Annotated in this window: 101 protein-coding genes and 1 tRNA gene (1 of these 102 only partly in view); 54 read left to right on the forward strand and 48 right to left on the reverse strand. The window is 63.0% G+C overall.

All coding sequences use genetic code 11. The features are described 5' to 3' along the window. The 3 genes from V8J83_RS09300 to truA form a co-directional block, all read right to left on the reverse strand. Positions 1-601, reverse strand: partial view of a xanthine dehydrogenase family protein molybdopterin-binding subunit gene (locus V8J83_RS09300; protein ID WP_339985713.1) — the start only. The gene continues 1,697 nt to the left of window position 1, outside the view; only the first 601 of its 2,298 coding nucleotides appear in the window; the start codon lies at positions 599-601; the stop codon falls past the left edge of the window. A gap of 72 nt (positions 602-673) precedes the next feature. After that, positions 674-2,776, reverse strand: coding sequence for a selenide, water dikinase SelD (gene selD / locus V8J83_RS09305; protein ID WP_339985715.1), 2,103 nt, complete (start codon positions 2,774-2,776; stop codon positions 674-676). Positions 2,777-2,804: 28 nt separating this feature from the next. Beyond that, positions 2,805-3,620, reverse strand: a complete 816-nt coding sequence (gene truA / locus V8J83_RS09310; RefSeq protein ID WP_339985716.1) for a tRNA pseudouridine(38-40) synthase TruA — start codon at positions 3,618-3,620, stop codon at positions 2,805-2,807. Between the two features lie 104 nt (positions 3,621-3,724). On the opposite strand from truA, the gene V8J83_RS09315 reads away from it, so the two are divergent. From V8J83_RS09315 to V8J83_RS09330, 4 genes are all read left to right on the forward strand, one after another. Beyond that, complete coding sequence (locus V8J83_RS09315; protein ID WP_339986060.1) at positions 3,725-5,137, forward strand: YcjX family GTP-binding protein; 1,413 nt, start codon at positions 3,725-3,727, stop codon at positions 5,135-5,137. 105 nt (positions 5,138-5,242) lie between these two features. Then, on the forward strand, positions 5,243-6,247 hold the full coding sequence (locus V8J83_RS09320; RefSeq protein WP_339985717.1) for a YcjF family protein: 1,005 nt from the start codon (positions 5,243-5,245) through the stop codon (positions 6,245-6,247). A 3-nt stretch (positions 6,248-6,250) separates the two neighbouring features. Further along, complete coding sequence (locus tag V8J83_RS09325; protein WP_339985719.1) at positions 6,251-7,873, forward strand: FAD-dependent oxidoreductase; 1,623 nt, start codon at positions 6,251-6,253, stop codon at positions 7,871-7,873. Positions 7,874-7,917: 44 nt separating this feature from the next. Beyond that, complete coding sequence (locus V8J83_RS09330; RefSeq protein WP_339985721.1) at positions 7,918-8,832, forward strand: DMT family transporter; 915 nt, start codon at positions 7,918-7,920, stop codon at positions 8,830-8,832. A 108-nt stretch (positions 8,833-8,940) separates the two neighbouring features. Here V8J83_RS09330 and V8J83_RS09335 read toward each other — a convergent pair whose 3' ends face one another. Continuing rightward, positions 8,941-10,122, reverse strand: a complete 1,182-nt coding sequence (locus tag V8J83_RS09335; RefSeq protein ID WP_339985723.1) for an FAD-dependent oxidoreductase — start codon at positions 10,120-10,122, stop codon at positions 8,941-8,943. 120 nt (positions 10,123-10,242) lie between these two features. Here V8J83_RS09335 and V8J83_RS09340 point away from each other — a divergent pair, with 120 nt between their 5' ends. From V8J83_RS09340 to V8J83_RS09360, 5 genes are all read left to right on the forward strand, one after another. Next, complete coding sequence (locus tag V8J83_RS09340) at positions 10,243-10,545, forward strand: hypothetical protein (protein ID WP_339985725.1); 303 nt, start codon at positions 10,243-10,245, stop codon at positions 10,543-10,545. 204 nt (positions 10,546-10,749) lie between these two features. Beyond that, the gene (ileS, locus tag V8J83_RS09345) at positions 10,750-13,752 is read left to right on the forward strand and encodes an isoleucine--tRNA ligase (protein ID WP_339985727.1); all 3,003 of its coding nucleotides are present in this window, start codon (positions 10,750-10,752) and stop codon (positions 13,750-13,752) included. Positions 13,753-13,807: 55 nt separating this feature from the next. Continuing rightward, entirely contained in the window at positions 13,808-14,623 is an 816-nt protein-coding gene (locus V8J83_RS09350) for a hypothetical protein (RefSeq protein ID WP_339985729.1), read from the forward strand. A 90-nt stretch (positions 14,624-14,713) separates the two neighbouring features. Beyond that, complete coding sequence (yghU, locus tag V8J83_RS09355; RefSeq protein WP_339985731.1) at positions 14,714-15,580, forward strand: glutathione-dependent disulfide-bond oxidoreductase; 867 nt, start codon at positions 14,714-14,716, stop codon at positions 15,578-15,580. A gap of 34 nt (positions 15,581-15,614) precedes the next feature. After that, the gene (locus V8J83_RS09360; RefSeq protein ID WP_339986062.1) at positions 15,615-16,061 is read left to right on the forward strand and encodes a methylated-DNA--[protein]-cysteine S-methyltransferase; all 447 of its coding nucleotides are present in this window, start codon (positions 15,615-15,617) and stop codon (positions 16,059-16,061) included. Positions 16,062-16,108: 47 nt separating this feature from the next. On the opposite strand, the gene ygfZ is transcribed toward V8J83_RS09360, so the two are convergent. Beyond that, the gene (ygfZ, locus tag V8J83_RS09365) at positions 16,109-16,888 is read right to left on the reverse strand and encodes a CAF17-like 4Fe-4S cluster assembly/insertion protein YgfZ (RefSeq protein ID WP_339985733.1); all 780 of its coding nucleotides are present in this window, start codon (positions 16,886-16,888) and stop codon (positions 16,109-16,111) included. 99 nt (positions 16,889-16,987) lie between these two features. Between ygfZ and V8J83_RS09370 the strand changes: the two genes are divergently transcribed. After that, positions 16,988-18,178: a pyridoxal-phosphate-dependent aminotransferase family protein gene (locus V8J83_RS09370; protein WP_339985735.1), complete on the forward strand. Its 1,191-nt coding sequence runs from the start codon at positions 16,988-16,990 to the stop codon at positions 18,176-18,178. 23 nt (positions 18,179-18,201) lie between these two features. Here the strand turns inward: V8J83_RS09370 and V8J83_RS09375 are convergent, their stop codons facing one another. Next, positions 18,202-19,314, reverse strand: coding sequence for a pyridoxal phosphate-dependent aminotransferase (locus tag V8J83_RS09375; RefSeq protein WP_339985737.1), 1,113 nt, complete (start codon positions 19,312-19,314; stop codon positions 18,202-18,204). Between the two features lie 61 nt (positions 19,315-19,375). Between V8J83_RS09375 and V8J83_RS09380 the strand changes: the two genes are divergently transcribed. Continuing rightward, positions 19,376-19,540, forward strand: a complete 165-nt coding sequence (locus tag V8J83_RS09380; protein ID WP_339985739.1) for a Tat pathway signal protein — start codon at positions 19,376-19,378, stop codon at positions 19,538-19,540. Between the two features lie 4 nt (positions 19,541-19,544). Here V8J83_RS09380 and V8J83_RS09385 read toward each other — a convergent pair whose 3' ends face one another. The 4 genes from V8J83_RS09385 to mnmH all read right to left on the reverse strand — a co-directional run bounded on the left by V8J83_RS09385 (position 19,545) and on the right by mnmH (position 24,716). After that, complete coding sequence (locus V8J83_RS09385; RefSeq protein ID WP_339985741.1) at positions 19,545-19,907, reverse strand: SH3 domain-containing protein; 363 nt, start codon at positions 19,905-19,907, stop codon at positions 19,545-19,547. Between the two features lie 97 nt (positions 19,908-20,004). Then, entirely contained in the window at positions 20,005-20,406 is a 402-nt protein-coding gene (locus V8J83_RS09390; protein ID WP_339985743.1) for an SH3 domain-containing protein, read from the reverse strand. A gap of 114 nt (positions 20,407-20,520) precedes the next feature. Next, a complete protein-coding gene (locus V8J83_RS09395) occupies positions 20,521-23,541 on the reverse strand; it encodes a valine--tRNA ligase (protein ID WP_339985745.1) in 3,021 nt (1,006 codons plus the stop codon). A 128-nt stretch (positions 23,542-23,669) separates the two neighbouring features. Continuing rightward, positions 23,670-24,716, reverse strand: a complete 1,047-nt coding sequence (mnmH, locus tag V8J83_RS09400) for a tRNA 2-selenouridine(34) synthase MnmH (protein ID WP_339985747.1) — start codon at positions 24,714-24,716, stop codon at positions 23,670-23,672. A 214-nt stretch (positions 24,717-24,930) separates the two neighbouring features. Here mnmH and bchE point away from each other — a divergent pair, with 214 nt between their 5' ends. Together bchE and bchJ are read left to right on the forward strand one after the other, a co-directional pair. Further along, positions 24,931-26,583: a magnesium-protoporphyrin IX monomethyl ester anaerobic oxidative cyclase gene (bchE, locus tag V8J83_RS09405; protein WP_339985749.1), complete on the forward strand. Its 1,653-nt coding sequence runs from the start codon at positions 24,931-24,933 to the stop codon at positions 26,581-26,583. 22 nt (positions 26,584-26,605) lie between these two features. Further along, positions 26,606-27,160, forward strand: a complete 555-nt coding sequence (gene bchJ / locus V8J83_RS09410) for a bacteriochlorophyll 4-vinyl reductase (RefSeq protein WP_439649779.1) — start codon at positions 26,606-26,608, stop codon at positions 27,158-27,160. Here the strand turns inward: bchJ and V8J83_RS09415 are convergent. From V8J83_RS09415 to putA, 3 genes are all read right to left on the reverse strand, one after another. Then, entirely contained in the window at positions 27,157-28,359 is a 1,203-nt protein-coding gene (locus tag V8J83_RS09415; RefSeq protein ID WP_339986066.1) for an endonuclease/exonuclease/phosphatase family protein, read from the reverse strand. The genes bchJ and V8J83_RS09415 overlap by 4 nt on opposite strands. A gap of 4 nt (positions 28,360-28,363) precedes the next feature. Continuing rightward, complete coding sequence (locus V8J83_RS09420) at positions 28,364-29,245, reverse strand: NAD(P)-dependent oxidoreductase (protein ID WP_339985751.1); 882 nt, start codon at positions 29,243-29,245, stop codon at positions 28,364-28,366. 81 nt (positions 29,246-29,326) lie between these two features. After that, the gene (gene putA, locus V8J83_RS09425; protein ID WP_339985754.1) at positions 29,327-32,728 is read right to left on the reverse strand and encodes a bifunctional proline dehydrogenase/L-glutamate gamma-semialdehyde dehydrogenase PutA; all 3,402 of its coding nucleotides are present in this window, start codon (positions 32,726-32,728) and stop codon (positions 29,327-29,329) included. A gap of 126 nt (positions 32,729-32,854) precedes the next feature. On the opposite strand from putA, the gene V8J83_RS09430 reads away from it, so the two are divergent. The 3 genes from V8J83_RS09430 to V8J83_RS09440 all read left to right on the forward strand — a co-directional run bounded on the left by V8J83_RS09430 (position 32,855) and on the right by V8J83_RS09440 (position 35,571). Continuing rightward, positions 32,855-33,325 (forward strand): Lrp/AsnC family transcriptional regulator, encoded by a 471-nt coding sequence (locus V8J83_RS09430; protein ID WP_339985756.1) that lies wholly within the window; start codon positions 32,855-32,857, stop codon positions 33,323-33,325. A 190-nt stretch (positions 33,326-33,515) separates the two neighbouring features. After that, the gene (locus tag V8J83_RS09435; protein ID WP_339985760.1) at positions 33,516-34,730 is read left to right on the forward strand and encodes an NAD(P)/FAD-dependent oxidoreductase; all 1,215 of its coding nucleotides are present in this window, start codon (positions 33,516-33,518) and stop codon (positions 34,728-34,730) included. 13 nt (positions 34,731-34,743) lie between these two features. Then, complete coding sequence (locus V8J83_RS09440; protein ID WP_339985762.1) at positions 34,744-35,571, forward strand: NAD-dependent epimerase/dehydratase family protein; 828 nt, start codon at positions 34,744-34,746, stop codon at positions 35,569-35,571. Positions 35,572-35,615: 44 nt separating this feature from the next. Here V8J83_RS09440 and V8J83_RS09445 read toward each other — a convergent pair whose 3' ends face one another. The 4 genes from V8J83_RS09445 to V8J83_RS09460 are packed head-to-tail and all read right to left on the reverse strand — an operon-like array spanning position 35,616 to position 39,584. Beyond that, positions 35,616-36,182, reverse strand: a complete 567-nt coding sequence (locus V8J83_RS09445) for a 2-hydroxyacid dehydrogenase (RefSeq protein WP_339985764.1) — start codon at positions 36,180-36,182, stop codon at positions 35,616-35,618. Between the two features lies 1 nt (position 36,183). Then, a complete protein-coding gene (gene sucD / locus V8J83_RS09450) occupies positions 36,184-37,077 on the reverse strand; it encodes a succinate--CoA ligase subunit alpha (protein ID WP_339985766.1) in 894 nt (297 codons plus the stop codon). Continuing rightward, on the reverse strand, positions 37,074-38,330 hold the full coding sequence (locus V8J83_RS09455; protein ID WP_339985768.1) for a malate--CoA ligase subunit beta: 1,257 nt from the start codon (positions 38,328-38,330) through the stop codon (positions 37,074-37,076). Before V8J83_RS09455 ends, sucD begins: the two co-directional genes overlap by 4 nt. Before the next feature lie 6 nt (positions 38,331-38,336). After that, complete coding sequence (locus V8J83_RS09460) at positions 38,337-39,584, reverse strand: pyridoxal-phosphate-dependent aminotransferase family protein (protein ID WP_339985770.1); 1,248 nt, start codon at positions 39,582-39,584, stop codon at positions 38,337-38,339. A gap of 217 nt (positions 39,585-39,801) precedes the next feature. Between V8J83_RS09460 and V8J83_RS09465 the strand changes: the two genes are divergently transcribed. The 11 genes from V8J83_RS09465 (at position 39,802) to V8J83_RS09515 (ending at position 51,742) form a co-directional block, all read left to right on the forward strand. Beyond that, positions 39,802-40,437, forward strand: a complete 636-nt coding sequence (locus tag V8J83_RS09465; RefSeq protein WP_339985772.1) for a response regulator transcription factor — start codon at positions 39,802-39,804, stop codon at positions 40,435-40,437. Between the two features lie 99 nt (positions 40,438-40,536). Then, positions 40,537-41,511, forward strand: a complete 975-nt coding sequence (locus V8J83_RS09470; protein WP_339985774.1) for an HpcH/HpaI aldolase/citrate lyase family protein — start codon at positions 40,537-40,539, stop codon at positions 41,509-41,511. Positions 41,512-41,605: 94 nt separating this feature from the next. Next, complete coding sequence (locus tag V8J83_RS09475) at positions 41,606-43,705, forward strand: hydantoinase/oxoprolinase family protein (protein ID WP_339985776.1); 2,100 nt, start codon at positions 41,606-41,608, stop codon at positions 43,703-43,705. Then, positions 43,702-45,405 carry a hydantoinase B/oxoprolinase family protein gene (locus V8J83_RS09480; protein WP_339985779.1) on the forward strand — a complete coding sequence of 568 codons (1,704 nt, stop codon included), beginning with the start codon at positions 43,702-43,704 and terminating at the stop codon, positions 45,403-45,405. The genes V8J83_RS09475 and V8J83_RS09480 overlap by 4 nt, the downstream gene beginning before the upstream one ends. A 288-nt stretch (positions 45,406-45,693) precedes the next feature. Then, complete coding sequence (hisD, locus tag V8J83_RS09485) at positions 45,694-47,001, forward strand: histidinol dehydrogenase (protein WP_339985781.1); 1,308 nt, start codon at positions 45,694-45,696, stop codon at positions 46,999-47,001. Beyond that, on the forward strand, positions 46,994-47,755 hold the full coding sequence (locus V8J83_RS09490) for an SDR family NAD(P)-dependent oxidoreductase (RefSeq protein WP_339985783.1): 762 nt from the start codon (positions 46,994-46,996) through the stop codon (positions 47,753-47,755). The genes hisD and V8J83_RS09490 overlap by 8 nt, the downstream gene beginning before the upstream one ends. Beyond that, entirely contained in the window at positions 47,752-48,732 is a 981-nt protein-coding gene (locus V8J83_RS09495; protein ID WP_339985785.1) for an alcohol dehydrogenase catalytic domain-containing protein, read from the forward strand. The genes V8J83_RS09490 and V8J83_RS09495 overlap by 4 nt, the downstream gene beginning before the upstream one ends. Positions 48,733-48,837: 105 nt before the next feature. Further along, a complete protein-coding gene (locus tag V8J83_RS09500) occupies positions 48,838-49,344 on the forward strand; it encodes a sulfopyruvate decarboxylase subunit alpha (protein ID WP_339985787.1) in 507 nt (168 codons plus the stop codon). Next, positions 49,341-49,895, forward strand: a complete 555-nt coding sequence (comE, locus tag V8J83_RS09505; protein ID WP_339985789.1) for a sulfopyruvate decarboxylase subunit beta — start codon at positions 49,341-49,343, stop codon at positions 49,893-49,895. Before V8J83_RS09500 ends, comE begins: the two co-directional genes overlap by 4 nt. Before the next feature lies 1 nt (position 49,896). Then, positions 49,897-50,985 (forward strand): alpha-hydroxy acid oxidase, encoded by a 1,089-nt coding sequence (locus tag V8J83_RS09510; RefSeq protein WP_339985791.1) that lies wholly within the window; start codon positions 49,897-49,899, stop codon positions 50,983-50,985. 61 nt (positions 50,986-51,046) lie between these two features. Then, positions 51,047-51,742: a DUF1045 domain-containing protein gene (locus V8J83_RS09515; RefSeq protein ID WP_439649765.1), complete on the forward strand. Its 696-nt coding sequence runs from the start codon at positions 51,047-51,049 to the stop codon at positions 51,740-51,742. Here V8J83_RS09515 and V8J83_RS09520 read toward each other — a convergent pair. The 3 genes from V8J83_RS09520 to V8J83_RS09530 are packed head-to-tail and all read right to left on the reverse strand — an operon-like array spanning position 51,739 to position 60,154. Continuing rightward, on the reverse strand, positions 51,739-52,845 hold the full coding sequence (locus tag V8J83_RS09520; RefSeq protein ID WP_339985794.1) for a catalase family protein: 1,107 nt from the start codon (positions 52,843-52,845) through the stop codon (positions 51,739-51,741). The genes V8J83_RS09515 and V8J83_RS09520 overlap by 4 nt on opposite strands. Then, a complete protein-coding gene (locus V8J83_RS09525; protein ID WP_339985795.1) occupies positions 52,842-55,061 on the reverse strand; it encodes a lipoxygenase family protein in 2,220 nt (739 codons plus the stop codon). Before V8J83_RS09525 ends, V8J83_RS09520 begins: the two co-directional genes overlap by 4 nt. Next, on the reverse strand, positions 55,061-60,154 hold the full coding sequence (locus V8J83_RS09530; protein WP_339985797.1) for an adenylate/guanylate cyclase domain-containing protein: 5,094 nt from the start codon (positions 60,152-60,154) through the stop codon (positions 55,061-55,063). Before V8J83_RS09530 ends, V8J83_RS09525 begins: the two co-directional genes overlap by 1 nt. Before the next feature lie 390 nt (positions 60,155-60,544). Here V8J83_RS09530 and V8J83_RS09535 point away from each other — a divergent pair, with 390 nt between their 5' ends. The 4 genes from V8J83_RS09535 to V8J83_RS09550 all read left to right on the forward strand — a co-directional run bounded on the left by V8J83_RS09535 (position 60,545) and on the right by V8J83_RS09550 (position 64,866). Next, positions 60,545-61,522: a tripartite tricarboxylate transporter substrate binding protein gene (locus V8J83_RS09535; protein ID WP_339985799.1), complete on the forward strand. Its 978-nt coding sequence runs from the start codon at positions 60,545-60,547 to the stop codon at positions 61,520-61,522. Positions 61,523-61,616: 94 nt separating this feature from the next. Beyond that, a complete protein-coding gene (locus V8J83_RS09540; protein WP_339985801.1) occupies positions 61,617-62,111 on the forward strand; it encodes a tripartite tricarboxylate transporter TctB family protein in 495 nt (164 codons plus the stop codon). A gap of 12 nt (positions 62,112-62,123) precedes the next feature. Further along, positions 62,124-63,650, forward strand: a complete 1,527-nt coding sequence (locus tag V8J83_RS09545) for a tripartite tricarboxylate transporter permease (protein WP_339985803.1) — start codon at positions 62,124-62,126, stop codon at positions 63,648-63,650. 31 nt (positions 63,651-63,681) lie between these two features. Then, the gene (locus tag V8J83_RS09550; RefSeq protein WP_339985806.1) at positions 63,682-64,866 is read left to right on the forward strand and encodes a CaiB/BaiF CoA transferase family protein; all 1,185 of its coding nucleotides are present in this window, start codon (positions 63,682-63,684) and stop codon (positions 64,864-64,866) included. Positions 64,867-64,981: 115 nt separating this feature from the next. Here V8J83_RS09550 and V8J83_RS09555 read toward each other — a convergent pair. The 3 genes from V8J83_RS09555 to rarD all read right to left on the reverse strand — a co-directional run bounded on the left by V8J83_RS09555 (position 64,982) and on the right by rarD (position 66,406). Next, positions 64,982-65,071 (reverse strand) — tRNA-Ser (locus V8J83_RS09555). 10 nt (positions 65,072-65,081) lie between these two features. Continuing rightward, complete coding sequence (locus V8J83_RS09560) at positions 65,082-65,432, reverse strand: hypothetical protein (RefSeq protein ID WP_339985808.1); 351 nt, start codon at positions 65,430-65,432, stop codon at positions 65,082-65,084. A gap of 89 nt (positions 65,433-65,521) precedes the next feature. Then, positions 65,522-66,406, reverse strand: coding sequence for an EamA family transporter RarD (rarD, locus tag V8J83_RS09565; RefSeq protein ID WP_339985810.1), 885 nt, complete (start codon positions 66,404-66,406; stop codon positions 65,522-65,524). Between the two features lie 232 nt (positions 66,407-66,638). On the opposite strand from rarD, the gene V8J83_RS09570 reads away from it, so the two are divergent. Beyond that, positions 66,639-67,388, forward strand: a complete 750-nt coding sequence (locus V8J83_RS09570; protein ID WP_339985812.1) for a nuclease-related domain-containing protein — start codon at positions 66,639-66,641, stop codon at positions 67,386-67,388. Positions 67,389-67,433: 45 nt separating this feature from the next. After that, positions 67,434-67,844 carry a hypothetical protein gene (locus V8J83_RS09575; RefSeq protein ID WP_339985814.1) on the forward strand — a complete coding sequence of 137 codons (411 nt, stop codon included), beginning with the start codon at positions 67,434-67,436 and terminating at the stop codon, positions 67,842-67,844. Positions 67,845-67,966: 122 nt separating this feature from the next. Here V8J83_RS09575 and ychF read toward each other — a convergent pair whose 3' ends face one another. Together ychF and V8J83_RS09585 are read right to left on the reverse strand one after the other, a co-directional pair. Continuing rightward, positions 67,967-69,064: a redox-regulated ATPase YchF gene (gene ychF, locus V8J83_RS09580; RefSeq protein ID WP_339985816.1), complete on the reverse strand. Its 1,098-nt coding sequence runs from the start codon at positions 69,062-69,064 to the stop codon at positions 67,967-67,969. Between the two features lie 30 nt (positions 69,065-69,094). After that, positions 69,095-69,958 carry a LysR family transcriptional regulator gene (locus V8J83_RS09585; protein ID WP_339985818.1) on the reverse strand — a complete coding sequence of 288 codons (864 nt, stop codon included), beginning with the start codon at positions 69,956-69,958 and terminating at the stop codon, positions 69,095-69,097. Between the two features lie 94 nt (positions 69,959-70,052). On the opposite strand from V8J83_RS09585, the gene acdA reads away from it, so the two are divergent. Both acdA and V8J83_RS09595 read left to right on the forward strand, forming a co-directional pair. Then, positions 70,053-71,246, forward strand: a complete 1,194-nt coding sequence (acdA, locus tag V8J83_RS09590) for a 3-sulfinopropanoyl-CoA desulfinase (protein ID WP_339985820.1) — start codon at positions 70,053-70,055, stop codon at positions 71,244-71,246. Between the two features lie 681 nt (positions 71,247-71,927). Next, positions 71,928-73,256 (forward strand): MATE family efflux transporter, encoded by a 1,329-nt coding sequence (locus V8J83_RS09595; RefSeq protein WP_339985822.1) that lies wholly within the window; start codon positions 71,928-71,930, stop codon positions 73,254-73,256. 26 nt (positions 73,257-73,282) lie between these two features. Here the strand turns inward: V8J83_RS09595 and V8J83_RS09600 are convergent, their stop codons facing one another. Next, positions 73,283-73,474 (reverse strand): hypothetical protein, encoded by a 192-nt coding sequence (locus tag V8J83_RS09600; protein WP_339985824.1) that lies wholly within the window; start codon positions 73,472-73,474, stop codon positions 73,283-73,285. 140 nt (positions 73,475-73,614) lie between these two features. On the opposite strand from V8J83_RS09600, the gene trpA reads away from it, so the two are divergent. The 4 genes from trpA to V8J83_RS09625 all read left to right on the forward strand — a co-directional run bounded on the left by trpA (position 73,615) and on the right by V8J83_RS09625 (position 77,169). Further along, positions 73,615-74,418, forward strand: a complete 804-nt coding sequence (gene trpA, locus V8J83_RS09605; RefSeq protein ID WP_339985826.1) for a tryptophan synthase subunit alpha — start codon at positions 73,615-73,617, stop codon at positions 74,416-74,418. A 95-nt stretch (positions 74,419-74,513) separates the two neighbouring features. Further along, complete coding sequence (locus V8J83_RS19055) at positions 74,514-75,176, forward strand: VPLPA-CTERM sorting domain-containing protein (protein WP_439649766.1); 663 nt, start codon at positions 74,514-74,516, stop codon at positions 75,174-75,176. Between the two features lie 179 nt (positions 75,177-75,355). Further along, positions 75,356-75,934: a hypothetical protein gene (locus tag V8J83_RS09620; protein WP_339985828.1), complete on the forward strand. Its 579-nt coding sequence runs from the start codon at positions 75,356-75,358 to the stop codon at positions 75,932-75,934. Between the two features lie 62 nt (positions 75,935-75,996). Then, positions 75,997-77,169: an alpha-hydroxy acid oxidase gene (locus V8J83_RS09625; RefSeq protein ID WP_339985830.1), complete on the forward strand. Its 1,173-nt coding sequence runs from the start codon at positions 75,997-75,999 to the stop codon at positions 77,167-77,169. Here the strand turns inward: V8J83_RS09625 and V8J83_RS09630 are convergent. Further along, the gene (locus V8J83_RS09630; protein ID WP_339985832.1) at positions 77,166-78,296 is read right to left on the reverse strand and encodes an MFS transporter; all 1,131 of its coding nucleotides are present in this window, start codon (positions 78,294-78,296) and stop codon (positions 77,166-77,168) included. The genes V8J83_RS09625 and V8J83_RS09630 overlap by 4 nt on opposite strands. A 132-nt stretch (positions 78,297-78,428) precedes the next feature. On the opposite strand from V8J83_RS09630, the gene V8J83_RS09635 reads away from it, so the two are divergent. Both V8J83_RS09635 and V8J83_RS09640 read left to right on the forward strand, forming a co-directional pair. Then, positions 78,429-79,082, forward strand: coding sequence for a 50S ribosomal protein L25/general stress protein Ctc (locus tag V8J83_RS09635; protein WP_339985834.1), 654 nt, complete (start codon positions 78,429-78,431; stop codon positions 79,080-79,082). A 132-nt stretch (positions 79,083-79,214) separates the two neighbouring features. Further along, entirely contained in the window at positions 79,215-79,682 is a 468-nt protein-coding gene (locus tag V8J83_RS09640; protein ID WP_339985836.1) for a DUF1203 domain-containing protein, read from the forward strand. Here V8J83_RS09640 and V8J83_RS09645 read toward each other — a convergent pair. Genes V8J83_RS09645 through V8J83_RS09655 form a run of 3 tightly spaced genes read right to left on the reverse strand, consistent with a single transcriptional unit; the run spans position 79,679 to position 81,423 of the window. Beyond that, positions 79,679-80,392 carry an FkbM family methyltransferase gene (locus V8J83_RS09645; protein ID WP_339985838.1) on the reverse strand — a complete coding sequence of 238 codons (714 nt, stop codon included), beginning with the start codon at positions 80,390-80,392 and terminating at the stop codon, positions 79,679-79,681. The two genes, V8J83_RS09640 and V8J83_RS09645, sit on opposite strands and share 4 nt — an antisense overlap. Positions 80,393-80,407: 15 nt before the next feature. Continuing rightward, the gene (locus V8J83_RS09650; RefSeq protein ID WP_339985840.1) at positions 80,408-80,581 is read right to left on the reverse strand and encodes a hypothetical protein; all 174 of its coding nucleotides are present in this window, start codon (positions 80,579-80,581) and stop codon (positions 80,408-80,410) included. Continuing rightward, complete coding sequence (locus tag V8J83_RS09655) at positions 80,569-81,423, reverse strand: alcohol dehydrogenase catalytic domain-containing protein (RefSeq protein WP_339985842.1); 855 nt, start codon at positions 81,421-81,423, stop codon at positions 80,569-80,571. The genes V8J83_RS09650 and V8J83_RS09655 overlap by 13 nt, the downstream gene beginning before the upstream one ends. Positions 81,424-81,533: 110 nt before the next feature. Between V8J83_RS09655 and pth the strand changes: the two genes are divergently transcribed. From pth to V8J83_RS09670, 3 genes are read left to right on the forward strand one after another with little or no spacing between them, the layout of a single operon-like run. After that, positions 81,534-82,223: an aminoacyl-tRNA hydrolase gene (gene pth, locus V8J83_RS09660; RefSeq protein WP_339985844.1), complete on the forward strand. Its 690-nt coding sequence runs from the start codon at positions 81,534-81,536 to the stop codon at positions 82,221-82,223. Further along, a complete protein-coding gene (locus tag V8J83_RS09665; RefSeq protein WP_339985846.1) occupies positions 82,220-83,299 on the forward strand; it encodes a DUF2332 domain-containing protein in 1,080 nt (359 codons plus the stop codon). Before pth ends, V8J83_RS09665 begins: the two co-directional genes overlap by 4 nt. Before the next feature lie 34 nt (positions 83,300-83,333). Further along, positions 83,334-83,720 (forward strand): DUF2237 family protein, encoded by a 387-nt coding sequence (locus V8J83_RS09670; RefSeq protein ID WP_339985849.1) that lies wholly within the window; start codon positions 83,334-83,336, stop codon positions 83,718-83,720. Here the strand turns inward: V8J83_RS09670 and V8J83_RS09675 are convergent, their stop codons facing one another. From V8J83_RS09675 to V8J83_RS09710, 8 genes are all read right to left on the reverse strand, one after another. Beyond that, the gene (locus V8J83_RS09675) at positions 83,721-84,224 is read right to left on the reverse strand and encodes a helix-turn-helix transcriptional regulator (protein WP_339985852.1); all 504 of its coding nucleotides are present in this window, start codon (positions 84,222-84,224) and stop codon (positions 83,721-83,723) included. Between the two features lie 24 nt (positions 84,225-84,248). Further along, positions 84,249-84,737 carry a hypothetical protein gene (locus V8J83_RS09680; protein ID WP_339985855.1) on the reverse strand — a complete coding sequence of 163 codons (489 nt, stop codon included), beginning with the start codon at positions 84,735-84,737 and terminating at the stop codon, positions 84,249-84,251. Between the two features lie 87 nt (positions 84,738-84,824). Further along, positions 84,825-85,283 carry a hypothetical protein gene (locus tag V8J83_RS09685; RefSeq protein ID WP_339985857.1) on the reverse strand — a complete coding sequence of 153 codons (459 nt, stop codon included), beginning with the start codon at positions 85,281-85,283 and terminating at the stop codon, positions 84,825-84,827. A 188-nt stretch (positions 85,284-85,471) separates the two neighbouring features. Then, the gene (trpB, locus tag V8J83_RS09690; protein WP_339985859.1) at positions 85,472-86,701 is read right to left on the reverse strand and encodes a tryptophan synthase subunit beta; all 1,230 of its coding nucleotides are present in this window, start codon (positions 86,699-86,701) and stop codon (positions 85,472-85,474) included. 115 nt (positions 86,702-86,816) lie between these two features. Further along, positions 86,817-87,461 (reverse strand): phosphoribosylanthranilate isomerase, encoded by a 645-nt coding sequence (locus tag V8J83_RS09695; RefSeq protein WP_339985861.1) that lies wholly within the window; start codon positions 87,459-87,461, stop codon positions 86,817-86,819. Between the two features lie 3 nt (positions 87,462-87,464). Then, positions 87,465-87,833, reverse strand: coding sequence for a LapA family protein (locus tag V8J83_RS09700; protein WP_339985863.1), 369 nt, complete (start codon positions 87,831-87,833; stop codon positions 87,465-87,467). Between the two features lie 54 nt (positions 87,834-87,887). After that, a complete protein-coding gene (gene ihfB, locus V8J83_RS09705; protein WP_339985866.1) occupies positions 87,888-88,175 on the reverse strand; it encodes an integration host factor subunit beta in 288 nt (95 codons plus the stop codon). Positions 88,176-88,716: 541 nt separating this feature from the next. Further along, positions 88,717-89,727 carry a TniB family NTP-binding protein gene (locus V8J83_RS09710; RefSeq protein ID WP_339985868.1) on the reverse strand — a complete coding sequence of 337 codons (1,011 nt, stop codon included), beginning with the start codon at positions 89,725-89,727 and terminating at the stop codon, positions 88,717-88,719. On the opposite strand from V8J83_RS09710, the gene V8J83_RS09715 reads away from it, so the two are divergent. After that, the gene (locus tag V8J83_RS09715) at positions 89,721-90,176 is read left to right on the forward strand and encodes a hypothetical protein (RefSeq protein WP_339985870.1); all 456 of its coding nucleotides are present in this window, start codon (positions 89,721-89,723) and stop codon (positions 90,174-90,176) included. The two genes, V8J83_RS09710 and V8J83_RS09715, sit on opposite strands and share 7 nt — an antisense overlap. Here V8J83_RS09715 and V8J83_RS09720 read toward each other — a convergent pair. The 7 genes from V8J83_RS09720 to V8J83_RS09750 form a co-directional block, all read right to left on the reverse strand. Further along, positions 90,163-92,154 (reverse strand): tetratricopeptide repeat protein, encoded by a 1,992-nt coding sequence (locus tag V8J83_RS09720; protein WP_339985872.1) that lies wholly within the window; start codon positions 92,152-92,154, stop codon positions 90,163-90,165. The two genes, V8J83_RS09715 and V8J83_RS09720, sit on opposite strands and share 14 nt — an antisense overlap. A 77-nt stretch (positions 92,155-92,231) precedes the next feature. Further along, on the reverse strand, positions 92,232-92,636 hold the full coding sequence (locus V8J83_RS09725) for a hypothetical protein (RefSeq protein ID WP_339985874.1): 405 nt from the start codon (positions 92,634-92,636) through the stop codon (positions 92,232-92,234). Positions 92,637-92,675: 39 nt separating this feature from the next. Continuing rightward, the gene (locus tag V8J83_RS09730; RefSeq protein WP_339985877.1) at positions 92,676-93,824 is read right to left on the reverse strand and encodes an SAVED domain-containing protein; all 1,149 of its coding nucleotides are present in this window, start codon (positions 93,822-93,824) and stop codon (positions 92,676-92,678) included. After that, positions 93,824-94,348, reverse strand: coding sequence for a Mov34/MPN/PAD-1 family protein (locus V8J83_RS09735; protein WP_339985879.1), 525 nt, complete (start codon positions 94,346-94,348; stop codon positions 93,824-93,826). The genes V8J83_RS09730 and V8J83_RS09735 overlap by 1 nt, the downstream gene beginning before the upstream one ends. Then, entirely contained in the window at positions 94,338-96,065 is a 1,728-nt protein-coding gene (locus V8J83_RS09740; protein ID WP_339985881.1) for a ThiF family adenylyltransferase, read from the reverse strand. Before V8J83_RS09740 ends, V8J83_RS09735 begins: the two co-directional genes overlap by 11 nt. Further along, complete coding sequence (locus tag V8J83_RS09745) at positions 96,065-97,303, reverse strand: nucleotidyltransferase domain-containing protein (protein WP_339985883.1); 1,239 nt, start codon at positions 97,301-97,303, stop codon at positions 96,065-96,067. The genes V8J83_RS09740 and V8J83_RS09745 overlap by 1 nt, the downstream gene beginning before the upstream one ends. 919 nt (positions 97,304-98,222) lie before the next feature. Further along, a complete protein-coding gene (locus tag V8J83_RS09750; RefSeq protein WP_339985885.1) occupies positions 98,223-99,074 on the reverse strand; it encodes a cation diffusion facilitator family transporter in 852 nt (283 codons plus the stop codon). A 62-nt stretch (positions 99,075-99,136) separates the two neighbouring features. Between V8J83_RS09750 and V8J83_RS09755 the strand changes: the two genes are divergently transcribed. Further along, entirely contained in the window at positions 99,137-99,487 is a 351-nt protein-coding gene (locus tag V8J83_RS09755) for an ArsR/SmtB family transcription factor (protein WP_339985887.1), read from the forward strand. Between the two features lie 11 nt (positions 99,488-99,498). On the opposite strand, the gene V8J83_RS09760 is transcribed toward V8J83_RS09755, so the two are convergent. Both V8J83_RS09760 and V8J83_RS09765 read right to left on the reverse strand, forming a co-directional pair. Then, entirely contained in the window at positions 99,499-100,068 is a 570-nt protein-coding gene (locus tag V8J83_RS09760) for a methyltransferase family protein (RefSeq protein ID WP_339985889.1), read from the reverse strand. Beyond that, complete coding sequence (locus V8J83_RS09765) at positions 100,065-101,000, reverse strand: cation diffusion facilitator family transporter (protein ID WP_339985891.1); 936 nt, start codon at positions 100,998-101,000, stop codon at positions 100,065-100,067. The genes V8J83_RS09760 and V8J83_RS09765 overlap by 4 nt, the downstream gene beginning before the upstream one ends. A 74-nt stretch (positions 101,001-101,074) precedes the next feature. Here V8J83_RS09765 and V8J83_RS09770 point away from each other — a divergent pair, with 74 nt between their 5' ends. Then, the gene (locus tag V8J83_RS09770) at positions 101,075-101,524 is read left to right on the forward strand and encodes a MerR family transcriptional regulator (RefSeq protein WP_339985893.1); all 450 of its coding nucleotides are present in this window, start codon (positions 101,075-101,077) and stop codon (positions 101,522-101,524) included. A 1-nt stretch (position 101,525) separates the two neighbouring features. Here the strand turns inward: V8J83_RS09770 and V8J83_RS09775 are convergent, their stop codons facing one another. Then, complete coding sequence (locus V8J83_RS09775; protein WP_339985895.1) at positions 101,526-102,053, reverse strand: Crp/Fnr family transcriptional regulator; 528 nt, start codon at positions 102,051-102,053, stop codon at positions 101,526-101,528. A 55-nt stretch (positions 102,054-102,108) separates the two neighbouring features. Between V8J83_RS09775 and V8J83_RS09780 the strand changes: the two genes are divergently transcribed. From V8J83_RS09780 to V8J83_RS09810, 7 genes are all read left to right on the forward strand, one after another. Continuing rightward, positions 102,109-102,696, forward strand: coding sequence for a hypothetical protein (locus V8J83_RS09780; RefSeq protein WP_339985897.1), 588 nt, complete (start codon positions 102,109-102,111; stop codon positions 102,694-102,696). A 68-nt stretch (positions 102,697-102,764) separates the two neighbouring features. Beyond that, complete coding sequence (locus V8J83_RS09785; protein ID WP_339985899.1) at positions 102,765-103,079, forward strand: hypothetical protein; 315 nt, start codon at positions 102,765-102,767, stop codon at positions 103,077-103,079. Positions 103,080-103,171: 92 nt separating this feature from the next. Continuing rightward, complete coding sequence (locus V8J83_RS09790; RefSeq protein ID WP_339985901.1) at positions 103,172-103,666, forward strand: DUF411 domain-containing protein; 495 nt, start codon at positions 103,172-103,174, stop codon at positions 103,664-103,666. Next, positions 103,663-104,127 carry a c-type cytochrome gene (locus V8J83_RS09795; protein WP_339985903.1) on the forward strand — a complete coding sequence of 155 codons (465 nt, stop codon included), beginning with the start codon at positions 103,663-103,665 and terminating at the stop codon, positions 104,125-104,127. Before V8J83_RS09790 ends, V8J83_RS09795 begins: the two co-directional genes overlap by 4 nt. Further along, positions 104,124-104,468, forward strand: a complete 345-nt coding sequence (locus V8J83_RS09800) for a copper resistance CopC family protein (RefSeq protein ID WP_339985905.1) — start codon at positions 104,124-104,126, stop codon at positions 104,466-104,468. The genes V8J83_RS09795 and V8J83_RS09800 overlap by 4 nt, the downstream gene beginning before the upstream one ends. Positions 104,469-104,471: 3 nt before the next feature. Beyond that, the gene (locus V8J83_RS09805; RefSeq protein ID WP_339985907.1) at positions 104,472-105,350 is read left to right on the forward strand and encodes a CopD family protein; all 879 of its coding nucleotides are present in this window, start codon (positions 104,472-104,474) and stop codon (positions 105,348-105,350) included. Positions 105,351-105,436: 86 nt separating this feature from the next. Then, positions 105,437-106,061, forward strand: a 625-nt coding sequence (locus V8J83_RS09810; RefSeq protein ID WP_339985909.1) for a multicopper oxidase family protein, incomplete at its 3' end; no start/stop codon positions are given.

The following is a 106,061-nucleotide window of genomic DNA, read 5'->3' on the forward strand; positions in this document are numbered from 1 at the left end:
AGCCGCGCGGTTCCATCGAATTGACGATGATACGGTTGTCGTGGGTCGAAAGCGTGACCTGACGCGCGGCGGCGGCGAGGGCCGCATCGGTGGCGGCCTCATCCCCAAGGTGGAAATCATAAGCGATGTTGTCGGGGCTGGTGTCGTGGATCGTCGGCCCGCCGGGGGCGAGGTCGAGCTTCACCGGCAGGTCGTCGAAATCCAGTTCGATCATTTCGGCGGCGTCTTTGGCCTGCGCCATCGTGTCGGCCACGATGAAGGCGATCGGGTCGCCCACGAACCGCACGCGCCCTTCGGCGAGGATCGTGCGCGGGGACGCATCGCCGCGTTCACCGTCGCGGTTCTTGAGAACATGTGCGCGCAGTTTGTTGGCCAGCCCGGCCTCGGCCAGATCGGCGGCGGTCAGGACAAGATGGACACCGGGGGCCGTTTTCGCCTCCGCCGGGTCGATGGTGAAGGTGGCATGGGCCACGGGAGAGCGCAGGACGAAGGCGCGCAAGGCGTTCGTGGGGGCTATATCGTCAGTGTAGCGGCCAGCGCCGGTCAGAAAGCGTTGATCTTCGATCCGGGTGACGGGTTGGCTGGAGCCGAATTTCGACATCTCGCGCGCCTTTCGATTTGAGCTATCTGGGGCGGACACTAAGCCGGTTTCAGGCGGTGTCCAGTTGCAGTGTCAGATGGTTGCAAGACCCGGTGTCCCGGTGATTGTCCCGATGCGGACACCCGGGAGATCGGGAGCGATGGAAGCGGGGACCGCCGCAAGCAGGCCGCCCGCGGTTTGAGGGTCATGGAGAAGGTCGGCGCGCGGACCTTGCGCGCCTGCAACGGGGGCCGCAGCCCGGTTCTGCGAGAAAAGCGAGGAATGGATGCCGCTGGCGCTAAGCGCCTCTGCGCCCGCAAGGAGCGGCACCGCGTTCAGGTCGATCTCGGCACCGACACCGGAGGCATTGCAGATGTTGTGCAGGTGTCCTGCCAGGCCAAAGCCCGTTACATCGGTCATCGCGTGGGCATGAGGGGCGAGGGTTTCGGCGGCTTGCGCCGAGGTTTGTAGCATCGACTGCCAGCACGCCAGAACATCGCCGCCCCGCGCTTTGGCCTGCATCTCGGCGGCAAGGATCACGCCGGTCCCCAGCGGTTTGGTCAGGAGAAGCGCGTCACCCGGGCGCGCACCAGCCAGCGTGATGGGCGCGCGGTCGAGCAGGCCCGTGACCGTGAACCCGACGGTCAACTCCGGGCCTTCGGTGGAATGCCCCCCAACGATCTCGGCCCCGGCGTCGGCAAAAACGGCGCGCGCGGCTTCCATGACCTCGTTGAGCGCGGCCCCCTGCAAGCGGGCGGCGGCGCGGGGCAGGATCACTTGCGCAAGCGCGGCCTGCGGGGTCGCGCCCATCGCCCAGATGTCGCCAAGCGCATGGATCGCTGCAACCTGCGCGACCAACACCGGATCAAGGGCAAAGGCACGCAGGTGATCGTGGCTGAGGACCTGTCGCGTGTTGCCCATCGTCAGGACCGCCGCATCGTCGCCGGGCACGCCACCAAGCACCCCGTCGAGCGCCCGCGCCCCCAGCTTCGCGCCGCATCCACCGCAGGGCGCAGGCCCTGACAGCTCCGCCGCGACGCCTTTGGCGCAATTCTTCGGCAGGGCGGGCGCGGACATCTGCGGCAGGTGGCGGAACTTGTCCATAAAGGTCTGATCAATCCGGTTCTTCCAGCGCCAGAGCGGGCGACCGGCGCGCGCAATGCCCGCCTTTTCGGCCACCGCAACCTGGCCGCCCATCGAGATGAGCTTGAGGAAATCCTTCTGTGGGTTGAACGCCTTGCGCTGTTGCCCCAGCAGATCGGCTCGGATGTTGTGGGTCAGGATCGGCGCCGCGCGCACGGCATAAACGCCCGCCTTGGGACGCGGATCATGCACGATATGGGCACAATCGCCTGCGGCATAGACGTTGGGATCCGCGACCGAGCGCAGATATTGATCAACCTCAATAAACCCGTCGCGACATGGCAGACCGATGTCGGCAACCCAAGGCTGCGGCGTGGCCCCGGCGGTGCCGATCGTCAGGTCGGAGGCGATGCGGCGGCCATCCTCCAACATCACGGCCTCCGCTTCGATTGCGGCGGGCTGCGCGTTTTCGATCACGTCAACACCATGCTCGATCAGCGCGCCCATCAGCCGGGTGCGGGCGGCAGGCGCGACGCTCGACAGCACGCGGCCCCGGTCGATGATGGTGACCGTCACCTCACGGTTGAGGCCGGTCATGCGGTGAACGGCGGCCATCGCAACCTCGCAGCCTGCGACCCCGCCGCCCAGAATGGCGATACGGATCGGCCCCTCCCCCTCGCAGGCGCGCGCCCAGATATCGGCAAAGCGGCCAAGGGGTTTGGCAGGGATGGCATGCTCGGCAAATCCGGGCAACGCCGGCATCTCCGCCGTGATGCCGATGTCGAGCGAGGCGATATCATATCGGATCACGCGCCCGGTTCCGAGGCGGATCTGCTTCGCCTTGGGGTCAAGCGCCACGGCGCGGTCCACGATCAGCCGCGCACCCGCAACGCGGGCAAGGCGCACAAGGTCAATATCCAGCTCCTCGCGGGTGTAATGACCCGCGATATGGCCGGGCAGCATCCCCGAATACGGCGCCGTTGCACCGGGGTTGATGCAGGTGACCCGCACCCCGGGCACCGAAGCCATCGCCCATTTGCGCAGCACCAGCGCATGGGTGTGGCCGCCGCCAACGAAAACGAGATCCTTCACAATGGGTACGGTCGGCTGCACGGGTGAGCGTCCTTTTCGTGTGTTGAGATTACGCGGGCGAGGGCATGGCTTGTGATGGGCTTGCCTCGACCCAGCCATTGCGGAACGGATCTTCGGCATAGCCCACGCCGGTCATGCACAGCCCGTCGGGGGGCGCGACGGGCCCGCAGGCGGCGCGATCGGCGGCGGCGAGCGCGGTTTTCACATCCTCCGGTGCCCAGGAGCCCGCTCCGACCCGTTCCAGCGAGCCGACGATGGACCGGACCTGATTATGCAGGAAAGAACGCGCTTGCAGGTGAAAGCGGACTTCGCGGCCCGCATGGAAGGGCACGTCTTTAACCTCGATCACATCGAGCGTCTTGACCGGGGATTGGGCCTGACAATGGACGGCACGGAAGGTGGTGAAATCATGCTTTCCAATCAAGTGGCGTGCGCCTGCGGCCATGGCGGCCACATCCAGTTTGCCACGCACCTGCCAGACAAAGCCGGCATCATGGACCACAGGCGCACGGCGGCAGATCAGCCGGTACGAATAACTGCGTGAAAGCGCCGAAAAACGGGCGCTGAACTCATCTGGAACATTGGCACAGGCGGTGATCGCGACAGGGTTGGGCCGCAAATGCCAGTTCAGCGCCTCCGCCAGGCGGAACGGGTCCCAGCTCTGCTCCAGATCGACGCTGGCCACTTGCCCCGTGGCATGCACGCCCGCGTCAGTGCGCCCGGCGGTGGTAACGCGCGGTTCGGTTTTCTGGAGTTTGGCCAGGGCTTCTTCCAGCGTTTGCTGAACCGAGGGCACATTGGCCTGACGCTGCCAACCCGCGAAGGGGCGGCCATCATATTCTATGCGGAAGGCGTAGCACGGCATGGCAGGGGGCTACTCCATGAAACGTTCCCCGTCCATCGCCCCTCGAAACCTTTGCGGCGAATGGCTATGTCTTGGCCCATCACGATGCAGAGAGGATGCCCCCGTTGGTGATTGGCGCGCTTGCAGACACCCTGGGCCGGGGGATCGAAACCGTGTCAGACGGCGTCTCGGAGATGCTGTTCGAGCCGGTGATCCGGTTGGGCGTCACGGGGTTGGCGCGGTCGGGCAAGACCGTCTTCATCACCTCCCTGGTCGCCAACCTGATGGATCGGGGCCGAATGGCCGGGCTTGAGGCCGCCGCCGGGGGCCGGATCGAGGCGGCCTTCCTGCAACCGCAACCCGACGATACCGTGCCACGCTTCGAATTCGAGAGCCATCTGGCGGCGATGACGGGACACGAGCCCTATTGGCCCGACTCGACACGCTCGGTCAGCGAATTGCGCCTGTCGCTGCGGGTGCGGCCCAACGGTTTGCTGTCGGCGCTCTCGGGGCCGCGCACGGTGCATCTCGATATCGTCGACTATCCGGGTGAGTGGTTGTTGGATCTGGCCCTGTTGGAGATGTCATTCGCGCAATGGTCTGAGGGCGCGTTGTCCAAGGCCCGTACGCGCGAAGAGGCCGCGGCGTTTCTGACGCAACTCGGCGCGGTGGACGCGGGCGCGAAACTGGACGAGGTCGGGGCGAAGGCGCTGGCCGAGGGGTGGGCCGCATATCTTGGGGCCGCACGCGCAGGGGGATATTCCGATTGCACGCCGGGTCGTTTTCTTTTGCCCGGCGATCTTGAGGGCTCACCCGCTTTGACCTTTGCGCCATTGCCCGATGGCCCATCCCCGCGCGGATCGCTGGCGCGCGAATTCGAGCGCCGGTTCGAGGCCTACAAATCCCAAGTCGTGAAGCCCTTCTTTCGTGCGCATTTCGCACGGATCGACCGGCAGGTTGTTTTGGTGGATGCCCTTGGAGCCATTCACAACGGGCCGCGCGCAGTGGAGGACCTGCGGCAGGCACTAAGTGGTATTCTGAGCAGTTTCCGGCCCGGACGGAACACGTTCTTGACCCAGATCCTCGGCAAGCGGGTTGATCGCATCCTGTTTGCCGCCACGAAAGCAGATCATTTGCACCACGATCAGCACCCGAAATTGCAGGCGATCATGGAAGCCTTGGTCGCAGATGCCCGGCGGCGGGCGGATTTCTCGGGCGCGGACACCGGCGCGATGGCGATTGCGGCATTGCGTGCGACGGTGGAAGAGGTCCGGCGGGTCGACGGGACGGACCTGGGCGTTGTGCGCGGCGCGCTCCTGAACGACGGGCGGCAGGCGGCGTTGCATCCGGGCGATTTGCCGGCGGATCCGCAGGCTTTGTTGGCGCCGGCGAAAAGTGGGGCGAAGGCTTGGCTGGACGGGGAATTCGGGGTGATGAAATTCGCCCCTGCGCCCTTGTCGTTGCGAGGCGGTGAGGGGCCGCCGCATATCCGGCTGGACCGTGCGGCGGAGTTCTTGATTGGGGACAAGCTGAGATGATTGGTTTGTTTTGGAACCGTGCCGGGGGTCCAAAACACCGGCCACTTGGGGGCCAGCCCCCAAACCCCCGAGGTTTTTCCAGCAAGATGAAAGCAGGAGCCACCGATGAGTGAGCGTAAAGGGCCGGTCTTGATCGAGTTGGACGAGGCCCCGGAAGCAGGGCCTGAAGCAGTCGCGCCAATCCCGGATGCGGGCACGCCGCCGGCCGAAGGGCGCGCGATGCAGGTGGTCGCGACCCTGGGCGCGCGGCGACCATCGTGGCTCGCGCGGTTCTTCTGGTCCGCGTTGGTCGGATTGATCGGGTTTGTGGCGTCCTTGGCGGCGTGGGAATTCGTGACCGGTTTGTTGGAAACGCGGCCCGTCTTGGGCTGGGTCGCGACGGGATTGATCGGGGCGGTGCTTTTGGCGCTGATTTTGATTTGCCTGCGCGAACTGGCGGCGTTCTCACGCCTGGGGCGGCTCGACAAGGTGCACCGCGCGGCCGAGGTCGCTTTGGCGTCGGGCGATGTGACCGCCGCGCGTGGGGTCGTACGACAGATTTCGGCGCTTTATGCCGGGCGCGCCGAATTGCGGCTTGGGCGCGCGGAGTTGGACCGGCAACGTGATGAGATGTTCGATCCCACGAGCCTTTTCGCACTGGCCGAGACGCAGGTGATGGCACCGCTGGACGCGATGGCGCAGCGCGAAGTCGAAGCGGCAGCGCGGCAGGTGGCCACCGTCACCGCACTTGTACCACTGGCGCTGGCGGATGTGATCGCGGCGCTGACCTCCAACCTGCGGATGATCCGCAAGATCGCGGAGATCTACGGTGGGCGCGCAGGGACCCTTGGGGCGTGGCGGCTGACGCGCGCGGTCCTGACCCACCTTGTTGCGACCGGGGCCGTGGCCATCGGCGATGACCTTTTGGGGTCGGCGGTCGGCGGGTCCGTGTTGTCGAAACTGTCGCGGCGGTTCGGTGAGGGGCTTGTCAACGGCGCATTGACCGCGCGCGTCGGAGTTGCGGCGATGGAGGTATGTCGCCCCCTGCCGTTCGGCGCAGTCCACAGGCCGAGCGTCACAGGGTTGGTAAGGCGCGCCCTGACGGGGCTGTTCAACGGACGGGACGGATAGAAGATGGAAACCCTGGCGGCTGATCTGAGGACGATGGTGCGCACGCCCCTTGAAGATGCGCATGTGACCGAAATACGGAAAATCGGGACCGAGCGTGTCGTGAAAGCGGGAGAGATCGTGCACCGGGCCGGTGACCCGACCACCGAGTTTTCCTACCTTCTGGACGGTGAGATGGAGGCCGTCGATCCGGCAACCGGTGGGCGCTATGGCGATGGGGCAAGCTTGGGGCCCACGCAATTCACCGGCGATATCGCTTTCCTGTCGGGCGGGGCGTACACGATGTCGCTGCGCGCGGTGCAGGACACGACCCTTTTGTGTGTCGAGCGGCCTGCGATGCTGGACCTGATGGCGCGCATTCCCGAGATGTCGGACATCATCATCACCGTCTTTGCGGCGCGCCGGCGTGGCATGCTGGAGCGCGGGGCGTCGAACCTGACGCTGATCGGCGCCGAGGTGGACCGCAACATCCGGCAGATCGCGGCCTTTGCCGGGCGCAACCGGATTCCAGTGCGCATGCTGACCTTGGATGAGGCAGAGGCCGAGGCGGTGGCGCATGCCTGCGCGATTGCGCCCAATGCCCCGGCGGTGATCTTCGGCAAGGGCGAGCCGATCCCCGATCCCACGCCGGGAAAAATCGCCTCGCGGCTGGGGCTGGACCTGAGCTTTGCCGAAGACGAGTTGCATGACGTGTTGATCGTCGGCGGTGGCCCGGCGGGCGTGGCGGCGGCGGTTTATGCCGGATCGGAAGGGCTGAAAGCGCTGGTGGTGGAGGATCTGGCCATTGGCGGGCAAGCCGGAACCTCCAGCCGGATCGAGAATTACATGGGCTTTCCGACTGGCATCTCGGGCGCGGATCTGTGTTGGCGCGGAGAGGTTCAGGCGATGAAGTTCGGCACGCGCTTTGCCGTGCCGCGCCGCGCGGCGGGCCTGCACCGCAAGGACGACGGCACGTTCCACGTGACGCTGGATGATGGCAGCGAAACCTGCGCCCGCGCATTGGTTGTGGCGACGGGCGTGCAGTATCGAAAGCTGCCCATCGCGCGACTCGAAGAGTTCGAAAGCGCTGGCATCTACTATGCTGCCACCGACGTCGAAGCGCGCTACTGCCGCGACACGGAGGTTGTGGTGATCGGTGGCGGAAACTCCGCCGGGCAGGCCGCGATGTTCCTGAGCCGGACGGCCAAGCATGTGCATCTGCTGGTGCGTGGCGAAAGCCTGGCCGCGTCGATGTCGCGCTACCTGAGCGACCGGCTGGAGGCGCATCCGCGGATCACAATCCATTACCGCACGCAGATGACGGGCTGCCATGGCGATGCGGAAGTGCAAGCGGTCACGCTGCACTCTGCCGCCGATGGGCAGGATTGGCAGATCGATACGCGCGCCGTGTTTGTGATGGTGGGCGCAGCACCCAATACCGAATGGTTGTCGGGTCTGGTCGATCTCAATGCGCAGGGATTTGTGAAAACCGGCGCGGATGTGGGACAATCGAGCGCCTATGCGACCGGCTGCCCGGGCATCTTTGCGGTGGGCGACGTGCGCGCGGGCAGCGTCAAGCGCGTGGCAAGTGCGGTGGGCGAAGGCTCCGTCGTGATCAGCCGGGTCTGGGATTATCTGAACGCGGAATAGCCGGCTGCTCTGGTGGGGGCGCGCGGGGCGTGGCATGCAAGGCCATGGCACGTGACACCTCAGCCGACCGGCCGCTTCTGGGCATCTTGTTGATGTTCGGCTTTTGCGCGGTGATCCCCTTTGCCGACGCTTTGGCCAAGCTGTTGGGGAAGGATTTTCCCCTGTTCCAACTGATCGTCGTGCGGTTCTTCACACAGGCGCTGTTGTTCGCGCCGATGGCGATGATGGCGGGGGCGACCTTGTTTCCATCGCGGCGGGTCGTGGCGCTGACCGCGCTCAGGGCGGCGTTGCAGATCGCGGGGCTGTTGATGATGTTCTCGGCGCTGCGGTTGTTGCCACTGGCCGATGCGGTGGCGATTGCGTTTGTGATGCCGTTTCTGCTGCTGCTGCTGGGGCGCTTTTTCCTCGATGAAGAAGTCGGGCCGCGCCGGTTGATCGCCTGCGCGGTGGGGTTCATCGGCACCTTGATGGTGGTCCAGCCGAGCTTTGCCGCCGTTGGGTGGGCGGCCTTGTTGCCGATGGGGGTGGCGGTGGTGTTTGCCTTCTTCATGCTGGTGACGCGAGCGATGGCGAAGGAGATTGACCCGCTGGCGTTGCAGGCCTCGTCCGGGTTGTTGGCGTTGCCGTTTGTGACCCCGCTGATCTTTTTCCCGGTGGCGGAGGTCGCACCGCTGGTTGGGTGGGTAGCGCCGAATGGCGCAGAGATCTGGTTGTTTGTGGCACTGGGGATTTGCGGATCTATCGGGCACTTGTTGATGACGTGGAGCTTGCGGTTCGCGCCGTCGGCGACGCTGGCGCCGATGCAGTACCTCGAGATCCCGATGGCGACGTTGGTGGGGTTGGTGATGTTTGGGGATTTGCCGAACGGATTGGCCGCGGCGGGGATTGCGGTGACGATTGGGGCGGGGCTTTACATCGTGTTCCGGGAGCGCGCGGTGAGCCGGGGGGCGCAGACGTGATTGAGGCGAGTTGCAAGGTTGAAACCATGGGTTAAGCCTCTATAATTACGTGATTTTGCCTTTATTGTTTACGATTTGTTAAGCTCCCCGCACAGCGCAACGGCCTGCTCAGGAATTGCGTGTTTCAAGCGACGCCATGGGCGGCACGAGGTCGCCACAGACCAGCCGGGTCAGGATCGCGGGGACCGGCCAGGTTCGCGACAGGGGCGCCAGCGCGCGGTCGCGGAGCACTGGCAGAACGGTGCTGTCGGATTGGTATTGCGGCGTGAAGCTGGCGGACATCGCCTGATAAATCCAGACATGCCAGCGCCGCGCCATGGCGTAGCGGCGCAACGCCTCTTCGCCCGTCGCCTGCCGCAGGGCCAGTTGCAGGGCGCGGGCATCCAGCAGCGCCATATTCGCCCCCTGCCCCAATTGCGGCGAGGCGCGGTGCGCGGCGTCGCCGATATGCACGAGCCCGTCGTCGTAGGGGCGCTTGAGGGTGCCGTGGGTGTATGTGGCGCGGGTGAAATCGCCGTGGTCGAGACCCTCGGGCAGATAGGTGGCGAATTCGGGCCAGAGCGCTTCGGCCTCGGCCCGCCAATCGGCGAAGGGGCGGGCGTAATGGGCGTCAATGCCATCGGCTTTCAACGAGTAGAATATTGCGGCCAGCCGGGTGTCGGGCGCATCGCGCATGGTTCCGACGGGCAGAACGCCAAGCATCCGGTCGGCGCGGCGATAGCGTTGGGTCAGGTGATCCTCGGCGAAGGGGGCCTCGGCTGGCCAAGGCACGGTGGCCCAGACCGCGCCATAGGGCAGCGGGCGGGAACGCAGCGGCGACAGCGCAGACCCCGCGCCGAGCGCGTCGATGGTCAGATCGAACGGGCCTTCGGGCCGGCCCGCGACATGCAGATGCTGGTGTGCGCGCCCGGTGACGGGGCTGCTTGGCACGATGGTGGCACCGGCCGCGTTGGCCGCGTCGTGGAGTCCCCCGAACAGGGCCGCGCGGTGGATGCCGAGACCCTGCCGATCAGGCGTTTTACCGTAGGAGACGGACAGGACCACGCGATTTTGCGCGACCTCATCGCCGAACATCGTCTGGATCGGCGTGCCGCGTGCAAGAGCTTCGTCCGCGGCTCCGGCGGCGCGCAGGACATCCATGCCCACGGGTTGGATCACAAGGCCCGAGCCCACCGGGCGCGGCGCTTCGAATTGATCGAACACGGTGACGTGGTGGCCGTCACGCGCCAGAAGGCTGGCGGCGGCAAGGCCCCCGATCCCGGCCCCGGCAATTGCGATGGTTTGCTTCATGGACCACACGATAGCGCCGCCGCCCCGCAGGCCCATGCGGCGCGTTGTGCCCCCCGGTGTTGAGTGCGCGCGCCGTTTCGGCGAGTGTGGGGGCGGACATCAACGGATCGGACCCCTGCCATGGGCATCAAGGACCTATCGCTTCTGTCGAAGATCGCCATCGGGCTGGCCATTGCGGGCTTTGTCCTGAGCGTTCAGAGCACGTCGACCGTGACAGAAAACGGCGTGACGACGTGCAGCTTCATTGATTACGCCAAACTGGTGTTGGGGGGGCTGGCGGTTCTGGTCGGCGGGATGGGGGAGTTTGGCGCGATCCGCGATGCGGCGACGCGCAATGTGAACTTGATCGCGTCGGGCGGAGCGTCGATGGCCGGATTGGTGTTGATCCTGTTGGGTCTGGGCGTGATCGGTGGCCCGTGCTGAGGCTTTGACCTTCGCGCCGTACGGGCTTATGTAGCGGGTCATGGGACGCATGTTCAGCACCGTTATTCGAATTAGCAGCCCGGCGCTCTGATCCAATCGAGCCGCCGGGATTTGCCGTGGAATGGGGCCAGGGATTTATCGCTTGAGCCTCGGCCCGGCCCTGCTACACCCCTTTCAGATTTACGATGACGAGGAGCGCCGGAGATGTGCGCCGATACCCCGACCACGACCGAAACCGTGGATTACAAGGACACGCTGAACCTTCCGAAAACCGATTTCCCGATGCGCGCGGGCCTGCCCAAGCGCGAGCCCGAATGGCTGGCCCGTTGGGAGAAGATCGGCGTTTATGAGCGACTGCGCGAGAAAGCGGCCGCTACGGATCGCGTGCCCTTCACGCTGCATGATGGCCCGCCCTATGCGAACGGGCATCTTCATATCGGGCATGCGCTCAACAAGACGATCAAGGATATCATCGTGCGGTCCCATCAGATGATGGGTTACGACAGCCGCTACATCCCCGGTTGGGATTGTCACGGCTTGCCGATCGAGTGGAAGATCGAAGAGCAATACCGCAAGAAGGGTCGCAACAAGGACGACGTGGATATCGTCGAGTTCCGGCAGGAATGCCGCGAATTTGCGGACCATTGGGTCGGCATCCAGCGCGAGGAATTCAAGCGCCTCGGCGTGACGGGGACGTGGGACAAGCCGTACCTGACGATGGATTTCCGCGCCGAGCGGATCATCGCGGAGGAGTTCCAGAAGTTCCTGATGAACGGGACGCTGTATCAGGGCTCCAAGCCCGTGATGTGGTCGCCGATGGAGCAGACGGCGCTGGCCGAGGCGGAGGTGGAGTACCACGACAAGGACAGTTTTACGATCTGGGTGAAGTTTAAGGTCAAAACCGGGGGAAAAGCCAATTTCATCGGTGCCGGGGACGAAGTGCCCACGTTCAAAGGGGGCAATGGTCAGCAACTAACCCAGGACTTCGAGGATTTCCGAAATGCCTATGTCGTGATCTGGACGACGACGCCCTGGACGATCCCGTCGAACAAGGCCGTGGCGTTCGGGCGTGACATTTCCTACGGCCTCTATGAGGTCACGGGCACGCCGGACGAATGTTGGGCGGCTGTTGGCGACCGGTTCGTATTGGCCGACACCCGCGCGGCGGACGTGATGGCGCGCGCGCGGCTGGAAGACGGCCAATGGACCCGCCTGCGCGATGTGACGACGGCGGAGCTTGAGGCGATCAGCTTGTCGCATCCGCTGGCCGGGGCGGCTGAGGCCAACGGCGAATGGGATGACCCGCGCGATTTCCGGCATGGCGATTTCGTCAGCGACGAGGAAGGCACCGGCTTCGTGCATTGCGCCCCGTCCCACGGAATGGAGGAATATGAACTCTACCGCGATCTGGGCATGTTGGAGCAGGTCATCACCTATAACGTGATGGATGATGGGTCGTTCCGCAAAGATTTGCCGTTCTTCGGCGGGCAGTACATCCTGTCGCGCAAGGGCGGAGAGGGCACGGCGAACAAGGCGGTGATCGACAAGCTGGTCGAGGTTGGCGGGCTGTTGGCGCGCGGCAAGATCCACCATTCCTACCCGCATTCGTGGCGCTCGAAAGCGCCGGTGATCTATCGCAATACGCCGCAATGGTTCGCGGCAATCGATAAAGAGATGAAGGTCGGGGATGATGAATTCACGATCCGCGGCCGCGCGTTGGAAGAGATCGACCGCGTGAAATGGACCCCGCAATCGGGGCGCAACCGGCTGCATTCGATGATGGAGGCGCGGCCGGATTGGGTGCTGAGCCGCCAGCGCGCCTGGGGTGTGCCATTGACGTGCTTCACCAAGAAAGGCGCGTTGCCGACGGACCCGGATTACCTGCTGCGCAATGAGGCGGTGAACGCCCGCGTGCTGGAGGCGTTCGAGGCCGAGGGCGCGGATGCGTGGTACAAGGACGGCGCAAAAGCGCGGTTCCTCGACGGCATTGTGGACGCGGACGCCTATGATCAGGTGTTTGATATCCTTGACGTTTGGTTTGACAGCGGCTCGACCCACGCCTTTGTTTTGCGCGACCGCGACGACGGAACCGAGGACGGGATCGCGGACGTCTACATGGAAGGCACCGACCAGCATCGTGGGTGGTTCCATTCCTCGCTGATGCAATCGGTGGGCACGCAGGGGCGCGCGCCGTACCGCAACGTGGTGACGCACGGGTTCACGCTTGATGAGAAGGGCATGAAGATGTCCAAGAGCATCGGCAACACCATCGTGCCCGAAGAGATCGTGAAGCAATACGGCGCGGATATCCTGCGGTTGTGGGTGGCGCAGACCGATTACACCGCCGATCAACGGATCGGGCCGGAGATCCTAAAGGGGACGGCGGATTCATACCGGCGGCTCAGGAACACGATGCGGTTCATGTTGGGCTCGTTGAACGATTTCACCGAAGCGGATCGAGTGGCCCCGGCGGATATGCCCGAGTTGGAGCGGTGGGTGCTGCACCGGGTGGCTGAGCTGGATCAGGTTGTGCGCGACGGCTACCGCGCGTTTGATTTCCAGGGCGTGTTTCAGGCGGTCTTCACCTTTGCCACGACGGACCTCAGCGCGTTCTATTTCGACATCCGCAAGGACGTTTTGTACTGCGATGGCGACACGGAACGCAGACGCGCGGCGCGCAGTGTTCTGGACCTTCTGTTCCACCGGCTGACGACGTGGTTGGCGCCGATTTTGGTATTCACTATGGAAGAGGTCTGGCTGGAGCGGTTCCCGGGGGAGCAATCCTCGGTGCATCTGGTGGATATTCCCGAAACGCCGGGCGATTGGCGCGACGACGCGCTGGCGGCGAAATGGGCCAAAGTGCGGGCCGCGCGGCGCGTCGTGACGGCGGCGCTTGAGGTGCAGCGGCGTGACAAGGTGATCGGGGCCTCGCTTGAAGCGGCGCCTGTGGTCCATGTCGAGGATGCGGATGTCCTGACCGCGCTCCAGAGCGTGGCGTTCGAGGACATGACGATCACCTCAGACATCGCGCTGTCGGCGGACCCGGCCCCGGCGGAGGCGTTCCGCCTGCCGGAGATTGCGGGGATCAGCGTGGTCTTCGAAAAGGCCCTCGGGCAGAAATGCCAGCGCTGCTGGAAAATCCTGCCCGATGTGGGTCAGCATTCCCATGAGGGTGTCTGTGGACGCTGCGACGCGGCGCTGGGGTAGCCGAACAATCGGGCGGCCTCGCAATGGGGCCGCCCTATGACCGGTCGGAGGATTTATGGACGCGTTGGTAAAGGCCCTAGGGGGCTCGCTCATCGGATTGGCGCGCAAGCATGTGCCCGATTACAGCTTCGCGGCCTATGTGCATGCAGGCGACCGCGTCGATGTCTATTTCTTCAAGGGTCGTGCTCTGGAACGAAAGACGGCGCTGGCCGATGGATCGAAAGCACTGGAGCAATTCCGAGAGCTTCAGGCGGCGACCGTGCAGAAGAGCGGGTTTTTCAAGAAAACCCCGTATCGGACCGCGCGTCTGGCTGCCCGCGCACGGGGCAACAACGTAACGCTTGAAGCGGATTACGAGGATGCAGGCGCGTTCACCCCAACCTCGGACAATGCACGTGCGGCTTACGGCTCGGTGATGCACGACGCCTATCCGGATGTCGCAAAAGACATGTTCACGGGTGAGGTGTCAGGCGACCTCGACCCGACCGAGCGGACCCGGCGTTTCATGGCCGATCACACGCAATGGAACACCTATGCGATGGAAGAGGCTGCGTTCGAGGACAGCGAGGCGCGGTGGAACCAAGGGCAAAGCTATGATGGTTTGATCCTGCGCCATTGCGGGCCGGCGAAGACCTATCAGGGCCTTGCCATGGCCAGCGAAAGCCCCCATGACCCCGCCGCCGAAACCGTGACCGACGAACGGATCGAGGGCGACCGAGCCTTTGTTGATACACATTTTCAGAACCCGCGCTTCGACCATCTCTCTCACGATTACCAATACGAATTCGCCCGCGACGGTGCCGGTGCCCCGTGGCAATTGGTCGAGCTTTGGTACCGCGACCTGGATGACAAATTGCTGCCATCGCTTTGAGAGCGCGTGGATTTCCGGAAGAGGGGTGCCTTGGGTTTCCGTCCGGGATGGCCTAGCGTTGGGAACCTGCCACCAAAAGGAGTGTCCGCCATGTCTCGCCCAGAAGAATACACCCCCCCCAAGGTTTGGACATGGGATGCGGAGAATGGCGGCGAGTGGGCATCGCTCAACCGGCCGATTGCGGGGGCCACGCATGACAAGGATTTGCCGGTTGGGGCGCATCCGTTTCAGCTTTATTCGCTTGGCACGCCCAACGGGGTGAAAGTCACGGTTTTGTTTGAAGAATTGCTGGAGGCGGGGTTCAACGACGCGGAATATGACGCCTGGTTGATCCGGATCGGTGATGGCGATCAGTTCGGGTCGGGTTTTGTCGAGATCAATCCCAATTCCAAGATCCCCGCCCTGATGGACCGCTCGGGGCCGGAGCCGGTGCGCGTGTTCGAGAGCGTCGCGATCATGATGCACTTAGCCGAGAAATTCGGCGCGTTCATGGGGCCAGACAAAGCGCGACCCGAGTTGCTGTCGTGGTTGATGTGGCAGATGGGCAGCGCGCCGTTTCTGGGCGGCGGCTTCGGGCATTTCTATGCCTATGCGCCCTATCCGATGGAATATCCGATCAACCGCTACGCCATGGAGACGAAGCGGCAATTGGACGTGTTGGACAAGCATCTGGCCGAGAATGAATGGATGGCGGGCGGAGAATACACCATCGCAGATATGGCGATCTGGCCGTGGTATGGACGCACCGTGATGGGCGAAAGCTACAACGCCGGGGAGTTCCTGTCGGTTCATGAATACGAGAACGTTATCGCCTGGGCCAAGCGGATCGAAGCGCGGCCCGGAGCGGCACGCGGCAAGATGGTGAACCGCACCTCGGGCGAGCCGCATGAGCAGCTTTGGGAACGGCATTCGGCGGAGGATTTCGCGACCAGGACGCAAGACAAGATCGGGGGGTGATGGCGCCTTGGTCGGTCGCGGGGACGACACCTGCATCAGTGTGGATACACCAGTTGGCTCGGTCCACGTCGAAGAGGCCGACGGCGCGATTGTGCGGGCCGGGTGGCGGCGGATTGAGAGGCCGGGCGACAGTGATCTGTTGCGCGCGGCGGCGGCGGAACTGGCCGCCTATTTCGACGGTCGCCTGAGCCGGTTCAGCGTTCCGATCCGGCATGGGCGCAGCGATGCGGCGGGGCGGGTGTTGGACGCGATGCTGGCAATCCCGATGGGCGAGACGCGCAGTTACGGCGATGTGGCGCAAGAGGTCGGTTTGCCCGCGCAAGCGGTCGGCCAGGCCTGCGGCGCGAACCACATTCCGATCTTGATCCCCTGTCATCGGATTCTCGGGACGGGCCGTCTGGGTGGATTTTCAGCGCCCGGGGGTGTGGAAACAAAAGTATGGCTTTTGAGACATGAAGGGGCGGCGGGACTTTTGATCTGAGGTCAAGATTGATTTTTTACGATCTACCCCCAACTTATCCACAGCGGCTATTTTGGTGCGTTTTGCCAGACAATGCGCGCATCAGCGGCGGTCAGATCCCCCTTGGCACGGTCAAAGCGCAGGTAGGCGATGGCGTGGCCGTCCGCTTGTGTATAAAGCGCCCCGGCCGGTTTGCCATCGGCGGTGATCTCGGTTCCGACGGGGGCCGTGCCGTCGATCTTGACCGTGACGAAGCCCTTCTTCAGCTCGGTCTTGTGCTTCATGCGGGCGGTGACCTCTTGGCCCACGTAGCAGCCCTTGCGGTGGTCCACGCCAGACAACCGGTCGAAGCCCGCCTCAAGTATATACGTTTCGTTCGGGATCAGTTCGACACCGGTTTCCGGCACGCAAGCCGCGACCCGCAAAGCGTTCCAATCGATGGCAGGATCGCCACCCTCAACGCCATAGGCGCGCCACCCTAGGGACGGATCGCGAGGGTCGGGATGGGCGCCTTCGGGCGGTGTGCCGAGCCCGCGGATAACGGTAAGCCCGGCCTCTTCGATCACCACATCGGCGCGCAGGCGATACATGCTCAGAAGCTGTGCGAGGCCGGGGGCGAGGTCGGTTTTCACGTCGAGAAGGATGTCGTCGCCGCGGTCGAGCAGGAAGAAATCGGCGAGGTATTTGCCCTGCGGTGTCAGAAGGGCTGCATAGGTCAGCCCATCGCCGGGATCGCGTGTTACCAACCCCTTTAGGAAGCCATGAGCCTCTGCCCCGCCAATGCGCAGGACCGTTCGATCCTCTGCCCGTTCTCCGACCATGTGTTCAGCCCCCGTGATCCGTCGCATCACAGCTAATCATGCGAGAGAGCACGCGCAACGTTGACCGGCCATGGGGGGCGGGATACCTCTGCGCGGACGCACGTTTTTCACCCCGGAGCCGCCGAAATGTCCCTGTCCAATGGTCGCCATTATCTTGCCATTCCCGGCCCTTCCGTCATGCCCGATCGGGTGTTGCAGGCGATGCACCGCGCCGCGCCCAACATTTATCGCGGCGCGTTGGTGGATATGGTCGCGGGCATCGTGCCCGATCTGAAAACGGTGGCACAGACCAAGCACCACGTGGCGATGTATATCTGCAACGGGCACGGGGCCTGGGAAGCGGCGTTGGTCAACACGCTGTCGCGGGGGGACAAGGTTCTGGTGCTGGCGACGGGACGGTTCGGGATCGGCTGGGGCGAGATGGCCCGCGATCTGGGCGCGGACTGCGAGGTGTTGGACTTCGGCATGCACGCGGATATCGACATGGCGCGCGTGACAGAGGCCTTGGCCGCCGATACCGAACACAGGATCAAGGCGGTTCTGGCAGTGCAGGTCGACACGGCGACTTCGGTGAAAAACAACATCATGGGGCTGCGCGGGGTGCTGGACACGGCGGGGCATCCGGCCTTGCTTTTCTCGGACAACATCGCCTGCCTGGGCTGTGATGAGTTCCACATGGACGCCTGGGGCGTCGATGTGATGGTCACCGGCAGCCAGAAGGGCCTGATGACGCCGCCGGGCATGGCGTTTGTCTATTTCAACGCCAAGGCGGATGCCGCGCGGGAGCGGGCGAACATGGTCACGCCCTATTGGGATTGGCGACCTCGGATCGACCCGGAGTATTTCTACCGCTACTTCTGCGGCACGGCGCCGACGCATCACCTTTACGGCCTGCGCACGTCGCTGGACATGATCGTGCACGAGGAGGGGCTGCCTCAGGTCTGGCGGAGGCATAGCGTTCTGGCCGAGGCGATTTGGTCGGCGCTTGAAGTCTGGGGCCAGGCGGGCCCGGTGCGGCCCAATGTGGCAGAGCGGGACAAGCGCAGCCATGCCGTGACGTTGGTCAATTTCGGCCCCGGCAACGGGCTGCGTCTGCGGGAGTGGATGGAGGCCAATTACGGCGTCACGCTGGGGGTGCCGCTGGACGGGTTGGAGGCGCCCGATGACTACCTGCGGATCGGTCACATGGGGCATGTGAACGCGCATATGGTTCTGGGCGTGTTGGCGGGCTTGCAGGCGGGGATGGCCGCACTGCAGATCCCGCACGGGCCGACCGGGCTGGAAGCGGCGATGAAGGTTGTGGCCGAGGCAGGTTGAGCAAGGTAGGCCCCGGCGTGGGATCAGTCGCCTGATGCGGCCCGTTGCAGCGCCACGGGCAGGGCCTCGGCGAATTTGTCCAAAGCCGGATCCGGCGCACAGGACACGCGAATGCAGCGATCTTGTGGCGCGACGAACGGCATGCGCACGAGGATGCCCTGCGCAACCAGAGCGGCGAGCGTGGCGCGGGCGAAATCGCCGTCCCGCCCGCAATCTATCGTGACGAAATTCGTGGCCGACGGCAGCGGGGTCAGGCCGTTGTCACGTGCGATGGCGCTGATGCGATCCCGCGCGGCGGCGATGCGGACGATGGTGTCCGTAAGGTAAGCTTGATCCTCCAACGCGGCCAGCGCGGCGGCTTGCGCGACGCGGCCCATGCCGAAATGATTGCGGATCTTGCCGAAGGACGTAATGAAATCCGCCTCGGCCAACCCATAGCCCACGCGCAGGCCCGCAAGGCCATAGGCCTTGGAGAAGGTTCGGAATCGGATCACGCGCGGATGGGTCAGGTCGAGCGGCGGGATCGCGTCCGCAGGCGCGGTGTCGGCATAGGCCTCATCCAGCGCCAGAACGCAGCCCTCGGGCAGGCGCGCGATCATGCGCTGCACGGTTTCGGCGCTGTGCCAATTGCCCATGGGGTTGTCGGGGTTGGCGAAGTAGATGAGCTTCGCGTCGACCTCCGCCGCCTTGGCGATCAGGGCGTCGGGATCTTCGAAATCGTCCGTGTAGGGCACCTTGTGCAACGCGCCACCGAAGCCCGCCACATGATAGTTGAAGGTCGGATAGGCCCCGTTGGAGGTTACAACCGCATCGCCCGGCCCCACCAGAAGCCGGACGAGATAGCCAAGCAGGCCGTCGATCCCTTCGCCGACGATGATGTTGCCGGGGGCGATGGCGTGGTGCGCGGCGAGGGCAGCGCGCAGGTCATGCACCTCCGGATCGCCATACATCCAGGCGTCATGCGCCGCCCCGGCCATCGCGGCGATGGCGCGCGGACTGGGTCCAAAGACGCTTTCGTTGGCGCCAAGCCGGGCGGCGAAGGCCGATCCCCGGCCGCGTTCCTGCGTTTCGGGACCGACGAAGGGTACGGTGGACGGCAGGGAATGGGCGAGGTCGGTATAGCGGGGTGCGGTCATGGGTCTTGGTTTGCCGATTTTTCCCCGCCCGGCAAGGGGGTCGGGGGCCCATATTGGGATCATGAAAACGAACAGACGCCAATTCCTGATCCTCGGCGGCGCGGCCGCGACCGCGCTGCGCCTTGGCCCGACGCTTGCCACGAAGGTGGGCGGGCGCCGGGTTCTGACCCTGGTTTATGACAAGAGCCTGGGCATGATGCGGGCGGTGGATCGATTGATCCCCTGACGCGTCAGTAGGCGTCTTCTTCGAGGAAGCGGCGGTTGACCCAGCCACGTTGCACCCCGTTCCAGAACACAAGGCACCAGGCCGGATAGGTCTCAAGCTGCTGCTGTTGTTGCACGCTCAGCGCGAAGAATTGCGTCTGGGTCACGGTCGGCACGCAATACTCGATCTGCACACCACGCGCATTGTGGGGCAATGCGTCGATAACGAAGTAATTGGTCCCCGGCCCGACCCGCGTGTTGAGCACATCGTTGGAGGCCACGTTGAACACGCGCCACGCATCGGGGCCGTCGGCGGTCGCGTTGGCCATCGGGGCGAGCGCGGCCAGAAGGGTGGCGACAAGGGTGAGACGTGCACACAGAGCTTTCATCGGGATCGTCCTTGGAGGGGTATGGGGTGGCTAAGACTACGGGTCGGAGACGCGGATGATCAATGGCCGGGTCTGCGGGGGTCTTGGACCGCGCAAGTCAATGGGATTGCGCCAGAAAGCGGGCGTTCACCCAACCCCGGATGTAGCCCTGATGGCTGATGAGACACCAACGCGAGGGGCCGCGCGTGGTCGAGATCACGGCACAGTCATGCAGCTGCACGCCGTATCCGTTGAAGGGCAATGTATAGACGATGTGGTTACGGACGCCGGGACCGTGCCGGACATTCAGGTGATCGTATGAGGCGACGCCGTGGACATGGTACCAGGCGTAATTGTTGTAATGCCCCCAATCGTTGTAGCCATGGCCCTGGCCGTGATAATTCGCCGGCTGGACGTTCACCGGGGGCGCCTCCCACCCGTAATTGGTGGCGGACGCGGTGGTGGCCGTGAGGGACAGGGCCGCGACAAGTGCAGTGGAAATGGCTTTGAAAAAACGCATGGGAAAAGTCCTCGGTGTTGAATGCCTTGGACTGATCTTCCGTCGAAACAGAGTGTTTCCTCAATGGAGGTTTTCCCGCCCGGATTGGGCGGGATGCGATGTTCAGGCGCTTGGTTAACCGACCTCGGCCAGACGTGCCAAAGCCTCCTTCAGGCGGGCCTCCTCCTCTTCGCGCTGGCTGAGGTTTTCCCTGGTTTCCTCAACCACTTCGGGCGGCGCGCTTTCGGCGAACTTGGGGTTGTTGACACGTCCACGCAGGCCGCCGAGTTCTTTGGCGAGCTTGCCCAAAGTCTTTTCCAGTCGGGCCTTTTCCTCGGCCACGTCGATCAAATCGGCAATGGGCAGGGCAAAGGTGCCACCCTCGACCGCGATGGTGACCGCGCCCTTGGGCAGGGTGTCGGTCGGGGTGACTTCGCTGAGGCGCGCAAGGCGGGTGATCATGGCGGAGTTTCGGGCGAAGGCGCCCTGCCCTGCGGTGTCGAGATCAGCTTGCAACAGCTGCACCTTGAGGCCGGCGGGGACGTGCATCTGCGCGCGGACGGAGCGGATTTCCTCGATCAGGGAGATCACCCAGCGCATTTCGCGCTCGGCCTCTTCATCGATGAGTTCAGCGCCAAAGGTAGGCCAATCGGCGTGGACGAGGGGTTTGTCGCGCGTGGCGATCTCGGCCCAGAGCTCTTCGGTGATGAAGGGCATCGTGGGGTGCAGAAGGATCAGGCATTGGTCGATCACCCAGGCCATCGTGGCGCGTGTTTCCGCGATGACCGCTTCGTCGCCAGACGCAAACAATGGCTTGGCGAATTCGAGATACCAGTCACAGACCTTGCCCCAGACGAATTGGTAAAGACCGTTGGCCGCGTCGTTGAAGCGATACCCATCAAGCGCTTCGTCATGGGCCAGGCGCGCGCGCGCGGTCTCGCCGACGATCCAGCGGTTGACGGTTTGGGTCACGCTGGCGGGGTCGAAATCAGCGGAGGGTTTGCATTCGTTCATCTCGGCAAACCGCGCGGCGTTCCAGAGCTTGGTGCCGAAGTTGCGGTAGCCCGCGATGCGATCCTTCGACAGCTTGAGGTCGCGGCCCATGGCGGCCATGGAGGTTAGCGTGAAGCGCACGGCATCGGCGCCGTATTCGTTGATGAGTTCCAGCGGGTCGAGGACGTTGCCGGTGGATTTCGACATCTTCTTGCCCTTCTCGTCGCGGACGAGCGCGTGGACGTAGACGTCTTTGAAGGGGATGTCGTCGACGACGGCAAGTTGCATCATCATCATCCGGGCGACCCAGAAGAAGATGATGTCGAAGCCGGAAATGAGCGTTGAGGTGGGGAAATAGCGTTTGAGTTCGGGCGTATCCTCGGGCCAGCCGAGGGTGCCGATGGGCCAAAGGCCCGAAGAAAACCACGTGTCGAGCACGTCGGGGTCGCGGTAGATCGCGACGAAGGGTTTGCCCGGTATCTTCGATCCTTCAAACGCCGCTTTGGCCTCCGCCTCGTTTGCAACGACGACATAGCCGCCGCGATCAAACTCCGTTGAGTTCGCGAACGAAAACAAGCCCAAAGCCTCATCGAATGTCGGCGCACAAACCATCTCTGGCTGGTTACTCTGCCCCTGCGTAATCCCATACCAAACCGGGATCTGGTGGCCCCACCAAAGCTGACGCGAGATGGTCCAGGGCTCGATATTCTCCAGCCAATGAAAATACACCTTCCGGTGCTGTTCGGGCATGATGCGGACGCGTCCATCACGGACGGCGTCCAGCGCGGGGCCGACGATTTTGGCGGTGTCGACGAACCATTGGTCGGTCAGCATGGGCTCGATCACGACCTTGGAGCGGTCGCCGAAGGGCTGCGTGATGGGCTTGGCCTCGACCAGCGGGACGGGCGTGATGTCTTCGTCTTCGCCCTTCTTTTTCTTGCCCCCAAGGCGCGGGTCGTCGGAACTGGTCATGACGGCCAGCCCCTCGCCCGTGATCTCGGCCACGACCTTTTCGCGGGCCTCAAACCGGTCCAGCCCGCGCAGGTGATCAGGGACGAGGTTGAGGGCATCGACCTCCATCTCGCCCAATGTCCGCGCGCCATTGGCCACGGCCTGCGCAATCGCCGCAGCCTCGGCATAGGGCGCGCCGTCGTCACGAAGATGACCCTTGGTGTCCATCAGGCGGTAGCAGGGGATACCTCCGCGCTTGGCAACTTCGTAGTCGTTGAAGTCATGGGCGCCAGTGATCTTCACGGCACCCGAGCCGAAAGTCATGTCCGGGTATTCGTCGGTGATGATCGGGATCAGGCGGCGATGTTCCTTTGGCCCGACCGGAATTTCGCAGAGCTTGCCAACGATAGGCGCATAGCGTTCGTCATCGGGGTGGACCGCAACCGCACCGTCGCCGAGCATCGTTTCGGGCCGGGTCGTGGCGATCGAGATGTAGTCCCGCGTCTCCCGCAGGGTGACATTCCCGTCTTCATCCTTCTCGACATATTCATAAGTCTGGCCGCCCGCGAGCGGGTATTTGAAGTGCCACATATGACCCGCGACGTCGGTGTTTTCGACTTCTAGGTCAGAGATCGCCGTTTCAAAATGCGGGTCCCAGTTCACGAGGCGCTTGCCGCGGTAGATGAGCCCCTTGTTGTACATCTCCACGAAGACGCGGATGACGGCGTCGTGGAAATTGCCCTCTTCGCCCTCGGGCGCACCGGGCGCGCCGGACATGGTGAAGGCTTCGCGCGACCAATCGCAGGACGCGCCAAGGCGCTTGAGTTGTTCGATGATGGTGCCGCCGGATTTCTTTTTCCAGGCCCAGACGTGGTCGAGAAAATCTTCGCGGCTGAGGTCTTTGCGCTGAATTTGCGATTTTGCGAGCTCGCGTTCGACGACCATCTGCGTGGCGATGCCGGCGTGGTCGGTGCCGGGCTGCCAGAGCGTGTCGAAGCCGCGCATGCGGTGCCAGCGGATCAGCACATCCTGCAGCGTGTTGTTGAAGGCGTGGCCCACATGCAGGACGCCCGTGACATTGGGGGGCGGGATCATGATGGAATAGGCGTCGGATACGCCGTCCCAATTCGCGCCTGCGGCAAAGCAATTGCGGGCCTGCCACATCTGGCTAATTCGGGCTTCAGCCTCGGCGGCGTTGAAGGATTTTTCCATGGGTCCGGCCCCTTTGATCACGTGGTGGAGCGGAGGTAGCGGATGGCGGCGCGAAGGCCAAGGGGCTGCGGGGTCGGTTTTGGCGATGTGGGGCCGTTGGGAACGCTATGGCCAGAGTCCGGGGCGGATCAGGTGAGATGATCGAGCAATGCACGCGCGGTGGCCGCAATTGCGGTGGGGCGCAGGTCGCCCGCATCGAACGTGGCGGTGACAGGCGTGTCATCGGCGCGGCGCAGGCGGCGATAGGCGGGGTCGTAATGGTCAGTGATCAAGGCGTGGGCGAGGGCCTCGGCGCGGCCCTGGTTCAGCAGGTCGAGCCAGCGATTGACCCGGTCGTGGCCCGCGATGGGGCGCAGGCCGTTGAGGCGGGTGGTGAGCGCGTCGGGGGTGGCGACCAGGGCTGCGTATTGCGCAGCGAGGTAGCGGGCGCGGTGCTGTGGCGTGGCGTCGAGTACGATGCGGGGGCTGGATTTCATCGGGAGCCAAAGCGCGGGCGGGAGGCGGAGCGCGCCGATGCGGGCGGATTCAGCCTCGATCAGGAGCGGTTTGGCAGGATCGAAGGTGGCGAGGGTCGCGAGGATGCGGCTTTCGAACATCTTCTGGGCCGGTTGATCGCCGTCGATATCCCCGAGGATGGAGCCGCGATGGCGGGCCAGCCCTTCGAGGTCGAGCACCTGCGCGCCGAGCGTTGCGGCGGCGTTGAGTGTGTCGGTCTTGGCGGTGCCGGTGAGGCCGTCGAGACGGATCACGCGGAATGGCAGCGTGGCGTCGTAGAGTTGCGCCACGACATGGCGGCGGTAGGATTGGTAGCCGCCGTGCAGGGTTTCGGCGCGCCAGCCGATCTGTTGCAGGATCGACGTGAACGAGCCGGAGCGTTGCCCGCCGCGCCAACAATAAACGAGCGGACGCCAGCCGCCGTCGTGGTCCATCATATGCGCCTCGATCGCAGAGGCGGCGTTGCGGGCGACGAGGGCTGCGCCGATCTTGCGGGCTTTGAAGGGGCTGTCCTGCACGTAGATCGTGCCGACCGTCGCGCGTTCTTCGTTGGACAGGACGGGCATGTTGACCGCGCCGGGGACGTGATCTTCGGCGTATTCGGCAGGGCTTCGGACGTCGATGATCGTATCGAATCCCTGAGCCGTCAGGTCGGGCAGATTGGTCAGGGTGAACGCCATGAACAGGGCTTAGGGGAGAACGGAGCGGAGGTCAAAGGGCGTGCGGTTGCAAGGTTGCAACCGGGGGTCATCCTATTGAAAGCACGAGAAATTCGCATTTTCGTTAACCCAATATTAACCCGGCAAACGCGGCTTGAGACGTGGCGCCGCCTTGATCCAAGTCAAAGACGTTTACACCCATTGTGTCAGAATTATCTGACACACGGAGGTTTTCATGCGCATTTTGTTCGTCCACCCGAATTACCGCTCCGGCGGGGCCGAAATCGCGGGCACGTGGCCGCCCGCTTGGGTCGCGTACCTGACCGGGCACCTGCGGCAGAGCGGGTTCGACGATATCGAATTCATCGACGCGATGACCGATAACCTGAGCGATTCGGAGCTTGCGCAGCGAATGGAAACGCTTCGGCCCGATGTCGTGGGTGTCACGGCCATCACGCCGTCGATCTACCGCGCCGAAGACGTGCTCAAGATCGCGCGCGACGTGGTGCCGGATGCGGTGCGTGTCATGGGCGGGGTGCACGCGACGTTCATGTACAAACAAGTGCTGTCGGAAGCGCCGTGGATCGACGTGATCGTGCGCGGCGAGGGCGAAGAGATTTGTTCCGAGCTGATGCTTACCATCGAGGACGGGCGCTGGCCCGCCGACCGGCACAAGATCAAGGGGCTGGCCTTCACCGATGGCGATCAGATCGTGGCGACGCAGGCGGCCTCCACGGTGAAGGACCTCAGCAAGATCAAACCGGATTGGACAGTGCTGGAATGGGAGAAATACATCTACATCCCGCTTGGCACGCGCGTGGCGATCCCGAACCTTGCGCGCGGGTGCCCGTTTACGTGTTCGTTCTGTAGCCAATGGAAATTCTGGCGCGATTACCGCGTGCGCGACCCCAAGGATGTCGTCGATGAGATCGAGGATCTGGTGGACAATCATGGGGTGGGTTTCTTCATTCTGGCCGACGAGGAGCCCTCCATCAACAAGAAGAAATTCGTGGCCTTTTGTCAGGAATTGATCGACCGGGGCCTGCCGGACCGGGTGAAATGGGGGATCAACACGCGGGTGACGGACATCTACCGCGACCGCGATTTGTTGAAGTTCTACCGCAAGGCGGGGTTGGTGCATGTCAGCCTTGGGACGGAAGCGGCGGCGCAAATGAAGCTCGATGTTTTCAACAAGGAAACCAAGGTCGAGGAAAACAAGGAGGCCATTCGCCTGCTGCGCGAGGCCGATATTCTGGTGGAGGCGCAATTCATCGTGGGCCTCGACAACGAGACGCCCGAGACGCTGGAAGAGACGTACAAGATGGCGTGGGATTGGCAGCCGGATCTGGCGAATTGGTCGATGTACACGCCCTGGCCCTTCACGCCGCTGTTTCAGGAGTTGAAGGATCAGGTCGAGGTGTTCGATTTCAGCCGCTACAATTTCGTGACGCCGATCATGAAACCGGCGGCGATGGAACGGGGCGAATTACTGGACGGGGTGATGAACAATTACCGCCGGTTCTACATGAAGAAGGCACTGTTCCATTATCCGTGGCGCGGCACGGGGTTCCGGCGGCGCTACCTGCTTGGGTGCCTTTATGCGTTCTTGAAGGCGGGTGTTGGCCGGACGTTCTACGACCTTGGCAAGGTGGGCTACACGGGGCCGCAATCGAAGAACCGGCTGGATTTCCACTTTGACGAGACGCGGCAATTGGCCGAGGCGCAGTTGGAGGATTGGGAAGCGAGTGCAGATAAGGCCGCGCGCGCAAAAGAGCGGCGCGAGGCGGTGAAGGCGCAAACGGTGGAGCGGAAACGGGATTTCGTAATGCCGAACGGCGCGCAAGTGAAGGCTTGCGGCGGGGGCGATCAGCAGATGGAGGACGCCTGAGGATGCGCAGGCCCGCGGCCTGATCGGGCCGAACGCGATCCTCCAACTGCTGCCGTTGCTGGACCGTCTTGGCGGGCCGGAGCGGCGGGAGCAGATGTTGGCCGCTGCGGGGATTTTCGAGCTGCCGGACGGGCAGTCGATGATCCCCGAAGGCGACGCCGCGCGGCTGCATCGGCAGCTTCGGCTGGACGAGCCGGAGCTGGCCCCGCGCCTGTCGGCGGCCGCCGGGGTGGCGACGGCGAATTACATCATGGCCCATCGTATCCCGAAGCCCGCGCAGGCGGTGTTGAAGGGGTTGCTCCCGGCGCTGGCGGCGCGCGCCTTGTCAAAGGCGATTGCGCGCCACGCCTGGACCTTTGCCGGATCGGGGGCGTTTGCCGTGGTGGACCCGTGGCATTTCGAGATTGTGGACAATCCGTTGATCCGGGGCGAGCGGTCGGAGGTGTGTTTGTGCGATTGGCATGCGGCCGTGTTCGAGCGGCTTTACCGCGTGCTGGTCAGCCGAACCGCGCGCTGCCGGGAGATACAATGCGGCGCGCTTGGCGATGGGGTATGCCGGTTTGAGGTCACACGCTAAGCGTTGAGCCGCATATGGGCGATGATCTGCCCGTGGTCGGAGGCGAGTTTGTTGTAGGGCGCTTCGGGGTGGGAGCCGTCGGTGAGATGATCGTTGAGGACGGAGAAGTATTCCATCTCGGCCAGCCGGTTGGCATTGTCGGGATGGAAGTGACGGGACATGAAGATCTGATCAATGCTCTCGTAGACGCCGCCGAAAGCGGAGGTGAAGACCATGTCGCGGCGCGATTTGCGCGCGAAGAGGCTTTCGGCGGAATGCAGGCGATGGGCGGTGATGGCTTCGGTGATCTGGATGTGTTCGGCCTCGGAATAGCGGTCGCGGGGGCTTCGCGCGTCGTGGCGCAGCATCCATTGGTAATTCTTGAACGGCGTCTCGCCGGTGATGATCTCGGACGAGACGGCATGTTCGCTGTCGTTGAAATCACCGAGCACCATGACGGGGTGGCCTTGGGCCAGTTCATCGACAATGGCGCGGCGCAGGACCCAGGCCTCGGCCATGCGACGCAGGCCCGCGCGCAGCGACCCGAGGGCGCGGCCAACGGGGTCGTAATCGGTCAGGTCCTGCTCGGGCGCGAAATCGGCGCCGGGGGGCGTGATGTGTTCGCCAAGCTTGGATTTCAGGTGGCAGTTGAAGATTGTGACGACGGTGTCGCCTACGGGCACGCGCGCCTTGAGGATGGGGCGCGACAGGCGGCGGATGCGGAAGAAGCCGGCGTCGTCATGCTCGAACCCGCGCAGGGGGGCGAAGGGGATGTCGAGCGGGCCGGGCAGATCCTGGATGATCTCGGGCGGCTCGGCGAAGCCCAGGCGCGACAGGATCGCAACGCCGGGGCGCCGTTGGCCCGGTTCGCCGGTGTCGGCAGCGTTGGGGGCAAAGGCAAGTGCTGCGTCATCGTAGGGATCGACCGCGAGTTTGCGGAAAATCGCCTTGCGGTGATAGCGTTTGGACGGGTCGGGGATGGTGGCCGCGTTGAGGTCACGCGCGCGGCGCGAGGTCTCGGCGATGACGTCTTGCAATGCGTCTTCTTCGAAGATTTCCTGAAACCCGATGATGTCGGCATCCATGGTCAGGAGTTGATCGGCGAGCCAATCCTTTTTCCACGCGTATTCCTCGGGCGTGTAGGTTTGGAAGCGGTAATATTCGCGGTCCGCTCCGATCAGGTTCTTGACGTTGAAACTGGCGATGGTGAATTCGGTCACGGCCTCAGATCTCGTCATTCATCTTGCGGAACCGCTGGATCAGGGAGGACGTGTCCCACCGCCCGCCGCCCAATTGCTGCACCTCAGCGTAGAATTGATCGACCATCGCGGTGACCGGCAGCGAAAGGCCCATTTCCTTGCCCTGCGCCAGCGCGATGCCAAGGTCCTTGCGCATCCAGTCGACGGCAAAGCCGTGGTTGAATTCGTTGTCCACCATGGTGCCCGCGCGGTTGGCAAGCTGCCAGGAGCCGCCCGCGCCCTGCGAGATCAGGTCCGCGACCTGCTTGGCGTCGAGGCCCGCCTTCATCGCCATGTAGAGCCCTTCGGAGACGGATTGGATCGCGCCTGCGATGCAGACCTGATTGATCATCTTGACCAATTGCCCCGATCCCACGGGGCCGAAATGCACACTGGCCTTGGAATAGGCGGCGATGACGGGTTGGGCGGCGGCGAAATGCGCCTCGTCCCCGCCGCACATGATGGCAAGCTGGCCGTTTTCGGCCCCCGCCTGCCCGCCGGACACGGGGGCATCGACCCAGCCCACGCTTTTTGTGGCGGCCTCGGCGGCGAGCTCCTTGGTGACGATCGCGGAAACCGTGGTGTGATCGACGAAAATCGCGCCGTCCTTCATGCCCGCCAACGCGCCGTCCTCGCCCAGGACAACCGAGCGCAGATCATCGTCATTGCCGACACAGGCCATGACGAAATCCGCACCTGCCACGGCTTCGCGTGGGGTGGCGGCGTGGCTTCCACCGATTTCAGCGGCCCATTTCGCGGCCTTTTCGGTGGTGCGGTTGTAGACCGTGACGCTGTGGCCCGCGCTCAGCAAATGCGCCGCCATCGGGTAGCCCATAACCCCCAGGCCCAGGAATGCCAGTTTCGCCATCACGCCCTCCGTTGATTTGGTTGCCGCGGACCCTAGCAGCGTCGGGGCGGGTGTCTAGGCCGGAGCAGCCCGGCTTGCGGGTCAGGCGACGGAGGCCAGAAGTGCCGCGTTGCCGCCCGCGGCGGTGGTGTCGATGCAGATGTGCCGTTCGAGGATCAGGCGCGGCGTCGGATCGGCCTCGGTCACAAGCGGGAGGATCGGGCCGGGGTGCGCGGCCAGCGCCAGCCGGTAGGCGCGGGCGTCCTCGCCCCAGTAGATCACCGCATCGAACGGCGGCAGGGATGCAAGTTCCGTGGCGGGCAGATCGGGGGCGAGGACCGGCGCGTTGCCGGTTCTGGTGGCGGCGCTGGCCTGCGCACGGGCGGCCTCCATCCCCGGACCAAGGCACAAGATGCGGCCCCGGGGATGCGTGGTGAGGCGGTTGGTCTCGCCGGTGGGACCGGGCAGAAGTGTGTCGGACAGACTGCGCTCAGCAGGGGTCGCGACGCGCAAATCGCGCGCGGCCTCGGTTGGAGCGGCGCCGGACCCGGGCATGCCAATGCCCTGCGGAGCGGCGGTGAACCGGGCCACGTAATGCGGACCGCCCGCCTTGGGGCCGGTGCCCGAAAGGCCATGTCCGCCAAAGGGTTGGCTGCCGACGATGGCCCCGATTTGATTGCGGTTGACGTAAAGGTTGCCCGCCGTGACGCGGCCCGTGACATCGGCGATGCGGTCGTCGATGCGCGAGTGTATGCCGAAGGTCAGGCCATAGCCGGTGGCGTTGATCTCGTCGATGACACGGTCGAGATCGCGGGCCTTGAACGTGGCGATGTGCAGGACGGGGCCGAAGATTTCTTCTACAAGATCTGTGATGGCGGCGACGCGGATCGCGGTGGGGGCCACGAAGGTCCCCTGCCCCGGTGTGTCGCATTGCTTGAGCAGGCGATCCTCGGTGCGAGCCTGCGCGATATGGGCCTCGATCCGGGCCTTGGCGGGGGCGTCGATGACGGGGCCGATGTCGGTGGCGCTGTCCCAGGGTTGGCCAAGGGAAAGCTCGTCCATGGCGCCATAAAGCGCGGTCAGGAAGGGGGTGGCGATGTCTTCCTGCAGGTAGAGGCAGCGGAGCGCCGAGCAGCGTTGCCCGGCGGATTGGAAGGCGGATTGCACGACGTCTTTGACGGCCTGTTCGGGCAAGGCGGTGCTGTCGACGATCATTGCGTTGAGGCCGCCGGTTTCCGCGATGAGCGGGGCGCAGGGTGCGAGATGTTCGGCCATGGCGCGGTTGATTTTCTGCGCGGTGTCGGTGGAGCCGGTGAAGGCAACGCCGTCGATTTGCGGGGCAGAGGTGAGCGCCGCGCCCACATCCGCACCTTCGCCGGGAACGAGTTGCAGCGCGGTCTGCGGCACGCCCGCGTCGTGCAGAAGGGCAACGGCGCGCGCGGCGATCAGCGGGGTGGATTCCGCCGGTTTCGCAAGCACGGCATTGCCTGCGGCCAGTGCGGCGGCGATCTGTCCGGTGAAGATGGCGAGCGGGAAATTCCACGGGCTGATGCAGGTGACACAGCCCAGGGGCGGATGGGAGAGATCGGGGATACGGGCGGCGTAATAGCGCAGGAAATCAACGGCTTCGCGCAGCTCGGCCTCCGCATCGAGAAGGGTTTTTCCGGCCTCGCGGGCGAGGATGGCAAAGAGTTCCGGCGCGTTGGCTTCAAACAGATCAGCCGCGCGGTTGAGCTTCGCGGCGCGGTCGGGGGCGGTCCAGGGCGCGGCGGCATCGAGGGCGAGGGCGACATCTTCGCGGGTGGAGAGGCGAACCTGCCCGACGACGTCGGTGGGATCGGCGGGGTTCAGGATATCGAGCGTTGGGCCGGACCCACTGCCCGCCGTCCAGCGCGTGTCGGCAAAGGCGGCGCGGGCGGCTTCGATCCGGGCCAGCGCGGCGGGGTCGGTCAGGTCGAAGCCTTGCGAATTGGCGCGTTCGGGCGCGTAGAGTTCGCCCGGTTTCGGAAGGTTGGCGGCGGTGTGATCGAGGGTTTCGAACGGATCTGCGGCGACGGCCTCGGGCGGTACGTCTTCGTCCATGATCCGGTGCACAAACGACGAATTCGCGCCGTTTTCCAGCAGGCGGCGCACCAGATAGGCGAGCAGATCGCGGTGCGCGCCAACGGGGGCGTAGATGCGGCAGCGGGTGTGATTTTTGCGGTGCACTTGATCATGGAGCGCCTCGCCCATGCCGTGCAGGCGTTGGAATTCAAAGGCTTGCGGATCGTCGGCCATCTCAAGAACGGCGGCGACGGTGTGGGCGTTGTGGGTGGCGAACTGCGGATAGAGCCGGTCGGTTTTGTCGAGAAGTTGCCGCGCGCAGCACAGGTAGCTGACGTCGGTGGCCGCCTTGTCGGTGAAGACGGGGAAATCGGGCAGGCCCGCGACCTGCGCGCGTTTGATTTCGGTGTCCCAATAGGCGCCTTTGACGAGGCGGACCATGAGCTTGCGGTCGTTTTTTTCGGCGAGCGCGTAGAGCCAGTCGATCACCGGCGCGGCGCGTTTGCCGTAGGCCTGCACCACGACGCCGAACCCATCCCACCCGGCGAGCGAGGGGTCGGAGAGGACCGCCTCGATCACGTCGAGCGACAGGTCAAGGCGGTCGGCCTCTTCGGCGTCGATATTGAAGCCCATACGCGCGTTTTTTGCGGCCTGCGCGAGGGCGAGGGTGATGGGGACAAGTTCGGCCATGACGCGGGATTTCTTGGCCGTCTCGTAGCGGGGGTGCAGCGCGGAGAGTTTAACGGAGATGCCGGGGTTTTCGCGGATATCGTAGCTTTTTGACTGCGTGGCGAGATGGGCGATGGCATCGGCATAGGCGGCGCGAAAGGCCTGCGCCTCGGACGCGGTCAGGGCCGCCTCGCCCAACATGTCATAGCTGTAGGTGTAGCCCTGCGCGGCCATGTCCTGCCCACGCTGGACGGCCTGGGCAATGGTTTCGCCAAGCACGAACTGGTTGCCCATTTCCTTCATCGCGCGGCGGGTGGCGGCGCGGATGACGGGTTCGCCCAGACGTTTCACGGCGCCTTTGAGCGTGCCGGCGATGCCGTGCCCGTCTTCGTCCGACAGCACGCGGCCCGTGAGCATCAGCGCGAGGGTGGAGGCGTTGACGAGGCCGGAGCGGGATTGCCCGCGATGGGCGGACCATTCGGCGGGGACGATCTTGTCCTCGATCAGGGCATCGACGGTGGCGTCGTCGGGCACGCGCAGAAGCGCTTCGGCCAGACGCATGAGGGCGAGGCCCTCGGCGGACGACAGGCCGTATTCGGCGAGAAAGACCTCCATCAAGCCGCCGCGATCCTCGGCCCGGATATCGGCCACCATGCGCGCGGCTCGGTCGGAGGCAGCACGGCGGACGGGTGCGTCGATGGGATGGGCCGTGCTAAGGCGCGCAAGGGCTGCGCCCTGCGGTTCAAGATAGGCGGCGGCAACGGCGCGACGATGATTGTTCAGGTTGGGCATGGAGTAGATCCGTGACGGACTGTTACGTCAGCTTAGCAGAATTCGAGAAGACGGATTGCCCGTTTGGGAGTATCTTTTCGAATGAATCGCCCAAATTTGACCAGAGAAGTGATATCTATGCGCCTTTTGCCACACGATAACAGCCGATTGGACGCCGCCGATCTTCGGATTCTCTCGGTACTTGCCGCCGAGGGGCGGATCCCGGTGACGGAGCTTGCGGGCCGCGTCGGCCTGTCGAAAACGCCGTGCCAGACGCGGATGAAGCGGTTGCAGGAAGAGGGGTATATTCAGGGATTTCGCGCGGTTCTGGACCCCGCGCGGCTGGGTCTGGCGCATGTGGCCTTTGTCGAGGTGAAGCTGGAGGACACGCGCGAGCCTGCGCTCAGGGCATTCAACGACGCGGCCCGCGCGGTGCCCGAGATCGAGCAATGCCACATGATCGCGGGCGCGTTCGACTACCTGTTGAAGGTGCGCTCGACCGATATCGGTGACTATCGCCGCGTGTTGGGGGAGGTGATCAGCCGCCTGCCCCATGTCGCGGCGACCTCGACCCATGTGTCGATGGAGGCGGTAAAGGACGAAAACGGCCTGTCCTGAAGCGTTTGACCAAAACCTGGATCATGGCTTTTGGCCGGGCGCGTGGCGGCATAAGAGTGTCGCGCGCGCCCGGCCTTTCGCTGATGGCTCAGGTTAAAGGCCGGGCGCTTTTGGGCCACAGAGCTTGCCAATGCGGGCGACCTGAGACAGCTTGCACGACAGGGGGCCCAAGACCGAAGCGGGGAGAGTTATGGTCAAGGCGACATTCGATACCGTGCCTGCACGCGACAGCTATGATGTCGTGATCGTGGGCGGCGCAATCATGGGATCCTCCACGGCGTGGTGGTTGACCGAATTGGGGTTCGACGGCAGCGTTTTGGTGGTGGAACGCGACCCGTCGTACGAGGCGTGCTCGACCGCGCATACGAATTCCTGCATGCGGCAGCAATTCTCGACCGAATTAAACGTGCGCATCAGCCAGTTTGCCGCCGATTTCGTGAACAACATTCGCACGCGCATGGGCGACGACGACCGCATTCCAGAGCTGTCGGTGCGGTCGTTTGGGTACATGTATCTGGCGGATACCGAAGACTTCGCAAATGTCCTGCGCCAGAATATCGAGGTGCAGCATGCCGCCGGTGCCGCCACGGAATTGCTGAGCCCCGATGAGATCACGGCGCGGTATCCGTTCTATAACGTGGACGATATCGTTCTGGGGTCGATCAACACCGTGAACGAAGGCTATTGGGACGGCGCGACCGTCTTTGAATGGTGGAAACGTCAGGCCCGCGAGCGCGGGGTGGAATACATCGCAGGCGAGGTCGTCGAGATGACCCGGTCGGCGCGCGGCGTGGAAAGTGTGACGCTGGCCAGCGGGCCTGTCGTGACCTGCGGCACCGTGGTGAACGCATCGGGCCCGCGCGCGGCCCGCACCGCGCAGATGGCGGGAATTGACGTACCGGTGGAGCCGCGCAAGCGGTATTCCTGGGTGTTCAAGGCGGAACGCCCGCTTGACCGTGATCTGCCTTTGACGATTGACCCATCGGGCGTGCATTGCCGCGAAAACGGCGGTGGCACCTATCAGGCCGGGGGGCATTCCGACATAGATCCGGCGGTGGATTTTGACGATTTCACCATGGACCACGGGATGTGGGAAAACCACGTTTGGCCGGTTCTTGCGACGCGCATCCCCGCGTTCGAGGCGGTGAAGGTGCAGGCCGAATGGGCCGGGCATTATGCGTTGAACACGCTCGATCACAACGCGATCCTCGGGCCGCATCCGGAGGTGTCGAACTTTGTGTTCTTGAATGGGTTTTCGGGGCATGGGCTGCAGCAAAGCCCCGCGATGGGGCGGGCGACGGCGGAATGGTTGATCCACGGGGCCTATCGAACGCTCGACATGAGCCCGTTTTCGTATGAGCGGATCGTGCGCAACGATCCGATCCTTGAGACTGCCGTTATCTGAAAGGCGTTGAGTGATGCTTGAAAAAATCGTTTTGACGGGGGCGGCGGGTCGCTGCGGCTCGATCCTGCGGCCGGCTTTGGCGGCGATGTGCAAGGAGTTCATCAGTTCCGACATCGTGGACAGCGTCGGGGATTTGGCCGCGAACGAGACCTATGTGAAGGCGGATCTGGCGGATTACGCGGCAATTGCGGGCCTGATGGACGGGGTCGAGATGGTCGTGCATTTCGGCGCGATCGTGGATGAAGGGCCGTTTGAAGAGCTCTTGGGGCCGAATTTCATCGGCTCGTACAATGTGTGGGAAAGCGCGCAGAAGGCGGGCGCGCGGCGGATCGTCTATGCGTCGTCGATCCATGCGGTGGGGATGCATCCACGGGCTTCTTATATCGGAATTGACGCGGAGCATCGGCCTGACACGTTCTACGGTCTGGCGAAGTGTTTCACCGAAGATCTGGGCCGGATGTATTGGGAAAAGCGCGGGATCGAGTCGGTGCATCTGCGCATTCTGTCCTGCGCCCCGGTGAAGAACGCGCGCGCGTTGGGCACGTGGTTGAGCGACGGCGATCTGGTGCATCTGGTGGAGCGTTCGATTGACACGCCGACGACCGGATTTGCGGTGATCTACGGCGTCTCGGCCAATGATCGCGCGCCGGTGGACAATTCCAAGGCGTCGTTCCTGGGGTATCGGCCCCGCGACAATGCCGAGCAATTCGCCGAAGAGATTATCGCACAGGAGGGTGCGGGCGATCCGACCGATCTGGCGCAGATGGTACATGGTGGGCCATTCGGGACGGTGGCGCTTGGCAAAGGCGGCGCGGCGGCGGCGGCGAAGGGCGACGATTGAGCGGTTGACCCTTGGTTGCCGACTGTGTGCTTTGCGTCCCGTTGTCAGGCGACAAGCGTGAGGGTCGGCGCGGTCGGCGCGGCACCCGCGCGCAGCAGGCCGTCGCAATGGGCCAGCACAGGGTCGAGGCGTGCGCCGTCGAACCGGTCCATCGCGGCACCACCGATCATGTCGAACATCAACGATTGCGCCAGCGCGGTCTGATCCACAAGCTGCGCGCAGGCGGTGTTCACCAAAACCGCCTCTTCTTTCATAAGATCCATCCGCGGCGCGTCGATTAGGTGCCGGTTTCCCGGGCCACTGGGGCAATGCAGGCTGACGACATCGGCCATGGCGAGCAGGTCTTCGATGCGGTCCACCTGCCGCGCGGAAAGGCGGTCGAGCAGCGCGGGCGCGACGGTGCTGCGGGTGAAGACGACGATGGACATCCCAAGATCGAAACGGGCCCGGCGCGCCACCGCCTGCCCCACCTGTCCAAAGCCGATCAGCCCGAGGGTCCGCCCCGCGAGTTCCGGCGCGGTCAGGCCGGGGATCTTGCCGCCCGGCAGCGCGCAGACGCGGCGGCGCGCGAGGCGCAGGATCAGGTCGATGGTCAGGTCCACCGGGCCCATGTCAGGCGGCCGCGGGCGTCAGGACGGAGGCAATCGTTGCGCCAATGGTCGAGGGACTTTCGGCGACCGTCACACCGGCGGCGGACAGGATTTCGACCTTCTCCGACGCGCTTTCGCCAAACGCGGAAATGATCGCGCCCGCATGGCCCATGGTGCGGCCCTTGGGGGCGGTGAGACCGGCGACATAGGCGACGACCGGCTTGGTCATGTGGGTCTGGATGTAATCCGCGGCCTCGGCCTCCTGCGGGCCGCCGATCTCGCCGATCATGGCGACGATATGGGTATCTGGATCGGCCTCGAACCGTTCGAGAATGTCGCGGAAGGAGGACCCGTTTATCGGGTCGCCGCCGATGCCGACGGAGGTCGAGACGCCAAGGCCAAGGTCCTTGAGCTGTGCGGCCGCCTCGTAGCCGAGCGTGCCGGAGCGGCCCACGATGCCGACGTTTCCGGGCAGGTAGATATGGCCGGGCATGATGCCGAGCATGGCTTTGCCGGGGCTGATCGTACCGGCGCAATTCGGCCCGGTCAGGACCATCCGCCGCTCTTTGGGGTAACGGTACATGTAGCGTTTGACGCGGATCATGTCCTGCGCGGGGATGCCATCGGTGATGCAGACGCAATAGCGAATGCCCGCATCGGCAGCCTCCATGATGCTGTCGGCTGCGAACGGCGGGGGCACGAAGACAAGGCTGGCCTCGGCGCGGGTGGCGGCGACGGCCTCTTCGACGGTGTCGAACACGGGCACGCCTTCGCAGGTCTCACCGCCCTTGCCTGGCACGACGCCACCGACGACCTTGGTGCCATAGGCGATCATTTCGGCGGCGTGGAAGCGAGCCATCTTGCCGGTTATGCCCTGCACGATGACGGGGGTATTTTCGTCGAGAAGAATGCTCATGATGCGGCCCTCAGGATCTTTGCGTTTGCGCCCGGGTCGCGGGTCTTTGCGTTTGCGCCCGGGTCGCGGACGACTACCCCTTGGGAGAGATCGTTTTTCCAAGCGCCCACTGCGCGTTCAGCGGCCTCGTTGAGAGTGGCGGCGCGGATGATCGGCAGGCCGGAGCGGGCAAGGATTTTCTGCCCCTCTTCGACATTCGTGCCGGCAAGACGCACGATCACGGGCACCTCGACGCCGACCTCCTGCATCGCCTGCACCACACCCTCGGCAACCCAGTCGCACCGATTGATGCCCGCGAAGATGTTGACCAGGATCGCCTGCACATTCTTGTCCGACAACACCAGGCGGAAGGCCTTGGCGACCCGTTCGGGCGTGGCCCCGCCGCCGATATCAAGGAAGTTCGCCGGATCGCCGCCCGCCAGCTTGATCGTGTCCATCGTGGCCATCGCAAGGCCTGCGCCATTGACGATGCAGCCGATATTGCCGTCGAGGCCGACGTAGTTGAGGCCCCGGTCGGCGGCGCGGCTTTCGCGGGGGTCTTCCTGGCTCTTGTCGCGCAGTTCGGCGACATGGGGGTGCCGGAACAGGGCGTTGTCATCAAAGGTCATTTTCGCATCCAGCGCGAGGACACGGTGATCGGAGGTCACGACGAGCGGGTTGATCTCGACCATGGTGGCGTCCAGCTCGGTGAAGGCGCGGAAGCAGCCCTGCAGGGTGCGGGTGAATTGCTGCACCAGGCCCGCGTCGATGCCAAGCTTGAAGGCCATCTGACGACATTGAAATTCGCGCAGGCCCACGGCGGGCTCGACGGTGGCACGCACGATGCTGTCGGGTTTGTCGGCGGAAATATCCTCGATCTCCATGCCGCCTTCCGCCGAGGCGACGATCATCACGCGCTGGCTGGTGCGGTCGAGCACGAAGCCCAGATAGATCTCGCGCGCGATGGGCACTGCAGCCTCGACATAGACGCGATAGACGCCTTTGCCTTCGGGGCCGGTCTGATGAGTGACCAGCTTCTGCCCGAACATCCCATCTGCGGCGTCGTGGATTTCGACATCGCTGGCGCAGAGTTTTACGCCTCCGGCCTTACCGCGGCCACCGGCGTGGATCTGACTTTTGACCACCCACTTTTCACCGCCCAGTTCGCGGGCGCGGTAGGCGGCCTGTTCGGGGCTGTAGGCAAGCGCGCCGTCCGGCACATTCACCCCGAAATTGGCAAGGATTTCCTTGGCCTGATATTCGTGAATATCCATATCGGATTACTCCGCTGCGATGGCTTGGCCGTAATGGGTGTCGAGGGCGTGTTGCACGGCCTGTTCGTCGAATTGACCGCCCAGATCGCGGATTGCCTGGCCGAAGCGGGCGACGATGTCGCGGATGACATGTTCTTGCAGAAGATTGAGAATACCGATGCGAACCTGCACCGGTGCGCTCAGCGTGGGCCAGATGCCGAAGTTCTGCGCGCGGCAATGCTGCACCAGCTCCATCTCGCGGCCCGCCATGTCGCGCGGCAGGTTGAGCACGATCAGCGACGTCATGTTGGAGGTGACCTCGCATCCCATGGCGGTCACGGCAGATTTCAGCGCGGCTTCATGGAAGGCATAGCCCTTGGCCCGGCGCGCGACGCCGTCCTGCAGAAGGATGCGCAGCGCTTCGTGGAACGCGGAGACCGCATAGGCGGAATGGGTGCGATGGTAGGTGCCTTTTTCCACATCCTTGCCGTCAATGATGCCCCAATGACGGGCCTCCAGGATCGGATGATGCGCAAAGGTGCGGGTGCCGGTTTTCAGCAATTCGGCAATGTAATGGTCGGTGAAGCTGACCGGCGCGTAGGTGAGCGGCAGGCAGCAGATGCCCTTTTGGGGGCAGGAGGCCCATCCGTGGACGCCTGGGAAATCGTCGATGCGGAAATCCTCGACCCCGAGGGAGGAGACGGCATCGACAAGGCCCATCGTGCCATGCTTTTCACAGGCGTCAGAGAAGCCGCGGATGTCGTTCACGCGGCCCGAGCCGGTTTCCCAATGCGCCATCGCGGCCCACTTCGGCTTGTGCGCGGCAAGGGCGGCTTCGACGATCTCGCCAGTGACGCTTTGACCATGGGGCACGTCGATGATGGTGACGGAGGCGGCCTGCGGGTCCATCGGGTTGGCGGCGAGTTCCTCGGACGTGGCGGCGCGCATGCGCACGGTCAGGCCGTCGATGCCGGAGAAGGTGCCGTTGACGAACATCACGACGCGGTCCCCGGGCTGCACCGCGCTGAACATCACGTCGAGACCGGACCAGCCGGTGCCTGCCACGCCGTAGGTGTGCACGTTGTCGGTGCCCATCACGGCGCGCAACATGTGCTTGCATTCGACCATGCCGCGCAGGACGTCGCCATGCATGTGATCGGCCAGGCCTGCGCCGGCGAAGCGCGCGAGGACACGGCCATCGGTGTTGCCAGGGCCGGGGCCGGCGGCGATGGTTTCCGGGATTTCCAATTGTGGGAACAGGGTCGCGTCGGTCATGGTCTCTCCGTGCGGTGCGGCGCTTGGCCGGTGTGGGTCTCTGGGTCGTTGCGCAGACGATACGGGCCAGGGAAAACTGGACAACGGACACAATACCTGCTTTTGGGTAGAAATAAGCGCGGGGAATTTACTACCCATATTGGTAAATATACGATGGCATACCAAATTTTACCCCACCCATACGGGTAGTAAATTGCGAATGCGGAAGTGATAACAGATGGTTAATGCACCGATCGACATCATGCTGGCCGATGGCAATCCACTGGTTCTATCGGCCCTGTCGGAGCTGATCGACCGGGACGCGCGATTCTCGCTGGTGGCGACAGCGGCGACGGCGGAGGGCTTTTTGGGCACGGCGATGCGCGTCCCGGTGCAGGTCGGAGTGATCGACTGGTCCCTGCCTGCACTGGGTGGTGCCAAACTTATAGAAGTTTTGCGGGATCAGGCCCATGCCCCGCGTGTCGTGGTTTATGCCGAAGACACCGGCGACCTGCCGCGCCTGGCGATGGCCGCCGGGGCCGCTGGATATGCGCCGCGCTCGTCTTCGGCGGAAACGCTGCTCGACATCTGCGTTGATGTTGCGGCGGGCAAGATGGTGTTTCCGTTCGTGGACATCCGCGAATTGCAGGCCGACCCGATCCAGAGCCTGTCGCGCAAGGAACGGGCGATGCTGGAGGCGCTGTCGGAGGGGCTGACCAACCGGGAGCTTTCGGCAAAGCTTGGCGTGTCCACGAACACGGTGAAATTCCACCTGTCCAACCTCTACGACAAGCTGTCCGTGAAGAACCGCGCGCAGGCGATTGCATTCTATTATTCGTCGCGCCTGGCGCTGCAACGCGACACGCCTCAATAGACGCGTGGTATGCGATCGTAGACCCAGATATGTCTTGACACAAACGGTCGCCAAGACGCCTTTTGCCGCAACTTTGTTACTTCACGAAAGGCGGCAACCATGTCCTTCCACCCCATTGAACAGGCCCCTGCACGGCTCAACCGCTCCGAATTGGCAGTGCCCGGATCGCAGCCGCAAATGTTTGAAAAAGCGGCACAATCCGACGTCGATGTGATCTTCCTCGACCTCGAGGATGCGGTGGCGCCGGATGAGAAAGCGCAGGCGCGCAAGAACATCATCCGGGCGCTCAACGAGGTCGATTGGAACACCAAGACGATGTCGGTTCGAATCAACGGTCTCGACACCCATTACATGTATCGCGACGTTGTGGATGTCGTGGAACAGGCCGGCGAGCGGCTGGATCTGATCATGATCCCGAAGGTCGGCACGGCGGCGGATGTCTATGCCGTCGACATGATGGTGACGCAGATCGAGGATGCGGTGGGCCTCAAGGATCGCATCGGGTTCGAACACATCATCGAAACCGCCCTCGGCATGCAAAATATCACCGAGATCGCGGGGGCCTCGAAACGCAATGAGAGCCTGCATTTCGGCGTGGCGGATTACGCCGCCTACACCCGCGCGCGGACCACGAATATCGGCGGCGTGAACCCCGACTACGCCGTGCTGACCGACGACATGGGCGACGGGCGCGCAGTGCATTGGGGCGACATGTGGCACTACGCGTTGGCACGGATGGTTGTGGCGGCGCGGGCGAACGGATTGCGCCCCATCGACGGGCCGTTCGGCGATTTCAGCGACGCCGACGGCTACCGCGCGGCGGCCAATCGTGCGGCTGTTCTGGGATGTGAGGGCAAATGGGCGATCCACCCGAGCCAGATCGCATTGGCCAACGAGGTGATGAGCCCGTCGGAGGCCGACATCACCAAGGCGCATCGCATCCTGGAAGCCATGGCGGAGGCGGAGGCGGCCGGCAAAGGTGCGGTCAGCCTCGACGGACGGTTGATCGACTACGCCTCGATCCGGCAGGCGGAGGTTCTGGTGGAAAAGGCCAAGCAGATCGCGGGGGCCTGAGCCGTACCCCCCCGCCACTGGCGAGACAGGGGGTTGTCCAACACCGCGCGCCCGGCTCTAACTGCGGTTAACGGAGTTCTGGTCGGGGGCCAAAATGGCATCGTCATCCAACCGCCTTGGCGTCGATATCGGCGGCACGTTTACAGATGTCGTGCTTGAAACGCAGGGCGGGCAATTTTCGACCAAGGTGCTGACGACCTACGCCGCACCGGAGGACGCGATCCTTGACGGGATGGGCCAGGTTTGCGCAAAGGGCGGGGTCACGCCGGGCGACATCGGGCAGATCATTCACGGCACGACGCTGGCCACGAATGCGTTGATCGAGCGGCGCGGCGCGAAGACCGCGTTGATCACGACCGAAGGCTTCCGCGATGTTATTGAAATGCGCACGGAATCGCGGTTCGAGCAATATGACCTGAACCTGACGCTGCCCGAGCCGCTGCTGCCGCGCGAACGGCGGTTCACGGTGCCGGGCCGCGTCGATGCGACGGGGGCGGTGTTGGTGGACCTGCCCCGCGCCGAGGTGGAGGCCGTGGTCGAACGCATCGCCGAGGGCGGGTTTGAAAGCGTCGCCGTGGGGTTGATACATTCGTACCTGAACCCGGCCCATGAACGATTGGTGCGCGAGGTGCTGCGCGCCCGTTTGCCGGATGTGTCGATCTCGATTTCGTCGGATGTGTCGCCGCAGATGCGCGAATACGAGCGGTTCAACACGGTGGTTGCAAACGCCTATATCAAGCCGTTGATGGCGTCCTATCTGGGCCGGTTGGAGGACCGTTTGCGCGGTGAGGGCGTCGATTGCCCGGTGTTCCTGATGCATTCGGGGGGTGGGATTATTTCCATCGGGGATGCGGCGGAGTTCCCGGTGCGGTTGGTGGAATCCGGGCCTGCGGGCGGGGCGGTGTTTGCCGCGCACATCGCCGGGCGTCATGGGCTTTCAAAGGTGCTGAGCTTTGACATGGGGGGCACGACCGCGAAGATTTGCCTGATCAAGGATCAGACGCCCAAGACCTCGCGCGTGTTCGAGGTCGCGCGGACGTACCGGTTCAAGAAAGGTTCGGGCATGCCCATTTCGATCCCGGTGATTGATATGGTGGAGATCGGCGCGGGCGGGGGATCGCTGGCCCATGTGGACGCGATGCGCCAGATACGGGTGGGCCCGGAAAGCGCCGGATCGGAACCGGGACCGGCATGCTACGGGCGCGGCGGCGCGCGGCCTGCAGTGACGGATGCGGATTTGGTCCTGGGCAAGCTCGACCCCGAGAATTTCGCGGGCGGGACGATCAGCTTGTCGCCCGCCGCCTCGGAGGACGCGCTGCGCGCACAGATCGGCGAAACGCTTGAGATGGAGGCATCCGAGGCTGCGTTCGGCGTGGCGGAAGTGGTGGATGAAAACATGGCCAACGCCGCGCGGGTGCATGCGGTGGAAAATGGCGAAGACCTGAGCGATTACACGATGATTGCCTTTGGCGGCGCCGCGCCGCTGCATGCCGGGCGGCTGTGCGAAAAGCTTGGGATCGCGCGGTGCCTTGTGCCGCCGGGCGCGGGCGTGGGCAGCGCCATCGGCTTTCTGCGCGCGCCGTTCAGTTTTGAGGCCAACCGCTCGGTCTACATGCGGCTGAAGGCATTTGACGCGGATCGGATCAAGGCGTTGCTGGCCGAATTGCAGGCGGAGGCCACGGGTTTTGTGCGCAGTTGCGATGCGCAGGCGCCGATCCTGTCGGAGTTCAAGGTCTACATGCGCTATTCTGGTCAGGGCTGGGAAATTCCGATCCCGCTGACCGAGGCGCAGGCCATGGCACCGGACGCGGGCACGTTCCAGCGACGGTTCGAGGAGGAATACACCAAGCTGTTCGCGCGCATTGTGGCGGGGATGGACATCGAGATCACGGTCTGGGCGGTCAACGCCACGACACCGCCCACGCCCCCGGATGCGTTGGCGAATGTCGCGGCAACCGGCGCGGCGGCGGCGGACGGCGCGCGGCCCCTGTTCGACCCCGCGGAGGCGGCATTCACGCAGGCCGCCACGATCAGCAGGCCCGCGTTGCAGCGCGGCCAGATCGCGCAAGGCCCCGCCGTTATTGTAGAAGATGAGACCACGATTATCGTGCCCACCAGCCGCGAAGCGATGTGTCTTGGCGATGGCTGCATCGACGTGCGATTGAGGCCAGCAACCGACGGAGCAGCCCCATGAGCCAATCCAATGTCGCCTATCAGATCATGTGGAACCGCCTGATTTCGGTGGTCGAGGAACAGGCGCAAGCCTTGGTGCGCACGGCGTTTTCCACCTCGGTCCGCGAAGCGGGGGATTTGTCGGCGGGGGTCTACGACCGCGAGGGGCAGATGTTGGCGCAGGCCGTCACGGGCACGCCGGGCCATGTCAACGCGATGGCCGATGCGGTGGCGCATTTCATCCGGCGCATCGGGCGCGAGACTATGTATGACGGCGACGTCTACATCACCAACGACCCGTGGGAGGGCACCGGCCACCTGCATGACATCACCATGGTCACGCCCTCCTTCTACAACAATGAGCTGGTCGGTTTCTTCGCCTGCACCGCGCATATCGTGGACATCGGCGGGCGCGGGTTCGGAGCCGATGCGCAGAGCGTTTATGAAGAAGGGTTGTATATCCCGATCCTGAAATTCGCGGATCGGGGCAAGGTTGACGAGACGTTGACCCGGATTATTCGCGGCAATGTGCGCGAGCCGGATCAGTTGATCGGCGACATCTATGCGTTGGCGACCTGCAACGAGATCGGGCACCGGCGGTTGGTGGATATGATGGAGGAGTTCGGGCTGCGCGATCTTGACGGGATCGCGGCGTTCATTCTCGACAATTCGCGGCGCGCGACGTTGGACGCGATCAACGCCCTGCCCCGCACATCGGCCGAAGGGTCGATGACGATGGACGGGTTCGACACGCCGATCACGCTGAAGGTAAACGTCCGCGTCGAGCAGGACCGGATCGTGACCGATTTCGCCGGCACGAGCGGCGTAGACAAGAAGGGGATCAATTGCCCGCTGGTCTATACCAAGGCCTATGCGTGCTATGCTTTGAAGGTCGCGATTGCGCCCGAGATCCCCAACAACGCGGCCTCGCTGGCGCCGTTCGAGGTGACCGCGCCTGAGGGCACAATCGTGAACGCGCTGCACCCCGCGCCGGTCGCGCTGCGCCATATTGTGGGCCATTTCGTGCCCGACGCGGTGTTTGATGCGTTCGACAAGATCGTGCCGGGACTTGTGCCTGCCGAGGGGGCGGGATGCCTGTGCAATTTTCAGGTCAGCTTGCGGCCCCGGACGGACGCGCCGGCCCCGCCGGATGCGCGCCGGGCCGAGGTTCTGACGTTCAATTCGGGCGGCTCGGGCGCGCGACCCGGCCATGACGGTATGAACGCGACGGCGTTTCCATCGGGTGTGATGACCATGCCGATCGAGGCCACGGAACATGCCGGGCCAGTGATCATCTGGCGCAAGGAGTTGCGGCCCGACAGCGGCGGCGCGGGTAAGATGCGCGGCGGGCTGGGGCAATACATGGACGTCGGCGCGCGCGAGGGCCATGAGTTCGATATTCAGGCGATGTTCGACCGGGGCGACCACCCCGCGCGCGGGCGGCGCGGTGGCGCGGCGGGCGCGCAGACGCGCATCGCGCAGGACGACGGCACGCCGATGCGGCTCAAAGGCAAGCAATTCGTGGCCCACGGACGACGCGTTGAAATGGCGTTCCCCGGGGGCGCGGGCTATGGCGATCCGTCCGAACGCGCACCTGAGCAGGTGAAGCGTGACCTCGCGCGCGGCTACATCAGCGCCGAGGCGGCAGCGCGGGATTATGGTTTGAGTGCGGATGACATTGCCGAGGTAGAGGCGCTGGTCCGACGCGGAGAGACACTTTAGACCGGCGCCAATCGGCAGAAATCGATCGTGATATCGTGCACGTTCGCGCCAGCATGTCCGCAAAATCGACCCGTGTTCCGCTCCGCTCGGACCATGTGCCCGGATGCCGTGACCATGATCAACGGTACCGCTTGCTTTAATGATATGTAAGCGCTTACATGGCGCCGAAGGAATCGGGAACCGTAGCGCCCTTACCGGCCATGGCCTGCAAGGTCCAAGCTGTGGCAGAGGGCAAGGGCGCGCGCGCCGGATCCACACTGACACCCTAAGCTTAGGACAGGCCCGACGATGACCCGAGAGTATCTGAAAAAAGCGCAACTCACTTCGAAATCCGATGCCTCGGACGTTCATGAGACGGTGCAGACCATCCTTGCCGATATCGAGGCAGGCGGCGATGCGAAGGCGCGGGAATACGCCGCAAAATTCGACAAATACGACGGCAATATCATCCTGACCGCCGAAGAGATCGAAGCCGCCGCCGCGCGCGTCCCCGAAAAACTCAAGGCCGACATCCGCTTCGCCCATGACAACGTGCGCCGCTTCGCCGAGGCGCAGAAATCCACGCTGTCCGATGTCGAGGTCGAGATCGTGCCGGGCTTTGTCGCCGGGCAAAAGGCGATCCCGGTGGACACCGCAGGGTGCTACGTGCCCGGTGGCCGCTACAGCCACATCGCCAGCGCCATCATGACGGTGACCACCGCGAAGGTTGCGGGCTGCAATCACATCGTCGCCACCTCGCCGCCGCGTCCGGGCGTTGGCGTGGCGCCCGCCATCATCTACGCCGCCCATATTTGCGGCGCGGACACGATCATGGCGCTTGGCGGCGTTCAGGGCGTGGCCGCGATGAGCTTTGGCCTGTTCGGCCTGCCGAAGGCGAACATTCTTGTCGGGCCCGGCAACCAGTTTGTGGCAGAAGCCAAGCGCATCCTGTTCGGGCGCGTCGGCATCGACATGATCGCCGGGCCGACCGATAGCCTTGTTCTGGCCGACAAAACGGCGGATGCGCATATCGTGGCGACGGATTTGGTCAGCCAAGCCGAACATGGATACAATTCGCCCGTCTGGCTGGTCACCGACGATCATGACCTGGCCGAAAAGGTCATGGCGTTGGTCCCCGGCCTGATCGACGGTCTGCCCGAGACCAACCGCGAAAACGCCACCGCCGCGTGGCGCGATTATGCAGAGGTCATCGTCTGCGCCGACCGCGAGGACATGGCCGCGTGCTCCGATGAATACGCGCCCGAGCACCTGACCGTTCAGGCCGAGGACCTCGATTGGTGGAAAGATCGGCTGACCTGCTATGGGTCACTATTCGTGGGCGAAGAGACGACGGTGTCCTACGGCGACAAGGCGACCGGGACGAACCATGTGCTGCCGACCTCGGGGGCCGCGTCCTACACGGGCGGGCTTTCGGTGCACAAATACATGAAGATCGTCACCTGGCAGCAAGCCACGCGCGAGGGATCGCGGCAGGTGGCAGAGGCCACGGCCCGCATCTCGCGCCTTGAGGGGATGGAGGGGCACGCCCGCGCGGCGGATGTGCGGCTTGCGAAGTATTTCCCGGGCGAGAATTTCGACCTCAGTGCAGATGGCTGACACCTCGCGCCTGTTCGACCTGACGGGCCGGGTGGCCTGCGTGACCGGAGCCAGTTCGGGCCTCGGGCAACAATCGGCAAGCGCGCTGGCCGATGCCGGGGCGCGCGTGGTTGCCGTGGCACGGCGCGAGGACGCCTTGGCGGCATGGGCCGAGCGCATCGGACCACCGGCGGCGATTGTCGCGGCGGATCTGGCGGAGCGCGACGGGCTGTCGGACGTGGCCGCGCGGGTGTCTGACCCGTTCGGTGCGCCCGACATCGTGGTGCATGCCGCGGGCATCAACACGCGCGAAGCGGCCGATGACGTGACACCCGAGGGATGGGATGTGACGCTCAATCTCAACCTCGCGGCGCCGTTTTTCCTGACGCAGGCGCTGGTGCCCGCGATGAAGGCCAAGGGCTGGGGCCGGGTTGTGCATTTCGCCTCGCTCCAGACGCACCGGGCGTTTACCGGCGGCATGGCCTACGGAACATCGAAGGCCGGGATCGCACAGATGACCCGCGCCATGGCCGAGGCGTGGTCCGGTTTCGGGATCAACACCAACGCGATCGGCCCCGGCTTTTTCCCGACCGCATTGACCGGCCCGGTCTTTGCCGATCCCGAGCGCGCGGCGCGCAATGCCGCGCAAACCTGCGTCGGGCGCAACGGAGCGCTGGAAGATATCGACGGCCCCCTGCTATTTCTGTGTTCAAACGCCTCGGCCTATGTAACGGGGCAGGTTCTGATGGTTGACGGGGGATTCACGGCGAAATGAAGGCGTTGTTCTATGACGGCGTGGAAACGCTGCGCCATCGCGAGGCCGACATGGCCGTTCCGCGCGCCGGTGAACACCTGATCCGGGTGGAGGCCGTGGGCATCTGCGGGTCCGACATGCACGCCTATCTGGGCCATGATGCGCGGCGTCCCGCGCCTTTGATCCTCGGCCACGAGGCGGCGGGTGTGATCGAGGGCGGACCGCGCGACGGTGAGCGTGTGACGGTCAATCCGCTGGTGACGTGCGGGGTTTGCGCGGCCTGTACATCGGCGCGCGAGAACCTGTGCCCCGACCGGCAGATCATTTCGATGCCGCCGCGTGAAGGGGCGTTTGCGCAATATGTCGCCATGCCGGAGGTCAATCTGGTGGCCGTGCCCGATGACGTGCCGCTGGACAAGGCCGCGCTGGCCGAACCGCTCGCCGTCAGCTGGCACGCCGCGCGGCTGGCTCTGGCGGCGTTGCACCCCGCCTCAGATCGCCGCGCGCTGGTGATCGGCGGTGGCGCGATCGGGTTGTCCGCGGCCTTGGCGCTGACGGCGATGGGCGTCGATGACATCACCATCGCAGAGCCCAACGACACGCGCCGCACCTACCTTTTGGACACCTGCGGTCAGATCGCCGTGGCGCAGGCCGATGGCGCCTTTGACCTGATCATTGATGCGGTCGGTTATGCCGCGACCCGCGCCGAGGCCACGGCCCGCGCGGCACCGGGCGGCGTGATCGCCCATGTCGGTCTGGGCGAGGATACAGGCGGGCTCGATATTCGCCGCATGACCCTTCAGGAGATCACCTTCATCGGCACCTACACATATACCGCGCAGGATTTCCGCGATTGCGCCGCCGCCCTGTTCGACGGACGACTTGGCGCGCTCGACTGGACCGAAGCGCGGCCGCTGTCGGGCGGCGCGCAGGCCTTCGCCGACATCCGCGCGGGCCGTGTGCCCGCCCCGAAAATCATCCTCAACCCCCATGCGTGAGCCCCGTTTCAACACCGGCACAGGCCTAGCCATGCAACCGGTTTCCACCTCTCCCACCCCGCGCGCGGTTCGCCGCGTTCCGAACCCATCAGGAGCATCGAAAAAGTGAGTATTTCCAAGAAGCTCGTTGACGATTTCGTCGCCAATGACGTGTCCTTCATCACCACCGTGCCATGCAAGCAGCTGGCCGGTGTGATCGACGAGGTCGAAGCCCGGCCCGAGATTTTCCACATCCCCGCGAACAAGGAAGACGAGGGCATGGGCCTGTGTGCCGGTGCGTGGATGGGCGGCAAGCGCCCCGCGATCATCATGCAGAACACCGCCATCGGCGTGACCATCAACACGCTGGCGACGCTGACGCAATATTACCGGATGCCGCTGCCGATCCTGATTTCCTATCGGGGGGAGCTGCGCGAGCCCGTGGCCTGTCAGGTCGAGATGGCGGTGCACACCAAGGCGCTGCTGAAGCAGATGCTGATCCCGACCTACCACTTCCACAAGGAGTCGGATGCGGATGAGTTCGACGAAATCCTGAAGTACACCTTTATGTCCAACAAGCCCGTCGCGATCCTGACGGACGCATCCTTTTGGGGAGGCTATGGCGACCAATGATCCGTTCTGAAATCCTGCGCGAAATCGCGCCCATCCTGAACCCGCACCTTGTCATCTGCAACATCGGCTTGCCGTCGCAGGAACTGCACATGATCGACGACAACGCGCGGAACTTCTACATGCTCGGCACCATGGGATTGTCGTCTTCGATCGGCCTTGGACTTGCGCTGGCGCAAGACAAGACGGTGATCTCCATCGACGGCGACGGCTCGGTTTTGACCAACCTCGGCACGCTGCCGACGATTGCCAACAACGTGGCCGATAACTTCATCCTGCTGATCATCGACAACGGCTCTTACGGGTCCACTGGCGACCAGCCCACCTATGCGGGCAAGCTGACCAAGCTGGAGAACGTGGCGCGCGCCTGCGGGTGTGAAAACGTTGTGGTTTGCGATGACGTGGACACCGGAAAGACCCTGCAGGCCGCCATCGACAGCAAGCAGATGACGATCATCGTCGCGAAATGCGAAAGCGGCAACATCAAGCTGCCGGTCATCACCAAGGATCCGGTGGTGATCAAGGCCCGCTTCATGGATGCGGTGGCAAGCTGAGATGATCCATTCAAGCGCAGACGCGCGGCGCCTGGCAAAGCGGCGTCTGCCTTGGATGGTCTTCGATTACATCGACGGGGCGGCCGGGGCTGATGAGGCCGGGGCCGCCCGCAACCGCGCCGCTTTCGACGCGCTGACGCTGCGCCCGCGCATCCTGCGAGATGTGAGTGAACGCGACCTGTCGGCAGAGGTTTTCGGCAAGCGTACGAAGGCCCCGTTCGGGATCTCGCCCATGGGCATGTGCAATCTGTCGGGTCCTGGCGCGGACAGGATGCTTGCACGATTGGCCGCGCGCGAAGAGGTGCCGCTTGGAGTCTCGACCGTGGCCTCCACCCCGCTGGAAGATCTTATAGAAGAAGCGCAGGGCAACGCCTGGTTTCAGCTTTACTTCACCGGCGACGGGTCCGAGACGTTCAAGCTGGTCGAGCGTGCCAAGGCCGCCGGATACGAGACGCTTGTTCTGACCGTGGATGTGCCCGAGGTGGGCCGCCGCCCGCGTGAATTGCGCCACGGCTTCACCATGCCGTTCCGCATCGGGCCGAGGCAATTCCTCGATTTCGCCCTGCACCCGCGTTGGTCGATCTCGTCGCTGTTGGCGGGCAAACCCGACATGGCGAATTTCCAGATGGACGGGTTCGCCTTCGACCGCACGGCGAGCCGCGCCAAGGCAGATTGGTCCACATTGGCGCGCCTGCGCGAAGCCTGGCCGGGAAACCTCGTGGTCAAAGGCGTTCTCGACGCGGAGGATGCAGGTCGCCTGAAGGCCGAAGGCGTGGATGCGATCCAGGTGTCGAGTCACGGTGCGCGGCAATTGGAAAGCGCCCCCGCCCCGATCCGCGTTCTGCCCGACATCCGGCAGGCCGTCGGCGCGGATTTTCCGCTGTTCTACGACACCGGATTGCGCAGCGGCGAGGACGTCGTGAAGGCCTATTCGCAAGGTGCCACATTCACCTTCCTGGGCCGCGTGCTACAATTCGCCATCGCGGCGGGGGGCGAGGACGGATTGGACCGGCTCTGGTCGATCCTGAAATCCGAGACCAGTATCACCCTGGCGCAGATCGGCGCAACCGCGCTTCCGCCCGAGGTTTAAGTGCCGTTGGCAAGCGCCGCGTACTACGACAGGAAGGGACGGTGACCTGCCACGGGGGCTTGTGGATTTGAACGCCTACGCACGATACGCGCTGTTTGTTGTGCCCTCGAGCGCCTTCTACGCCGCTGGCGCGGCGTGGCTTGGCTGGGATAGCGTTTCGGGGGAAACCGTGGCGCATCCGTCGGTGCCGGGCGTGCCGGTCTCGGTCGATGCGCTGACCGAAAAGCCCCGTAAATACGGGCTGCACGGCACGATCAAAGCGCCCTTCGCGCTCGCCCCTGGACAGACGGAAGCCGCCCTGCGCGCCGCCTGCCGCAGTTTTTGCGCGGACCAGCCCCCAGTGCGTTTGCCCGGCCTCAAGATCACCCGACTGAACCGGTTCGTGGCCGCCGTCCCCACTGCGCCATCATCAGAGCTTGGCACCCTCGCCGCCGCCGCCGTCGAAGCGCTCGACCCGTTTCGCGCCCCGTTGACGGAGGCCGAAATCGCGCGCCGCCGGGCATCTCGTCTCACCGCTGCGCAGGATGCGCTATTGCTGCGCTGGGGCTATCCCTACGTGATGGATGCCTTCCGCTTTCACCTGACCCTGACCGGTCCGCATCCGCAGGCCGAAGCCCTCCAAAACGCCCTGACGGCGCATCTTGCCCCAACCCTGCCTTCCCCGTTCGACATCACGGATCTGGCGTTGATGGGTGAGGACGGCGCAGGCCGGTTTCACCTGTTGAACCGCTTCACGCTGGCGGCGCACCCGCGCTAGACGCCCCAATCCGAGACGTTGCGATTTTCGTTGTCGGGAATGGGTGGCACCATCCCGAACAGCTTGTAGGACAACAACCGGGCCTTGCGCGCGATCTCGGTATTGGCGCGCATGTAGTTGAGCGAATTGTAATCAAAGATCGATTGCGCCGGGATCACGCCAAGGGTCTTGGGCATGTTGTTGACCGAAAACGCGGTCATCGTGCTGTCGCGCCAATCAAGGGTTTCGTCGATGTCGATGATGGCCAGATCCTGCCACGGATGCGCGGCCTCGTCCCACACGACCATGTTGTTGAATACCTCCGGATCCTCGCCCTCGGCGGCGGGGTGGGTCTGAATCTGCATCAAGTAGCGCGCGCCTTCGCGGGCGACGCGATCCTCGTATTCGTGCTTGAGGTAATTGCGACCGCGCGTCTCGTGGGGAAGGATGCGCTGATTGCATTGATCCCAGACGCTCGGGTTCGGGTCGATCCCGGTTTCGGGCGCGCCATCGGCGGGCATCACCCGGTACTTGGCGTAGCGTTTCAGCCCATCGCGCCCGACATACAGAAACGGCGTTTTGCAATAATAGCGCAGGTTGTGGAACGAGCTGGCATGCCGACGCCCGGCCTCCATGCTGCCCTTCAATCCGTCGGGGTAGCGGCGGTTGAAGTTGCGATATTCGATGCCGTATTTCTCGCGCCGCATCTTGGCGAATTTCAGGAAACTGACCGCGGACCAGAACAGGCTTGTCTGACCGGTATTCATTTCGATGTCGAAGGGGCTGTCAAATTCGGTATCCGCGAATTTGATCGACATCGACCGGATGCAATTCATCGCATCGTCCAGAAACGTGGCCGAGGCATGGCGGATACGCACGGGAAAGACGCGGCCGGGTTCAAAGAAATCATGTTCGGGAAAACTTGGATCATCGACGATGCGCACCGTCCCGGTCGCGGCGATGCCATTGTCGTGGCTCATTCGTTTGCGGTTCGGCAGGCACAGAAACAGCGCCAGAAGCAGGCCGAATGCCTTGCAATAGAGCCACAGAACCGCCTTGTCGAAGGCGCGGCGGAGCCAGTAGGACATCATCTGGCCGATGGAAATATTGGCTTTGGTGGTCAAATGTTCGTCCTCGATTCAATGGCATCGATATCGACGCCGAGGGCTTTGAAGGCGTCGCGCTTTTCTTCGAGGAACCGGGCGAATGTGGGGTTCACGTCGTTTTCCTCGTTCACGGTGATGAAGCCGTATTCGGTGCGCGACAGAAGGTTGGTGAACCACAGCATTTGGGTGGAGCGGACGAGGTCCGGGGCGATGTCATAATCGGTTTCCGGCGCCATGATCCCGCGTGGTTTGTCACCGAACCTGAGCCCGCCGCAGGAATACAGGATCTCGCCCAGATCATCGTATTGATGCTCGTTGATCCAGGTGTGCATGAAGGTGGCGACCATGATCGCGTATTTGCAGGCGTCCTTGAGATTGTCCCAATCCTCCGGCGCGGCCTGATCGAAGCTTTCGGCGGCCGTGATCCGGGAGAGGGCGCGGGTCTGGCCGTCGATCACCGGGCGGTCCAGCGTCGGGTCGAAGCTGTACTGACCGCAGTAATATTCCAGCCGTTTGGCGGCCAGATTGCGCCAATTCTCGCCCTCGGGCGGGGTGTCGCCGGGGCCGGTGAAGGCCAGCGGCACGGCATGGGTCACAAGGTCTTCGGAGAAGCGGTAGATCTCGTACCAATGGGCTTTGATGTCGTCGCCGCGACGCTCGAAGAAGTCGTCGACATAGGCGCAGACGACCTCCCAGAACAGGGTTTCGGCCCGGGCATAAAGATGCGCGGGGCTCAGGACCTCACGCGGTTTCCAGCCTTTCCAATCCTGCAGGCCCATGATGTCGCGCGTGCGCTGGTTGAGCCCCTCTTCGCTCAGCGCCGTGGCCGATTGGATATAGCCCCCGATCAGCTTGGCATCGGCGGTATGGTTGATCAGCGACACCTCCTTGAGATGCGGCATCAGAAGGGCGGCCACAGGGTTCAGCTTGAGGTTGCGATAACACGGCACCGCGAATTGTTCGGCGTTGAGATGGGTGCCGGCGAAATGTTCTTCGACCTCAGTGTTGAACGCGCCGCTGACACGCGCCACGCGCTTGGCATAGGTCCAGTCGGGATCATCCTTGGGCGTATACACGCGGGTCTGCCATGGGTCGGTGTCCTGCGCCGAAAGTTTGCCGGTCAGGTGAATTTCGACGGGTTCGGGCAAGCCGTTGCGCTTCATGCGGAACAAGATATCGACATCGGGCAATGCGTAGATTTCGTTGTGATCGTACCAACAGGCCCCGAAATAGCGCATCCAGTAGTGGCTTTTACGACCGGTGTCGGGCACGAAATGGCCGCGGTTCATGCCGTTCATCATCCGCTCGCCGAACCAATCGTCGCCGCGCGTATAGCCGGGCAGTTTGCGTTCGATGCAGGTGGTCAGGTTAACGGGGTAGTCGGCCTGAATCTGCGGGATCGTCAGGGTGCCGGGGTCAAAGTCGATCTGGTCGAGATGCTTGATCTTGGTCAGCTCGATGGGAATAACCTGCGAGATGAGGGCATCGACGCGCCCTTCGCTGTAGGCCTCGGGCGCGTGTGTGGTGGTGTCGACATGAGCGCGCGGCGTGTAGGCGCCTTCGCGGTAGCGCCAGAAATCGAGCCGTAACGTCCGCAAGTCATAATCCATCCCGATCAGGTCCGAGGGTTTGATCGGCATCCGCTTCCACACGTCGAAATGGAAATGCGGCTCGTTCTCCTTGAAATAGACGCGGGTGGTGGTGTGCACCTCGAAATAGGTCCGGCGCATCAACAGCGCGCGCGCCTGTCGCAGGTCGAACGGCAGACGGAACTGACCATCGCGGTCGGTGCGGGTCTGTCCAAGCTTGCGCCAACCGCCAAGCCACGTCCGGCCCCAGAACTCCAGATGCAGATGATGGATCGGCGCGCCCTGTCCCCGGTCGCCCGCAAAGATCACACGACCCGTCAGATGGCTGTCGACGCGGTTGCACCAGATTTCGTCGCGGCGCGGGAACAGGGCCGCGAAGACTTGCTTTACCGTGCGCCGGAACGCTTTCCACTTCTCGAACGCCCATTCCGCGAGGATGGTGATCGGGTTCGAGATGATCTTGGACCGCCCGACCTCCAGGTGATTGATCGAGCGCATGCGCGGGGTGAAAAAGCTGTCGCCATACTTGTACTCGACCTGCGTCTCGCGCCTGGCCTCTTCGATGATCTCGCGGATCGCGGCGGCATCGGCGGGCGTGGCGCCTGGTGTCAAATCCGCGTCGGCCAGCGTGTTCTCAACATTCATCACGTCTCTCCCGTCGGCGGCGTCTTTTCAAAACGGTCTGCAAAAAACATCGGGATGCGCCCTTTGCCCTTGGCGGCAAGCTCACCCCGGTCTGAAAAATCGAATTTGTGCTGCACCAAATCGCGGGTCGCCTGGGACACGTTGACCTGTCCCACCTCTCCGGCGGTCTCAATTCGTGCAGCGGTGTTAACGGTGTCTCCCCAAAGATCGTATTGAAATTTCTTCAATCCGACAATGCCGGCGACCACGGGCCCGGTGTGCACCCCGATGCGCAGACCCATCCCGTACCCCTCGCCCGACGCATTGCGCGCGGCCATGAAGTCGCGGATATCGAGGGCTGCGTTGATCACATCTTCGGCGTGGGTCGAGTTGGGCACCGGCAGCCCGCCGACGGCCATGAACGCATCGCCGATGGTCTTGATCTTCTCGATCCGGCGCTTTTCACAGATCAGGTCGAACGCTTTGAAACAGGCGTCGATCTCACGCACCAGCGCATCGGGTTCCAGGCGCGCGGCCAGATCGGTGAAGCCTTCGAAATCCGTCATCAGAACGGTCACGCGGTCATAATGGCGGGCCTCGGCGCGACCATTGGCCTTGAGTTCCTTGGCCGTCTCAGAAGGCAGAATGTTCAGAAGCAATTCATCGGTTTTCTGCTGTTCAAGGGCCAGTTCGGCGGTGCGTTCGCTGACCTTTTGTTCCAGTTGCGCATAGAGCGTCGCGTTGTCGATGGAGACCGCGATCTGCCCCGACAACAGCGTCAGAAGATCGACCCGGTCGCGGGTGAAGGCCCCCGCGGCGAGGTTGTTTTCAAGATATAGCACACCCACCCGTTTGCCCTGGTTCAGGATCGGGACCGCAAGGATCGACTTCGGCTGCTGCTCCGCCAGGTAGCTTTGCCCGCGCAGGCGCGCGTCGCTGGCCGCATCGGTGATCACAACTGGCTCGCCCGTGCGGTGGACGAATTGCGCAATCGGCACCGACAGCAGGGCCTGATCTTCCAGCGGGGTGCCTTGCATTACCTCGATTTCGGTACCGCCCGCATCGCCGCTGGCCTGAATGCGCAGGCCGTCCTCGCCGTCCTGTGACAGAAGCAAGAAGCCCCGCTGCGCGCCCGCGTTTTCAAGAACCAGACGCATCAGCACCGACAACAGCGCCGAGAACTGCACCTGCGACGAGATCGTGGTGGACGCCTTCAGCACCGTCGCGATATCCAGCGCCGCGCCGTCGATCCGGTCGGTGTCCGCGCTCAATTCCACGGCTGCGGCCGAGCGGTCCTTGGACAGGTATTTCGGGAACGCATCGGCCAGGTCGCGCAACTTCGCCCCCGCGCCCCACTCGCGGTAGGTCGTATAGGCAGCCTTGAGGTGAAATTCGGCCAACACCGGGCGTTCGCTGGCGGCGTAAAACCGGCCCGCCAGTTCAAAAGCAAGCGCCTGTTCATGGATGTAATCATGGGCAGAGGCCCCCGCGATGGCCCGGTCATAGGCCAGCCGCGCCGCGTTGGCGCGCCCGTGGATCCGCGCCCATTCGGCGGCACAAAGATCGTATTTGTGCGCGTAGTTTTCGGGCGCAAAGCGCGACCAGCGTTTGAGCTTCGCAATGTCGTGCCGCGCGCGCGCCAGATACCCCAGCCGTGCCCGCCCGGAGGTCGCCTCCGACAGCGCCATCAGGCTCAGCGCTTCGTAGAAATGGTGGTTCGGGACCTCGAACTTGGCCAGAACCGCATCCAACAACGCCCGTGACGCCGCAGCATCCCGCGCGGCATTCTCGAACCGGCGAAAATAGGTGTTCAGGATCAGCTTGTTGAAATGAATGAAAAACGTGCCGGTCTTGTCGCTGCGTTCGGTGTTCTGGGCGAGCATGACGTCTTCGTCATAGGCCTCCCCAACCAGGCGGACCGGGTCTTTCGAGCGACCCATGAAATTCTGCATCGCCTGCAGGAAAACCTGATTGTAGTTGAAATTCGTCTCTTGCTTGAGCTGTTGATACTGCTTGCTGTAGGCGGTGGTTTCCTCGGCAATCCGGGCCAGTGGACGGCCGCAAAGGTAGGCCTGAATGCAATAGATATTCGTGTTCACGCAGGCGAATTCGATCAGGCCGGTTTCCATGCCGATCTGGAAGGATTGCTGCAACGGGCGCAGCGTCTCGCGCACGTGCCGGTTCCAGTGAAAGATCAACCCGTAGGGCGTGACGTAGATCTGCGCCTTCCACTCCTTGGCGTTGAGTTTCTCCAAAAGCTCCAGCGCCAGCTTCCCGTAGCGATCGCCCGTGCGCATTGCGCCCAACACACCGCACATCAACACCCCGTAAGAGCCATAGGCGAAGCACGACACCGGGTGATTGCCGTACCGCAACGACAGCCGCATCATGCGAAACACCAAAAGCGGCACCAGATTGGGCCGGCCCCAATAGACTGACGACATGATGTCCGCGATGATCCGCATCACAGCACTCTTGCGCGGATCAGTCATCGGCGGCAGCGCCATGAGATCATCGTTGCTGCGTCCGCGCAGGGCGAAATACGTGGTGCTCAGATCGCGGATGACATGGCCGAAATGCGGCGATTTGGGAAAGGTCTCGCCAAGGTTGGCGAGCAATTCCAACCCGGTCTCTATCGCCTCGTCGAAGCGGTTTTCGGCCTTATAGGCGAGGATGCGGATCTCGTAGGGTTTGACCAGTTCAAGGATATCCTGCGAACGGGCCACAACCTCGCGGAACCAGCCGTCCATCCGGTCGAAATCCCCGCTCAGATACGCGGCTTCGGTCGCCTCGGTGTGCAGCGCAAGCGTCAGGTCATAGGTCTCGGCCCAGGGCGCATCGCCGGGCCCCACCAAGGCAATCCCCGTTGACAGATAGTCCAACGCCGTCGGAAACGCCGCGTTCAACTTCGCGCGCCGCCCCGCATCAAGGTTGAGCTGCGCAAGCGCCAGCCGCTCGTCCGGATCTTGCAGCAAATCTCGCGCCAGGTTCAGCTGGTTGGCGATCTCGAAGATCCGCGCCGGGTCCTCTGTGCGGGCGTCATGGCCCTGCAAAACCTGACCGATGCGCAGATGCGTGCGCTGCTTGGTGGCCGTGTCGATCAGCGCATAGACCGCTTGCTGAATACGGTCATGGCTGAACTTGTACTGCACGCCACCCAGCGGCAGGATCAATCCGTTGGCCAGCGCGGGTTTCAGCTGCGCGGCCATGTCTTCGACCGTCTCGCCGCTGACCCAACCCAGCGTTTCCAGATCGAAACTGTTGCCCAGGCAGGCTGCCATGTGCAGGCGTTCCTGCGTGCCCGCCTCCAACCGCCGCACCTTGGCCGCCATAAGCTCCACCGCCGTATCCGCGATGGATTTCTGCGCGATCTTGTCCGCATCCCAACGCCAGCATTTGCCGTCGAAATCGAAGGCCAGCAGCCCCTCTTCCGCGAACGACGTCATGAATTCGCGGGCAAAGAACGCATTGCCCTGCGTCTTGTCGAAGACCAGCTGCGCAAGCGGCGCGACATCGTCCACCGACGCATGCAGCGCATCCGACAGCATCTGCGTGACCGAGCCCTGCGAGAGCGCCCTTACCGTGATGCGATCGGGGGTCAGTCCGGTCTCCGTGACCTCTTCGACCATGCGGACAAAGCCATGGGTCGGGTCGACCTCGTTGTCACGAAACGCGCAGATCAGCATCAGGTGACCGCCATCGGGATCGGTGACCAGCGCCTGCAACAACGCAAGCGACGCGCTATCGGCCCATTGCAGATCGTCGATGAAGACCACCAGCGGATGATCGGCGCGGCACAGCACCCGCACGAATTTGCGGAACATGTAGATGCACCGGTTCTGCGCCTCCGCCCCGCCCACATCCGGGATCTCCGGCTGCGCTCCGACCAGGTGTTCGAGGTTCGGCAGAAGGTTGGTCAACACCCGCCCCTCCTCACCCAGCGCCGCGCGCATCTCCTGCCGCAGGGGGGCCAGAGCGGTCTCGGGTTCGCTCAGCAAGGTATCAAGAAGCTGCGTAAAGGCCTCCAGCACCGCGAAATACGGCGTCGCGCGCTGCAATTGGTCGAACTTGCCGGCGCAGAAATATCCCGCCCGCGCGGTGATCGGGCGATGTACCTCATGGACCAGCGCGGTCTTTCCGGTGCCGGACGACCCGCCGACCAGAACCAGCCCTCGCGCCCCGTCCGCGGTGCGCTCGAACGCCTGCAGGAGGCGGTCGACCTCGGCCCCGCGCCCATAGAGCTTTTGCGGCAGCCGGAACGTCGCGGAGAAATCCTCCGCCCCCAACTCGAAGCCCGCCGCTGCCGCGCCGCCGCGCTCGAACGCCGACAGGCACCGCGTCAGATCGGTATGCAGGCCGCGTGCCGATTGGTACCGCGCATCGGCGTTCTTGTTGAGCAGCTTGGCCACGATATCCGACAGCGCCTGCGGTACCTGCGGGTTCAATTCGGTCAGCGCGCGGGGGATCTGCGCCAGATGCGCATGGACCAGCTCCAGCGTATCACGCCCGGCGAATGGCGGCACCCCGGCCAGCATCTCATAGAGCGTCACCCCAAGCGAATAGAGGTCACTGCGGTGATCCACGACCCGGTTCATGCGCCCCGTCTGCTCGGGCGAGACATAAGCCAGCGTGCCGTGGATCTGACCCGGATTGCCGACGTAGGGCTGCTTGAGGTTGAGGTTCGTGGCATTGCCGAAATCGATCAGCGACACATGCCGGTCCTGCAGATCCACGATCAGGTTCTGCGGCGTGACATCCTTGTGGATGATGTTGCGGGCATGGATCTTCGCCAAGGCCTCCGCTGCGGAAATCGCGATATGCAGCGCGTCGGCGATGTCATCCTGTTTGCCCTTGAACGCAGCATCCAGCGGCTCGCCCGGCACCCATTCCAGGATCATCGCATGGCGGTTGTGTTCGCGCGTCTTGTCCAGCGCCCGGCGCGTGCCCTCGGGCGATAGTTCCGTCAGGATGTCGTATTCGTTGTAGAATTGCGCGATGTCGTCGGGGGTCGGGAATTCGTAATTCAACACCTTCACGGCATGCGCCGGCCCCGCCCCGGCGCTGCGGCGAAAGACCTTGGATTTAGGGCTGTCGTGGATCAGGCGATCGGGCATCGGTGGTGTTCTCTGCCGACACGTGCGCGCCGGTCTTGCGGTGTCTCGTGGTGTCTGGGGGCATCTGAACGCCCCGCAAAAGTGATCCGGCCAAAGCAGGGCACGCGCAACGCGGCCCCAAATCCTATCCCTTTGAACTCATAAACACTTGGCCTGAACTGAAATCCTGCCACGATCCCCGCGCCTCAGGCGAGAGGAAAGGCGGCATAATCCTTGTTCTTTGCAAGAATTAACCAAACCGTGGTTTTTTTGTGGTCGCACACGCACCCGCGCGGCCGAGACCGCCCGCCCCGCAACATCTGGCCCTGGAACATCTGGAATTGTCGCAAATTCCATGCAAGGCTTTGCGCGAGGGCGGCAGACGACCGCCCAAACAAGGGAGGACTTACCATGACATTCACCCGTCGCGTGATGATGACAGCGGCTGCCGCAATGGTGGCATTTGCGGGCACGGCCCAGGCCGATGGGCACCAGATGCTCGAAGACTTGCATTTCCTGATCCCCGGTGGCGCCGGCGGCGGTTGGGACGGCACCGCGCGGGGCACCGGCGAGGCGCTGACCGAAGCGGGCATCGTTGGCTCCGCATCCTACGAGAACATGTCCGGCGGCGGCGGCGGTGTGGCGATTGCCCACATGATCGAAAACGCCGACAGCATGGACAACACGGTGATGGTGAATTCCACGCCGATCGTGATCCGCTCGCTCACCGGCGTGTTTCCGCAAAGCTTCCGCGATCTGACGCTGGTTGCGGGCACCATCGGTGACTACGCCGCTTTGGTCGTGCAAGCCGACAGCCCGATCACCTCGATGGATGATCTGCTGACCACGTTCCAGGCCGATGCCTCCAGCTTCGCCATCGGTGGCGGCTCGGTGCCCGGCGGTATGGATCACCTCGTAGCGGCCATGGCGATGGAAGCCGCGGGCGAAGACCCCACCGGCTTCAACTACATCCCCTATGATGCGGGCGGCGCGGCCATGGCGGGCTTGCTCTCGGGCGAGATCCAGGCGCTGTCGACCGGCTTCTCCGAAGCGGTTGCATTGGCCGAGCAGGGCGAAGTTCGCATCCTTGGCGTCACCGCGCCCGAGCGTGTCGACGCCTTCGCCGATGCTCCCACGATGATGGAGCAAGGCATCGAGGTCGAGTTCGTGAACTGGCGCGGTTTCTTTGCCGCACCAGGCATCGACGAGGCCCAGGTCGAAGCGATGCGCGGCGCCATCGCAGCGATGTACGACACGCCCGAGTGGGAAGCGGTCCGCGCCCGCAACGGCTGGGTGAACATCCACAACCCCGGTGCCGATTTCGAAGCCTTCCTTGAGGCACAGGAGCAGCAGATCGGCGACCTGATGCGCACGTTGGGCTTCCTTTAAGGCCCCCTTCGCCGCTCAAGGCGCGAAATCCAAAGGCTGCGGCGGCGTTACACCCGCCGCGCCCCCCCTCCACCAACCCGGAAGGATGGCCTCCATGGCGCTGGATCGCTGGATCGCGCTGGTCTTCGTGGCGCTCTGCGTGCTCTACGGCTATGCCGCGTTCTTCACCATGGACCACTTGCTGCCGCCGTTCATGCAGCGCAACCCGGTCTGGCCGTCGACCTTCCCAAAGATCCTCAGCATCGCGGGCGTCGTCGTGGGCCTTGTCGTCCTGCTCGGCCTCGAAAACGGGGCCGACACCAAGGAGCCCTCGGCCACAGACATCAACTACCGCAAGCTTGGCCAATACCACATCGGACAGGCGTTGGGGCTTCTTGGGCTGATGGTGGCATACGCGTTGTGCCTGCGCCCGATCGGTTTCATCGCCGCAACGATCCTGTTCCTGACCGTTGGGGCCACGATCCTTGGGGAGCGCAAGTTTCACATCCTGATCCCTATCGCGGCCATTGCCACCTTCGTCGTCTGGTATCTGGTGCAGCAGGTTCTGGGCATCTTCCTGCGCCCGTGGCCCTTCTTCATGGGCAATTGAGGAGGCTCCGCCATGCTTGAAGGTCTGATGATCGGGCTCTCGACGGCCATCAACCCGTTCAACCTCGCGATGGTCGTGTTCGGCTGCATGATCGGCACATTCATCGGCATGTTGCCGGGCCTCGGGCCGATGTCGATCATCGCCATCATGATCCCCGTGGCGATTACGCTTGGCGATCCCACCGCCGCGCTTATCCTTCTGGCGGGCGTGTATTACGGCGCGATTTTCGGCGGCTCCACCTCGTCGATCCTGCTCAACGCGCCGGGGGTCGCGGGCACGGTGGCCACGTCCTTCGACGGCTACCCGATGGCGCAGAAGGGCATGGCGGGCAAGGCGCTGACCATTGCGGCCATTTCCTCATTCGCAGGCGGCACCATCGGCGCGATCCTCCTGATGATCTTCGCGCCGATGCTGTCGTCGGTGGCACTGCTCTTCCACTCCGCCGAATATTTCGCGCTGATGGTGGTGGGGCTTTCGGCCATCGCGGCCTTCGCGGGCACGGGCCAAGTGGGCAAAGCGCTGATGATGACGATCCTCGGACTGATCATGGCCACCGTCGGAGAAGGCGCGCTGTTCAACATGCCGCGCTTCACCATGGGGCTGATCGACCTGCAATCCGGGTTTTCCTTCATCACGCTGGCCATGGCCATGTTCGCGCTGCCCGAGGCGATCTTTCTGGTGATGAACCCCGCACGCTCGGCCCAAGGCGGCTCGGACGCGTCAGGCGGCAAGATCACAGGCCTGCGCATCACACGGGCCGAGGGGCGCGCCATCGCCCCGGTGATCGGGCGGCAATCGGTGCAGGGTTTCTTCATCGGCGTCCTGCCCGGAGCGGGGGCCACCATCGCGTCCTTCCTGGGCTATGCGGTCGAACGCAACATCGCGCCCAAAGCCGAGCAAGAGGAATTCGGCAAAGGCTCCATCAAGGGCCTTGCCGCGCCCGAGACCGCCAACAACGCCGCCTGCACCGGATCGTTCGTGCCCCTTTTGACGCTCGGCATTCCCGGATCCGGCACCACCGCGATCCTTCTGGGCGCTTTGATCGCGCTCAACGTCACGCCCGGCCCGCGGCTGATGACCGACGAGCCGCAGGTGTTCTGGGCCGTCATCATCTCCATGTATATCGGCAATCTGGTGTTGCTGATCTTGAACCTTCCGTTGATCCCCTACATCGCCAAGATCCTCGCGATCCCGCGCAACTACCTGATCCCATTCATTTTGTTCTTCACCCTGATGGGGGCTTACATCGGCCAGAACAACGCGACCGAGTTGCTTATTCTGGTGGGCTTCGGCGTGATTGCGACAATCCTGCGCTTTGCCGACTATCCATTGGCGCCGCTATTGATCGGCTTCATCCTCGGCACCATGCTGGAGGACAACTTCTCCCGCTCGATGCAGCTCGCCGGCGGATTGGAGTTCATTCTGGACCGCCCGATGACCATGGGCCTGCTGCTGCTGGCCGCGATCCTGGTGCTGCTGCCAAGCTACCGCGCGATGCGCGCCCGCAAACGCGCGCAAGGTGTGGCGGATGGGGATTGAGCCCTGAGATGTGAACGCCGGAGCGTTTGTCATGACCCACCCCCTCGCAAATATCCGCGTCCTCGACCTGACCAACGTGCTTGCGGGGCCGTTCGCCTGCCATCAACTGGCGCACCTAGGGGCCGAGGTCATCAAGGTCGAAGCCCCCGGACGCGGTGATCTCGCGCGCTACCTCGGCGCCTCGCCAGAGCTCAACGCACAAGGGATGGGAATCTCCTTCCTCGCCCAGAACGCGGGCAAGAAATCCATCACCCTGAACCTCAAACACACGGATGGCAAAGACGCCCTGACGCGGCTTGTCAAAACCGCTGACGTCCTGGTCGAGAACTTCCGCCCCGGCGTCATGGCCCGCCTAGGCCTCGGTTACGAGACCCTGCGCGACACCAACCCCAACCTCATCTACTGCGCGATTTCCGGCTTCGGGCAAGACGGCCCCTGGGCGCAACATCCCGCCTATGACCAGATCATCCAGGGGGCCTCCGGCGTCATGTCCATCACCGGCCACGACCGGCCCACCCGCGTCGGCTATCCCCTTTCGGACACCATCGGCGGGCTCACCGCGGCCATGGCGATCACCGCGGCGCTGAACGCCGCGCCGCGTGGCTGTTTCATCGATGTCAGCATGCTGGAGGCGACACTCGCCACCATGGGCTGGGTCGTCTCAAACCACCTGATCGGCGGCCTGCCCCCGCAGGCCCACGGCAACGAAAACCCGACCTCCGCGCCTTCCGGCACGTTTCAGGCCGCCGATGCGCCGCTCAACATCGCCGCCAACAAGGACGCGCAATGGCAGGCGCTCGCGCCCGTCCTCGGTCGTCCCGACCTCCTCGCAGACGCCCGTTTCAAAACGCGCGAGCGCCGCAAGGCCAACCGCCACGCCCTGCGCGCCGAACTGGAGACCGTGCTGACGTCACAGCCCGCCGCCCATTGGATCGCGCGTCTCAACGCCCACGGCATCCCTGCCGGCCCGGTCCTGACCGTGCCCGAAATCCTCGCCCATCCACAGATCGCAGACCGCGACCTCATCGCCCGGTTCGCGCCAAGGACGCTCGATCACCCGGTCGACGTAGTAACCACCGGCTTCCGCATGGACGACACGCGCCCCAACGTGACAAACCCACCCCCGGAACTCGGCCAGGACACCCACGACATCCTGCGCGATCTGGGCTATGGCGAGGCGGATATCCGAAGAATGGCCAAAGACGGCGCGACCTGAGCGATGGCGCCATGCATGCGCAATGCCGTCTGCCGCACCTCCCCCGTCACCCTGCCCGCACGCGCGAACACGGGCCGCCCAAGGCGACCCATTCAAACTCACGATATTGGTATGGTGGCGGAGACGAAGGGATTCGAACCCTCGAGACGGTTTCCCGCCTACTCCCTTAGCAGGGGAGCGCCTTCGACCACTCGGCCACGTCTCCGTCGACCCGTTTAGTGGCAGCGCTGCGTCGGGGCAAGTGGAAAGGCGAGCGGATAAACCGCGTCGAGAAACCGGCCCGGAACGCCCCGTCCCGAGATCATGCCGAGCTGCGTCGCTGCGGCCAGCACCTGCCAGTGCAGATCGCGCAGAGAGGCCTCTCCATCGCCAAATCGAAGGCGCGCATCGACATTCATCGGCCGTGCCGCACCCAGTACAAGCGCGCCGCGCATCCGCGACAGGCTCGGGATACGCGCAAGCCTGTCGGCCAGCTCACGCAGGATGGCAGGTGGTGCCTCGACCGCCAGGATCGGACCGCTTCGGTGGCCGCCCAGAACGGGAGCAAGAGGGGAAAACATCGTCATGAGCCCAAATCTATGCGCCCGCCCGCTCCGCAATCAGGGGAAAGTCCGCCGTCCCGGCCCCCTTGGCTCCGAAGCGCTGTCCGCGACCCTCACCCCGCCCGCGCCTCGCGCACGAGCGCCAGCGAATAAAGCGCCAGCGCCCCCCAGATCATCGGAAATGCAATCGCCCGCGCCGTCCCGAACGGCTCTCCGAACACAAACAGCGCCACCACCATGATCAGCGTCGGCGCGATGAATTGCAGGATGCCAATCGTGCTCAACCGCAGCAATTTCGCCCCGTTCACGTATAATATCAACGGGATCGCCGTCACCAATCCGGCGCAGAGCAAAAGCCATGTGTCCCCCGCCGCACCCAGAAACGCGCCCTCTCCGCCCAGCCACACCAAATACACCATCGCCGGCACGCTCAAAATCGCCACCTCCAGGAAAAATCCCTGGTTCGGCCCGATCGGCAGCCGCCGCTTGCAAAATGCGTAGCCGCCCCAGCTGAACATCAACGCAAGCGCCGGCCAGGGCAGGCTCCCCTGCGCCACGGTCAACACCACCACCGCCAATGCCGCCAGCGCCACCGCCGCCCATTTCAATGCGTCAAGCCGTTCGCCCAACACCACCGCGCCCAGAAACACGCTGAACAACGGGTTGATGTAATAACCCAACGCACCGTCCAACGCCCGCTCGTTCGCAATCGCCCAGACGTAGACGCCCCAGTTCACCGAGATGAACGCACTCGTCAGCGCCGCCATGCCCAGCATCCTCGGGCTGCGCAACGCCGCCCGCAAATCCGCCGTGCGCCCGGTGATCCAGATCAGCGCACCGATGATCGGCAACGACCACACCACGCGATGCGCCACGACTTCGGCGGGCGGCAAATGTTCCAATGCTTTCAGGTACAAAGGCAACCCGCCCCACAAGACATATGCGCCCGTCGCATAAGCGAATCCGGCCCCAGTGTCCTCCGATTGCCCGCCCGCCATCACCCATCCCCTCGCGCCGCACGCCCGCGCCGCCGCGCACCAAACCCCACCGGACCGCGAATGGCAAATCACCGGATGTGATGGGGCGGATCACGAGGTCAGATGGACGCCTGAATGCACCGCGTACCGACCATCCGGACCCGCTCCATTCGCCCCAAACACTGCCCCCTGTGTCCTCAATTCAACCGTATTGTCCGGCCACACCGCCCCTGCACCCATCAAAGGACCCGCCATGGAAGCGCTCTTTTTCATCGCATGCATCCTTATCGTCATCGCCTCCGCGATCCTGCGCTCGCCCCGCATGAAAGGTCGCGCCGGAGAGGCGCGCGTGAACCGCTGCATCGCCCCCAAAGCCAACGACGACCCCCGCATTCTTATGACCGACGTTACGTTGCCAACTGCGCGCGGCACCACGCAGATTGACCATATCATGATCGACCCCGGCGGCGTTTTTGTCATCGAAACCAAGAATATGGCGGGCTGGATCTTCGGCGGCGCCAATCAGTCCCGCTGGACCCAAACCCTGGGACGCAGGAAAACGCAATTCCAGAACCCGCTGCGACAGAACCACAAACACGTCCTCGCCGTGGGAGACGTGCTTGGCATCGCCCCCGATCGCATCGAAAACCTTGCCGTGTTCGTAGGCAACGCGCGACCCAAGACCGCCATGCCCGAAACCGTGTTCTGGAGCCCCCGCGCCCTCAAACGCCATCTCGACGCGCCACGCCCCGCCGTATTCACCCGAGCGGATATCGGCGCCTTCCGGACAGCGTTGGAGGCCGCCCGACTTGAACCGGGCCGTGCCACCGACAGGGCCCACATCGACAGCCGAAAAGCCGACGAACGCGCGCGCGGCAAAAACGGCTCCGCCTGTCCGCGCTGCGGCAGTGACATGGTCGCGCGCCAGAACCGGAAAACCGGCGAAGCCTTCTTGGGATGTAGCAGTTTCCCGAGCTGCCGTGGCATTCGAAAAGCCACCTGACGTCGCCTCCGTTCGTGCTGAACCCGCTTCACGTCCGGTCCAAAGATGGCCTGCTTGCCGGACCTGAAACGCCTGCACCCAGATCGTCGTGACCGACCAGACCTCGCTAGAGCTCGCATCGACCGCCATCACCACACCGACATCCGCGCCGATCCCACCCAGGGCACCGCCCTCTACATGATGGTGACAATCACCCTGCTCCCCACTTTCGTGCATCTCATCGCGGGCCTTGGCGCGATGTTCAGCTACCGCTCCCGCGCCCTGGCAGCGCAGGCTGACATCCTTGCCGACAACCGCGAAACCGGCGCGGAGCTTACCGTCATCGAACGCGGCGACATGGTCGGGCGCGCCCGCCGCATCCGCTGGGTGGCCTACGCCTGCGCCCTGACCCTCACCGCGATCCTCGCAGCACTGGTCCTCGACCCGATCCGGTGTCTCACCGTCGGACAGGGCTGACCAAAGCCACCCGCGCGCCCCTTCATCTTGCAAAAAACCTTGGGGGAGGCGCCTTCAGGCGACGGGGAAGCCCCAAAATGCCCGTCCCGGGCAACGCCCCCAAAACACCCGAACGCGGAAAATCACCCCGAATGCAGGAAATGCAGGACGTCCCCGTCCTTCACCACATATCCCTTGCCTTCCGCGCGCATCTTGCCCGCGTCCTTCGCAGGGTTTTCCCCGCCCAATTCGACGTAGTCGTCGTAGGCAATCGTCTCGGCCCGGATGAAGCCCTTCTCGAAATCGCCATGGATCACACCCGCCGCTTGCGGCGCCATTGTGCCTTCCTTGATGGTCCAGGCGCGCGCCTCTTTCGGCCCCACCGTGAAATACGTCTGCAGGTTCAGCAGCTCATATCCCGCCCGGATGAGACGGTCCAACCCGGCCTCTTCCAGCCCCAGCTCCTCAAGGAACATCTGCGCCTCGTCGGCCTCAAGCTGCGCGATCTCCTCTTCGATCTTCGCCGATATCACCACATGGCTGTTGCCCTGCGCCGCCGCCATCTCGGCCACCCGCGCGGATTGCGAATTGCCCGTGCCCGCGTTCTCTTCTTCCACGTTGCAGACGTACAAAACCGGCTTCGACGTCAGAAGTTGCAGCATCCCCCACGCCTTCGCATCCTCGGCATCGACCTCGACCGTGCGCGCCGGGCGGCCATCTTCCAACGCCGCCTTCGCCGCCTCCATCAGGCGCTGCGATTGCACCGCTTCCTTGTCGCCGCCGCGCACCTTGCGGATGATGTTCTGCAACCGTTTCTCGATGCTCTCCAGATCGGCCAGCATCAGCTCCGTCTCGATCGTCTCCGCGTCGGCGACCGGGTCCACGCGCCCGTCCACATGAGTGACATCGCCATCCTCGAAGCACCGCAACACATGCGCAATCGCGTCCGTTTCGCGAATATTGGCCAGGAACTGGTTGCCCAACCCCTCGCCCTTGCTCGCGCCCTTTACCAGACCCGCGATATCCACGAACGTCATCCGCGTCGGGACCACCGATTTCGACGCCGCAATCCCGGCCAGCTTGTCCAACCGCGCGTCCGGCACGGCCACGTCGCCGACATTCGGCTCGATCGTGCAGAACGGAAAGTTCGCCGCCTGCGCGGCGGCCGTCTTGGTCAATGCGTTGAACAGGGTGGATTTGCCCACATTCGGCAAGCCCACGATACCCATCTTGAACCCCATGACGGTCCCCTTTGCGAATTCCGCCTCCCTTTACGGCGCAGACACTTCCACCGCAAGCGCGCTCTCCGGCACCCCGAACAAGCGTGCCAACGCCGCCTCGCGACGGGCCAGCGCACTGCCCTTCAACACCACCAATTCCAACCGCCGCTCAAGGCCCTCGGGCCCCGGCAACACCGCCACGTCCTGCGTCGCGTAGCGCGTCACATCGGGGCGCGGCAGCAAGGTGAACCCCAACCCCCGCGCCACGCATTCCATGATCGCCTCCAGATTGTCCAAGACCACCACATCGCCGGGCGCACCCACCGCGCCCGCGATCAATTTCCCAATCCCCGTGCCCGGCATGAAATGGAAAAACGTCTGCCCCTCCAACCCCGCCTCCGCCATCGCGCGCGGGGCCGCGAAGACAAACGGCTCGCGCCTGAGCAACCTTGCGCTCAATCCCGCCGGCAACCCGTCCGCATTCGTCACCACGCCCGCATCCAATTGCCCGCTCAACACCTTGTCTTGCACCACCGCGCTCAACCCGGTCTCGACGCTGAACGCCGCCTGCCCGCCACGCGCCGCCTTCAGAAATCCGGGCAATAGCCGCACCGCCGCACTCGTCACAAAGCCTAGCTTGTAGCGCCCCGACAGCCCCTCCGTCGGGCGGCAGATCTCCAACAACCGCCCCTCCCGCGAAAGCACGCCCTCCGCCTCTTCGACCACCTGTCGCCCCAACGGCGTCAACCGCGGCGGGCGCACCGAGCGGTCGAACAGATCCACGCCCAATTCCGCCTCAAGCGCCTTCATCTGCATCGACAGCGCGGATAGCGTCATGCCCAACTGCTCCGCCGCGCCGATGAAGCTGCCCACCTGCGCGACTTTCACCAATGTCCTGAGGCTGCGCGTCTGCATATCCATCATTCCTGAAGTTAAAGTCCAAACTTATTCGATGGTTTTGAACTCTCATTTCCGTATGGTCAAGTCATCACAAACCCGTGAGGCATCCATGACCAATCCCTTCCTCGACAAAGCCCGCGCGCTGGCCCCTGCTTTTGCCGAACGCGCCGCCCATTGGGACCGCACCCGAAGCTATCCGTGGCCCAATGTCGCCGAGCTGACCGAGGCGGGCCTTATGGGCATGACCATCCCCACGGAATACGGCGGCAAGGGCGCCTCCTATCTGGATGTCGTCGAGGTCGTCGAAGAAATCGCACGCGGCTGCACGCTGACCGCCCGCATCGTGGTCGAGGCCAACATGGGCGGCATTTCCGCCGTCATGGCCTATGGCACCCACGCGCAGAAAGCCCATTGCGCGCCGATCGTGCTGGCCGGGGACAAGTCCGCCATCTGCATCACCGAACCCGAGGCCGGATCGGCCGCGACCGAGATGCAGACGACCGCCCGCAAACGCGGCGACAGCTACATCCTCAACGGCACCAAGCATTGGATCACCGGTGGCGGCGTCTCCAAGCTGCATCTCATCTTCGCCCGTGTCTTCGACGAGGCCGGGGCCGAGCAGGGCATCGGCGGTTTCATCGTCCATATCGACCCTGCCAATCCGCCATCGGGTTTCGAGATCGCGGGTCGTGAGCATACCATGGGCTTGTGCGGCATGCCCGAGGCGACCTTGCATTTCAAAGATCTCGACGTGCATGAAAACTGGCTGGTGCAGCCGCCTTCGGGCCTGCGCCGTGGCTTTGCCGATCTGATGAATGCCTATAATTCCCAACGGGTTGGCGCGGGCACTATTGCGATGGGGGTCGCCGCGGGGGCGCTGGATCGCGCCAAGCAATACCTCCTCGACCGTCATCAATTCGGCCGCCCGCTCTCTGAATTTCAGGGCCTGCAATGGATGGTCGCCGACGCCGACACCCAACTCCACGCCGCGCGCCTTCTTCTGCAAGATGCAGCGCGCTCCAGCGACCCCTTCCCGGACATGACCAAGGCCGCCCGCGCCAAACTCTTCGCCTCCGAGGCCGCCATCAAGATCGTCAACGACGCCCTGCAAATGTTCGGCGCGCGCGGCTATTCCGACGCCGAACCGCTGGAACGCATGTACCGCGACGTCCGCATGTTCACCATCGGCGGCGGCACCGCCCAGATCCTGCGCACCCAGGTTGCCGGTGCTGCGCTGGGGATCAAAACGCCGCAAGGACGCGACGCCTACGCCCCAAGTCCGGAACGCTTCGCGGCGGAGTAAGGCTAAAGCCCCGCCATCGACGGGCCCGGGGTCGGCGATCCCGAACGGTCAAGCCTCGCACTTTATGACCCCAACACCATAACGCGTCCAAGACGGCGCACCCGGCCCGACCAAATCGCCGGGCCAAGGCAGGGCCCGTCGATGGCGGGGCCGCTGCGCGGCTGCAAACCCGCGCCCCGTGCTCCATTCGTAACGTGGCGCCCCAAACGCCCCCCCAAAGCCCCCCCAGTCCTGCGTGTACTCAGACCGCAAATATCCGGCCGGCTTTCCCTTCCGGTCACAGCATGATCATCGCGTCTTGGTGGACCATGATTTGATCGGCAATCCCCCTATCCCGTTCGGGGTTGTCCCTTTTGACATCCGCGACACGCCGTCAAGCGATCGCACGCTGCCGGACTTTGCTCAGGACAACCCGTGCGCCAACCGGCAATTCACCATCTCCTTGCGCCTTCGCAATGCCCCCCTTCCCACATCGCCCCAAATCCCCTACACCTGCCGCCACACACCTGTCCCCAAAAGGACCATCGACATGGATCACCCAACGCGGGCCTAAGCCCTTCAACCGTGGTTATCGACAAATCCGTTAACCATCAGAACCGTTGAAAATCATAGGGTTGCGCCTTTGTGTACGCGTGCACAAGCCGCGCCGCCCCCACGCCGGACCGCTCCGGCAGGTGACCCATGACTGACCAAACCATTCTCCCCGACGCCACCACGCGCGCCGAAATCCGGCCCCTTGTGCGCCTTTCCGTGCCCCTCATGGCAGGCCTCGCCGCTGCCCTTCTGATCGGGGTCATCGACACTGTGATGATCTCGCCGCTCGGCACCGTGCCGCTGGCCGCGGCCGGCATCACAACCGCCGTCCTGATCATCCTGATCTCCGCGCTCTGGGGCCTGATCACCGTCATCTCGGTGCAGATCAGTCAGGCCGACGGCGCCCGCGATCCCGCCCGCGTGGCCGTGGCCCTGCGCTCCGGCCTGCTGCTCTGCGCGCTCGGCGGCGGCGGCGCGACGCTGATCATGCTTGCACTGTACCCCACACTCGGCCCTCTCGGCCAACCGCCCGAAGTCCTGGCCATCCTGCTGCCGTACTGGGCCTCCATGGCGCTCTGGATTGTGCCGTTCACGTTGTTTTTCGGCCTAAAATCGCTCTGGGATGCTATCGACCGCCCCTGGGTCGCGGTCGCGCTCAGCTACATCGGCGTGCTTGTGAACATCCCCGCCAATTACACCTTTATCCACATCTTCGATTGGGGCCTCCTGGGCGCGGGGCTCGCCTCTGTCCTCTCGCAATCCTGTTCCCTTATGACCGCCGCCCTCGTGCTGTGGAAAGCGCCATCGATGGCGCCCTACCGCCAACGCGTCGTGGTCGCGTGGTCCGACGTCCGCAACCAGTTCAAACAGGGCCTGCCGCTGTGCATCGGCTACGCGGGCGAAGGCGGGGCCTATGCGATTGTCGGCGTCATGATGGGCTGGCTCGGGGCCGAGGCACTCGCCGCGCATCAGATCGTCAATGCGCTCGCTGGCGTAGCCTACATGATCCCGCTCGGCATGGCCGGGGCCGCCTCGATCCGCGTGGGACAGGCCGTGGGCTCCGCTCGCACCGCCCGCCTGCGCCCGATCCTGAAGGCCTCCTTCGGCCTGGTGATCCTGTGGCAGGCGCTGGCCGCCGCCGTGTTCGTGATCGGCGGCAACTGGCTTGCGACGCTGATGTCCGATGACCCGGCGGTGATCGCGCTGGCGACGCTACTGTTTCTGCTGGTGGCCCTTTTGCAGATCGCCGATGGGGTGCAGGGCGTCTCGCTCGGCGCCTTGCGCGGGATGTCCGACAACACCTGGCCCTCGCTCCTGACGCTCATCGCCTATTGGCCACTGGCGCTTCCGGCCAGCTACCTCTTCGGCTTCGTCCTCGATTTTGGCGCGGCGGGGGTCTGGGCGGGCTATCTGCTGGGGTTGGCGGTCGCGGCCATCATGTTGCCGCTGCGGTTCTGGCGCCTGACCGCGCCCTGACCCGGCCTTGCAACGCCTCTGTGGGCTCAGTCCCGCAGATGCGCGTTGCGGCGCTCGAAAATCACGAACCACGCCAACAGAACGAACATCGGATGCGTCAGCCCGCCCGAAAAAATCAGGGCGAGGATCCAGATCGGCGCGATCACGATCCCAAGGATCACGCGCCCGGCCAAAAAGATCGACAGGGGCGGCAGCAAGATGGCGAGCAAATAGTTCATGACCCCTATGTGGGCACGCGGCGCCCCCGGGTCCACCCCCCACATCTGGCCCGCGCGGGAAAACAGGACCACCTTTCCCCGCCCGCTTGATTTCCGCCCGCCCTTGCCGCAAACGGTGCCCGACAAACACGGAGCCCCCCATGACCCGCCCCAATACCCGGATCGACGACACCTTCGCCCGCCTTGCCGCTGACGGAAAGAAGGCCTTCGTCTCCTACATCATGGCGGGCGATCCCGATTATGACACCGCACTGGCCATCTTGAAGGGCCTGCCGAGCGCGGGCGTCGACATCATCGAACTGGGCCTGCCGTTCACCGACCCAATGGCCGACGGCTCCACCATCCAACTCGCCGGGCAACGCGCGCTAGAAGCTGGCATGACACTCGACAAGACCCTGCAGATGGTCCGTGCGTTCCGTGCCGAAGATCCGACAACACCGATCGTCCTCATGGGCTATTACAACCCGATCTACTCGCGGGGTGTTGAAAACTTCCTGACCGACGCGCGCGAGGCGGGCATCGACGGGCTCATCGTCGTCGACCTGCCCCCTGAAGAGGATGATGAGCTGTGCATCCCCGCGCAGGCCGCGGGCCTCAATTTCATCCGCCTCGCAACGCCCACCACCGATGACGCACGCCTGCCGGCGGTTCTGACAAATACGTCGGGCTTTGTTTACTACGTTTCGATCACCGGCATCACCGGCGCCGCCGCGGCCGAGGCCAGTGACGTCGGCCCCGAGGTAGCGCGCATCAAGGCCAAGACCGACCTGCCCGTCATCGTGGGCTTCGGCATCCGCACGCCCGAAGTCGCGCAATCCATCGCCGCTGTTGCCGATGGCTGCGTTGTGGGCTCGGCCATCGTGTCGGAAATCGCCGATGGCAAACCGCTGGACGAGGTGCTGGCCTTCGTCAAAAGCCTCGCAGACGGCGCGCATCGGGCCTGACCCGCAAACGTCGCGGTTTCGCCACAATTTTAACCCTTTAGCCCGGTCCAATGCTGCTCACTGCCTTGGCACACTCGACGGGGTAAGGGACGCATATGAAACTCTGGAACACAAAACTTGCGCTTGCGATCGGCGCGACATGGCTTGGCGTCGCCGCGCAGGCCGCGACCGTGACCCCCCTCAACTCATTCTCCGACTTCCGCTCCGCCGCGATCTACAGCAATGATTTCGAAACCACGCTGAACACGTCGGAAATCACGATCAATCCCACTGCACAGCGCTTCCTTGCGCGCTTTGTCACGCGTGGCGTCACCTCCTCGGGTGGGATCGTGGCAACCGAACGGCGCCGCGATGCGCCGATGCGATTCTCTTTCAACATTGCGCAGCCGGTCTTTGAGGTCGGCATGTTCTTCGGCAATGACGACTTCAACTACATCTTCGATGCCGTCCTCGAAGTCTTCGACATCAACAACGCGCCCCTTGGATCGGTCCGTGTCGGGGCCAACCGCAACGATTTTGCCGACCAGTTCATCGGCCTGCGCAGCGATACGGCCATCGGCTACGGCGCCATCCACTACTCGCAACCCGGCGCGCGCAACCTGCGGATCACCATCGACGATCTGACCATCGGCGCGGATGCCCCGCCCGCGGTCATCCCGCTGCCCGCATCCCTGCCGCTGTTGCTGGCCGGGATCGCCGGGTTGGGCCTATGGCGGCGTCGGCGTCCATCGCTGCAATCGCCGAAAGCTGCGTCGTAGGCACTGCCATCGTCGCCAAGATCGCCGCCGGAGAACCCACCGAGGACGTGCTGGCCTTGGTGAAAACCTTGGCCAACGGAGCGCATCGGGGGTGACACTCCCCCGTTTTGCCGCAAAACGCCCATAGAATTACCGCCGCCCTCACGCTTCCTTCCCAAAATCCAAGGAAGCGCGCGCCGGTGCCACAAGATATCCATCCCCGCCTGGGTCTCAACATTCCCCCCGCGATCGGCTTGCTCGTTTTTGCGCTCGTCCCGGCATATGTGGCGTATATTCACCTCAAGCACGGTGGCCTCGCCAGCATTCTCTATTGGCATCCCGTTGTTTACCTGATCGCTGCCACGGGCCTCCTGTTCGCCGCCGTCGCCGCCTATCTGCTCCTCTCGCCTCAGCGGGTCGGGGTCGATATCCGGTTTCACCAAACCGGCTTCATACTCCACATTCGGGCGTATTTTCGCACAGACCGGGAATTCACCTTCGATTGGGCCGATATCGAGACCATCGCCTTGATCCAAGGGCCGCGCGGCCCCCGCGCCTTCAGGATCACCGCGAAAAACAAAGTCCGCGCACAATTCGATGAGAACCTCATCAACGTCAAAGCCAAGGACGCCCTGTCCCGCTTTGAAGACGCCGCCAAAATCGCGGGCTATCGCCTGGAAGGTGCCCAGGATTTCGATGTCTTCGTGATGGGAAAAAAGAGCTGGCGAGTTGTGCCCATCGCTTGGGTCAATGCCGCCCGCTCGGGGGCAAGCGTCTAGCCCATAGACTCGCCGCACCATCATTGGTAAGGATTTCTTACCACATTGCGGAGCGGTCAAAAATGCCAGTCATCACCGAGATCGAGGACCTCAAGCGTATCTACAAACGCCGCGTGCCCAAGATGTTCTACGATTACGCCGAATCCGGGTCATGGACCGAGCAGACCTTCCGCGAAAACGTCAGCGATTTCGGCTTGATACGCCTGCGACAGCGCATCGCCAAGGATATGGCGGGCCGCTCCACCGCGACGCGGATGTTGGGCCAGGATGTCTCCATGCCCGTGGCTCTCGCGCCCGTCGGCCTCACCGGCATGCAATGCGCCGACGGAGAGATCAAAGCCGCCCGCGCCGCCGAGCGCTTCGGCGTGCCCTTCACTCTGTCTACAATGTCGATTTGCTCCATCGAAGACGTCGCCGAGCACACGCAAAAACCCTTCTGGTTTCAGGTGTACACGCTCAAGGATGATGATTTCATGAAGCGTCTTTTCGCCCGCGCGCAGGATGCGAAATGCTCTGCTTTGGTGATCACCGTCGACCTGCAGATCATGGGTCAGCGCCACAAGGACATCAAGAACGGCCTCTCCGCGCCGCCAAAACTGACGCCGAAATCCATCGCCAACATGATGACGAAGGTGCCCTGGGGCCTTGAGATGCTCGGGACCAAGCGGCGCTTTTTCGGCAATATCGTGGGCCACGCCGACGGTGTGACAGACCCCGGATCGCTGTCGTCCTGGACCGCCGAGGCCTTCGATCCAAGCCTTAACTGGGAACGCATCAAGGAGTTCCGCAGCTGGTGGGACGGCCCCGTGATCCTCAAGGGCATTCTTGATGAAGAGGATGCAAAACAAGCACTTAACGTCGGTGCCGATGCGATTGTCGTGTCAAATCACGGCGGTCGGCAGCTTGACGGCGCGCTGTCCTCGATCCGCATGTTGCCCCGCATCATGGATGTGGTCGGCGACAAGATGGAGGTCCATCTCGACAGCGGCATCCGCTCGGGTCAGGACGTGCTCAAGGCCATGGCCCTCGGTGCGCAAGGCACGATGATCGGCCGCGCCTTCGTCTACGGCCTCGGCGCCATGGGACAAGCCGGTGTGACGCGGGCGCTTGAGGTTATCCACAAGGAACTCGACACCTCCATGGGCCTTTGCGGGGAACGCAGTATCGCGGATCTGGGATACCATAACCTCTTGGTGCCAAAAGACTTCCACGATCATTGGGTGCAGCCCGCCTAGCGGCGCTGCAACGCCTGCACCATGAACGGGGATGCCAGCGCAAGCACCGCCACCACGGCAAAGGCCACGCGCAGGCCGAAGCTGTCCGACACAAAACCCATCACCATGGGGGCAAGGAAAAACGCGGCGAAGCCGATCACGTTGACCCGGGCCACAGCCGTCGCCCGGTGCGCGCGCGGCACCAATCGCCCCACCAGCGCCAGCGCCAGCGGGCCTACGACCGACACACCCAGTCCCATGAGGCCGAAGCCCACGTAGGCCACCACAGGCGTCGGTGCCAGCGCGGCAATCAGGGCGCCGATGCAGGCAATGCCCGACCCCCATGCGATGATCGTCCGGTCCGTCACGCGCCCCGATACGGCCTGCCCCGAAAACCGTCCCGCCGCCATGGTCAGGCCAAGGATGGCCGGGCCCAACGCCCCTTCCGCAGGGTTGCCGCCAAGGGTCCTTTCGATGTGCAGCGCCGACCAGGATTCCACCACCGCCTCCACGAAAAACGCGGTCAAGACGATGCCCCCGCACAGCAGCACGATGACCATGGGCAGATGCACGCTGCGCCTTTCATCCTCGTCCACCGGATGCACCTCCATCCGCATGAACCACGCGCTTGCGATAACCAACACGCTCAGCGTGGCGAAGACTGTGACCGGCGCGATGCCCGCCTCTCGCGTGAAGCCCGTGGCGATGGCGCTCAGGGCATAAGCCACTGAAAACATGCCGTGGTTGGCGTTCATCAGGGGTTTGCCCGTCTCGGTCTCCAACTCGGACACCCGCGCGTTCGACACGATATCAAGGACCCCCGAGGTCAGCCCCAATGCCACCATTGCACTGAAGAAGACGACCGGCGTCGTCACCACACCCGGGATCAGATAGGCCAACGCCAGCAACACCGCCGAGACCGGCAATGACCAGGCCTGCAGCCTGCGGTCAAACGCCGGAGCCAGCCACATCGTCAGCAACAGGCCGATCGGGCTGCCCAACAAGACCAACCCGAACAACGCGTCATCGGCGCCGATCTGGTCCTTCAACACCGGCACATGGGCCGCGAAACTGCCCCAGAACAAACCCATTGCCACGAAACCCAACATGGCACGGCGCGAGATCGAAAGGGCGGGCAGAACACTCATGCGCGAAGCCGTCGCACGGACCCACGCCCCCCGCAAGTGGGGTCTTTTCAAACCGCCCAACCTCGCCTATACGCGCGTCTTCATATCACGGGCCGACACCCTTGGAGGCGGCCCACAATTAGGAGAATAGCAATGGCTGGTAAGACTCCAGATCTTATCGCTGAGGCACGGACGGGGACAGGCAAGGGGGCCGCTCGTCAAGCACGCCGTGAAGGCAAAGTGCCCGGTATCGTATATGGTGGCGGCGATGACCCGCTGCCGATCCAGATCCCCTTCAACGTCCTTTTCAAGAACCTCAAGGCGGGTCGCTTCCTGTCGACGCTGTTCAACCTCAAGGTCGAGGGTCAGGAAGACGTCCGCGTGATCTGCCGCAATGTGCAGCGCGACGTTGTCAAGGATCTGCCCACGCATGTCGATTTCATGCGCCTGCGCCGCACCTCGAAGGTCAGCCTCTTCATTCCGGTCGACGTGATCGGCGAAGAAGAATGCCCCGGCATCAAGCAGGGCGGCTCGCTCACCATGGTGCGCCCGGAAGTCGAGCTGCGCGTGACCGCAGGCGACATCCCCGAGCAGATCACCATCGACATCGCGGGTCTGGAGATTGGCGATACGATCACCATCTCGTCGGTCACCCTGCCCGATGGCGCCAAGGCGACCATCGACCGCGACTTCGTCATCGCGAACATCTCTCCGCCGAAAGGTCTGGGCGGTGCAGCCGATGACGACGAAGGTGAAGAAGAGGTCGCCGCCGACGAGGTTCCGGCCACCGAAGTCAGCGAAGAGTAAACCCTTCGCAACTCACGACATTGCAAAGCGCCGTCCGGGTCCGGGCGGCGCTTTTCGTTTGGGCAGGTTCCGGGTCGCCTCACCGGCCCGGCTCGCGGCATCGTCTGCCCATGTTCACCACGGAGATACCGCATGTCCTTTCGCATCCGCGGGCTTGAAGCCCACCCCTTCACTCATCTCTACGGCCTGCCTGACGCCGAGCTCGCCAACCACGGCGCCAAACGCCACATCGCGGATCGCCCGAACGCCCTGCCCGACCGCATCACCATGCGTGACGCCGAACCGGGCGATGCGATGATCCTGCTCAACCACACCTATCAAACGGCCCGGTCCCCCTATCACGGCACCCACGCAATCTTCGTCAAAGAGGGCGCGACCGTGCCCTATGATGCCATCGACGAAATCCCGCCGGTCATGGTCCACCGGCTTCTGTCGCTGCGGGGGTTTGACGCTTCGGACATGATCGCCGAAGGGCGCGTGGTCGAAGGCCGTGTCGCCGCCGCCGCCATCAACGATATGTTCGAACACCCCGCGATCCGCTACATCCACGCCCATAACGCGGGCCATGGGTGTTTTTCAGGGCTGGTGGAACGCGCTTAGGCCCCCTCCGACCACACCCTGCGAAAGCCAAGGATCTTGCCCCGCGATGTGACCGGATCATAGGTCATGTCCATCGCACTCATCCGGTCCACGATCTTCTTGATGACCTCTGGACTGTAGCGCTTGGGGTGGATCTCCATCACGCAGAACCTCAGCGGACATTTCCACGCCTGGTCAAATAGGTGCGCCTCCGCCCCTTCCACATCCATCAGGACAACATGGGGCCGGTGCGCGCGCAGCAGCTCGTGAAATCCGACCAACGGCACCTCCACCTGCGATCCGCCCGGCGCGCCGAGGCGTGAGCCCGTGAAACCTGGCGATTGGTGAAAATCAGCTGTCGCGCCGTCCGGCGCATGGCCCACGACTGCAGCATGCAGCACGCTGATCCCCCGCACGCCATTGCGCGCATGGTTGGCCGCGATCACCGGAAGAAGCGCGGGGTTGGCCTCCACGGACAGGACATTTTCCGGCTCGGTCTTCCGCGCGGCCAGCGTGCCGACGTATCCGATCCCGGCGCCCAGCTCCAAGACCCGAAATCCGGGCCGTACACAGCGATCCACGACACGCGCTTCGTCGGCCTCATAGGTGCCATCGCTCAGCTTTGCGGCGATGCCCTTGCTCGTCAAAGTCTCCGGCAGGGCCAACTCAACCCCGTTGATGCGATAGATCCGCTCCGCCTCCGTCATGCCCCCGCCCTCCGGCTCTGCCATCGGCCCGATGTCGCCTCACACCCCAAGGTCGAACGCCCCCGTCGAAATCAATGTCTTGCCCGCGCTCATGTCCGCCGCGTAGAGGCCCGGCGCGTCCACCGCGTCCTGCAATGCCGCCACACGTGCCACTTTCGTTTCCGCAAACCCGCCCCGCAGGTTGGACGTCACATCGCGCGTCAGCAAAAGCATCTGCGGCAGGTTTTTTGCGCCAGCCATTTCGACAACCAAAAGCCCTTTATCTGCAAGCCCTTGAAGATCATCGTGCCCGGATGCACCGACGCCGCTTTGCCCGAAAGCCCCCCATAGATCAGGATCTGTCCCTGCCCGCGCAGCGCCTCGGTCAGCCGGAATGTCATCGACCCGCCCACAGCGTCAAACGCCATCCGGCACCGCAATTCCTTGCACAGCGCCTTCAGCGTCTCGTCAAAATCCGGCGCGGTTTCGTTCAAGACATACCGCGCACCTTCGGCGGTCAATGCCGCCACCGTCGCTTCTTTGCGGACCACGTTGATGATGGTCACGCCCTTGTCCGCCGCGCGTTTTCGGATCATCGCGCCAAGCGCCCCGCCCGCGGCCGTCGAAATCGCGCAATTCTGCTTGGCCCGCCGCACCTCCGCCACCAGCGCGATCGCCGTCAGCGGATTGACGAAACTGCTCGCGCCCGCGCCGAACGGCAGGCTGTCGGGCAACGGCACGCATTGCGTCGCCGGCACCACGGCATACTCCGCCCAAAGCCCCTGTTTCGCCGCCGCCATGGCCACGCGCTTGTCGCGCAACCGCCCCGCCAGAAACCCCGCGCCCGCCGCCACGACCTGCCCCGCGCCTTCAAGGCCGGGGATCAGCGGATAGGGCCAGCCAAGGCCGTATTCCCCCTCCAACATCGCCAGATCGGAAGGGTTGATGGGCGACGCCGCGACCCGCACCAGAACCTCGCCGGGTGTCGGCACGGGGCAGGCCACGTCCTCCAGCCGCAATCCCCCTCCGGCCTCGTGCAGGACCAGCGCGCGCATCGTCTGGGGAAGGTCGGTCACAGGCAAAACTCCAAGCATTGGGGGCGCGGCGAGCGTGCCACGCCGCCTGCCGCTTGGCAAACCCAACGCCGCCCCATATCACAAGGGCGCAAACGTGAAGGGGCGCCGCCATGCAACTCTGGGTCGGCCTGGGCAATCCGGGCCCGAAATACGCCAAGAACCGCCACAACATCGGTTGGATGGCGCTGGACCGCATTGCCGATGATCACGGCTTCGCGCCGTTCCGCGCCAAGTTTCAAGGCAGCCTGAGCGAGGGCAAATTCGGCTCCGAAAAGGTCATGCTGCTCAAGCCGGAAACCTTCATGAACCTCTCCGGCCAATCGGTGGGCGAGGCGATGCGCTTCTACAAGCTTGAGCCTACCGACATCACCGTTTTCCATGACGAGATTGACCTCGCGCCTGCCAAGGTCCGGGTGAAGGCGGGCGGGGGCCATGCCGGGCACAACGGCCTGCGCTCGATCCATCAGCACATCGGCCCGCATTACGACCGCGTGCGACTTGGCGTGGGTCATCCCGGCCACAAGGATCGCGTGCCGGGCTATGTGCTCAGCGATTTTGCCAAGGCCGATCAGGATTGGCTCGACGACGTGCTGCGCGGCATCTCCGACGGCGCGCCCGAGCTGGCCCGCGGTGATGGCGGCAAGTTCCTCAACGCCGTCGCCCTGCGCGTGGCCCCGCCGCGCTCCTCGACCTCGGCGCCCAAGAAGACCACCGCCGAGCAGACCCCAGGCGTCGCGCCGCCAGACGCTCGCGAAGACACCCGCAACCCGCTGCAAAAGCTGGTGGACAAGTTCCGGTGAGCACCCGACTGCGCGACGCCTTCGCCCGGCAGGGCATCGTCACCAGGCAGCTCGGCTCCCCGTTCATGGCCCGCCTGATGCCTTTGATCGGGGCGCGGCTCACCGAAGCCACGACCGTCGGTGCGCGGTGTCTTGCGTGGCCAGGTGACGTGAGCGCGGCAGGCCAATCCGTGCCGCTGCGCCTCGCCGGTGCGCTGCACGGGCTGGTCCTTGATCGCACGGACCCCGGCTTGCTGGCCGCCTACCCGCCCCATGACGTGTCCGATGCGGTCCTATGGGAGGCCGTCAACGCGGCGCTGATCACCCATGAGGCGCGGATCATGGCATGGCTCGACCGCCCTCCGCAGACCAACGAAGTGCGCCGTTCAGCGGCGATCCTCGCGGGGATCTGGTGGGCGCTCGGGCAGGTCGGGCGCCTGCCCGTGACCCTGTCCGAGCTTGGGGCGAGCGCCGGGCTGAACCTCTCGATGGACCGCTTCGCGCTGTGCGCGGACGACGCATGGCATGGCCCCGCAGACAGCCCCGTGCGCCTTGCGCCGACGTGGCGCGGCGCGGCCCCACCGCCGCCCGCCCCGATCCATGTCACCGACCGCGCCGGCGTCGATCTGACACCGCTGGATCCGCACAATCCGACCGATCAATTGCGCCTGCTGGCCTATCTCTGGCCCGACCAGACCGACCGGCTTACCCGCACCCGCGCCGCCATGGATCTGGCCCGGACGCGGGTCGAGGCCGGGGATGCCGCGCCGTGGCTGGCACGGCGCCTGGCCCGGCCCTGGCGCGGTCTGCACGTCGTCTATTCCACCATCGCCGCGCAGTATTTCCCCGAACACACACGGACAGCCGTCGCCGACACGCTCAACGCAACCGGCGCACGGGCGGATGCACACACCCCCCTGCTCCACCTTGCGATGGAGGCCGACGACGCCAGCCCCGGCGCGGGATTGATGGCAACGTTGTGGCGCGGCGGCCCGCCCACGCAACACCACCTGGCGCGGGTCGATTTTCACGGCGCCTGGATTGATTGGCGCCAAGAGGCTTCACCTACACCACAATTTCCGCTACCCCAGCGATGAACGACCGCCTGTAGACCGCAGGAGGCACCAGACCATGGGCTTCAAGAAAGCTGACTCCCTCAACGTATTCGGTGAGGCACTCCAGACCTGTTCAACCGATCCAATGACCGGATTCTACCGGGACGGATCGTGCGAAACATGTGCCGAAGATCACGGCGCGCACACCGTGTGCTGCGTGATGACGAAGGAATTCCTCGCCTTCTCGAAATACGTCGGCAACGATCTTTCCACGCCGCGCCCGCAGTACCAATTTCCCGGCCTCAAACCCGGTGACGGGTGGTGCGTTTGCGCAAGCCGCTGGCTACAGGCCGCCGAAGAGGGCGCGGCGCCGTTGGTCAATCTGGCCGCGACCCACAAGCGTGCGTTGGAGATCATTCCGCTGGAAATGCTCGAAGCCCACGCCGCGCGCGAAGAACATTGATCACGCCGCCTCCGGCACCCGCGACTCGATCAGCAGGTCTTCCACAAACAGGCTCAGCAATTGCGGTCGCCCCGACACGCCCGCCTTGCGGTAGATGGCATTCGTCTGCGCCTTGACCGTGCCCGCCGATGTCTGGCGCATATCGGCAATCTCCGACAGTGAGAGCCCCTTGAGCGCGAAAAGCGCGACGTCCTTTTCCGCCGGTGTGAGGCCCCATTCTTCAAAGCGTTCCTCCACGAGATCCATGAACGCCCCCGATGCCAGCCGCAGCGCGGCCTCAGCCCGCCGCGTCCGCCGGATTGCCGCGCGCAACAAGGCCGCCCCCAATACCACCCCGATCACAAGGCCCAAGGCCGCCCCGATCTCGATCAACTCGTGGTAGGTCCATGGGATCGGCGCCCACGGGATACCAAGTACGCCCAACATGATCTCGGCCACGAAAAAGATCGCGCAAGCCGCCTGAACCATAAGGATCGCGGCAAAGACCCACGGCCGGTTCAGCATGAAAACCTCCGACGCCGGACGCGATCAATCGTCATCATCGCCGTCCCCGCCGTCATCATCACCGCCGTCGTCACCACCATCATCGCCGTCGTCGTCATCCCCGCCGTCATCATCGTCGTCGTCGTCGTTCCCGGCGCCACCAACTCCGCCGTGATCGTCATCGTCATCATCGTCATCATCGTCCCCCGCTCCGCCGTCCGGGTCACCCGCCGATTGGCCGGGGCGCGTGCCACCATCGCCTTCACCCAACGGCGATTGCGTCCATGAATAATCCCGAAGGATCGCGCCATTGCGCGGATCGAACACCACTTCGCGCATCTGCGCACCGCGCCGCGCCACCACGCGCACGCGGCCCAGTAGCGTTCGGGTGACCCGCTCGACCTCGAAGCCCTGCGCGCGGACCTGCGCGACAACCTGATCGGTGGGCGAGCTTTGCGCCATCGCACCGCCCGCCGCAGAACTGGCTGCCCCGGCGGCGAGGGCCAGAAGGAATTGGCGTCTGGATCGGGTCATATGGGTCTCTCCCGCTACGGGCCCGCCGGTGTGAAAACCGGCGGGCTGCACTGGCCTCTGGGCTGATCGAAACCGGGGCAAGCCGGATCAATCGTCGTCGTAATCCTCGTCGTCGTCATCGTCGTCGCCGCCGTCGTAATCGTCACCACCGTCATAGTCATCATCGTCATCGTCATCGCGGTCGTCGTAATCGTCGTCGTCGTCTCGGTCATCATCGCGGTCGTCATAATCATCGTCGTCGTCATCATCATCGTCGTCATAATCAACACCAATGCCGGCGACGGACTGCCCGGAACTCCCCTCGTCGATATCGGCGGAAATAAGCTCGCCGGCCCTGGTGTAGTAGAAATCGCCTTCGATGTTCGCGCCATAGGCATCGACGTCAAGTCGGTTGCGTTCGACATCGATCTCGATCCGGGTGAATCCCTGCGCGCTGAGATCGGCAACGACCGCGTCGATCACGCTCTGCGGAATGGATTGGGCATGGGCGGCCCCCGCGATAAGGGCGGCGGCGGAGACGGTCATCAGTTTGAGTGTCTTGGACATGGTGCGGTTCTCTTTGCTGTGTGATGGCGCTGCCCCCGTGGCATCGCCTGCCAAAAGACCTGACCGATCCCGGTGCCGACCGATATTGGCACGGGGTTTAGATCGGGCGCCATAAACCCAAGAAAAAAGCGCCTAAACCTTACGTTTAGACGCCTTATTCTGTTGGTTTAGCCGATTTCAGGCTGCTGTCACGCCCCGGTCATATCCCAGCCGAGCGCGCGCGCGACGGTGAAGATATCCTTGTCGCCGCGCCCGCACATGTTCATCACCAGCAGGTGGTCCTTCGGCAATTCCGGCGCGATCTTGCACACATGGGCCAGTGCGTGCGACGGCTCCAGCGCGGGGATGATGCCCTCGGTCTCGCACGACAGTTGGAACGCCTCCAGCGCCTCGGTGTCGGTGATCGACACATATTGCGCCCGCCCGATCTCGTGCAGCCACGCGTGCTCCGGCCCGATCCCGGGATAATCCAGGCCCGCGCTGATCGAATGGCCTTCCAGAATCTGGCCATCATCATCCTGCAACAGGTACGTCCGGTTGCCATGCAACACACCGGGCCGCCCACCGGTCAGGGACGCGCAATGCTCCATCTTCTCGTTCACACCGTGCCCCCCGGCCTCGACCCCGATGATGTTCACATCCGTGTCATCGAGAAACGGAAAGAACAGACCCATCGCGTTTGAGCCGCCACCGATTGCGGCGATGATCGTATCGGGCAGGCGCCCTTCGGCGGCCATCATCTGTTCCTTGGTTTCCTTGCCGATGATCGCCTGAAAATCGCGCACCATCGCCGGGTAGGGATGCGGCCCCGCGACCGTGCCAATGCAGTAAAACGTGTCACGCACATTGGTCACCCAATCGCGCAGCGCGTCGTTCATCGCGTCTTTCAACGTGCCCCGCCCGGAGGTCACCGGGATCACTTCGGCCCCCAAAAGCTTCATTCGGAAGACGTTGGGTGCCTGCCGTTCAACATCGGTCGCCCCCATGTACACCACGCATTTCAGGCCGAACTTCGCGCAAACCGTCGCCGTCGCCACGCCGTGTTGGCCCGCGCCGGTCTCTGCGATGATCCGCGTCTTGCCCATGCGTCGCGCCAGGATGATCTGCCCCAGCACGTTGTTGATCTTGTGCGCGCCGGTGTGGTTCAGCTCGTCGCGCTTGAGGTATATCTTCGCGCCGCCCAACCGCTCGGTCAGCCGCTCCGCGAAATACAACGGCGACGGGCGGCCCACATAGTGGGTCCACAGATCATGCATCTCGGCCCAGAAACTGTCGTCGGTCTTCGCGTGCTCATATTGCCGCTCCAACTCAAGGATCAGCGGCATCAAGGTCTCTGACACAAACCGCCCGCCAAAATCTCCGAACCGCCCCTTGTCGTCGGGACCGGTCATGAAACTGTTCAAAAGATCGTCCGGCATAATCGCTCCAATCGGCTCAAACCGCGCACCCTGTCTTCCATTGGTCCTAAATACCTTGGGGGGCCCGGGGGGCAAGACCCCCAGTCGGTCGGCCCGCAAAACGCGGCGAAATCCCTCAGCCCTGCAACGCCTCCGCAAAAGCCTGCATCAAGGCGCCATCCTTCACGCCAGGCGCGCTTTCAACGCCGGAGCTGAGGTCAACCTGCCGCGCGCCCGTCTGCGCCGTGGCCTGAGCCACGTTGTCGGGCGTCAAACCTCCGGCCAGCATCCATGGCACGGTCCAGTATTTCCGCGCCTTCAGCAGGTCCCAGTCGAACGCCGCCCCGTTTCCGCCCGGCAGGTCCGCGCCCTTCGGTGGCTTTGCGTCGATCAGAAGTTGATCGGCGACCTCTGAATAGACGTCGATCGCGGGCAGGTCGGCGGCCACGCGGATGCCGATGGCTTTCATGACCGGCAAACCATACCGCGCCCGCACCTGCGCCACGCGCTCCGGCGTTTCAGACCCGTGAAGTTGCAGCATATCAAGCGGCACACGACCGGTGAGCTCATCGAGGAACGCGTCGTCCGCGTTCACCGTCAGCGCGACCTTGGCTATGCCCGGCGGCACGTCGAGGGCCAGCGCCCGTGCGGTGGCGAGCGACACGTTGCGCGGCGATTTCTCGAAGAACACGAACCCCACGTATCGCGCTCCTGCGGCCACCGCGGCGGCCACGTCAGAAGGGCGGCTCAGGCCGCAGAACTTGATGGCGATGTCAGCCATGGCTCAGCGCGCGGTGTCGGCCTGGTCAAGAATGGCGAGAACATCATCGTCGCTGTCGGACGTGCGCCCCTTCATCTGCGCGACTTCCTGGTTCAGGCGCTGCGCCTCGCGGCGTTGCGTCTTGGCCTCGGCGCGGTAACGATACTCGCGCAGCCATTCCCAGATGAAGCCGACGATTATGCCGACCAGAAGGGCCGCCACGACCACGAAAAACAGCGACGTGGTGTATTCGTTGCGCAGACCAACGGCAGCGGCCAGCTCATCCGGCATCAGATGCAAGGTCACCGGCGCGTTGTTCGCGAAGAACAGAAGCACAAGCGCAAGTGCCACCACCACCAGAAACAGGATTTTCAGATACCGAAAGATTGCCATCTCATACCCCCTGATCGCTCCCGACCCGTGGTTCTTGCACCCAGGGTCAGGCGGTCACCCGTCGTGACCGTTCAAACGATCGCGTAACAGTTTCCCGGCCTTGAAGAAAGGCACATGCTTTTCATCGACCGACACGCTTTCGCCGGTGCGCGGGTTGCGCCCCACGCGGGCGTCGCGTTTTTTGACGGAAAAGGCGCCAAATCCGCGCAGTTCCACCCGGTTTCCATCGGCCAGCGCATCAATGATTTCCTCGAAAATCGCGTTGACGATGCGTTCCACGTCCCGCTGGTACAGGTGCGGGTTTTCTTCGGACAGCTTTTGGATCAGCTCGGAGCGTATCATAGATCATCCCCATTGATCTTCGGTGTATACCGGGCGCACCCGATAGTCAGGCACTATAGGCACATCACGGACGGGTGAACACTCCAAAGCCGACATTTTAACGGTTAACTGACGGCCAAATCCCTGTTTCTGCGCGTGATTTTGCCGTCCCCGGGCTATAGTGCACCTGGCCTGCGGGCAAAATGCCGCGCGGGCGCGGGCGATTCGGGGGGTGGTTCGCGGCCGACCCGGTCGGACGGGCCTTGATGGCCTAACGGCCCTGCAGGGCGCGGCTCGATTGCCGATCTTGGCGGCTCGGCCCCGCGCATGAAACGCCCGGCGGCCGCGCAAGGCATGTGACGTTCGACATCTAAAGTCCGTTCCTAAAAAATAACACCCCTTTGTAATACAATAATAATATTTCCGTTGCGACATTCTCTTTTTCGTCCTCGCGACACACAATTTCCGTCTTTCGACAGCTATAGCCCGTTCGATTTCTGCAATTTTTCCATGAAAAAAGCCGCTCATTCCTGAGCGGCTTGGATTTCCTTACCTTGGCAGCTTATCTCTTCCGAGGTTTCCTTCGGGTCCGCCTCGATTCTTTGATATGTCTGTCCATCGCGACCGTCGTGTCGATGCTCCGCCACTCATGGCTAAGGAACGGATTCACTGCATCGTCGCAGTTCATCCGTTCAAAATAATCTTCTGCGAAATGTTCGATCGTGAGCTTTCGACCGTTGGACTTCTTTGCAATGCCAGTTGCGCCGATGAACATTTCGATCGCCATGCCGAAACGCTGTGCCGATGCATGCATCAGGATCTTGATGAATTCACTTTCATCCAGCAAGCCACCATCTTCCAACCCTGCACTTTCCAGAAGTTCCTTGATGGAGCGTTTGATCAATGGGCCATCTTTGCTGAAGGTCATCGGGAGAACTTCGATCGGCTTGAGCCGGCGCTGAAGTGCCTTATCCTGATTGATGATTGTTTTCGCCTCCATCGTGCCGGTGATGATGACGCAAATCGGCCAGGACCTATTTTGCATGAAATTGCGGAACCTACCGGTAAAGTGCTTCATGCTGTCGCTTGTCACGTACCGACCGCTGTCCTGAACTTCGTCGAGATGAAGTGCGGCAATTCCCTTTTGCTGAAGCCTGTTTACGACAAGACTAATGAGGTAGCCCTCGTCACGGCGCGCGGAGATCGGATAGCCCAGATCATGCAGGATCAGTTCGCAGGTCTCTTTCACAGTCGCCCGACTTGGCACCGTAACACTCCAGATCAGAGAGCCATACTGAAGCCCACCGGTCGCATCGACGATTTCCTTGAATTCAGATGCGATCCGCTTGACCATGCGGGTCTTGCCGATCCCTGGGGGGCCGATCAGGGCCGCGCCGCGCACTTCGGTGTTTCCACGGCTGAGGCCCTCTTCCCGGTCGATCAAAGCCGTGAAGACACGGTCTTTGAGATGCTTGAAATCCTCCGTCTCGAAGAACTGGCTTTCAAGGTCGACCTTTGATCGAGCCTTGCTTTTCAGTGCGTTGAATTTAGCAACATCGATTGTCGTTGGCATGGCGATCCCTCCCCTTACATCTACCGAGAAAATTTCTTGCTGGTCCGGAAACGATCAAGGCTTCCGGGTTCGTCCGGGAGAACCTCCGCGTTGACCCCGTGTTCGTCCTCTGTGGCATCATCCTGCGCCGGCTCTTCTTCATCATGAATGTCATCGGCAGTCGTCTCGAAGCCCCCGTTGACCGGATCTTCATATTCATCCCGCCCAATGAAGGGTTCCTCGTTCGACCCCTTCCCGAAAGACAGCTCGAGGCTCGCACGATCCAACTCGGTTTGGGTGTAGCCAGTCATGCCCATGTCGTTGCCACGCATGATCTTGCCGACGAGTTCCGCTCGACGCCGCTGTGCCTCGTCACGCGCGCCACTGCGGCGCTGGCGGTCGAGGGCAGCCTCCGCACGCCTCAGCTGGCATTCTTCTTGCCACTGCCGAAGGGTCTTACCGCGCAGTGAATTGTCCAGTGCGGGGACGGAAATCCGAAGGCTGTCCAAGCAGGTCTTCGACCACAACGTCATCGAGAAGCTTGTCCGCCGGCCTTTTTTGATTGGAGCGTCCGAGCGCCTGCCAGAGCGCGAGCAGCGTATGCGCTTGATTGGGTTCCAAGACCAAGGACCGCCGGAACCATGGAACCGCCTCCCTTGGCTTCCCGAGCGCCATCATGAAATGACCTCCGGCTTTCTGGAGGTCTGCATCTCCGTCGGCATGTGGGCGAACCTCTCTAAAAAACGCCTCACCCGATTGGCGAGGCTTGGAGACCCGGGCATGCGCGACGGCAAGGCGGAAACGCTCCGGTCCGGCTATGGTCGGGTCCACATGATCCTGAAGCAAGTCGATGACATCGTCCTGCCAGTCGAGGCGTGCGGCTTCTTCCGCCAAATTAAGGCGAAAGAGGCGACTGTTCCCATCGTCCGCTTCGATCGCGCGCCTGAGAGCAATTTCAACAGGGGCATCAATTTCTGCCCGACGCGCCAGGCGGCTGATCGTCAAAAGTGTTGCGGGATCCTCAGAATTGTTGGCAAGTGCCACGAGGGACGCGCCGCTGTCCGCTTCGTTTTCTGAGATCGCCCTCAAGACGTCCAGCAACTGCTCTGATGGAATTTCGCCCGGATGGTCAAGGTCTTCTGCGTGGGTCTCAACGACAGAGACCGCCTTGTTCCAGTCTCTCTTGCGAACGGCCCACTCCAGCAACATGATTGCCCGATCCTTGAAAGGCATCTCAGAGATTCTTTCGAGAACATCATCTCGACCGACGTCAAGCGCGACCGCGGCGACGATCGTCCGACTGACTTCATCTTCAATGAGATCGTCGATCGCTGTTTCGATAAGGTCCATGGCCCGCTCAGAGTCGCCCGAAATACGGTATCCCGTCACGGCGTTCTGCAGGAGTGAGAGATGGGTCCGTCGGGCTGGAACCTCGGTTTCGAGTAGGGTCGTCCAGAGGTAGGACAGATCCTCTGCCGCTGTGCGGGCGCGCGCCCGAGCAGATGCAACCTCCGCCACAGTGGATGTCTGCGAGACCACAATCTCCACAATCTCGTCTAGCGCCGCTTCAGATGCGTATCGACGGGCAGCCCGTGCGTCAGGATGTTCCGCAAGCGCATCCCGTGCCTTCGCACGCCAACGAATGTCATCTCGGGCCCGGAGGACATTGACCGTCGTGAGCATGACGTCCTGATCATGACGGACGGCGGGAGGCACCTCGTCAAGGTAAGAAAGGTCTGCTCCGATCGCTCCGTTGGCCTGAACGAAGTTCAACCAATGGCTCGCCACATCGGGTTCTTCGTTGAGCAGCGCCTGTGCCAATTGCACCGCCTGTTCAAGATCACCCCTGAACAGGAAGCCTGCCACGGCATTGCTCCGAATTTTATCGGATTGCGGATCAAGGTCGTAGGCTTTCAGAAATAGCGCGCCGGCCTGCTCTTCCTCCCCCAGGTTCAATTGGCACGTTCCTTTGAGCGAGGTGATCTTCGCGTGCCACTGCGGCTCCTCGTCAACCGACGGGCCGTCTCTTTCAAGGTCTTCAAGGACGCCAAGCGCAGTTACATATTGACGTTGTTCGATAAGACGACGTCCGGGCTTGAGGGCAATGTCGCTGAAATCAGAACGGACAGTTTTTTGCGGAGTCTTTTGCTCTACGATATCCAATCTGGACGTGACATCGTCCAATCGACCGGTCGTCCGGCCTTCAAGCGCAAGGTGGCGCCTGGTCTGCTCTTCAAGGCGGTCGCTGTGCTCATTCAGCTCTTTTGACACATCACAGTGCCACTCAGCTGTCTTCTTGTCCCGTTCGGACGGAAGGACATGGCGCCCCAGCGTCGCAAGCGGCCCACCAACAGCAGGCACCGCTGACACCGCGGCATCGACGGCGTTTCGGTAACCTTCTGACGCGCTGGTCATCTCTTCCGGTGGGCGGATCTTCTTGCTCGACATTGTGTTTCTTGTTCTTGCTATGTTCAGCAGAAATACACGGGGACTCAGGAATATTCCAGCGATTGTAACTAAAGCTGTTACTTGATCATTTTCGCATTCAGCCAATCTGCGATGGCGTCCTGCAGCATCCACGGCGATGGCGCACTGAAGGCAACTGATGACGCATCGGATACAGTAAAGTAGCACCATTCTTCATCGTCAGATAACCATTCTCCCAAGATCTCACCATCCAGAAGCAGAACATCTCCTTGGAAGGCTCTATTGTGGTAACCGGTCATAATCGTGCCCTGGCGGATCATTGCACCGTCTTCGACAAGTGCGCAGATCGACTCAAATTGGGCTTCGATTGACTCTGTCGTGGCGCCAAACAACTTGCCAACTTCGAATATTCTGTATTTCACCAGCCCAACGTGGGTGTTGCCTGCTTGATCGAATGTGATCTCACACGAGTGATCGCCGCTCGTAATGACGTGTCTTCCCATTGTTCCGATGCCACCCCTTTCTTTTCAAACGAGTAGTTTTTAGTCTTCTGCCGAGGCGTCGAAGGACAGGCGTCGGACAAACCCGCGACCCCGCACCTGGTCGAAAATGTCGACACTGGGATGAGCCTTGGGTTGCCAAACCCTGCCGAATTCAATCGCGCAAGACACGGGGATTGCTGGAAAGACAGATAGGCTGACATCCATTCCGTGTACGTTCTTGATCTCGTCCAAAGTCGTTCGAACGATGGACCTGTATCGGCTGAGATCACTTTTGTGGCGGATCACGCCCTGTGTCTGCGGGTCGCTCGAGATATCCCAGATTGATACATCCTCACCGATAACCTCGGTGATACGATGATCGGCTATGTGAGACGTCACAGAAAGCTTCAGTGCTACGTGTTTCGGTTCAGGACGCCCTTTCGTTCTATTGAAGTCTACCTCCGGGCCGTCTTCAGGCCATTTCCATTGAACCGGTTCGCGGTGACGCTCGTAGACATCGGCATCCGAAATGTCCGAGACTAGCCGACCAAGCTCCATCAGCAGCGGGATGGGCGCGAGGCCGAAGACGGACAGGTGGCGAATATCACCATTTTCGAAACGGCCTCTCACACTGCGTTCAATTCCGGCCCGCAGGGTTTCCGGCTGCACACTCCAATAGGTGTCATCGGTATCTTGAAAGTGCATGCCTCTCACCTTGATCTCGGTTGGCCGGCGCTCAGCAGGCGTCCTTTCCGGCAAGATGGCATCTACGCAGTCGTCAAAAGCAACGGCGGTTTCATTTGGTCCAACCGGTGCGGAGAACTGCAGGATGTGGGATCGGCTTTCGGGTCCGGAGGATAGGACCAGGTCCACCCAATCCTCGTGGTCTTTCTTCCACTTCAACAGAAGATCCTCGGGATAGTCCTGCCAGGTGTCCTCGCCGTCGATCGCCCGATGATGTACATCGCACATCAACATGATGTTCGCTGCATCATCGGATAACTCATGCGATCTTGTTGGATGTCCTCGTTTGCCATTGGGCGACGAAGCGATAATGTGCGCCAGATACGCAGCATTTATTTCCGCTTTGCCTGCGATCAGGTCATGATCGAGAGCCTTGCGGCAGTTCCTGAATTGGCATCGTCCAGCAGCACGTCCCCAGACCAACAACTTCGTAACCTCGCGTGGTTGCTTTCCTCTATTTGACATCATTTTCTCTCCTGCCCGGCGAGTGGCTCATCCACCAGAAAGCCGCCGTCAATTGCCAATTGACGGCCGGTGGTCATTCGCCCCTGTTTGGGTGACAGGCCACGCTGAAAAGTCGTAAGAGTGGCTTGTATCGACGCAGAATGCATCAGACGCACGATGAGCAAAACCGCAAAAGACGGCCCGTTATCTTCGACCATCTTTGTCATTGTGGCCACATCGATATCGCTTGGAATAGGTTGGAATGTTGGATGCGAATGCCATTCGCCCAGATAATCGACGCGCCCTGATCGACTTGTATTCTCACTTAATATTTGATCGAGTTTTTCGTCGTGCTTCCGTAGCAAGCTGGCAAAGCGATCATAAGTTCCAGCTTCCAGGTCGACTGTGAAACCGACCAATTCAAAGTCACTTGGCGCAAGCTGTTCTGCGACCAGCCATCCGCCGATCTCGCGCAGACCACCTTTCTGAAGGCATGTCCGCATCTTGGCCATCTGGTGCGATGGAATCTTGAGACTAAGCGTCATTGTCAATCTCTAAGTATTCCAAGATTTTTTGGATACCAGAGCCGTCATCTCCGCCGCCCCCAACCCCCCATCCATCATGCGGGCCATAAACAACAGGATGAGTGTCGAAAGGGTGGTCAAATATCCAACCTTTTCGCAGCCCGACATAGTACGCAGGCTCAGGATGAACTCTTCTCTCTGGCGGCGAAATCGCATCAAGAGCGTGACGGACTAGCCGGTTAGCTAAGACTCCTACATCGCCATCCGAAGCAATTAGCGGTTCCTCTTGATCATCGGCCTGCACTCCGTAGTCGTGCTCACGCCCCTCCGGGGGTACCTGGCCCCTTGCGTCGCACCACGCCCGTAACTGAGAAGCCGCGGTCATAGGAGGCGGATCCTCATGCGGAACACTCCGAGCAACAAGGCCTCCAATACCGCCTGCATAGACGCGCGCCCACGCAAGCGGCTTTTTCCTTTTTGTGCAAATAGCTGCAGCCATTCGAAACACGCCACTGTCCGCGGTCGTATCTATCACGAGGTCGCAGGAACTAACGATATCACCGAGCTGCTCGATGTTCTGGACTGTCGATTGTGAAGTCAAACTTATCCGAAGGGCAGATACACGCGCTCTGGGATTAAGTCGAAACAAACGGTGCTGGAGCGAAATCGCTTTGTGATGACCGACATCCATCTCATCCAACTCGTTGCGTACCAAATTGTCGGCCCAAAGTACATCGTTGTCGAGCAGTACAAACCGGCCGACGCCTTCGCGTGTCAATCCTGCGGCAACCTTTGAACCAAGCGAGCCGGCGCCAATGATGCAGACGCTGGATTGTCGAAACATCTGTCCCTGTACCCTCCTCTCTTTGGAGCGCGGTGGCTCGAAAGTACGAAACAGGTCAATCGTCCTTTCTTTCCCTTGATATCGAACACGTATCAAGACCTCCTGCGCGCCATTCGACAAGACCACCAGCATATCCGCAGTCCTTGAAATCATGCCTCTCAACCATTGAGGCAGAAGCAGATACAGTTGATCTCCTGCTTCTTGGGTCGCAAGATCTGGGAGCACACGAATATCAGGCAGTCGATATAATACCCCTTCGACCACGTTACCGCCAAATCCCGGGCCATCTCCAGGGACTCTAAGTCCAGCTTCGTACCCGATGGACGCAACCCGAGCGACCTGCGCATTATCTGCATCGGTCGATCCGATCCTTTGCTCTAGCGTCAAACGCAATTCAGTCACACGTCCCGCCAAACGTATTCGTAAAAGGCGTGCAGTTTCGGGCGATAGCATGAACCTGCGTGGATAGATCGAAAGCAGGAAAGCGAAGTCAGCAGGATGATCACTTTCGACTTCAGATCGCAATTCGGTCGCAGGCGTAGCATCAAGAAGCACCTTGGCGCTTCGAACCACATCTGTGCTCCTGCAATCGGGGTGCCAGTTGTCCGGCCTATACTGAAGGCATAATTCACCCCCGGTTCCGTACTGATGCTGCGACAGCCGGACCGTGTCGTCCGCCGGAAGCACGAAGGGCGGCAAATCCGGGAAAAGAGCCGGAAAAACCAGTTGAAGAGGAATGGATCTGTCAGGGGTCACTAACGTGAATGACCAAGTCAGCAGACCATTGCTGCCTTGAGTGAAGGCAGCGTCTTGAAGCCAAGTCACGCTAGACGCCAACTCGGATAGCGCCTCACATTCTTCTATCAACCTCCCCTCTAAAGGCGTCTCGCCCATTAACCGAAACCTTTTGGCTCCGTCGGCCTACGCGGCTCATCACCAAACACCAGACCAGGTGACGCTGCGCCGGCTGCAGCGGCCGGAGCAACCGACGCCGCCCTGGGTCCCGCGTGCGTAGAGAGCCTTGATCGGGCTGCCGTGATGACTTGGTCACCGAGATCTCGCGCCAATTCGTTAAAAACCGTATTGGCATCACTGAACCCCTGCACGGCCCCAAAGTGATTGCGTGCAGCATCAAGCCATTCAAAAAATGCATCGCCACGTTCAGGGTGCGTTTCCCAGCGGTCGGCAAAATTCTCAGATGGATCTGTCGGGTTGGCAATCCAATGAATGCCCTGCCGATTTTCGATTTTGAGGTGCATGTCTTTCAGGATTTTTGCAATCGCATCAGATACGCGTGCTTCACCATCGTAGGCATGTGAGGAGAGCGTCGTAAGGATCACGCTGATGACCTTCAGGTCCGGGTCATCTTGCTCGGCGAACCATTCGTCTCGGTGCCTCTTTAAAATCATAATGGCAGATTGTAGGGGCGTTCGGACCCGGAAAGCAGGGACATCTTCCACACTGGCCGTCACGTTACCCCGCTCGTTCAAATAAGCGCGACGACGTTCGTTCAACTGCTCCAGCTGACGTGACTTGAACCAAGTCGCGAAGCCACGTGGGTTACTTCCCGGCCAGTCGTCAGTAATGATATGATATGTCTCGATCTCTTCGTTGTCCGTAATTGCGATTGCACCGTCGGCAAGCGACTCGTCAGCACGGAAAGATGCGAGGACCATGCGCATGTTCCCCTCGTTTGGTAGGGCAGGCAGGACATCCATGTGGAATTGCGCGCCATCAGCATAGACAAGCGTACAACAGCGCCTGGACTCTCCAACCGGATTTTGAATTCCGCGGGCCTGTCGATACGCTCTCAATTCATCCCTTAACAGACTGCGTAGATCAGCTTGGCTGATGTGCTTTTTCGTCAGTGCATTGAAAGCGACCACGATGTCGAGATCGTAATCCTCATCCGTCGACGCGGGCTTGATTGGCGTTCCGAGAGCGAAAGAGCCTTGTATGTAGACCTCAGGATCAAATTTACGGACACTAGATTCATCACGGTGCAAGAATTCGCCGAGGTCTTTATATCTCCGCTCAGCCTGATCAAAACGGTTTTGGGGAACTGCCAACTCATCGGCCAGCTTCTCTATTGCTACGTTGTATCCGTATCCGATACCAAAATTGGCACTCATTACTGCATCCCTCAAGTGGTCGTGTTTCTATTTAAAGTGATACCTAAGAGGTTATGTTTCAAGGCCAACTATCAAGGTATGAAATCTTGACGTTTGTGCCTAGACAAAAACCAAGCCGCAACGCGTTGCAGTTCTTGTCATAGACACGCCTTCTTCAGATCCCGTGCGCAGTATCTCCGCTTTGTCTATAGCCATTTTGTGCAAACTAGGTATTTGGCCACGGCGTTCTTTGGCCACGGCGTTCTTTGGATCGGATTGACCATGAATCGATCTAGTTCTGAAGTCCAGATTCTGCAGATGTTCTCGTAGGGCGCGAGACCGCTGGGGGTCTTGAGCCGGCGGATGAAGATGTAGGCTGCCATGAAGTCGGCAAGGTGCGTACCCAACTAATCTGGCTTTCGTCTTGGAAACAATTCAGGGCGACATTCTTGATCGTGTGGTTCATGCTGTCGACCTGACCATTGGTCCAAGGATGGCTGAAGGCGCAAGTTCTCCTTTTCTCGGGCCTGATCGCGATCCTTTACTAAGCCCGCTTTACCCGCATCGCCAAAATATCTGACTCGAATTTCATCGCTCAGTTTTTCTATGTATCGCTATTCTATGCTGCTTTGATCGGCTACGTGGCCTTCTGCGAAACCGTCTGGCCTCTTTTGAGCATCAGATGCTCAAACATCCTGTCGGGCGCGTTTCTCGTGATGGAAGATCGAAACCCATAGCAGAGCAGACCTTGGAGGAAACACCGCGCAAAGCGGGTTTCCACACCGTCAGCCGATGGATGTAAGGTGCAGCGCACCACTTTTCTTCCCAGAACAGCCGTTCGCGGGTCATGCGGCAAAAGGGGGTGAATAGCCCAGACTCACCGATGCTGCAGCGCGCACGAAGGTCAGCTTCCGTTTGAACGCGTCGCGCCTTGATGGAGTTAGTCAGCTTCTGCCAAGTCACTCCGGGCATCCCGAATGATCATCCATGATGAATGCAGGAACAGTCCGGCGATGGCGAACGCGACGATGAGGTCGGGCCAAGAGCTGCCAAGCCATGCGACCAGTCCGGCTGCGATCACCACGGCAAGGTTCCCGATGGCGTCGTTGCGGGAGAACAGCCAGACGGCTCGCATATTGGCATCACCCTTGCGGTGCTTCAGCAGCGGCAGCACCGCGAGGATGTTCACGATCAGCGCGCCCACCGCGAAGGCTCCCATCAACCCGGCTTCGGGCGTCGTCTGATTGAGAACGCGCCAAATCGTGCTGCCGACAACGCCAAGGCCCAAAAGCCCGAGGAACACACCCTGGATCATCGCTGATCGCGCCCGCCACGTCAGGCTCCAACCGATGGCGAGAAGGCCCAGGAATGTGATCGCGCCATCACCCAGAAAATCGAGCGCGTCTGCCTTCAGCGCCTGCGAACCGGACAGGAACCCGCCGAACATCTCGACCACGCCGTATCCGAGATTGAGTGCGACCACGATCCAGAGCGCGCGACGATAGCTCGGGTCCTTGTAGGCCGGATCGGACGATGTATCGCCGTCCTCGATCTTCTCGAACCCGTAGCCGGTCGCGTCAAGCGCGGGCCGCACTTTCGGCAGGTCGCTCTCCGCGATCCGCAATGTCATGATTTGGGTTGCGGCGGACACTTTCACGTCGCCTCCGACCACGCCCGCAGACCGCGCCGCTCGCTCAATCTCGGCGGCATCCTTTGCGCAGTCCATGCCCTGCACCCGCATCCGGATCGGCGAGGAGGCTGTCGCCAACGTGCTGTTATCGGACTCGCTCATGTGCGATCCTATTCGAGGTGGCGGCGAAAGAGGTCGCCTCTAACGTATCAGTGGATAATGATATGACGACGCAAGACGTTCAAGACAAACTTTCGGCATCCGACGCCCTGGAATTGCGGGCAAAGCTCTTCCGGGGTCTCGGCGATCCCAGTCGTTTGGCAATCCTCGACGCATTGATATCAGGCGAAAGCAGCGTGCAGGAAATCGTCGGACATACGGGGTTGGGTCAGCCCAACGTCTCGAACCATCTGCGCTGCCTTCTCGACTGCGGGCTGGTTAGCCGCCGCAACGAAGGTCGGTTCGTTCGGTATTGGCTTGCTGACAGGCGGGTCGCCGGGCTGATCTGTGATGCAGATCAGCTCCTTGCCTCGACCGCAATCGGTATCGACAACTGCGAGCGCTACACGGAGTAGTCAGTGTCCTGTCAGCGGGGGAACCCGAGAAGCCTCGGTGTCCGTCTTCGATACGCGCGGTATCCAGCGCCGTAGACTTCTTCCAGCCATGGCTCTTCGGCAAAAGGGGCGAGAGCAAAGGCGACCACACCGCCCGTCGCGATGATCAACGCAGCGGGAGAAGCGGACAGGATCGCCCATCCGATCAGGATGCCCATGTCGGCCACGTATTGCGGATTGCGGGACCAACGATAGAAACCGTCGGTTTTCAGCTCGGCTTCCGCGCCGCTGGTCGCATCGAGGCCGATGCCCAAGGCCGCAGGCCAAACCACGGCATTACCCGCCAAGATCAGCGGCAGACCTACGCCCCAGCAAAGCCAGAGCGGCCAGTGCAGCATGTTCCATTCGGCAAGGGCCACAAGGATCGCACCTCCGAAAACTGCGAGAGTCGGGGGCCAGACCATGATCTGGCTGAGCCAGCTCACCCGTTGCGGGGGCCAAAGACGGCGCGCCGGAACAAGGATCGACCAGAGCAGCATTGCTATCAGAAAGGCTTCGCAGACAAGCGCGACGATCAGCGCGAAGGGAACAAGATCATTCATCCGTGCCGCTCCGCGCCATGCCCGCGCCCGCCGAACTCGGACGGTTCGTCGCAGGCGTGGCGCGCGCATTCCAGCTCCAGCGTTGTGTGCTCGATGTCGAACCGGTCAGATAGTGCGGCCTTGATCCGCTCCTTCACCGCGTCTGCGTCGGACCAAAGGCCCTCGGCAATGACGACATGCGCGTCCAATGCCGCACGGTTTTCGTCCATCTGCCAGAAATGCGCGTGGTGGATGCCCGTCACGCCGTCGATTCCGCGCACGGTATCAAGAACCGCGTCTGTCTCGATTTCCGGTGGTGAGCCGAGCATCAGGATACGGATCACCGGGCCGATCTCACGGAACGACTGCCACAGGATGTAACCCGCGATCAGCACCGTCACGAGAGGGTCGATCAGCCGCCAGTCATAGAGCAGGATCAGCGTCCCCGCGACGATCACCGCGACAGAGCCGAGCGCGTCGGCGACGTTGTGCAGGAACGCCGCGCGGATGTTCACACTGGATTTGGACATGGCATAGGTCAGCGCCGCCGTCACCGCATCCACGATCAGCGCGATGCCTGCGATGATGACGATCAGCCAGCCCTCGACAGGCTGCGGATCGGCAAAGCGCATTGCGGCTTCGTAGAGCAGGTAGAGACCGATCACGATCAGCGTGGTGTAGTTGATGAGCGCGGCCACGACCTCGACCCGACCGTAGCCGAACGTCATGTCGGCATCGCGAGGTCGCCGCGCGATCTTCCGGGCCGCGAAGGCGATGATGAGCGAGATCGCATCGGAAAAGTTGTGCAGCGCATCGGCAATAAGCGCCAGCGAGCCGGAGATGATGCCGCCAACGATCTGGGCGACTGTCAGACCCATGTTGACCGCGATGGCGGCGAAGACCCTGCGGTCGCCTGCCTCGGGATCGATGTGATGATGATGGCCGTGACCCATAGCGGCCGCTCCTTTCGATTCGTATCGTTTCAGGATAGATACGACCTACAGCGACTGTAGGTTCAAGGGGCGGCATGAAAGAATATTCCATCGGGCAGATGTCGCGCAGGACGGGCGTGAAGGTGACGACGATCCGATACTACGAAAGCCGGGGCCTGATCCCGGCACCGGCGCGCACGACAGGCGGGCAGAGGCGCTACGATGAAGCGGCGCTCGAACGGCTGGCCTTCCTGCGCCACGCGCGAGAGTTGGGTTTCGGCCTCGATGACATCGCCGATCTGATGGCGTTGGCAGAAGCCCCGTCAGAGGATTGCGCACCTGCCCATGAGATCGCACGCAAGCAGCTCGCGGCGGTGGACAGACGGATGACCATTCTCGCGCAGCTTCGGGAAGAACTGGTGCGGATGGCCAGTGCGGACGATCCAGGCCACGCCGGAGAGTGTCGTGTCATCGAGGTTCTGGGGGATCACCGGCTCTGTATCGGTGCGCACGACCTGCCGGACGAGACTTCCCCAAGGCCGTGAGTTACCGTCGTCGCGCCAACTCGCGATATAGCGCCGGTGGCGAAACACCGATCTGATCTGCGACCTTGATCCACTCGCCCTTCTCCGGCTCTCCGTGAAGCTCCAGCCATGCGTCCAGCCTTTCAGAGACGCGACGCAGGCGCAGTATCTCTATGCGTGCTCGTTGGACCTGAACCTCTCTGGCATGGGTTTCGATAAGGCTCAATGCCGCGCCCGGTTCATCTCGTAGCGCAGATAAGAAGTCAGGGCGCCGCACAACCGTGACTTCGGCGGACGTGCGCACGACCGCATCACAATGATAGGTTTCAGCAAACAGGGATGCCTCTGCCAGTGCATTGCCTGCCGTCGCAATATGCAGCGTCAGTGCAGTTCCGTCTTGCATAGGGCGTTCCAGCGCGACCGCGCCTTTACGCACCAAATACATGAACTTTACCCGATCTTCCTGCCGGAAGAGGACCGCTCCTTGCTCAAGCGTGCGCAATGGTGCCTCGTCGAATATGTGCTGCCAGTTAGACATGATAGAGATCATACGCGCATTCGGAAACATCCGCTAGAGTGCGGCGAAACTCAGGCGAGGGATGATAATGAGATTGAACGTGATACTGGCCGCGATGGTCATTGTGGGGGGTGCGGCCCTTGCCGTGGCACAAACGCTGCATACAGATCACAGCGCAGGGATGGATCATGCCGCTCATCGTCAGGCTGACCCTGCCGATAGGGGAGTTCTGACCGAACCGGGTCAGGGCGCGTTCGCGGCGCTTTCTGAAGTCGTGCGAGTGCTGGAAGCCGATCCCGATACGGATTGGTCTCGGGTCGATCTCGCGGGGCTACGGGCACATCTGGTCGATATGGACCGGCTCGTGTCGGATGCTGTCGCGACGGAAACGGACCTGCCGAACGGGTTGTCGATGATCGCGACCGGCGATGCGGAAACGATTGTGACGCTCCGGCGCATGGTTCCGGCCCATGCAGCACAGCTCGCACGGGATGATCGCTGGACAGTGGGCGCGGCGGAAGTTGAAAACGGTGTCGAGCTGCGCGTCACCAGTGATGATCCCGCCGTTGTTGCCCGGATCAAGGGGCTGGGCTTCTTCGGCCTGATGGCGAGCCAGGATCATCATCGCGAACATCATCTGATGATGGCGCTCGGGGAAGATGCACACGCGCATTGACGCCCGCGACAGGATGTATCGTGGCTTGCGGCTTGCAAATAACCGCATACCCCATGTAGGTATGCCCTATGAGTTTGATCCGACTTCTTCTTGTTGTCATGGTCGCGTTATCCGCCGCGGTTTCCGGGGCGATGGACGCGGGCCATGCGGTTATCATGGATCATAGCCACAGGGCGATGGATGTCGTGGCCGACGATCAGCCTGTATGCTGTTCGGAAAGCACAGAACGCAGCCAGACCTGCCACGCGCTTCCCGCGCTGCTTCCAGGTGGAGGCCACCACGACGAGGCCCCTGCAACGTGCGAGGACGTCTTCACCGCCGCAAGCCTGCTGCTGACGGGATTTGAGCCGTCCGGCCCTCTCGACCCGCCCCGCGCGGCGTGATGCTTGCCGCGTCCCCCCGTGTCGCGGTCCCTTCGTTGCAATCACATCAGAACGGGCTCTGCCCGTGCGTATTTCTGTCGAGAGGAAAAGACATGAAACCGATCAAGACACTACTCGCCTTCATCCCCGCCGTAGCACTTTCGCTCGGCCTCGCTTCGTTTGGCGCAGCCGATATGGCCCACGCCGACAATCATTCCGGCATGGCCGATCACGGCACGATGCACGTGACCAAAAGCCCGACCTGCGGCTGTTGCGGTGCCTGGGTCGCGCTAGCCCGCGAGGAAGGCTACGACATCGAGGTCACGGACACCCGCGATGTCACCAGTGTGAAGCTGGACAACGATGTGCCCGGCACGATGTGGTCCTGCCATACCGCGATGATCGACGGCTATGTGGTCGAAGGTCATGTGCCATTCGCGGCACTTGCGAAACTGCTGGAAGAACGCCCGGAAATTGACGGGATCGCGGTCCCCGGAATGCCTGGAGGCTCTCCCGGAATGGGAAACGATCCGACCGCGCGGTATGACGTGCTGGCCTTCGGTGGCGACGCCGGTGAGGGCGAGGTCTTCTACCAGGCCGGTCTGTGAACCGGACTGTGGCGCTCGGTCTTGGGGCAGTGGTTCTTGCGGGAGCCGCTGCCCTCGCCTTCGGGTGGGGCACCTCGGTACCCGCCCAAACTGTGCTGATGCCTTCCGACCCGGATGTGGTGGTACTTGGACAGGCGGTTTACGCCGAGAATTGCGCCTCCTGCCACGGCGCGGAGCTTGAGGGTCAACCCAACTGGCGGTCGCCCGGTGCTGACGGGCGGCTCCCTGCGCCGCCGCATGATGAAACCGGGCATACGTGGCACCATGACGGCGACACGCTGTTCCGGCTTACGAAATACGGGACCGGCGCTCTGATCGGTGATCCCGACTATCAATCCAATATGCCCATCTATGAGGGAGTTCTGACGGACGACGAGATCATCGCTGTCCTCAGCTATATCAAATCGACCTGGCCGCAGGAAATCCGCGAACGCCATGACGAAATGGAGAACAGACAATGAAGCAGATAATTCTGGCCATCGCGGTCATACTGGCAACCGCGGCAGCCGCGCTGGCCCATTCGAAGGCCGAAGACACGACACCGGCGAACGAGGCAACTGTCGAGACGGTCGAGGTTATCGAGCTGCGCTTCGATGATCCGATGCGTGTCACCGCGATCGCCCTGACCGGCCCTGACGGGGAACTGGACATCACCCGCGAAACCGGCCTCGATCCAGTGACGGAGTTTCGGGCCATGCCGCCCGAAGATATGCCTGCCGGAGCCTACACCGTGGATTGGCGCGGCCTGTCGTCCGACGGCCACCCGATGCAGGGCAGTTTCGACTTTACGGTCGCGGACTGACCGTTGGACGGGCTGGCCCCCATAGACACTTGGGCTCTTCTGGCGATCCTTGCGAAAGCCGCCGAATATGCGGCGGCGCTGGTCGCTATCGGAGGGCCGCTCTTCGTGGCGATCTTTAGATTTGCGCCGGATGACGTGCTGCGCCTGGCCCGGCAACTCGCCGTAGGGGCGGCGCTACTCGGTCTGGCGGCGTTGGCGCTCCGCTTCGGTATTCGGTCTGCCCGTATTTCCGGCATGGGTTTCGAAGGTGCTGTCGATCCCATGATTCTCGGCCTTGTCTGGGACAGTCCGCTCGGCACGGCGGCGCTCTGGCGCGGGGCGGGTGAACTGCTGATCCTTGCCGTGCTGATCGAGGGGACCATCGGTCTTGCAGCAAGCCTTCTGGGCGCATTGCTGGTGGCAGTGTCCTACACGCTGGTGGGCCATTCCCTTGGCGATCCGCGCTGGCTTCTTGCAGGTCTTGTTGGTGTGCATCTGCTGGCCGGGGCGTTCTGGATCGGCGCTCTCGCACCTTTGCATCGCGCGGCGGGCCTGACCAGTGGCGCAGCCCTGCTGCACCGCTTCGGCAGGATTGCCAGCGGGACCGTCGCTATCCTCGTCCTCGCGGGCCTCACGTTCGCATGGCTGATGGTCGGTTCCGTGGCTGGGCTGTTCGGAACGGCCTATGGTTGGACGTTGATCGCCAAGCTTGTGGTCGTCACTGGGCTTCTGGGCCTTGCCGCCAAGAACAAGCTCCGGCTCGTGCCCGCCCTTGCGTCCGGCGAGCCTTCGGCGTCCAGCAGGCTGCGCCGCTCGATCCGCATGGAAATCATCGCCGTCGCCCTGATCCTGCTGGCGACGGCTACACTGACCTCGATCACCACGCCCCCGGTGAACCTATGACTGGAAAACCGAAGATGACAGATATCTCACGACGCACGTTTCTGACCAGCGCTGCTGCTCTTAGTGGAACGGCCTTTCTCCCTAGAATGACATTGGCCGATACTGTTTTGCCGATACTGCGGGCCGCACCGTCCACGGCGCAACTTGCCCCTGCCGGGTATCCGGCCACGCCGGTTTGGGCCTACGCGACAGAGGGTGCGGGCACGATCCCCGGACCGGAAATCCGCGTCACGGCGGGCGAGCGGGTCCAGTATCGTTTGTTCAACGATCTGCCGCAGCCGACCGCCGTTCACTGGCACGGTATCCGCATAGAAAATGCGATGGACGGGGCGGCACCGCTGACGCAGGATCCGGTGCCGCCAGGCGAGACGTTCGACTATGACTTCGTGGCCCCTGATCCCGGCACCTACTGGTATCACTCCCACGACAGGGGGTTTGAACAGGTAGCGCGCGGGCTTGCCGGTCCCCTGATCGTGGAAGACCGGGAACCGTGGCTCGGCGAGCCGGGGGCCGCGACACGCGAATTGACGCTGGTTCTCGATGACTGGCTGCTCGATGCAGACGCCGCGATTGTCGAGGGCCGCTGGAACGATCTTCATGCCGCCGCGCATGGCGGGCGGATGGGCAACACGGTCACGGTGAACGGTAGGGCCTATCCCGACCTGGACATGCGACCAGGCGAGCGCGTGCGTCTGCGTCTTATCAACACCG

The organism is Gymnodinialimonas ulvae, assembly GCF_037543845.1.
GTDB classification, from domain to species: domain Bacteria; phylum Pseudomonadota; class Alphaproteobacteria; order Rhodobacterales; family Rhodobacteraceae; genus Gymnodinialimonas; species Gymnodinialimonas ulvae.

Coding starts and splice junctions, on each gene's coding strand:
- V8J83_RS09325 (WP_339985719.1), top strand. CDS start 6,251: ATGGAAACCCTGGCGGCTGATCTGAGGACGATGGTGCGCACGCCCCTT.
- V8J83_RS09740 (WP_339985881.1), bottom strand. CDS start 96,065: ATGGGCGAGACGCCTTTAGAGGGGAGGTTGATAGAAGAATGTGAGGCG.
- V8J83_RS09785 (WP_339985899.1), top strand. CDS start 102,765: ATGAGTTTGATCCGACTTCTTCTTGTTGTCATGGTCGCGTTATCCGCC.
- V8J83_RS09370 (WP_339985735.1), top strand. CDS start 16,988: ATGTCCCTGTCCAATGGTCGCCATTATCTTGCCATTCCCGGCCCTTCC.
- ygfZ (WP_339985733.1), bottom strand. CDS start 16,888: ATGCGACGGATCACGGGGGCTGAACACATGGTCGGAGAACGGGCAGAG.
- V8J83_RS09680 (WP_339985855.1), bottom strand. CDS start 84,737: ATGACCCGATCCAGACGCCAATTCCTTCTGGCCCTCGCCGCCGGGGCA.
- V8J83_RS09725 (WP_339985874.1), bottom strand. CDS start 92,636: ATGGGAAGACACGTCATTACGAGCGGCGATCACTCGTGTGAGATCACA.
- V8J83_RS09775 (WP_339985895.1), bottom strand. CDS start 102,053: ATGATCTCTATCATGTCTAACTGGCAGCACATATTCGACGAGGCACCA.
- V8J83_RS09685 (WP_339985857.1), bottom strand. CDS start 85,283: ATGTCCAAGACACTCAAACTGATGACCGTCTCCGCCGCCGCCCTTATC.
- V8J83_RS09390 (WP_339985743.1), bottom strand. CDS start 20,406: ATGCGTTTTTTCAAAGCCATTTCCACTGCACTTGTCGCGGCCCTGTCC.
- V8J83_RS09510 (WP_339985791.1), top strand. CDS start 49,897: ATGATCCATTCAAGCGCAGACGCGCGGCGCCTGGCAAAGCGGCGTCTG.
- V8J83_RS09340 (WP_339985725.1), top strand. CDS start 10,243: ATGGGCATCAAGGACCTATCGCTTCTGTCGAAGATCGCCATCGGGCTG.
- ihfB (WP_339985866.1), bottom strand. CDS start 88,175: ATGATACGCTCCGAGCTGATCCAAAAGCTGTCCGAAGAAAACCCGCAC.
- putA (WP_339985754.1), bottom strand. CDS start 32,728: ATGCCCAACCTGAACAATCATCGTCGCGCCGTTGCCGCCGCCTATCTT.
- V8J83_RS09635 (WP_339985834.1), top strand. CDS start 78,429: ATGGCTGGTAAGACTCCAGATCTTATCGCTGAGGCACGGACGGGGACA.
- V8J83_RS09350 (WP_339985729.1), top strand. CDS start 13,808: ATGGACGCGTTGGTAAAGGCCCTAGGGGGCTCGCTCATCGGATTGGCG.
- V8J83_RS09335 (WP_339985723.1), bottom strand. CDS start 10,122: ATGAAGCAAACCATCGCAATTGCCGGGGCCGGGATCGGGGGCCTTGCC.
- V8J83_RS09530 (WP_339985797.1), bottom strand. CDS start 60,154: ATGCCCGATCGCCTGATCCACGACAGCCCTAAATCCAAGGTCTTTCGC.
- acdA (WP_339985820.1), top strand. CDS start 70,053: ATGACCAATCCCTTCCTCGACAAAGCCCGCGCGCTGGCCCCTGCTTTT.
- truA (WP_339985716.1), bottom strand. CDS start 3,620: ATGCCGTGCTACGCCTTCCGCATAGAATATGATGGCCGCCCCTTCGCG.
- V8J83_RS09320 (WP_339985717.1), top strand. CDS start 5,243: ATGAGTGAGCGTAAAGGGCCGGTCTTGATCGAGTTGGACGAGGCCCCG.
- V8J83_RS09420 (WP_339985751.1), bottom strand. CDS start 29,245: ATGGCGAAACTGGCATTCCTGGGCCTGGGGGTTATGGGCTACCCGATG.
- trpA (WP_339985826.1), top strand. CDS start 73,615: ATGACCCGCCCCAATACCCGGATCGACGACACCTTCGCCCGCCTTGCC.
- V8J83_RS09570 (WP_339985812.1), top strand. CDS start 66,639: ATGGAAGCGCTCTTTTTCATCGCATGCATCCTTATCGTCATCGCCTCC.
- rarD (WP_339985810.1), bottom strand. CDS start 66,406: ATGGCGGGCGGGCAATCGGAGGACACTGGGGCCGGATTCGCTTATGCG.
- V8J83_RS09710 (WP_339985868.1), bottom strand. CDS start 89,727: ATGCCAACGACAATCGATGTTGCTAAATTCAACGCACTGAAAAGCAAG.
- V8J83_RS09455 (WP_339985768.1), bottom strand. CDS start 38,330: ATGGATATTCACGAATATCAGGCCAAGGAAATCCTTGCCAATTTCGGG.
- V8J83_RS09595 (WP_339985822.1), top strand. CDS start 71,928: ATGACTGACCAAACCATTCTCCCCGACGCCACCACGCGCGCCGAAATC.
- V8J83_RS09630 (WP_339985832.1), bottom strand. CDS start 78,296: ATGAGTGTTCTGCCCGCCCTTTCGATCTCGCGCCGTGCCATGTTGGGT.
- V8J83_RS09755 (WP_339985887.1), top strand. CDS start 99,137: ATGACGACGCAAGACGTTCAAGACAAACTTTCGGCATCCGACGCCCTG.
- V8J83_RS09465 (WP_339985772.1), top strand. CDS start 39,802: ATGGTTAATGCACCGATCGACATCATGCTGGCCGATGGCAATCCACTG.
- hisD (WP_339985781.1), top strand. CDS start 45,694: ATGACCCGAGAGTATCTGAAAAAAGCGCAACTCACTTCGAAATCCGAT.
- V8J83_RS09790 (WP_339985901.1), top strand. CDS start 103,172: ATGAAACCGATCAAGACACTACTCGCCTTCATCCCCGCCGTAGCACTT.
- V8J83_RS09585 (WP_339985818.1), bottom strand. CDS start 69,958: ATGCAGACGCGCAGCCTCAGGACATTGGTGAAAGTCGCGCAGGTGGGC.
- V8J83_RS09695 (WP_339985861.1), bottom strand. CDS start 87,461: ATGGCTGACATCGCCATCAAGTTCTGCGGCCTGAGCCGCCCTTCTGAC.
- yghU (WP_339985731.1), top strand. CDS start 14,714: ATGTCTCGCCCAGAAGAATACACCCCCCCCAAGGTTTGGACATGGGAT.
- V8J83_RS09535 (WP_339985799.1), top strand. CDS start 60,545: ATGACATTCACCCGTCGCGTGATGATGACAGCGGCTGCCGCAATGGTG.
- V8J83_RS09560 (WP_339985808.1), bottom strand. CDS start 65,432: ATGACGATGTTTTCCCCTCTTGCTCCCGTTCTGGGCGGCCACCGAAGC.
- V8J83_RS09490 (WP_339985783.1), top strand. CDS start 46,994: ATGGCTGACACCTCGCGCCTGTTCGACCTGACGGGCCGGGTGGCCTGC.
- pth (WP_339985844.1), top strand. CDS start 81,534: ATGCAACTCTGGGTCGGCCTGGGCAATCCGGGCCCGAAATACGCCAAG.
- V8J83_RS09440 (WP_339985762.1), top strand. CDS start 34,744: ATGCTTGAAAAAATCGTTTTGACGGGGGCGGCGGGTCGCTGCGGCTCG.
- V8J83_RS09730 (WP_339985877.1), bottom strand. CDS start 93,824: ATGTCAAATAGAGGAAAGCAACCACGCGAGGTTACGAAGTTGTTGGTC.
- V8J83_RS09435 (WP_339985760.1), top strand. CDS start 33,516: ATGGTCAAGGCGACATTCGATACCGTGCCTGCACGCGACAGCTATGAT.
- V8J83_RS09700 (WP_339985863.1), bottom strand. CDS start 87,833: ATGGCAATCTTTCGGTATCTGAAAATCCTGTTTCTGGTGGTGGTGGCA.
- V8J83_RS09675 (WP_339985852.1), bottom strand. CDS start 84,224: ATGCTGAACCGGCCGTGGGTCTTTGCCGCGATCCTTATGGTTCAGGCG.
- V8J83_RS09460 (WP_339985770.1), bottom strand. CDS start 39,584: ATGACCGACGCGACCCTGTTCCCACAATTGGAAATCCCGGAAACCATC.
- V8J83_RS09640 (WP_339985836.1), top strand. CDS start 79,215: ATGTCCTTTCGCATCCGCGGGCTTGAAGCCCACCCCTTCACTCATCTC.
- V8J83_RS09600 (WP_339985824.1), bottom strand. CDS start 73,474: ATGAACTATTTGCTCGCCATCTTGCTGCCGCCCCTGTCGATCTTTTTG.
- V8J83_RS19055 (WP_439649766.1), top strand. CDS start 74,514: ATGAAACTCTGGAACACAAAACTTGCGCTTGCGATCGGCGCGACATGG.
- bchE (WP_339985749.1), top strand. CDS start 24,931: ATGCGCATTTTGTTCGTCCACCCGAATTACCGCTCCGGCGGGGCCGAA.
- V8J83_RS09445 (WP_339985764.1), bottom strand. CDS start 36,182: ATGGGCCCGGTGGACCTGACCATCGACCTGATCCTGCGCCTCGCGCGC.
- comE (WP_339985789.1), top strand. CDS start 49,341: ATGATCCGTTCTGAAATCCTGCGCGAAATCGCGCCCATCCTGAACCCG.
- V8J83_RS09670 (WP_339985849.1), top strand. CDS start 83,334: ATGGGCTTCAAGAAAGCTGACTCCCTCAACGTATTCGGTGAGGCACTC.
- V8J83_RS09495 (WP_339985785.1), top strand. CDS start 47,752: ATGAAGGCGTTGTTCTATGACGGCGTGGAAACGCTGCGCCATCGCGAG.
- V8J83_RS09475 (WP_339985776.1), top strand. CDS start 41,606: ATGGCATCGTCATCCAACCGCCTTGGCGTCGATATCGGCGGCACGTTT.
- V8J83_RS09385 (WP_339985741.1), bottom strand. CDS start 19,907: ATGAAAGCTCTGTGTGCACGTCTCACCCTTGTCGCCACCCTTCTGGCC.
- V8J83_RS09745 (WP_339985883.1), bottom strand. CDS start 97,303: ATGAGTGCCAATTTTGGTATCGGATACGGATACAACGTAGCAATAGAG.
- V8J83_RS09780 (WP_339985897.1), top strand. CDS start 102,109: ATGAGATTGAACGTGATACTGGCCGCGATGGTCATTGTGGGGGGTGCG.
- V8J83_RS09720 (WP_339985872.1), bottom strand. CDS start 92,154: ATGTCGAGCAAGAAGATCCGCCCACCGGAAGAGATGACCAGCGCGTCA.
- V8J83_RS09380 (WP_339985739.1), top strand. CDS start 19,376: ATGAAAACGAACAGACGCCAATTCCTGATCCTCGGCGGCGCGGCCGCG.
- V8J83_RS09650 (WP_339985840.1), bottom strand. CDS start 80,581: ATGCTTTTGCTGACGCGCGATGTGACGTCCAACCTGCGGGGCGGGTTT.
- sucD (WP_339985766.1), bottom strand. CDS start 37,077: ATGAGCATTCTTCTCGACGAAAATACCCCCGTCATCGTGCAGGGCATA.
- V8J83_RS09470 (WP_339985774.1), top strand. CDS start 40,537: ATGTCCTTCCACCCCATTGAACAGGCCCCTGCACGGCTCAACCGCTCC.
- V8J83_RS09645 (WP_339985838.1), bottom strand. CDS start 80,392: ATGGCAGAGCCGGAGGGCGGGGGCATGACGGAGGCGGAGCGGATCTAT.
- ileS (WP_339985727.1), top strand. CDS start 10,750: ATGTGCGCCGATACCCCGACCACGACCGAAACCGTGGATTACAAGGAC.
- V8J83_RS09770 (WP_339985893.1), top strand. CDS start 101,075: ATGAAAGAATATTCCATCGGGCAGATGTCGCGCAGGACGGGCGTGAAG.
- V8J83_RS09800 (WP_339985905.1), top strand. CDS start 104,124: ATGAAGCAGATAATTCTGGCCATCGCGGTCATACTGGCAACCGCGGCA.
- V8J83_RS09550 (WP_339985806.1), top strand. CDS start 63,682: ATGACCCACCCCCTCGCAAATATCCGCGTCCTCGACCTGACCAACGTG.
- V8J83_RS09545 (WP_339985803.1), top strand. CDS start 62,124: ATGCTTGAAGGTCTGATGATCGGGCTCTCGACGGCCATCAACCCGTTC.
- V8J83_RS09575 (WP_339985814.1), top strand. CDS start 67,434: ATGGCCTGCTTGCCGGACCTGAAACGCCTGCACCCAGATCGTCGTGAC.
- V8J83_RS09625 (WP_339985830.1), top strand. CDS start 75,997: ATGCCAGTCATCACCGAGATCGAGGACCTCAAGCGTATCTACAAACGC.
- V8J83_RS09330 (WP_339985721.1), top strand. CDS start 7,918: ATGGCACGTGACACCTCAGCCGACCGGCCGCTTCTGGGCATCTTGTTG.
- V8J83_RS09480 (WP_339985779.1), top strand. CDS start 43,702: ATGAGCCAATCCAATGTCGCCTATCAGATCATGTGGAACCGCCTGATT.
- mnmH (WP_339985747.1), bottom strand. CDS start 24,716: ATGGCGTTCACCCTGACCAATCTGCCCGACCTGACGGCTCAGGGATTC.
- V8J83_RS09525 (WP_339985795.1), bottom strand. CDS start 55,061: ATGAATGTTGAGAACACGCTGGCCGACGCGGATTTGACACCAGGCGCC.
- V8J83_RS09760 (WP_339985889.1), bottom strand. CDS start 100,068: ATGAATGATCTTGTTCCCTTCGCGCTGATCGTCGCGCTTGTCTGCGAA.
- V8J83_RS09765 (WP_339985891.1), bottom strand. CDS start 101,000: ATGGGTCACGGCCATCATCATCACATCGATCCCGAGGCAGGCGACCGC.
- V8J83_RS09735 (WP_339985879.1), bottom strand. CDS start 94,348: ATGACGCTTAGTCTCAAGATTCCATCGCACCAGATGGCCAAGATGCGG.
- V8J83_RS09750 (WP_339985885.1), bottom strand. CDS start 99,074: ATGAGCGAGTCCGATAACAGCACGTTGGCGACAGCCTCCTCGCCGATC.
- V8J83_RS09395 (WP_339985745.1), bottom strand. CDS start 23,541: ATGGAAAAATCCTTCAACGCCGCCGAGGCTGAAGCCCGAATTAGCCAG.
- trpB (WP_339985859.1), bottom strand. CDS start 86,701: ATGCCGGACGATCTTTTGAACAGTTTCATGACCGGTCCCGACGACAAG.
- V8J83_RS09540 (WP_339985801.1), top strand. CDS start 61,617: ATGGCGCTGGATCGCTGGATCGCGCTGGTCTTCGTGGCGCTCTGCGTG.
- V8J83_RS09375 (WP_339985737.1), bottom strand. CDS start 19,314: ATGACCGCACCCCGCTATACCGACCTCGCCCATTCCCTGCCGTCCACC.
- ychF (WP_339985816.1), bottom strand. CDS start 69,064: ATGGGGTTCAAGATGGGTATCGTGGGCTTGCCGAATGTGGGCAAATCC.